Below are 88,607 nucleotides of genomic sequence, written 5' to 3'. Positions count from 1 at the left end.
TTACCATGGTCAACGTGTCCGATTGTACCGACGTTGACGTGTGGCTTGTTACGTTCAAACTTGGCCTTTGCCATGGGTATTTCCTCTTTTTTTGGGGTTCAAGACTTAACTCATATAAATATGATTATTAAGACGATTTTGACCACATTAAGATAATTGTTAAAAGGTTGCACATACTAATGTGCAGATATTATAAGAAAATCGCGGCCAATAACAAGTCTTTTAACAAGTTATTGGCGTATTCTTTAGTGACAATACACAGACATACTCTATATTGTCACTTTCAGTAAGTTTTATTTACTCGTCATCATCTTTAGAGTTGAACTTAGAGATGATTTCAGCAGCAACTGATTTTGGAATTTCAGCGTACTTTTGGAATTCCATTGAGTAAGTTGCACGGCCTTGGGACATAGAGCGCATTTGAGTGGCATAACCAAACATTTCCGCTAATGGTACTTCAGCACGAATCTGTTTAGTACCGCCAGGTAGATCTTCCATACCCTGTACCAAACCACGACGACGGTTAAGATCGCCCATGATGTCGCCCATGTAGTCTTCAGGTGTTTCAACTTCTACTTTCATTACTGGCTCAAGTAGCGCTGGATCAGCTGCTAAGAAACCTTTTCTGAAGGCCATAGAACCAGCCATCTTAAATGACAATTCATCAGAGTCAACGTCATGATAAGAACCATCATACAAGGTCGCTTTTACGCCAACTACAGGGTAGCCTGCAAGTACGCCGTTTTTCATGCGCTCTTGGATACCTTTGTCAACAGCACCGTGGAATTCTTTTGGTACAGTACCACCAACAACTTCTTCAGCGAATTCATATTCAGTGTCGCCAGCTGGATCAAGTGGCTCAAGACGTAACCAAACGTGACCAAACTTACCACGACCACCTGTTTGACGTACGAATTTGCCTTCTTGTTCAACAGTGTTACGAATCGTCTCACGATAAGCAACCTGAGGTGCACCGATGTTTGCTTCAACGTTGAATTCACGCTTCATACGGTCAACAAGAATCTCTAGATGTAGCTCACCCATACCACTGATGATCGTCTGACCAGATTCTTCGTCAGTGTGTACACGGAACGATGGATCTTCTTTTGCCAAACGGCCAAGAGCGATTGACATTTTTTCTTGGTCAGCTTTGGTCTTTGGTTCAACAGCTAGAGAGATAACTGGATCTGGGAATTCCATACGCTCAAGAGTGATCACGTTGTCTTCATCACATAGCGTATCACCAGTAGTCACATCTTTCATGCCGACTAGAGCTGCGATATCACCAGTACGAATCTCTGCAAGCTCTTCTTGAGAGTTTGCCATCATCTGTACGATACGACCAACACGCTCACGCTTCATTTTAACTGGGTTATAAACACTGCTACCCTGCTTCATTACACCAGAATAAACACGTACGAAGGTTAAGTTACCAACGAATTTGTCATTCATGATTTTGAACGCTAGTGCTGAGAAAGGTGCTTCATCTGATGCTTCACGGCTGCCTTCGCTTTCGTCTTTGTCATCAAGAATACCTTTAATAGCAGGTACGTCGATTGGTGCAGGTAGATACTGAATAACGGCATCTAGCATCTTCTGTACACCTTTGTTCTTAAAGGCAGTACCACAAAGAAGCGGAATGATTTCGTTATCGATAGTTAACTGACGAATAGCACCGTGAATTTGTTCTACAGTCAACTCACCGTTTTCTAGGTATTCGTTCATCAACTCTTCGTTGGCTTCAGCAGCATTTTCTACAAGGTGTTCGCGGTATTCTGCTGCTTTTTCTTGTAGTTCAGTTGGGATTTCGCGCTCATCATATTGCATACCTTGAGACGCTTCGTCCCAATAGATAGCTTTCATAGTCACTAGATCAACAACGCCTTCGAAGTCATCTTCTTTACCAATTGGGATAACCAATGGTACAGGGTTACCGCCTAAGCGAGTTTTGATCTGTTCGATAACACGATAGAAATCAGCACCAACACGATCCATTTTGTTTACAAATGCAAGACGTGGTACTTTATATTTGTTCGCCTGACGCCATACGGTCTCAGACTGTGGCTGAACGCCGCCTACTGCACAGTAAACCATGCAAGCGCCATCAAGTACACGCATAGAACGTTCAACTTCGATCGTGAAGTCAACGTGACCTGGGGTATCGATGATGTTGATACGGTGTTCGTCAAACTGTTTAGCCATACCTGACCAAAAACAAGTTGTTGCCGCTGAGGTAATAGTAATACCACGCTCTTGTTCTTGCTCCATCCAGTCCATAGTGGCTGCGCCATCATGTACTTCGCCAATTTTGTGGCTAACACCGGTATAGAATAAAACACGCTCTGTAGTGGTTGTCTTACCAGCATCGATGTGCGCTGAGATACCAATATTGCGATAGCGTTTTAGGGGAGTTTTACGAGCCATAGTGTTTTCCTAGGAAAAGTCGTGTATATAATAATGTATTGTGTCTCTACCTCATACTCTATGACAAAGCGTTCAGCTTCGTAATATTACTTACTGATTATTGAGCCTAATACGGACAAAAAAAGAGCAAATACTAAGAATAGTGCGGCATCAAATTTGGGATGCTCTCCAGCAAAAACAGTATTTGTTAAGAGAGACATCTGGATATATGTCCGCCACCTCAGTCATCAATAAATAACATTTATATATGACCGAATGATGATGGCGGCAATCAATAGAATAAACAACAATGTAAGATTAAATGGCATGAGCCACTAATCTCAAGCTACTATTAAAAAGTAGCTTAGAAACGGTAATGAGAGAATGCTTTGTTAGCATCTGCCATGCGGTGAACTTCGTCACGCTTTTTCATAGCAGCGCCTTTGCCATCAGCAGCATCATTCAATTCGCCAGCTAAACGCAAAGCCATTGATTTTTCAGAACGCTTAGCAGCCGCTTCAGCTAACCAACGCATAGCCAATGCAGTACGACGGGAGGGGCGTACTTCCATTGGTACTTGATAGGTTGCACCGCCAACGCGGCGAGCTTTTACTTCTACCATTGGGCGTACATTTTCTAGCACTTCTTCGAAGAAAGATACTGGATCTTCAACTTTACGCTTCTCACTTACTGTCTCAAGTGCACCGTAAACGATACGCTCAGCAGTAGATTTTTTACCATCACTCATTACATGGTTGATGAATTTTGCAACAGTTTGGCTACCAAACTTAGGATCCGGTAGGATCTCACGGGCAGCAACGACGCGACGTCTTGGCATAATAAATTTCCTTATCTTCAGGAGTGTCTAACATTCACAACATCGACTACTTATCATTAGGATATGGCAGTGAGTTATCAGTTAGCCTTACTGCATGGTGGTATGTTTTAAGAGCAAATCCCAGATATATATTTATATAAAAGTGATACTACTACTGACACCAAACCCATGCACAGTTATTGGGTAGTGCAAAAAGCTTAGTTAATAACGTTTAGTTATTAAACTTTAGGCTTCTTAGCACCGTACTTAGAGCGACCTTGCTTACGGTCTTTAACGCCTGCGCAATCTAATGCACCGCGAACAGTGTGATAACGTACACCTGGTAGATCTTTTACACGACCACCACGGATTAGAACAACACTGTGCTCTTGTAGGTTATGACCTTCGCCACCGATGTAGCTTGATACTTCATAGCCTGAAGTCAAACGTACACGACATACTTTACGCATGGCAGAGTTAGGTTTTTTTGGCGTGGTAGTATATACACGAGTACATACACCGCGACGCTGTGGGCACGCTTCCAACGCAGGAACTTTTGACTTTTCCTTGATGGTTTTGCGACCTTTACGAATCAATTGGTTAGTTGTTGCCATAAGGCATCCTTCTCCCGTTTGGTATAAAACAAAAAAATGGGCCAATGCACCATCTATCTGACAATAATTGCAGATTTCGGGGCACCCATTTTTAGGACAGTGTATTATAAAGAGTTGTTGCTGCTATTTCAACCACTTATGAATGGTTTCGCTTTACAACATTTGATAGATATGCATTCAGCCTCTCATTGTATCACTTTATAGATTTTTCGCCGAAAAATAGCGTAAGAAATAAAGTAAACAAAGTGAGCTCAAGCATCATTAAGAAAAGATGTTTAACATTGAAATGGTACTTGATAGTAACTAAGTGGTGGTATTTATCCTAATTTTCAAGTCATGTTGCTCAATCAAACTAAGATAAATACCGCTGTACTTATAAATATATAGCCCAACTAGCAAATAATATGTCTATTACTTGGCTTTTTTATCAGACGTTTGCTTGTCTGAGTCTTTTTTACTGCTAGTTTCTTTTTTACTGGTTTCTTCTTTATTAGGGGCTTTTTCTGAATCACTGCTTTTTTCTTTGCGCTCTGTGTCTTTTTTCGCCTCATCAGTACTAGCCTTTTCTACTTTGGCCTCACTGCTGCTGTCATCGGTAATGGCACGATTAGCCAATTTTGCTTCTGGTGCAAAGGTCGCCTGAGCAACGCCAATAACTTCATCAATCAATTGGCTATTATAATGCATGCCGATCGCTACTGCAGTGACAGGAATGAAGCGACGAACCCATGATAAATTGATCTGATCTAAATCAATACCTACTTGACTGGCGACTTTGTCTATTTGCGCAGCATAGAAATTTACATTTTTGTTTTTCAGACCAAGATTTTTAAGTTCACTATGCAGTCCATTACTCTGAGCATTATCGAGCAAACCCTTACCAATACCTAGACCAGCTAGCAGCGCTTGTTTTTCTTGCATTTTGCTCAAATCAGCGTTTGATAGTAACTCGTACGCCATCTTGACGCCTTGCTTACCTGTCAGCGGCTTATTATATACAGCAGCAATCTGATAAACCGTACGTAATGAAACCAGTAATAGCCACAATGTATCAGCGAGCAAACCTGGTAGACCTGCCAAACCCGTCAAGCCACCCATCATTGCAAGCGCGCGATTTTGATTGGCGATATCAGTAGCTAGAGCATAACGTTCTTCGTCATCTAAAGTAGCAATATTGGCAAAGCGATGTTCATTAGGTAAGTCGAGTTGACTCCAGTTGGCAGCGAGATTGGCCACTTGGGCAAATGCACCATCAACTGTCGATTGAAAAAAGCTGTTTGGTACGACTTTCTTGGCATATTTACCATAAGTAGCAAAACGTGGTCCTAAAAGTTGCTGCGTCGCCTTCAACGTTTGCTCACGAAACAAGTCTTGTTGGTAGTCTTCATCGCCTAGGTCTACAGCTTTATATTGACGCGGTTTGCCCGTTTTAGCGTTTACGCTATCAATCATAGCCCCTACACGCTCTAGATTGTTTCGAGTAAAAGAGCCAATGGTATTGATGCTTTTAGAAAGAGTACTACGCTTTGCCATCGTGATGTCCTTAATATGATGAGTTGGTTTTTTAATATAATTGTATTTTAATATGATATTTAATTATTAATAATAATGAGTCTATTATTTTAGCCAGTTATCGTAACTGGTGTCAGTGCGAACAATGTTATTAGAATCACAAATTTTGTATCTAAAGTATAATTCTGTCCATAGTCAGTAGCTAGTCTTACTTCTCATCTCTTTACTCAAAACTCAGTCATAAGTGTTATTTTGTCGTTATTTTACACTTGTCCAAAGATTTCCAGTGCTTGATACGTTATCATGTGCCATAACTGAGAGCATAATTGTACACTGAACTTATATTGCCTCTGATAGACCGTTAACAGAATTTCGTTACCTAAATTCATGCTATCGTTATCTACATAGACTATTTTTTCATTATAATGCTCGAATTAACTCATAGTTAAACATCATATATAGATTTACCACGATTATTGCAACCAACTGCTAGCAAGTCGTTACTTATAAGGAATAGCATATGCGCCGCGTCGTTATTACTGGAGCAGGGATTGTCTCTTGTATTGGACATGATTTAGATACTGTCACCACTGCCCTTAAAGAAGGTCAGTCTGGCATCACATTTAACGATTCTTATGCTGAGCACGAGTTTAAATCACACGTGAGCGGTAGTATCAATCAATCAGAACTGGATACCAGTGGTATCGATCGTAAGCTGAAACGGTTCTTTAGTGACGCCAGTCTTTATGCTTATGTTAGTGCGCTAAATGCGATTGAGCACTCTGGCCTGTCACTTGATACCATCAATAACAACCCACGAGTGGGTGTAGTGGCAAGTTCGGGCGGCGCATCAACAGAAAATATCGTCAATGCTATCGATGCTATGCGCGAAAAAGGTCTACGCGGTGTCGGCGCAATGGCAGTACCAAAGACAATGGGCAGCTCAGTATCAGCTGCTTTAGCAACCGGCCTCAAAATCCAAGGCGTCTCCTACTCGCTCGCCTCTGCTTGTGCGACTTCGACACACTGTATCGGTCATGCTGCTGAGCTTATCCAATTGGGTAAAGCCGATGTGATATTGGCTGGTGGTAGTGAAGCTGAGCATTGGACACAGTCTTGTATGTTTGATGCCATGGGCGCAGTTAGTACTCAGTATAACGACACACCAAAACTTGCCTCAAGAGCCTATGACAAAGACCGTGACGGTTTTGTGATTGCTGCTGGTGGCGCGATGGTGGTTGTAGAGAGTCTGGAGCATGCTCAAGCACGCGGCGCTAATATTTTGGCTGAAATCGTTGGCTATGGTGCCAGCTCTGATGGTGCAGAAATGGTTGCGCCAAGCGGTGAAGGTGCAGTTCGCTGTATGCAACAAGCCTTGGCCGAAGCGGGTCTAGAAAGTGTCGATTACATTAACAGCCATGGTACTAGTACACCACTGGGCGATATTACTGAGCTTAAAGCGATTGCTAAAATATTTGATAATGACGTCAGTAAAGTACCTGCTATCAGCTCAACCAAATCAATGACAGGTCATAGCTTGGGCGCTGTTGGTGCACAAGAGCTGATTTATTGTCTACTAATGCTACAGGGCGGGTTTATCGCTCCAAGTATCAATGTTGACAACTTAGATCCTGCTGCTGAAGGTTTTGATATTGTCACCGAAATGCGTGAAGCAAATCTTGAAACCTTGATGAGTAATAGCTTTGGCTTTGGTGGTACTAACGCTACGCTAATTATCAAAAAGTTTGACGCTTAACCCATGCTTGTATCAAATCACAATACAACTGAGCAGACAGATTCTGCGCCATCGCCAGCTAGCAAACCTAGCTGGCGTTTTGGTGATTTGTCTGCTGCAGAGCTGATGCCGCAGCTACAGCGTCACTTGCTCGACCAAGATATTAAAGCAAACTGGCAGCTTGTTTGGCTTAATAACGATGGTCGACCAGTGATTGGCTTACTGCCTAAAGTTAGCTGGTCTGTTTATCCCAATGATGAGCAAGCTTCTAGTGACTCACCCAATGTTTATAAGGTGATTAAAAATTGTCGCAGTAATGACGTGCGCCGCGATACTGATGTAAATAGCGATAACAATAGTTATGCTGGCACGACAGCTTATATGAGCTATCTAGAATGGCAAGAGGAACTAATCGCTTATAGCAATACTCAAAAAGCCAATCACGACACGTCATATATCAATAGCGAAGAAAGCTCGAAACCTAGTTATCATCATGGGCTAATCGGTTTTATTGGTTATGATATTGCAGCTCATGAGCTAAGTCCTGCCGATAGGATTGAATTGGCAATGCAGCCGTGTGCCTCGTTGGGACATTATGATATTTATCTAACACCTACGGCACATGCTGATACAGGCTGGGAATTAAAGAGTCATCTAACCAATGCTGACGTTTCTGAGAATATTGGTCATAAGACAAACGATAGTCTTATAACGACTCTTACCTCTTACCTAGACGAACTGGATCAAAAACTGTCTGATAAATATCTCAATCCGTCACAGTTTAAAGATGCATCAAGCATCACTCCCCTAGTTTTAAGTCCGCGATGGAGTAAGCTTGATTATCAACAAGCATTTAATCGCACACAAGACTATCTACAGCAAGGCGACTGCTATCAGATAAACCTGACACAGAAATGGTCTGGCAGTTTAGCGTGTAAAAATAACGATGTTCAATCAGCCTATTCACTTATTGACTATTTGCCCGCACTGTATCGCAATACAAAAGCACCTTTTGCAGGATATGTAAGTGTTGATAGCACTGATGGTGATTACCTAAATAGAAACAACTTTGACGCAGATAGCAATCATTTTGAGCTATTAAGCTGCTCACCTGAGTTGTTTTTTACATTCACTAGAGAAATCGACACTGGCAAACACTCTATTCGTACTAAGCCTATCAAGGGAACCATGCCGCGAGGTGGTACTAACGAGCAAGATGAGCGCTATAAACAGCAATTGGTCAATAGCGAAAAAGACCGTGCCGAAAATGTCATGATTGTAGATTTACTGCGTAATGATTTGGGCAAATACGCCAAAATTGGTAGTGTGAAAGTACCGCAATTATTTGCGATTGAAAGCTTTAGCAACGTGCATCATATGGTCAGTACTATTACCGCTGAGCTAAAAGCTGATACTCATCCACTAGCTGTATTGTTTGGTAGTCTGCCTGCTGGCTCTATCACTGGCACACCAAAAAAACGTGCCGTTGAGATCATTGCTGAACTGGAATCTACGCCACGCGGTGCTTATTGTGGCACTATGGGTTATATGAATTTTGATGGTAGTGGTCAATGGAACGTGCTCATTCGTACATTGCAAGCCAGTACTTCGTCAGATAATAGCCTTAATGAAGAAAGACACGTTAATCTATGGGCAGGTGGCGGTATTACGGTCGCGTCCGATTGTGATGCTGAATACCAAGAATGCTTAGATAAAGTAGGTAATTTATTATCAGTACTGGCTCAAAAACCTAAAATAGTAAACTAAAACCTTCTTATTAATTTAAAGCAAAAAAAAGCCTGCCAACGTTATGTTAGCAGGCTTTTTTTAATACTTATTAATGTTGTTTTGCGTTCTGAATAAATAGGCTTACCTATCAACATTCTATATTAAGCTATCAATATAATTTTATTCAGCAACAACGCTAGCATCGACTTGCAAAGCTTTTAGCGCATCAATCAAACGCTCGTTCTGCTCTGCCGTACCGATAGTAATACGCAAGTACTCTGCAATACGCGGCTTATCAAAATGGCGAACGATAATGCCCTGCTCGCGTAACGCACTCGCGACAGCACTTGCATTGCCATCTTTTGGACGAGCAAAAACAAAGTTGGCATGTGACGGTAGGACCTTATAGCCCAATGTCGTCAACTCTGCTGTTAGCGACGTACGTAAATCAATGACTTGCTGACGGGTGTGCTCAAAATACTCAGTGTCTAACACACTCGCAGTCGCCCCAGCTTGAGCCAACTTATCCAGCGGATAGCTGTTAAAGCTATTTTTCATCCGGGTCAGTGCTTCAATCAACGATGCATTGCCAAAGGCCATACCAACGCGCAATCCAGCAAGCGAGCGTGACTTTGAAAAGGTTTGGGTCACGATAACGTTATCACACTCATTGATTAGGCTAACTGCTGAGACTGGCAGGTCTGCATTGCTTTCATCTATCTGAGCAAAATCGATATACGCTTCGTCAATAACAATGACCGCATTAGAATGCTCACTCGCAAGTTTACGAATATCAGCAAGTGATAATAGCAAGCCCGTTGGCGCATTAGGGTTGGCGATGATAATACCGCTACAAGGCTGACGATAAGCATCAGGGTCAATGCTAAAGTCTTCTTCTAGAGGAATCTGTACAAGCTCTACACCGAACGTCTGTGCATATACTGGATAAAAACTGTAACCAATATCAGGTGATAGCAGCGGACGCTCTTTTAAAAAGAAGCTAGCAAAGACTAACGCCAAGACTTCATCTGAACCATTACCAACGAATACTTGATTGATATCAAGGTTGTATGACTGTGCTAATGCAGCACGTAGGTCATTAGATTCAGGAGCAGGATACAAACGTAACTCATCAGCTTGCTGTTCCAAGACCTTGGCAATAGCCTCCCCTACTTTTGGCGAGGGTGGAAACGGGTTTTCATTGGTATTTAGTTTGCATAGATTGTCGTGTTGCGGCTGCTCACCTGGAACATAAGGTGACAAGTTGCGTGCTTTAGACGACCACAGTCTGGTGTCTATTTTTGACTCACTCATAAATTATCCTACTATTAGCCAAAAAGACTATTAAAAATAAATATCAAAAGTAAAAGCTAAAAATTCAAAATCAATTACTGATAACGATAACGAGCTGAACGCGCATGGGCTTCTAAGTCCTCACGCTGCGCTAAAATATCAGCTGTCTCAGCCAAAGGCTTACTACCAGATTCACTGCAATAAATAATGGATGATTTCTTTTGAAAATCGTAAACACCTAACGGTGAAGAAAAGCGCGCGGTACCGGATGTTGGTAGCACATGGTTCGGTCCTGCACAGTAATCCCCAATCGCCTCAGGCGTGTGACGACCCATAAAGATAGCACCCGCATGACGAATATCATCTAACAATGCATCAGGGTTATCAACGGATAACTCCAAATGCTCAGGGGCAATACGATTAATCAGTGCCATACCCTCGCTACGATCTTTCACTAATATAAGTGCACCACGATTTTGTAGCGAATCGCGTGCGATATCTGCTTTTGGTAGCTCAGCGAGTGCTCTTTCTATCTCTAACGCGACTTCTTTTAGCTGCTCTTCACTGGTCGTCACAAAGATAGCTTGTGCAATACGGTCATGCTCAGCTTGAGACAATAGATCCATCGCTAGCCAATCTGCTCTATCTTGTGCTTCGCCTTCTGCATATACCAATACTTCTGAAGGTCCAGCAATCATGTCGATACCAACTTGACCAAATACCGCGCGCTTGGCAGCTGCGACATATTTGTTACCTGGTCCTGTGATTTTGTCCACGGCTGGAATCGTTTCAGTGCCGTAAGCTAAAGCTGCTACTGCTTGAGCACCACCAATAGTGAAGACGCGATCGACTTGGGCCAGATGAGCCGCTGCCAATACTAACGGATTGAGCACGCCTTTAGGCGCTGGTACGACCATGATGACTTCAGTAACGCCAGCCACCTTAGCAGGAATAGCATTCATCAATACTGACGATGGATAAGAAGCTAAACCACCCGGTACATAAATTCCAACGCGATCAAGTGGCGTGACTTTTTGACCCAATCGGTTACCTAGCTCATCCTCATACTGCCAGGTTTCTTGTACTTGGCGCTCATGGAATGTCTGTACCCGAGTTGCGGCTGTGGTCAACGCTATCTTTACTTTTTCATCAAGATTGGCAAACGCTTCAGTAAGCGCTTCTTTAGACAGCTCTAACTCTTGCATCGACGTTGCTGGATGCTGGTCAAACTGTTGGGTCAATGCCAACACGACGCTATCACCATCAGCACGTACTTGGGCGATGATATCATCGACGGTATGTAGTAGTTCAGCATCATTGACTGTTTCAAAGGCAAGCAACTGTGTCAATTGACTATCAAAATCGGCATTTTGGGTACTTAACTGGCGCATGACCTAATCCTATATCTGAGCATAAAGTAGTGCTAAAAATGAACGGTTTGGAACTGAGTAAAGTATGTTTCACTTTCAAAGTATTGCGACTTATTCGATGTCTTCTTGTCTAAATTTTATGGTGATTTTATGTTTTCGCAAGCTAAGACAACAAAACCAGTTTAGCACGCTACGTCATTCATAGCCTGCTAAACTGGTTTAAAAATTTGTATAACCGTGCTTTGTTTTACCAATGACTTGCACTGGATAATTAGCTATTGGCGATACTATTTTTAAAGCTATCTAAGATTGGTTCTAGTAATGCAAATTTGCGCTTATAGCTAACTTGATTGACAATCAGACGTGAGGAAACATCACAAATATGATCGCGTGCTTCAAGTCCATTGGCGCGTAGTGTGTTACCTGTGTCGACCACATCGACGATCAAATCACCTAAACCAACCAATGGCGCAAGCTCCATCGAACCGTAAAGTTTGATGACATCAACCTGCTGACCTTGGCTCGCAAAATAAGCACGAGCGACATTGACATATTTGGTCGCGATACGCAGGCGACGATTTGGCAGCGGTGCATCTTTCACACCCGCAGTCATCAGTTTGCACTGAGCAATCTGCAAATCGAGTAATTCATAAACATGATTGGCACCATGCTCAAGCAGCACATCTTTACCCGCCACCCCAAAGTCAGCAGCGCCATGTTCGACATAGGTCGGCACATCGCTGGCACGCAAAATCAATACACGCACATTTGGATTTGAGGTTGGAAAAATCAGTTTACGTGACGCTTCAGGGTCTTCTAAAAGATCAACGCCAGCTGCACGTAGCAGTGGCATGGTCTCTTCTAAAATGCGGCCTTTTGATAAAGCCAAGGTTAGACCTGAAAACTCATCGTTTACTTCGTTTAATAAACCGCTGGCTGGTAAAGATTTGCTTGTCTCAGTCATAATGACATCGTGTCCATGTGCAGTCCCCTACTCAAAGGGGAGTTTCTAATTTATATCGTAATACGGGTAACAGTTTATATTGAGTTAACCAGTATTAAGCGTTAGTATTGATACGTTCGATGTTAACGCCAAGGCTACGCAGCTTGTCTTCAACATGCTCATAACCACGATCGATGTGGTAAATACGATCAATCAAGCTCTCGCCTTCAGCAGTCGCTGCTGCCATTACTAATGACATAGACGCACGTAAATCTGTCGCCATTACTGGTGCTGCGGTAAAGTTTTCGACACCTCGTACTACGGCAGTGTGACCGTCAACCTGAATAGACGCGCCCAAACGATTGAGCTCTGGTACGTGCATATAGCGATTTTCGAAAATGTTTTCGATAAAAGTACTCGTACCGTCAGCTAAGCAGGCAATAGCCATTAGTTGAGCTTGCATATCCGTTGGAAAACCAGGATGCGGCTGTGTACGAATATCAACCGCTTTTGGGCGGCCTTTCATTTGTGCGCGAATCCAGTCATCACCTGTCGTAATAACCGCACCCATGTCTTCGAACTTCTCTAGCACTGGCGTCAATAATAGAGCAGATGTTTTTTTGGTCAATACATCACCACGTGTCATCAAGGCACCAGCAAGGTATGAGCCTGTCTCAATACGGTCAGGGACAACTGAGTACTCACAGCCGTGTAAACGCTCTACCCCTTCGATGGTCATCGTTGATGTACCGATACCACTTATTTTGGCACCCATTGCAACTAACATATTGGCTAGATCAACCACTTCTGGCTCTAACGCACAATTTCCTAAGACAGTAGTACCTTTAGCCAATGCTGCTGCCATGATGACGTTCTCAGTACCGCCGACGGTAATCATATCAAATGAGAAATTACAGCCTAATAGCTTGCCACCTTTTGGTGCTTGAGCTTTTACGTAGCCATTCTCTACACTGATCTCAGCACCCATCGCTTCAAAAGCTTTTAGGTGTTGATCGACAGGGCGTGAACCAATCGCACAACCACCCGGCAATGAGACTTCAGCTTCACCAAAACGTGCCAGTAGCGGCCCTAGCACCAAGATTGAAGCGCGCATGGTCTTTACCAAATCATACGGGGCATAAAAGTTATCGATACTCTTGGTATCGCAAGTGACTGTATCATCTTGCTTCTGGATTTTGATACCCATGCCACCGATCAATTCAATCAACGTTCGCACGTCTTGTAGTGACGGCACGTTATGCAGTGTCGTTGGCGTCTCAGCCAATATCATAGCTGCGAGTAACGGCAAAGCGGCATTTTTGGCGCCTGAGATGGTGACTTCCCCTGCGATACGACTACTACCAGTGATTAAAAATTGATCCATAAAGGTGACAACCTATCGATGAGTATAGAAAATTATGAAAACCAGAACTACAGCTCTCAACCATGCATATGGCCGATTCAGTAATATCTAGTCATATAGACAGCTATTTGATTAGCCTTTTGATTGAGCGTCCCACTCAGCAGGCGTCAGCGCTTGGATATTGAGTGCGTGAATATCGCCACTCGCAATCTTATCATTGACTAACGCATATACTGCTTGCTGACGTTGAACCGCGCGTTTGCCTTCAAAGCTGGTATCGACTACGCGTACATCAAACTTATTACCTTGGTTGGCAGCTTGGATAAAAGCGTCTGGGAAGTGCGTTTGTAAAAATGCAATCAAATCGTCAGCGTTCATGCTCATAAAATATCCTGTCTTATGTAAATAGGTTTTATTTGAATGGCAACATTATAACAAGAGTTTGAACATCTTACAGCACTGTCTGTGTATAAGCGCACATGACATATACATATCATCAATTTTAAATAAACGGGATACAATATCAAGCGCTTTTAGACTGCTATAGCGCATCGACTATAAGCTGACTATAAATAGCACCGACCAAACAGTCACTGTAATGGTTGCTTTGACGATGAAAGACTCTAAATAACATGCCAAAATTTTAACGTCTTTCCATTTGAACAACTCGTTTTATGGTACGTCTTTCAATCACGGCATCTGATTGACTGGCTAAAGTAAACTTTACCTCAGACTCCTTTAAGTTCTCTGGAATAGTAAGCTGCATCACTACCGTGGTTTTGGCATCGCAAGGCACAGTGATACACCATTGCTGCTCGATGCCTTTTTCGATGATTGGATTCCATTTAATATCATAATTGTACTTTTTATTGACGCGCTCAAGCTTCGGGACGATGACTTTATTGAGATAAGCAGGGCGGTCACTCTCTCTTAGCTCATTGTATTGATTTATCTCTGAATCAGTGAAAGGTATATTGGCGATAGGCTGTGAGCCAGGATCTTTTTTGATAATAATATCAATCCCTATTATAGGATCACTGCCTCCTGCGGCAAATGACAATGAAGGTATGGCTAAAGTTAGGCTTAATAGGGATAGCTTAAGTAGTTTCATACTGGTAGTCCTTTAGTTTGAGTTGGCTTTCCTTAACTTATGGTCTTATATATTTTAATAGCGACCTTTCTATAATAGAGATAGACGGCATTGAATGAACAGTCTTTTTTTGTATTTATACTTCTGAATATACAAATATAGCGAAATATAAAAAGCCCCAGCAGGCGCTAGGCCAAACTGGGGTTCCGTATTAGGTGCTCATTAACAAGTAGAATGGCTCTTTAAAAAGCTATTTAGAGCACTATTTTAAAGGCTGTTTGAAGCGCTATCAAAAAATACTCTAAACTATTTTAGTTATTTCAGCTCTTTGTCCAGATAAATCAGCACTTGCGCACGTACATCATTGACCCAACGCAGCGGCGGTGCCATCGCACCAATACTAGTTGCGTGACTGGCTCCTTCGATTTCGCCCGTTTCAACGGTTACGCCTGCTTTTTTAAACGCTTCTGTCATTTTGATTGTATTAGTCACATGTACAATTTTGTCTTTTTCTGCGGTTAATAATAAATACGGTGGCTGCGCGCCTTTAATCTGGCGATCTGGCATCACCTCATCAGGTGTGGCATTGGGGCCAAACGCCGTTGCACTACTGAACTTGCGGAAATCATAGCTATAAGGACCCGCAATTCCGATAACGGCTGCAATATCTGTTGGCTTAATACCATAAGGCGCCAAAAAGTCTTCGTTGGCAACGGCTGCTACTGCATTAAACGCGCCAGCAGAGTGCCCCATCACCGCTAGGCGTGACGGATCAGCATGGAGACTGGTCGCATTTTCAATACTCCAAGCAATCGCTTGAGCCGCATCTTTGACATAATCAGGATAGACGTGTTCAGGCGCTTTACGGTAATTAATCACTGCGGTGACATACCCTGCTTTGGCTAAGCTCTGACCGACAAAGGCGTATTGTTCTTTATTGCCGCTCTCCCATGAACCACCATGGACAAATACCACCATAGGATAGCTAGTGTTGATAGCACTCTGAGATTTCATTGCTTGCGCTAGCGGTTTTGGATAATAGATATCTAAGTCTTGTGAAGGCTGATCACCATATAAGATATCCTTACTTACCCCAACGCCACCACTAGAAGTAATCCCATTGACGATAGCTAACGGTGATAATGCCTGTGCGTTTTGCGTGGCTAACGCGATACTGCCCAATGCCAATATTGCCGCACCACCAAATTTCAATGTTCGTGTTTTCTTATGAGCAGGTTTATTGTGTATCCCTATATTACTAATGACGCTTGTTTCTTCATTTGGTTGTATATTTGCCTGTGAATCCTTCATGACCAGTATCCTATTATATTTATTTATCAATCAGTAGTAACAGGCTAACAGCGATAATGGTTCATCCATTAGCCAATGAGGTGTTTGATATTAGTACCGTTGGCTAATGCACTGACTCTGCTACCTTTTGCTATTGACATAATACTCACTGGCCGAAGATTTCTCGTGCCTTTACTGTTATTACTATTTAGGCTTATTGTGATTAACGTCATTTATCGCTTGGCGAACTAAGGTTTTCTATTGATTCTGATAAAGGTCAATATAAGGGCTTGATGACGGCTGCGTAGTAGTGGCCTCTTCTTCCGTTATGATAATAGGCGTTGCTGTGCTGATAGTAGTATCTTGGGCAGCTGGCGCTACTGCAGGGTTGGCCAAATTATTCTCATACATGATGTCATCATTATTTATTTTCACCCCTCTATCGTCGACGACAGTTGTCAGCAATACCAACTCGGTAACCCCAACAGTGCCATTAGCGATATCAATCAGATGACTCTGCTGAGTGGGTGTCATACGGCCCATAATGTAGACCACGCCATTATTGGTAACGGCTTTAATTTGTGACGCACTCACGCCATCGCTAGCGGCTATTTTCGCCAGTAGCTTTGAAGTGATATAACCATCATGAACCGTTGAGCTATACCCTTTTGACGCACTCACCTCCATCTCATTGTAGACACGGCGTACATCCGGCATAGAGCTAACGACTTTTTCTACTTCTGCTTTGAGCGTTTCAGTTGGCACTTCACCTGTGAGCAGTACTTCGCTATTGAAACTATCGATACCCATACGACTGGTTTGCTGCAAGTCTTCTTTTAGCCCGTACACATTGATTTTGGCAGTATGTTCAATACTACGATCGAGCAGACGCTGCGGAATCGTGCGCTCAGTCATTGGTACACCATAAGTCCCTTCTGTACTGTTGGTCAGATAATTGGTGGCACAACCTGTACTGACAACACAGGCAGCAATCATAATGCCAGTCGTAATACGGCGTGATGAACCAAAAATAGCAGTGCGCAAATGCATCCGTGTCATTATTTACCTCTTAGAACATGGTTGTGACAATTTTATAAATTGAGCAAATCTTAATCTAGGCCGTGTTTTTATTTTGGAGAAAACACGCTCTAGTAGTGATGAGCTAAACTTAGCTGTAAGCTAATACTGTATCTGATTTATAAAAAGTTGACTATAACCGCTACTTTACTTAATTTTGGTCATCAGCGGTTAGCTTTTTAGTAACGAACCTTACTTGTCAGATGTGGTTAAATGCTTCACTTGGCAGCATCTATCTTATTTACTCTATTACCATGCACTGGCTATAAAAGCATTTTGAATCCATTCTGGTTGATGGTCTAACTCCTCATTTCTTGAATTTAACTTACTCATCGTATTGTAAGCAATAACATCAAACCGGCAGTCATAATGAGCATACTCAGGATACTGCTGCAAAAAGGACTGCGCTGTCTTAATAACTTTGCGCTGTTTGCTGGCTGTCACACTGAGTGCTGCATCGCCATAATTCGAGGACTTGCGCTGGCGAACTTCAATAAATACTAGTGTTGACCATGCTAAACCTGTCTCAATCATGACCAGATCCAACTCACCTACTTTTGGCTTTTGCCAATTTTGCACGACTAGCCTCAACCCTTGCGTTTGTAAATACTCACACGCCTGCTGCTCAAACCGACTACCTTGGCGCTGTTTTGGTGAGGTTAAGATTAAAGGCTTATGGTTCGGCATAAGGTGAATTGGTCTGATTAACATTTGAGAATTATCATAGCACAACATGCTAAACTAGCCACTTCTGCGCGTTCTACTCTCACAATCTATCGATTTCTTCACTCATTATTTGACTGAAAAACCATAGATAACGACTGTACATACTAGCGCACTATTATTTTTTAATGTCTTTTTAACGACTCGAGGTTTTCATGTCTACCCCTACTGCGATGCCAGCTTGTCTCTATATCGTTGCCACGCCGATTGGCAATATGTCCGACATGACAACGCATGCAATTGATGTCTTAAAGCAGGTCGCCATTATTGCCTGCGAAGACACCCGCACCTCAGGTAAGCTACTGTCGCATTTTGGCATCGATACCAAAGGCAGTAAAGGTGACGAGACAAAAGACTCAGAGACTCGTCCTGCCAAAAGCAGTATCGAAAATGATGACACGACTACAAAGCAAAAAGGCCACAATAAGCTATGGGCCTATCACGAACACAATAGCGCCATTCAAACGCCCAAAATTATTGAAATGATTGAGCAAGGTTATTCAGTTGCCTTGATTAGTGATGCTGGTACACCTCTAGTCAGCGATCCAGGCTATCAACTGGTACAAGCCGCGCATGAAGCTGGCGTGACCGTATCACCTATCGTTGGGGCTTCTGCTGCAATTGGCGCACTATCAGTAGCAGGGTTACCATCTGATCGATTTAGCTTTATTGGGTTCTTGCCAGCCAAAACGCATGGTCGTCAAAAACAGCTGAGCGATCTAATCGCACGTACCGAAACTTTAATCTTTTATGAAGCGCCGCATCGCATCGTAGCTAGTCTAGAAGACATGGCAACGATATTTGGTGCAGACCGCGCGGTGACTTTCTGCCGTGAATTGACCAAGACGTTTGAAACGGTACACAAGAGCATCCTTGGCGAGTTGGTTGAGTTTGTCAAAGCAGATGACAATCAGCAACGCGGCGAGATAGTCGTGGTCGTCGCTGGCGTCGGTGTGGCAAAAGATACTGACGATATCAGTACGCATGATAAATTGCTACAGCGTTTGCTAGAGGATTTGTCAGTCAAAAAAGCAGCCGCACTGGCCTCTGATATCACTGGCGTGAAGAAAAATGCGCTTTATCAGCGTCTACTAGAGTTACAAGCAGACTAGTTTTCAACAATAAGAAAGACAACCGTTTATAAGTAAATTGAGGAGAAGTAAGCAATGTACGACGTAATGGCAATAGGTAATGCGTTGGTTGATCACGAGTATGTGCTATCAGATGCGGCACTAGAAGAGACCGAGCTGACCAAAGGTAATATGACGTTGGCTGGTATTGAAGAGCAGCAGCAACTACTGGCTTATTTTAAACTGGCTGAGATTGAGCCATCAAAACAAGCAGGCGGTGGATCAGCAGCCAATACTATGTTTACCTTTGCAAGCTTAGGCGGTAAGCCTTTTTATGCTTGCCGCGTTGGTGATGATGATCAAGGGGCGTTTTATCTCAGAGACTTGCACGAAGCAGGTGTCGCGACCTCAGACAAATCTATTCATGCAGACGGCGTGACCGGCTCATGTGTGGTTGCCGTTACCGAAGATGGCGAGCGTACCATGCAGACCTATCTTGGTACTTCAAGTGAGATTGCCGCTGACAATATTGATTTTGACGCATTGACTCAAGCAGATTGGCTATATATCGAAGGCTATCTAGCGATGTCTGAGAGCATCCAACCAGCAATGACTCAATTACGTCAACAAGCCGGTATCCATAATGCAAAAATTGCAGTGAGCTTTGCTGACCCTGCGGTAGTAAAATTTGCCAAAGATGGTTTGCTTAATATGCTCGGCAACAAAGTCGCAGTGATATTCTGTAATAGCGAAGAAGCCAAGCTATTCACTGATAAAAAACAAGTCAAAGCAGCGGCGCGTGCCCTGCTTGAATATTGCCAAATTGCCGTCGTCACTGATGGTGCCAATGGTGCGGTAATCGCCCACCAGCCTAATGACGAGGCAGAAGTTGAAGTCTATGACGTTGCAACGCCAGCAGTGGCCAACGTCATCGATACCAACGGTGCAGGCGATAACTACGCTGGTGCTTTCTTATATGCACTATCGCAGCAGTATAGTCTGCCAGAATGTGGTCGTCTTGCTAGCGAAATATCAGCACAAGTTATTCAGCAGTTTGGACCGCGTCTTGCTTCGCAGGATTATCGAGATATCGCGCAGCGTGTACTGTCTTCTTAATTGTTAAACACATCTGTTGGACGCAAAACAAAAAGCCCATATCAAATCGATATGGGCTTTTTTTATATCATTCAGACTTGTTCAAACAGTTTGCTCAACTTAATAAGCGCTTGTTGTTAAGCAGAAGCTAATGCTTGCGCGAGATCGGCTTTAATGTCTTCGATATGTTCGATACCAATCGATAGTCGTACCATATCAGTACTAACGCCTGCATTTTCTAGCTCTTGCTCATTTAACTGACGATGGGTCGTCGTCGCTGGATGACAGGCTAGTGATTTCGCATCACCGATGTTTACCAAACGAGTTATCAGTTGCAGCGCATCGATAAAGCGCGCACCAGCTTCTAGTCCACCTTTCACCCCAAAGGTCAAAATGGCAGAAGGCGTGCCTTTCATGTATTTTTTGGCAAGCTCGTGCTCAGGATGGTCAGACAGACCTGCGTATTTAACCCAAGCAACTTTATCATGGTCACGCAGATATTCTGCGACGGCTTGTGCGTTTTGCACATGACGCTCCATACGTAGACTTAGCGTCTCCATACCTTGTAAGATACCAAAGGCATTTAGCGGGCTAAGTGCTGCGCCAGTATTACGTAATGGCGCAACGCGGGCACGAGCGATAAAGGCTGGCGCGCCTACGTCTTTGACGAAGTTCACACCGTGGTAACTATGATCTGGTGTGTTCAACAGTGGGAAACGCTCAGGATAATCGCCCCAAGCAAACTTGCCACTATCGACAATCGCACCACCAATTGATGTACCTGTTCCACTCATGTACTTGGTCAATGAGTGAATCACGATATCTGCACCAAACTCAAACGGACGACATATCGCTGGCGTCGCCACCGTATTATCAATCACGACAGGTACACCGTATTCATGGGCGACATCACTGAGCGCTTGAATATCCACGATATTACCGAGTGGGTTACCGATACTCTCTGCAAACACCATTTTGGTCTTGTCATCGATTAGATCACGAATGGCTTCAGGGTCTTTATGATCGAAGAAGCGCACTTCGATACCTTGACGCGGCAAAGCATGGGCAAATAAATTATAAGTACCGCCATATAGCGTTGATACAGCGACGATATTGTCGCCTGCTTCACAAATAGTCTGAATCGCATAAGTAATGGCAGCCATACCAGAGGCTACGGCAAGCGCACCGATGCCGCCTTCTAACGCAGCCACACGCTCTTCTAGCACCGCGTTGGTCGGATTCATGATACGAGTATAGATGTTGCCTGCGACTTTTAAATCAAACAGATCTGCACCATGCTGAGTATTATCAAAGGCATATGAACTGGTATGATAAATAGGCACGGCGACTGCTTTGGTCGTTGGCTCTACACTATAGCCGGCATGAATCGCTAAGGTCTCAAGACGTTGAGGGGTTTCTGGTTGCTGGGCTGTCTGCTGGTCTGCTGATCCATCACTCATAGTACATTCCTTTATTTTGATAAAAGATGATTTATTGACGACGTATCGCTCGAAAACCACCTTAGAAAACTGTCTGCTAAATCATAGCAATAAAAAAAGCTGAGTTCATCATAACTCAGCTTCTTTATTAAAAGAATAGCAAAATACTCATCTCTTCATGACAAATATTCATAAGCAGCAAACCAAACAGGCATATCTATACTAGAGATATGGCCACCTTTATAGCAGCCAATTGCTTTTAACTATTTTTCATTTTATTTATAGTAAGCATTCTCTGTACGAGTATGATCAGTCTCGTCAACCACTTGGGTTAATTCTGGAATTTGCTGTTTCAGCTGTACTTCAACGCCTTGACGTAAAGTCATATCAACCGCTGAACACCCTTGGCAACCACCGCCAAATTTCAATACAGCGGTTAGACCAATGCCTTCTTCATCAATCAGTTCAAGCAACTGTACGTCACCGCCATGTGCTGCCAAGCCAGGGTTAATCTCTGACTGCAATACATAGTTGATGCGCTCTTCGACACTGGCATCAGCGCCTACTTTAGGTACTTTAGAGTTTGGCGCGCGGAAAGTCAGCTGACCACCGAAACGATCTTTATTATAGTCGATGACCGCGTCTTCTAGATAAGGTACTGACGCCGCCTCAATAAATGCAGAGAAGTTTTCATACGTAAAACGCAAGTCAGCGCTGTCCTCTTCGCCCGGCTGATTATAAGCCATGCAGCACTCTGCGCGCGGTGTACCAGGATGCTCAACGAAAATACGCACACCGATACCATCGGTATCTTGCTTAGATAACAAATCTGCCAAGTAGCCTTGAGCTGACTCAGTGATAGTGATGTTGCTTTTCGCTTCGACTTGCTCGGTATCTAGGGCTGATTCATAGCCAGCAGTTTGGTCTAGTTGGTTATCAGCTTGGTTTTGCTCACTCATAATGTTTCCTATGCGTTATGACACAAACGCTATATCTATTATGGCTACTGTGTCGTGAATTTGGATTTTTAAAATATTTACGATTTATATAAGGCTTGCAGACTGGCAATATTTTCGATTTATTATTGTATGACATTGGCCGACATGAGTATAAAGTTTAATCCGTCTATAGCAGTCATTATACCTGAATCACACATCAATTCCGACCACGCTACTGTGAATTGAAGTGAGGCTATGGCAAATGGTCGTCATTGGTTTTTTTAATGATGCTAACAGGTGGCAAAGCAACTTTATATTTAGACGAGAAACCACAAACACGCTAAATGACTATGTTGGCTGCCAAGTTATTCTCTATATAAAGACAGCGGTACCATTTATCAAGCGCACTCAGCATTTTCGATATGCCATACCGTTCACATCTAGTCCGAGCAAGTCATCTGGTTTTGACGTAGTATTGATAATTTGAATGATTTTGCGCAGTAGCGTTATGAGCATGGTAGCTTTTAATTGTCTTGTATAGATATCAGCTTGTATAAATATCGACTTGTATAAAGATTATGTGTTTTTTGGATAGGATCATTTTATGATGACACGGACGTTGCACCTAGTAAATACCAAGGACGATGAGAAAATTGCCGTTTGGAAAGTAGTTGATAATTCAGAAGAAGATACGATAGCTAACACGTCAGAAAACAGCCTGCCTGACATCACACCGCAAAACATATTTTTGACGCATGGTACGTTTTCTGACAAGCAAACTTGCCTCAAAATCGCCGAATACTTTGCAGGGCTTGGTCATCACTGCTACATCATGGAATGGCGTGGACATGGTGATAGCTCACTACCGAAAGAAAAATTCAACTTTGAGACCGTCGCCACTTACGACTATGAAGCGACTTTTCGTTATTTCTTTGAAGAATTAAAGATCGATAACCTGCACTGCGTTACTCATAGTGGTGGCGGTGTTGGTTTGACCATGTTTCTTGTCCAAAACCCAAGCTATATCGATAAGGTCAATAGCATCAGTATGTTTGCCTGCCAAGCTTTTGGCGCAGTAAAGGACTCGACCAGCTACGCGAAAATCCTTACGGCCAAGATAGTCACTCGGTTGGTCGGCTTTATACCCGCTAAGCAATTAAAGGTAGGCCCTTTTAACGAAAGCTACTATACGATGACCCAGTGGTACGATTGGAATTTGGGTAAAAACTTTAAAAGTAGTTTTTTGAAAAAGGCTAATTTTGATAAAGGCAGGACAAATACAGAAGAAATGAACGAAAGCATTAATCAGCAGAAAAGTACTGGCGATGACTTTATCGACTATCGTCATCATATGCCACAGATTACCATTCCTGTTTATTCTATCAGTGCGAAAGGCGATACTTTCATATCCCCTACTCGTGGCTGTCGTTTGTTTTTTGATAGCTTTGATAATTCAACTAATATCTTTCGAGAGTACTCGCTCAGTAACGGCGATTTAGATGACTATACGCACAGTCGCATCATGATCAGTCGCAATGCTGCCACAGAGATTTGGCCAACGGTGACGGCATGGATAGAGAAGTATGCCAGTTAAAGTAGAGATTTCGTTTGGATGATTTCGATAATGACACACCCCTAAACATCTTTATACTTGTCAGAAAGTCATGGGCTGTGTCAGTATTAGCGTCATTAATTTTTAATCAATAAAAATAAGTCGTAGGAAGTTGGCGTCTATGAGTGAATTATCAAAGCAACAGTCAGATAAGCAAAACCTAGATCAAAAAGGCAGTAAACACTATCGTTATCTGGTCTTTATCGGTCGCTTTCAGCCGTTTCATGCTGGCCACAAAGCCGTCATTGATGAGGCGCTAAAACGCTCAGACGAAGTGATTATGCTGATCGGCTCAGCCAACTTGCCACGTAGCTTACGCAATCCGTTCAGCGTCGCTGAGCGTGCCGCAATGATCAAAGGCGCCTACTCTGAAGAAGAAGCCGCACGCATTCACTGTGTTGGCTTAGATGATGCGCTCTACAATGACACCCGCTGGCTACAGTATGTGCAGGCAGGTGTAAAATCTGTCACTGGTGACTTGCAGACGGATATTGGCTTGATTGGTCATTCAAAAGACAGCTCATCGTACTATCTGTCATTGTTCCCCAACTGGGACTCTGTGTCAGTGCCCAATTATCACAATTTATCAGCCACACCTATTCGCGACAGCTACCTGATGGGTGCCACGCCGACACCTGAGCGTACGCCTGAGTCTACGCGTAACGTCCTCGATGCATTCAAACAAACTGAAGACTATCATCAGCTGCATGAAGAAGCAGACTTTATTGATAAATATAAAAGACAGTGGGAATCAGCACCATACCCGCCTACCTTTATGACAGCCGATGCATTGATTGTACAGTCGGGACACATCCTACTGGTTGAGCGACGCAGTATGCCAGGACTCGGACTGTGGGCGCTGCCGGGTGGATTTCTAAATCCAAAAGAGACGCTGTTTGATGCTTGTATTCGTGAACTGCGCGAAGAAACTCGCCTCAAGGTGCCTGAGCCAGTATTACGCGGCTCCTGCCATAGCCAACATACCTTTGACGACCCATATCGCTCAGCGCGTGGTCGTACCATTACTCAAGCATTTTACTTTCAACTTAAAAACGATCCAAAAGGTCTGCCAAAAGTAAAAGGTGGCGATGATGCGACCAAGGCATTTTGGTTACCATTGGCTGAGCTTGACGCAACCATGATGTTCGAAGATCACTATGCAATTATCACCAAAATGGTTGGGTTATAGCATCATTTTCTATCATGATTTATCACTTTTATATGCAACTTATTAGCACCCGAGCCGATAGACGACAAGGGTTTATCGCCGCCACTGTTCTTTTATTAAAGCAGGGGCGGCATCTCAAAGCAGAGGAGTTCTGTGATGTACACCAGCAACCTAAACAACCTAATCTTAAACAGCGACAGCTATAAAACCTCACATTGGGTGCAATACCCAAGCGGTAGTGAGTATCTGTCAAGCTATATCGAAGCGCGAAAAGGTGACTATGATGTGGTGTTTTTTGGCCTGCAAGCCTTTATCAAAGAATACCTAAGCACGCCTATCACCCATCAAGATATCGATGAGGCCGAGATGGTCATTCAAGCACACGGTTTGACTTTCAACCGAGCAGGATGGGAGCATCTGGTCGATAAACATGACGGCTACTTGCCACTACGCATCGAGGCCGTCGCCGAAGGCAGCATAGTACCCGTATCTAACGTGGTTTGTCAGATTACCAATACTGACCCTGAGTTTTATTGGCTGCCAAGCTATATCGAAACGGCACTATTACGTGCGATTTGGTACCCATCAACGGTCGCTAGCGTCTCACGTTACTGCAAAGACATCATCCGTCAGGCTCTAGAGAAGTCAGCAGACAACACAGAGTCGCTGCCTTTTCGCCTGCATGATTTTGGTGCGCGCGGTGCCTCAAGCCAAGAGAGTGTGGCACTCGGTAGTTTGGCACATTTGGTCAACTTTGCTGGTACGGATTCGATGACCGCGCTGGTTGCTGCCAGTCGTTGGTATCAGATGGGTAAAGACATGCCCGCGTTTTCGATTCCAGCGGCTGAGCACAGCACCATGACAGCATGGGGACGTGATGGAGAGACCGCTGCATTTGCCAATATGATTGAACAGTTTGGTGGCACAGACAAAGCGTTTTCGGTCGTCTCTGACAGCTATGACTTATGGAACGCGATTGATAATATCTGGGGCGATACCTTAAAAGAAGACGTCAAAAACATGGGTGGTACGCTCGTCATCAGGCCAGACAGTGGTGAGCCTACCAAAGTGGTACGTGAAGCCTTAGAGCGTCTAGCGGTGAAATTCGGTACGACTATAAACAGTAAGGGCTATAAAGTACTGCCCGATTACGTGCGGATTATCCAAGGGGATGGTATCAGTGCACAAAGCTTGAGCAATATCATTGATGTGATCATGAAAGCAGGCTTTAGCGCAGAAAACGTAACATTTGGCATGGGCGGTGGTCTATTGCAGCAAGTCAACCGCGACACCATGAGTTGGGCGATGAAATCTAGCGCTATCTCTATCGATGGCGCATGGAAGGATATTTACAAAGATCCCGTCACCAGCCGCTCGAAGCGCTCGAAAAAAGGACGATTGGCACTGGTAAAAGACAACAGCGGCCAGCTAACAACCGTCAAAGAAAATGAGATGAGCGATCCAACTGATAATCTATTACGTGATGTCTACGTCGATGGTCAGTTGTTAATTGAAGACAGTCTCACGACTATTAGGGAACGTGCGGGATGGTAGACACTAGTAAGCTGACATCAGTCGCAAAGGACGTTTTACTTGCCCCTGTCTACCTCTATCAAGGTCGCAAAATCAAGCGTGATACGGTTCGCTTGCCTGAACCACATGGCGAAAGGCACGGCGTGATTGACCTGACTCAAGCAAATAATAAGGTATCAACGCAAGACGCTAAGACATTTAACCTTATGGTGGTCGGTGATTCAGCAGCAGCAGGTGTGGGTAGTCAAACGCAGCAAGAAGCATTGGTCGGTAAGCTCATACCGATACTGGAGCAAAACAAAGCTATCCAATCGAACTTTGCTCGTCTCAATTGGTCATTACAAGCGACAACAGGTCATACCAGCTTTGATATTCTACGCAGGTTATATGTCTTACCTGCTCCTGAACAGCCTATCGATGTGATGTTGCTGAGCGTAGGGGTCAATGATACAACGTCCAATGTCTCTGTGCATAAATGGCAACAACAAATTGAAGACATTATCAATATTGTACAGCGCAAATTTGGCGTACGAGAATTGGTTTTTTTAAGTTTGCCACCGATGGCGCAAATGCCTGCAATCCCTGCCCCGCTCAATAACTTTGTGGGTGCAAAAGCGTCGGTACTGGATGAGATATTACAGCAGGTTTGTGCGGCTCATGCTGGTGTCACCTATATGGCAACCGACTTTACACGGATGTTAGAAGAGCATGCAAATGGCTCGGCTATCGATATCAATGTGATGTTTGCCAGTGATGGATTTCATCCTAGCAGTCTGATGTACGGCTATTGGGCACAGCAAATCGTAGAGACTATTATTCAGTTACTAGATTCTATTCAGTTATTGGACTTATCTACTACTGAATTTGAGCGCTAAATAGACTGTTAACTTTATTTTTAGATCATAAAAAATTAAACCAAAAAAAACCGCTGAATAATCAGCGGTTTTTTATTGCTTAACGAAATATATTTACACCATAAGTGCAAATTATTCAGCAGCGTCTGCAGCTTTCTTGCTACGGCCACCAAATGCGCCAAAGCGTTTGTTGAAGCTTGCAACACGACCTTCAGTAGAAGTTTTACGTTGCTCACCAGTATAGAATGGATGCGACGCACTTGAGATATCAAGTGGGTAGTATGGGTATTCTTTACCTTCGTATTCACGAGTCGCTTTAGTCTTAGCAGTTGAGCGAGTCAAAAAGAACACGTCAGCGTTAGTGTCGTGGAACAAAACTTCTTGGTAATTAGGATGGATATCTTTACGCATAATATACTCTCTAGGTCCGATGTATGTACAACGTCTAAATACAACACCATCGATGATGTATCAAACAAATAATGACATACGTAACTGAGGCACTAAGGACATTACAAGTATGGCAACTGCGTCACTGGCTTATTCCAGCACCCAACACCACCCTTCTGTTCGCTTAGCCTTTCCCCAGCGGGAAAATTAAACCGCGATTTTAACGGTTTTTGAGGCCAGACGCAAGCTGCAGTTGTAATAGAGATATGTGATAAGTTGTCAATGATAAAGTAATGGTATTGAGATAAGCGATGTAATTCAGTACAATAATTTAGTTATTAAAATTAATCTATGGTATAAATTACTGTAGTTAACCTAAACAAATATACTGTGTATGAATCATTTATATTCAGTATATTAAATGGTACAGTTACGCGATATTGATCAGTTTTACAGGAAGTATCGCTCTACTCATTTATAGACAAGCTTAGATTTAATAATCAAGCATGAAAAACAAATACTAAATAAGGATTATTCAATGATAAACATGACAATAAAAACCACTGCTAAAGCGTTATTCGTCAGCTCAGCACTTGCTATCACTACTATGGCAAGTGCTGCACTACCAACTCAGTGGGAGTTAGATGATTCCCATACTCGTGTCGGGTTTTCTGTGAGCCATATGGGATTCTCAACCACAATGGGTCATTTTAGTGATGTTGAGGGTGTGGTGAATTATGATATGAAAGCACCAAATCAAGCCAGCATGGAATTTACTATAGCCACCGACAGCATCGATACCAATTGGGATGCTCGTGATAAACATCTAAAAACTGATGAATTTTTTAATGTCGAAAAGTATCCAACCATGACGTTCAAATCGACTCAAGTTAAATTTATAAACCCACAGCAAGCCAAAGTAACCGGTGACTTTACCTTACTCGGTCAGACCAAGCCACTGACACTGGATGTTACATTGAATAAAATCGATAACAGCCCACTGACTAAAGAGCCCGTTGCTGGTTTTCGTGCTACTGGTACGATCGACCGCGCCGCTTATGGTATGACCGCTTATGCTAGCGGTATCACCACCAACGTCCCTATTCAGATCGATGGTGAGCTGGTAGAGAAAAAATAACTATAAGCTTGTAGCTCTCTAATATCTTTCGACAAAAACGAGAAAAGCAGCCTACCCTCATTTATAGAGGCAGGCTGCTTTTTTATTTCCTATAGATTCTTCTACGCTCTAATAATATATTCATTATTTTACATAAAAGGTTTTTATATACTTGAAGGCTTCATAATTTGTTGTTATATTCTTATATGCGGATTTACGAATATATAACGCAACACTGAGGGAGCAGCAACGTGGATACAGTACAAGTTGATTACATAGCGATAGATGCTGAGTGGGATAAGAAGGTATCAAATCATCATTTTGATATATACCACTTATCTGGTTGGATTGCGGCCTCAGCTGTCATCGATAAGGGCAAACCTCAAGGCATCATCGCTCACTATAAAAACAAGGAAGTATTGTTACCCATTATAATTAGAGACATTGACTCAGAGCACTGGGATGCTACTTCCACTTATGGTTACGGGGGGCCGTTGATGGACAAAACCCTCACCGATGCCGAGTTAGACATCATACTGGATGAGATAAGAGCTTTTCTTTGCGAGAGAGGCTGCGTGTCCTTATTTATGCGGTTGCACCCGATTATTAATAAAGAATGGATACCTACAGTTGGCAAAGCACTTACTCACGGACTGACCTTGATGTCTGATTTGAGTAAGTCAGAAGAAGAGCATTGGAGCGAAACACAAAATCGACATCGCCGCGGTATCAAAAAAGCCATAAAAATGGATGTCGTGACAAAAACAGAATACTTAACTCGGCAGAACGCGATGGTGTTTTCAGACATTTATAAAGAGACAATGCGACACGTCAAGGCCAGTGATTATTACTTCTTTGATGATGATTATTTCTTTAATTTGCTTGAAAACCTTCAAGAAAAAATACTATTGATAACTGCCTATCAAGACGATAAAGCGATTGGGTCTTCTATATATACGCTCTGCCAAGAGTCTGGCATTATGCAGTTCCATCTTGGCGGTACGCTGAACGCTTATACACATCTACAACCTTCTAAACTTATCACTCATGTCGCTCGTAATTGGGGACGAGAGAACCGTTATGAAGTGCTACATCTTGGTGGCGGCGTTGGCTCCAATTTAGATTCTTTATATGAGTATAAAAAAGGCTTTAGCTCGCAAGAGTTACTATTTAAGACTTATAGACTCATCGTCAATGCAGTGAAATATACAGAGTTAGTAGCTGATATATGGTTTACAGAAAGTGATCTGCTCTCAGACTTTTTTCCCTTATACAGAAAAGAGCCTAGCAAAGAAGAAGTGTTAGAGACCATTCAGATTGAGCCTTTAGCAAAAGTAACATAATACAGGTCACATCTATTATTAGAGAATATACGCACGGTAGTATTCTCGATAGCGGAAAATAGAACCGAACAAACAAAAAGCAGCCTACCTCTATAAAAGCAGCCTGCCTCTATAATTGAGGGCAGGCTGCTTTTTTGCGTTAACGTTTTCGAGTCAGTTTATATCTAATGCATACTATTTACTTGGGATAACATGCCAAACGCCAAGTTTATCATCCCCGTCTTTGTCACCAACTTTTGTGTCATTAGCATAGAAGTATAAAGGCTTACCGTTCATTGCCCACTGATATTTGCCATCTTCACGCTTGAATGCAGCGAACTGACCTGAAGCTTTAGCATCGCTAGGCGCTTTGAAAATTGGCCACACAACTTGGCAAGCTGCACCGCAATCTGACTTATTCATAGAATCTTTATCAAACGTATATAACGTCATATGATTTGTAGCATCTACCAGCACCCCATTCTTGCTAGTGACTGGTGCTGTATTATTGCTGGTTGCCTGTACTTCATGCGTACCTGACATATCATTACCGACTACGTTTTTTAAAGTAGTACAGCCAGTTAGTGCCAATACACCTGTTAGTGCCGATAACATCATAATATTTTTCATCATAACTTCCTTGTAATTTTAGTCGTATTTTTTATAGCGATAAGCTTGTGGCTGTTTACTTTGTCGACTGTCCCTTTTGTTAATTCTGATATTTGTAATTTTGAACAGTCATCAAAACAGAACCTACACTTCTTGTTAAGCAAAATAAATATAGCATATGCTCTTAATTTATCTCGGCTACCAATATATACACTTACAAAAGTGGTCGAATTTTACAAAATAATAAAACGAGCTTATTTTCGATTTCACAAACTTGCCACCTCTCTCGTTTACTCTATTTTTAGACAGGCTCGTTTGTCTGAAAAACTTCACACATATAGCGACTCGTTGACAAAACTCATGCATCTTCTTACGTATTTCCCATCATATTATCTGTAGTTCTTCGTAAAATAAACCTATAGAGATGAAGAATGGCTAAACAATAGAAAAGATGACTATTGAAGTTCAGATTTGTGTGTTGAACTTAATTACATTCGCACTCATATCAAGAAATATAGAACATTTGATACATATACCGAGCACGGCCTAATACAGATGCTATTAAGGATACAACGACGACAATGACTCAGTCTTTTGATAAAAACTACGCTCAATCCTTTAATCGTGACGCTCATTCTGAGGTGTTATCTTACGGGGCAAAAAACATTCAACCTAAAAAGCGTGTTGGCATTTTGGGCGGCGGTACTGCGGGATCGACGATTGCAATTCGACTTGCTGCGTTAGGATTAGAGACATACTTATTTGAGAAGAAAAAATCTCTCATTGATGGACCACCTATGTGTCATTTGCATGCAGGTGGTAATTTATATCGTGAAATACCGGACGAGGATTGCGTAGCACTGCTCAAGCAATGTATCGATATTTTGCGTTTGTATCCGCACACTATTGACGTTCGTCCTACGGTGTTTGCCGTACCGACACGTGATGAAGGGTTGCCTGAAGATTTACTACCGCGTTTAGATATTTTGACCGATGCTTATCAAGAACTGATTGAGCAAGATGCTAATAATAAGGTATTGGGCGAGCCTGAAGATTACTATCAGCTCTATAGTCATGAGCAATTGATTGAGCTGTCTGAACGTGAGCAAGTCGCTGTACCAAGTACGGTTGATGAGTGGATGATTCCAGTCGCTAGATACTTAGATTTGAACAAAGTTAAATTTCCGTTAATTGTTGTCCAAGAATATGGCTGGAATATTTTTCGTTTAGCCGCTTCTGCTAAGCTTGCGCTCGAAGAGTATGACAATGCGCACGTATTTACCGAAACTGCTGTGCAAAAAGTCGTGCCAGTAGATTGTGAGAACTGTACCAACGCTGACCATCATGTCACCAAATGGCGTATCGACTATCAACAGATCCATAGTCAAGAACATAACTCTCAGCCTGAGTCTATCGAAGTTGATTATCTAGTCAATGCTTGCGGATTTCGTACAGGTGTTATTGACGATATGGTTGGTATCGAAGTCACACGTATGGTTGAGTTCAAATCATCTTATGTGACTCATTGGGGCGATGCTGGTGGACAGATACCAGAGATTATCGTCTATGGTCAACGAGGTACACCAGAAGGAATGGCGCAGCTTACTCCCTACCCTGGCGGATACTTTCAGATTCATGGTATGAGTAAAGCCATTACTCTGTTTGATGATGGTCTTGTCGCATCAAGTGAAGACAGTGCGCAGCCCAAACTGCCACAGCAATATGTGCATTATATTGAAGATGGTTGGGATAAAGCGCCCCTACAGGCACGTAGTCAGCAAGCGATTGAGTATGTGGCGGAGTTTGTACCGACATTTAACAGCGCACGTACTGTTGGTAACGCACTATATGGTGGGCAGCAGATTCCTGGGCAAGATGATACGCTGCGAGTCGCTGATGTGAGTTTATACTCTAATATACGCTATGCCCGTGCAGAAAACGTCAAAGCATCTTCGACCTTGATTGCCGCTGATCAAATAGTTAATGAGCTGACAGATCTAGGTTTGATAGAGAACGATACACCTCTGAATCGTCGTCGCTATGCTCATGAGTGGTCGTACCTTGTCCATAACGATGGCCTCGCTGTCGATGAGGTTGCACGTGAGCTCGCTGAACAGCGTGGATTCCCGATAGCGATGGCTCATGTTAATCATAGTATTCGTGAAGTAGCATTGGACGATCTCACGCCTGCTGATGCCTAATAGGTATGATTCTCTGATAGGTTGTTAATACATATAATAAAGGAGCAGATAACCGAGGTTTGGTTATCTGCTCCTTTTTTGCAATAGCTTTTAATATTTAAGCATTTGCTGTGTATGAATAGCTATACGGCTTAACTATTACTGCCTGCCATTTTCTCTGTATCCACAGCATCATCTATGGTCACTACTGTCTGTAGCATATCGATCGCTTCGCTGATGGTATTGCACACTACTAGACGATCTAAATCTTGCTGCTTCATAAAGCCTTGCTCAGTAGTATATTTTAAATGCTCAATCATACGGTCATAAAAACCATTTATATTCAAAATGATCATTGGTTTTTCGTGCTGGTACAATTGACGCCACGTGGCGATTTCCATAATCTCTTCTAATGTTCCGAGCCCGCCTGGTAGCGTGATAAAGGCATCGGCATACTCTGCCATAACAGTCTTACGCGTGTGCATAGTGTCAGTCAAATGCAACCGAGTCAGCTGCTCGTGAGCGATTTCGTGCTTGAGCATAAAGGTTGGAATCACGCCCACTGCTTGCGCGCCGCCATTGATTACTTCATCCGCAACTGCGCCCATTAGACCGATACTAGCGCCACCATATACTAGTCCCATGCCATTATTTGCTAATGCACTGCCAAGCTCGCGTGCCGCCTGTTCATAAACGTCACCATTGCCCAAGCGCGAACCACAATACACAGCCACGAGTGGCATTGATAGGGCAGACTTGTCGACTGCTTTTTCAATATTTGTAATGTCTTTGCTTGTGATTACATCATAAGTGTCATCGTTAATTTTCATTTGCATATAGCTTCCTTAATTACCTGTCAGTTTTTATTGAGTGCTTGTTATTAGTGAAGGCTGCATACCGACACCTGTCATTTATATTGTCATGCATATGATTCATAAGACAAACTCAACCAAGCTATACGAAACTTGGAAGTCATATTTGAGCAACTGTCTTGCCAGCATTTATCTTAACATAAGCAATGCTACCACATAGTCACAACGATTTATCACTACGCAACGACTACACTTTCAAGATGCGCATTTATTGTTCATCATAGCCCGATATTCGTTATCTACTAATAAAAATACTAAGGTATACCCATGGATAATCACAATTCCTCTCCCACTGCCGAGCTATCAAGCTCTGTGCTTAATGGCACTCTCACTAATAAAAGTAATATGAATGACGCGAGCAATATTGATACTTACTCATTAAGCATCATGACCGATCGCAACCAAGCATTGGCAGCCACTGTCTATCGCCCTAAAGATGCGACAAAAAAAGCAATCATGATGGCACCAGCCACAGGTATTAAGCGCCATTTTTATCATAATTTTGCGACTTACTTAGCAGAGAGCGGCTTTGGGGTACTGACCTTTGATAATGAAGGAATTGGTGAGTCATTATCGACCGATCTGGCAAAATGTAGCGCTTCCTTGATCAGTTGGGGTCGCCATGACATGCCAGCTGTACTTGATGCTTTACAAGATGAGTTTCCTGATGCCTCTTACCATCTTATCGGTCATAGCGCGGGTGGTCAGCTCATCGGCTTGATGCCTAACTATCAGGCGATTGGCTCAGTGTTCAACGTCGCTTGCTCGTCAGGACGTATCAAAAATATGGGCATGCCATATAAGCTCAAAGCCATGGGCTTTATGGATGCGTTTATTCCATTCACTAATTTAACACTGGGCTATACGCCGTCGGACAAAATCGGTATGGGTGAGCCGCTGCCACGCGGCGTGGCTCGTCAATGGCGTGAATGGTGCAATGGCTCAGGCTATATCAAAACCGCATTTGGCAAAAGCATACATACACATTTCTATGATGAGCTCAGCATGCCGGCATTGTGGCTTGGCTTTAGCGATGACGATATCGCCAACAGTGAAAACATGGACGATATGATAAGGGTATTTACAAAAATGCCCGTAGAAAAGCGATTCTTAGACCCTGAAGATTTTGGACTAAATCATATCGGTCATATGCGCTATTTTAGCAGTAAGACCAATATCAAAGCACCGCAGCTATGGCAAATGGCAGTGACATGGTTGCACGACCAACCATAAGCTTAGCACCATGTCGCACCTTACATAGCAGACCTATGATAACTTAGATTACTTTTCCGCGTTTTCCGCTTCTTCTAGCTGTAAACGTTTAGTCAGTGCCGAATACAGCGAAGGCTGCATATTATGAATATTGCCTATCATCCATTTAACATAGCTGATGGGCACATCTTTGATCGGTTTGCCTTTATGCTTACCAAACGGCATCTTGCTCACAGGGGTCGCTTTATTAGAGATAGCATGTGCCGCTGCAAAATCTGTCGGCGCAATCTCTAGACGCTCGCAGCATGCTTGATACAGCAAATAACACATTCGAGCATCGCCAAGCGCGTCATGAGCGGCAATTGTCATTGCACTCGCCTCACCCTTGCCCAACAGCTGCTCGATACACTTAGATTGACCGTAAGCACGCCATTCTGGAAAGGCTGCCCGCGCAAGTCTCACTGTACAAATCAGCTTAGCAGAAGGACTGCCAATCACTCGCCAATCAAAGCGTACATTATGACCAATCAAATACTCTGGCAGCTCAAACTGATCCAGCTCAAAACGCTCAAGACCAGCTACATCATCATCGGTAATACCATGCACCTTTATGACAATAGGTGAAATAGATCGACCACTATTAAAGTATTTCATCCACTCAAAACCAGTTGCTACATTGATAGTAGCAACTTGGATAGGTCTGGGATCACTGCCCTGATCTGTTTCGGTATCGATAACCAGCGCTGTTTCGCGCGTGGCAGAAATATCAGTAGGCTTAAAAGCATCATTCATAAAGTATTAACCATCAGTAGCAACTGTCTATGCTCAGCAGAAATGTTAAGTAGATAAAACTGTATTTGCTGTCTATATTCTTAACCATAAGAATATCTATGGGGGTAAAAACGATAGATAACAATGCGATACATACGTTGTTAGACGAAGCTTTTATAATCAAAACTCAAATGACATCAAATATATATGAGACATCAATGCTAGCAGATGGAAATAACCAGCCTCCCAGACCTTCTTTTTTTAGTCGTTTAATAAGCCTATTGATTAAGGCTATCGTATTGCTAGCACTGTTATTTGTCTTCGATAAGCTACTACCTAGTATTAGCCAACAGACGCAGTCATTTGTGGTTGCCAAATGGCAGCAATTGAGTCTATTGCAACAAGAACTGCCGACCGAAAACAGCTTGCCCAGTCCACTACCAGAACGAAACCTGACAGACACTTGGGGCGCGGCACGTAGCCAAGGCCGCTCCCACGAAGGCATCGATATCTTTGCGCCGCGCAACACTCCTGTGCAGTCGACCACACAAGGCGTAGTAAGCAAAGTTGGTGAGAACACATTAGGTGGGCGCGTAGTCGTGGTGGTAGGGCCTGGTGGCGCAGGACATTACTACGCTCATCTAGAGGACTATGCTGACATCTCCCCCAATGACTGGGTCAATCAGGGCGACGTGATAGGTTATGTGGGTGATAGCGGTAATGCAAAAGGAACACCGACACATGTACACTATGGTATCTATATTAATGGCAGTGCGGTCAACCCTTATCCACTTTTGCAAAAGGATTAGCGAATACAGAAAGGTATGTCGTTAACCTAATTTGAAGTAGTGCTAAGTTTGTATTAACCAAAAGATCGAAGCCGAAAAACCAACGCTAATATAAGCCAGAAATTATATTAATTGGCTGTGACGGATCTGACGTAGTTTGAAGGAAATACCACACTAAATGTCGACCCTTCCCCTTCTACTGAATCGATTTGCAATTGCGCTTCGTGCTGGTGCAGTACGTGTTTTACAATCGCTAATCCCAACCCCGTACCACCTGTTGCACGGCTACGACCTTTGTCGATACGATAGAAACGCTCTGTCAAACGGGCGATATGCTCTGACGCAATACCGATCCCATCATCTTCGACCGCGAAACGGCAGCCATCAGACGTCCTTGTCCAGCTGATAGTGATATTGCCACCCTTTGGCGTATATTTGATCGCATTGATTACTAGATTGGATAGCGCACTATTCAAGTACATCTCTGACCCGTACAGCCCATCATACGTATCTATATGCAAATGAATGATGTGTTTGTACGCTTGGTTGTAGGCCTGTGCATCGTCATAGATATTGGTCAGTAGCTTAGTCATATCTATGTAATGCAGCTCGTGTGACTCTTCGATTTCAATCTTAGACAATAGCAGTAAGTCGTTCACAATTCTGTTCATACGGGCTGTTTGCTGGGTCATCAGCTCAAAACCACGACGCCATTGCGGCGGCATATCTGGCTGATCGGAGAAATTTTCTAGGTAGCCCATCATTACCGTCAATGGTGTTCTAAGCTCATGCGAGACATTTGCGACAAAATCCTGACGCATTTGCTCTAAGTGCCGCAAGCGGGTCACATCATATACAAACAGCAGTTTTTCATCACCGAAAGGGGTCAGTTCACACTTTAAGTAGCGACTAGGATCTCGCCATGATTCTATATGGACGCCATCGTTAGGTATCGTTGTACCTTCATAATACTGGCGGAACTCAGGTACAGTGATAAAGTCAAAAATATTTTGACCTTTATCTTCTGGCTGTAGCAGCAATAAGTCTTGTGCTGCCTGATTCCACCATTCCAGACCATCATTGTTGTTGAGCAAAATCACTGCATCGCGCAAGGCTCGTAGTGCACTGCCGATTTTTTTGAGTTGCTCCGCTGTACTTTGAGTAGATATTTGCTCTAATAGAGCTGATTGCTCACGTTGTGCTGGCGCTATCTTGTCCATTTTTTATCCTTACCACTATCCGCTGCCTTTATATTGCTGCGGCATTATTTGTACAAGATTAACTTGGCTCAATCAGGCTAGAAAATCGGTAGCCTGTTCCACGTACCGTCTGTATCAATGTATCACAGTCATAAGGTCGCAGTAATTTACGTAGACGTTTGATATGCACATCGATGGTTCGGTCTTCGATATATACATTGCCGCCCCATACCTGATCGAGTAGCTGCGTTCGTGTATAGGCGCGCTCAGGGTGACTCATAAAAAATGCCAATAGGCGATACTCTGTGGGCCCAACATCAACGATTTTACCTGCAGCTGTCACACGCTGACTCTTGGTATCTAGACTTAACTGTCCAATTTCGATAGGTTTATCGCTACTCATAGCACTACTGCGGCGTAGTACGGCTTTGATTCTAGAAATCAGCTCACGAGTCGAAAAAGGCTTGGTCATATAATCATCTGCGCCTGCATCAAGACCATGCACCTTACTGTCTTCTTCACTTTTTGCCGTTAGCATAATGACTGGTATTTCAGAGAGTAGTTCATCATTTTTGAGCATACGACAAAAATCCACACCGCTCTTGTCACCCGGCAACATCCAATCTAACAGTATCAGTGATGGTCTATGATCTACCACTTGCTGATGCGCCTCTGACACATCTGCCGCTTGCAAGCTATCAAACCCAGCCATCTCTAGCGTCATGACAACCATTTCACGAATCGCAGGCTCATCTTCAACAATCAAAATTTGCTCATTATACATAGGACATTCTCGGTGTTAGCGGACAAAATCTAGCATTTAAAAAGGCGATATATACTCACCAGTCTCTACCTATTAAACGGATTAATTATGACAGCTTGATGACACTCTAAAATCAGATTTCTAGTAAAAAATTAAGCGGCCCATCATTGACACTCGACACTTGCATATCCGCACCAAACTGACCAGTTGCCACGTTCGGGTGCTTAGTTTTGGCATAATCGACCAGTTGTTCAAATAATGCTTGCGCCGCAGCAGGTGCCATCGCACCACCAAAGTCTGGACGGCGACCTTTGTCTGTTTTTGCCATCAAGGTAAATTGCGAGACCAATAATAGCCCACCACCAATCTGCTGAACGTTTTTATCCAGTTTACCAAATTTGGCCGGATCTTCGTCATTTTCAAAAATGCGATAAGTCAGTATTTTGTCAATCATACGCTGTGCAGCGGCGAAATCGTCTTCATGCCCTAAGCCAATATATGCCAATACTCCATGCTCAATCTCACCAATACACTGTTGATCGACGACCACACTAGCGTGCTTCACCCGCTGTATGAGTGCTTTCATTTACTAATTCCTTAACAGATTATGGCCATACAATAATATGCTGTCCATGATAAAATACCGTCATTAACTTAACTATTATTAGGGCGTGTTTGATATTCACAAATAGGTACTGCGGATCGCTAAAACTGTTCCAGACAAGGCGTCAAACGACGATAATGCTCATGCCTTATCTAGATTTACAACGTAGTATGGCGCAATTTTAGCCACTGTCAGTGCCATGGTCGAATTTCCAACACGCCCCTATTACATTACACCTTATTTTGGTAGCCTTATTATGAATGTATTTACCACCTTACAACAGCTTGTGCCGCAGCAAAAGCTCAGTAAAGTCGCTGGACGTTTGGCCGCCAGTCGTCATCCTTATGTCAAACGCACCTTTATTCGTAGCTTTGCTAAAGCTTATAATATCAGCTTAGACGAGTACGAACGCCAAAGCCTTAACGCTTATGAAAGTTTTAATGACTTTTTTACCCGCGAGTTAAAAGAAGATGCTCGTACTATCGACGCCACGGCAAACGGTATCGTGAGCCCTGCGGACGGTATTATCTCTCAGCTAGGACAAATCGAAGATCACAAACTGCTACAGGCAAAAGGTCGTCACTATGATGTCGGCCAATTGCTTGCTGATAGTGAAGATGGCAGTTATTTTGCTGATGGTAGTTTTGCAACTATCTACTTAGCACCTAGCAATTATCACCGTGTGCATATGCCGTTTACTGGCACATTGACCAAGACTCGCTATGTACCTGGCACGCTATTTTCGGTCAACAATACTACGGCGGCTAACGTGCCAGACTTGTTTGCGCGTAATGAGCGTCTGGTCTGTATGTTTGATACCAAGTACGGCAAAGCAGCTGTCGTGATGGTTGGTGCTATGATCGTCGCTGGTATTGAAACTGTCGCCACTGGCAAGATTGCTCGTACTGACGACATATTCGAGTCTGATCATGACATGCAGTTTGCAGCAGGCGAAGAGCTTGGACGCTTCTATCTAGGCTCAACGGCTATCGTGGTATTACCAAAAGCAGCGAAGGCTGACTGGCTAGATAGTATGCAAGCCAATAGCGTCGTGCAAATGGGTCAATTGCTAGGAATGGCGAACGCTCAATAACACGCCTGTATAAGAGTACTGAAAATATCAGCCCAGTTAAGCGTGAATCATAAAGCTTAATTGGGCTTTTTTTATGCCTGCTACTTATGCAGATTTACGCATCAATCAGCCAGCCTTGCTGAGCTGCGTATGCAATATTATGTGAGAGCCAATCATGAATAGGAGGAAAGCTGTCTTCGATAAATGCATGCGCACCCGCCACCTGCGAGCGCGTAACACCAAGCTCAATCCATGTTTTACCATCGGTATTTAGATTGAGTAAAAACGGCAATAAGCGATCGACCACTCTGAGTAACTGACTCTCTTTGCTACTTCCTGTTTCCTGCGCTTCCCAAACTTCGCTTAAATCACTAATGCCATTGCCTCGCTCACGTTGCAATCTGGCAATGCCTGCACGCTCTTCGACGTGTGCATCAGTACGCGTATCAGCATATAAAAAAGTATCCCCCGCATCAATCTCACCCAAATCATGAACCAATGCCATCTTCAGCAATTTTTCATGATTGACGTCTAGTGCAAATAATTCAGCAATCGACCAACAGGCCATCGCTAAATGCCAAGAATGTTCGGCAGAGTTTTCTTTACGAGTAGTCTGTGTCACATAGCTGCGGCGACTCACGCGCTTGAGCGCATCTAACTCCAATAAGAAATGAGTGACATCGTCGATGTCGATATGTGAAGTAGATTTGGAATTAGTGAGTGATATAGAGCTGGCTTGCGACATTGATTTTCTCTGGTTTTCTCTAGTTATTGGTTTTAAATATTTATGAGTTCTGGCGATTTTAAGTTTCATTGTTCAAGATATTATAGTTAGTTTGATATCTAACAATGGTTAAAAGACTATTACCGTTGTCAAAAAAATAGCGCTTATTTTACCAAGCGCTATCTATTATAAATTAGAAAATAAATGGTCAAATTGAGTCCCTATTTATCCAAGTCCTTAAGCACCTAAATATTAACCACCTACTTAATCAAATTAATAATGGTTTTAAACGCAGGATCTTCACTGCTACGGCACAGCTCAAATAAGATTGATTCAACAGTGCTGATTACCCCACCTGCACGGCGAATACGGCGAATTGCTTGCTTTTTGTCATAAGGAAAACGAGAACCCACCGCATCCCCAATAATGACAGGCTGCATACCATTATCCAATAAATCCAGTGCCGTTTGCATGATACAGACATGAGCTTCAGCACCAAAGAGCAGAACAGTACTACGGTTCTGCTGCGCTAGATGGTGCCATGAATCATTGTTGTCGCAGGCACTAAAGGTGACCTTTTCAAAGCTCTTGGCATTGTCTCCTTCGAGTACGTCGCGCAGCTCTGGTAAGGTATCGCCCAATCCTTTTTTATATTGTTCATTGAGCATGATTGGAATATTGAGCGCTTGCAGCCCTTTAATCAAGGTAACGGTTTTTTTTACGATATTTTCGTGATCATAGATATGCGGCGTTAAACGCTCTTGCACATCGACAATCATTGCTTGGGTATTCTCACGAGCGATTCGATAGGTGCGATCATTAATCATAGTAGACATAGTACACTCCTTGTACGGCTGACAGTTGCAACTAAAACTATTTTAGAATTATCATAAACAGTGCCATGGTTCATCTTCCTCTTATTTAGTCATAGTTTCATGAATGCGTCAATGGAGATAATTTTTAATCACCGTGATACTGTGTTTTTCGACTCTATGATTTACTAACTGGCCAACTATTAATTTGATCTATAAAAAAACCTCTAGCCGTTATGACTAGAGGTTTTTCGTTAGCGAGTAGCTACTTATTGAGTGTTCAAATAATCTTGTTTATGTAAATGAGATTAAACACGCTCAATAATAGTAGCGATACCTTGGCCAAGACCAATACACATTGTCGCTAGACCGATTTCAGTATCTGACTGCTCCATCGCGTTTAGCAATGTCACCGTGATACGAGCGCCTGAACATCCTAGTGGATGACCTAAAGCAATGGCACCACCGTTGATGTTAACGATATCTTGCTTGTCAGATAGGTTTAGACCTTTTAATACTGATAGACCTTGAGCAGCAAATGCTTCGTTTAGCTCGATGGTTTGCATATCATCGATGCTCATGCCAGCACGCTTCAATGCTTTTTGGGTCGCAGGTACAGGACCATAACCCATGATAGCAGCATCACAACCAGCCACAGCCATACTACGGATACGGGCACGTGGTTTTAGACCTAGATCTTTGGCTTTTTGTGCGCTCATTACTAGCATCGCTGACGCACCGTCAGATAATGCAGATGAGGTTGCCGCTGTTACTGTACCGCCTTTTGGATCAAACGCTGGACGTAGCTTTTGCATTTGCTCCATCGTTGCGTCTGGACGAATGACTTCATCAACCGTACATAGTTGCAAGCGACCAGCAGCATCATGACCTTCGATACCGATGATTTCATTGTCAAAACGACCTTCAGTGGTTGCAGCCCATGCGCGGCGATGTGACTCAAGACCAAACGCATCTTGCTCTTCGCGCGTGATGTTGTTCATACGACCTAGCATTTCAGCAGTCAAGCCCATCATGTTTGATGCTTTTGCATAATGCTTAGAAGCAGCAGGGTTCAAATCAACACCGTGCATCATGCCTACGTGACCCATGTGCTCAACACCGCCGATGATGAATACATCACCTTGGTTGGTCATGATTTGTGCAGCAGCAGTATGTAGCGCCTGCATAGAAGAACCACATAGACGGTTAACCGTTTGGCCACCAGCAGTCTTTGGGATACCAGCTAGCAAACCGATGTTACGACCAATGTTCAAGCCTTGCTCTAGCGTCTGGTTGACACAACCCCAGATAATGTCTTCGATATCATTGGTGTCAAAGTCATTACGTTCTACTAGCGCACGTACTAGTTCCGCTGACATGCTATCAGCACGTACATGACGGAACATACCGTTTTTGGTTTTGCCCATTGCCGAGCGCACGCCATCTACGATGACCACATCTTTTGGACTTAAAGTTGTCATACCATATTCCTTTTCAATTTTTATTGTCAGTGTAGTCAGCCCAATTTACGACTATTACCTTGTTAATCTCGCTCAAAGTACAATAGGTACATTTGCGCTTGATTTACTCGTACTAGCATTAAACTGAACCAACTATAATCGTACGTTCGCTATTGGAGACGATTCATGTCTCAATTGCTTTCATGCAAAATAGCAAACGTACTGCACTTCATCCTAGTAATGACTGACTATTACGCTGTTGCGTAAAAAGTCTCGCCTGCGGCTGCCATGTCGCGAATCTTTTGTGGCGCTTCATAAGCTTTGCCAAGATGTGCGTATTTTTCACATAGTGCCAAGTAGTTATCTAGACCCATTTGGTCCACATAACGGCAAGGGCCACCACGGAATGGAGGGAAACCTACGCCCATAATCATCGCCATGTCGGCCTCGCTTGGTGTGCTTACGATGTTGTCTTCTAGGCAGCGAACGGTTTCGTTGCAGAAGGCAATCATAGTGCGATCAATGATTGCTTGATCGTCAAACGTTTGCTTTTCGCTGTCAGTCGTGGCTTTTAGCAACTCGTAAGTGGCTTCATCAGCAACTTTCTTTGGCTTACCGCGCTTGTCCATTTCGTACTTATAGAAACCGATACCGTTTTTCTGACCCAGACGCTCATTGTCATATAGATGCTGGATAGCACCTTTATAATCAGGCTTCATGCGGTCAGGGAAACCATCAGCCATCACTGCTGCGCCATGTACACCTGTATCTAGACCGACCACGTCGATTAGGTATGCAGGGCCCATCGGCCAGCCGAATTTTTCCATAACTTTATCGACATGAGCAAAGTCAGCACCTTGCTTCAGTAGCAAGTCAAACGCGCCAAAGTATGGGAACAATACACGGTTTACCAAGAAACCTGGGCAGTCGTTAACTACTACTGGCACTTTACCCATTTTAGAAGCAAGTGCAACGGTAGTCGCGATGGCTTCTTCAGATGATTTCTCACCGCGGATAACTTCGACGAGTGGCATACGATGTACTGGGTTGAAGAAATGCATACCAACGAAGTTTTCTGGACGCTCAAGCGCTTCTGCTAGGAACGTAATAGAGATAGTCGAGGTGTTTGACGCTAGGATACAGTCGTCTTTTACCAAGCCTTCTACTTCTTTAAGTACCGCACGCTTCACGTTTGGATTTTCTACGACCGCTTCGATTACGATATCAGTCTCAGCAAAATCACCGTAGTTCAAAGTAGGACGGATACGGCTCAACGTTTCACCCATTTTTGCTGGGGTCATCTTGCCGCGTTCTACCATTTTGCCAAGTAGTTTGCTCGCTTCGCCCATACCAAGGTCTAATTGCTCAGACTTGATATCTTTCATGATGATTGGCAAGCCTTTGCTGGCTGCTTGATAAGCGATACCGCCACCCATGATACCAGCGCCTAGTACAGCGGCTTCGCTGATGTCGTGTGCTTGCTTGCTGTGTTTTTTGGCCAGTTTTTTGACTAGCTGATCGTTTAAGAATAGACCAACCAAGCTCTCTGCTTGTGGCGTCTTAGCCGCTTTCGCAAAACCAGCAGCTTCTACTTCGATTGCTTTGTCACGTGATAAATTAACGTGCTTTTCAATCGTTTCGATAGCGATTGCTGGTGCTGGGTATTGCTTAGGATTGGCTTTAGCGAAAATAGCACCTTTGGCACTGTTGAACGCCATTGCTTGCTCAAGCTGGTTTAGCTTAACTGGAGCCAGTTTTTCTTCACGTTTTGCTTTCCAATCAAGCTCACCTGAGATACATTTTTTGACTAGGTCAATTGCTGCATCTTGCAAGTCATCAGCAGGAACCGTTGCATCAACCAAGCCTAGCTTCAATGCTGCCAATGCTTTCTTTGGGCTACCAGTCGCGATCAGCTCAAGTGCGTTATCGATACCGATGATACGCGTACTACGAACTGTACCGCCGAAACCTGGGAAGATACCTAGCTGAGTTTCTGGCAAACCGATGATGGCTTTGTCACTCATGACACGGTATTCACAAACCAAAGTCATTTCACAACCGCCGCCCATCGCCGCGCCATTGATAGCAGCTACTTTAGGGAATGGTAGGTCTTCAAAACGATTGAAAGCGTCATTAACATGAACGACCCAATCTTTGATCTCGCTTTCTGATTTTTTGAAAGAACCGACGAATTCTGTGATATCAGCACCAGCGATAAACACGCCTTTGGCTGAAGTAACGATAAGACCTTTTACGTTGTCGGCTTTTTCTAACGCACTAACTGCTTCACCAAACTGTTTGTTGGTTTCGGCATCAAATTTGTTCACGCTCTCATTTTCGGCGTTGTACTGCATGTTGGCGATGCCATCCTCTAGCATTGTCACCGTGATGCGATTTCCTTGGTATACCATTTGAAACTCCTTTCTATATAACGAAAGCTACGTTTTGAATTAAAATAAATAGCCAGTTACTGTTAGTAAAATGGGTAATAGCACTGTGCGCTTGTCATGTTATAAAGACAAACATATAACCAGCTCACAAGTGAAGATGTCTTTATTATCCAGCGTTCATCATGATGCACGCATTTTGCGTCTCTTGCATGACATCATATGACGCTTCATTTATGTACTGCTGTTGCAGGTACTGATGTTCAAAATATTGACTGAGACTTGGTCTAACACTCGGTATCGACGATTGAACATCCTGAGAAAAAACCCAGTAGGGTCACCATCAGACCATTTTCACGTCAATTAGTGTAGGGGATTATGCCCCTAACTGTCACAAGCTAATACCATACTCGCAAGTCACTCTTAAATCACTTGCAGGCATTTACCTTACGTTAAAAGTATTTTAGTGAATAAATGTATACTGAATTGTTAGTTTAGATTTATTTCGTGTTGTTGACTTCATGCATGCCATCTTTGGAATGACAGTCCGTTAGCGCTACTGAATAAATGCTACTTGGTCAGTGCTAGCTATTCAGTGTAAGCATTCAGTACCATTTTTCTACGGTAATAAGATGAACGTGCTAGCCTAGCTTGCTCTTTTATCAGAACATATTCAACCAGAGAGTGACATCATCCATCGGTAACGAAATCTTGTCGTTATATTGCAGCTAAGATTGCTCTACTTTCGAATAGCCTTCGGCAGAAAAATGCAAAAAACAATCAATTGATACCGTGTGTCACATAAGCGATATGACTGATCATGCTACAATAATAGCGTTTTTACCTTATCCCTAATAAGTTTTACTGTATCCCTGATAAATGGTTGGATTATGACTGTTTCCCTTACTTCTAGCACTACCTCTACTGGCTTCATCCCTTCTAACTTTGTCTCTTTTCAAAGCACTGAGCAGTTTCATGGGGCTGTACGCGAGCAATTGGCGCAAGATATCGAAGTCTTGTTCGCTTATGCCAAGCTCCCTAGCCCGCTGGTAGATGCCTGCCGTTATGTGATGACGGGTCAAGGCAAGCTGGTACGCCCACTGATGGTTGCCAGCACTTTTGCCAGTATTAATAGCAGTAATAATGAACGTACAGACGAGCCTAATGACGATATCGATACTATCGATGCTGATCTGGACGCGCTACTAGAAAACGACTCAGACTATGATATGTCGCGCCGTGCCGCATTAGCGGTAGAGCTGCTGCATACTTATTCGTTAGTGCATGATGATTTGCCGTGTATGGATGACGACGAGCTGCGTCGTGGTCAGCCGACTGCGCATATTGCCTTTGATGAAGCAACGGCTCTGCTGGCAGGAGATGTATTGCAAACGCTAGCATTTGAAGTATTAACCGCAGAGATGCCAACTTTTGCGCCATTTAATGCAAATATCGCAAGTCAGCTCATGGCAATATTTGCGCCGCGCGCCAGACGCATGGTGTCGGGTCAAATGCTAGATCTCAATGCCGAAGCCAGCATCAGTATCGCGCAGAATGATTTGGAAGCCATCCACCGTGACAAGACAGGGGCATTGATTGAAGCGGCGATGCTCATGGGCGGCGTCTGTGCTGGTGCAACTGCCCCGCAGCGCATGGCATTGCAAGAATGCGCGCAACATATCGGTCTAGCGTTTCAAGTCCAAGACGATGTGCTAGACGTCACGATGACGACTGATACGCTTGGTAAGCCTGCGGGTAGCGATGAAAAACTAGACAAATCTACCTATGTAAAACTAATGGGCGTCGATGAAGCGACCAGCTATGCGCAATCGCTGTTTAATGATGGGCGCGCTGCTATTATGCGCGAAATGAGTAATGGTGATTTGAACAGTAGTACCGACAACATTGACACAGACAACGACGCACTATTGGCATTAATTGAGTGGCTCTGGTCGCGTAAAAAGTAGCTTGTCGAATAGCAGCCGATAACAGATATCGTAGTAAACTTTATTACCCAAAACGGCAGTGAGTGGTCAACATGGACAGTTCCCCTACCCCGCGCATTTACCTCGGCACTGGTGGCTATAGCGATACCGATTTGCTCGGTACGCTGTATCCCATCAGTACCAAAAAAACCGACTTCTTACGTGAATATGCCAAGCAATACGGTGGAGTCGAAATCAACAGTACCTTTTATGCGCCCATCGGACAAAAAGCCTTTGCTGGGATGGTTGATAAAGCTTATGTACAGGCGGACAGTCAGTTGAAGTTCGCCGTCAAATTACATCAAGACTTTACTCATGCACGCAAAGGCACTGCCGAACATGCACAGGCATTTCTAAATGCCTTATCCCCGCTTATCGAAACAAATGCCTTAGCGCCATTATTGCTCCAATTCCCACACGGCTTTGACCGTACTCGTGAGCATCGTCTCTATTTAGCAAACCTCGTCAGTTGGTTTCAAGACTACCCACTCGCTATTGAGTTTCGTCATAACGGCTGGCACACACCGCAAGTGGTCGATAGCTTTCGGCGGCAAGGACTCATTTGGTGCAGCGTCGACTATCCCAAGGTTGGCGGACTGCCGCCGTCACGGTTGATATTCACTGAACGCACTGGCTATCTTCGGATGCATGGCAATAACCTAAACTGGTGGGATGCGATGAGTGCGGCTGATCGCCATGATTATCGCTATAGCGAAGCTGAGATGCAGGACTGGGCGCAAGCGATTGCTAATCAGCGTCAGCACTTTGATACGCTCTATATTTTCTTTCAAAACACTGTAAATGCACACGCTTATTATAATATTGCAATGTTGCGTGAAGCGTTGGGTAAGTTTGGGTTTGAGGTTTTGTGATAGATATAATTAAAAATTAAGCTACTTATATAGAAGCCATAATACTGCGAAATTTAAAATATAAGGAAATAGAGTGTACGCAATAATAACTGAAAACGATGAATCTGCTTGGGCTGATGAAACTGGTATCCTTTACCACTTTCCTAAAAGATATTTAAAATATCTAGAGCCAGGCACTCATGTTATTTACTACAAGGGAAGTCTTAAAAATAAATCTTTCTCGAAAAATAGACTATCTGATGCTCCTCACTATTTCGCTATCGCTAAAATCGGTAAGACCTACCCAGACAAAGAAAGTAATAAAAATGACTTTTTTGCTACCATTACTGACTTTATACCCTTTGAAGAAGCAGTTTTAGCAAAAGATGATTCAAATTATCTAGAGATAATTCCTGATTCGAGAAAATCTAACTATTGGCGCGATGGAGTAAGAGCTATCAATGAGGAGACTTACCATCTTATTATCTCTAGAGTCACTCCTAACAAAGTTTCAGAGAAAAAGACGGCTTATACTTCAGATGAAACTGTAGGAAAATTTCAGGATTCACTTGAATCTTTCAGTGAAGGCAAAAAATCAAAACGTTATGTAACTACATATGAAAGAAATCCTAAATACAGAAAGCAAGCAATTGCCATCCATGGTAACTCTTGTGCTGCTTGCGGATTTAACTTTGGAAGTTTCTATGGAGAATATGCTGAAGGGTTTATTCATGTTCATCATATAGTTCCTGTATCGGAATTTGAAGCACCTAAAGACATAGATCCCGAAACCGATTTAATTCCTCTATGCGCGAATTGCCATTCTGTCGTCCATAGAAAAAAAGACAAGACATTATCAATTCTTGAAATAAAAAATCTAATAGCTGATAACTCTATTTAAGTATTATAGCTGTGATTGAAACTCTGCATTAGTGATAAATACTGTATAAGCATAATTACCTATTTGCCGAAAAACATTTAGTCATCAAGTCTTACCTTCAACGAGCATCCTTATTTATGCACTTTACATCCGCATAGACACAATAGATAAACTTATCTAAAAACAAGCCTACAGAATCGCTCTATTTATTCGTTTTACACACTGGTAACTTATATCCTACTAATCAAGAGACATCAGTCAAAACGCCATATGCGCGTGCTGATATTCACTTATACTATTGGAGAAAGTATCGATGACAACACTAAAAAATAAAGTCGCGATTGTAACCGGTTCATCAAAAGGCATCGGCGCACAGATAGCCTTAACGCTCGCAGCAGCAGGAGCTAAAACCGTCATTAATTATGCAAATGATGATGCAGCAGCCAATAATATCGTAAGCCAGATTAAATCCGCAGGCGGTGAAGCCATTGTCGTGCAAGCCGATGTCAGTAATGCCGAACAAGTCGAAGCAATGTTTGATGCCACTATCAGCGCGTTTGGTAAGCCAGACATTCTGGTTAATAGCGCAGGTATAATGATTAATAAACCCATTGCCGAGACTACCGATGAAGACTTTGACCGTATATTTGCTATTAATGTAAAAGGCACGTTTAATACATTGCGTGAAGCTGCGACTAAACTCAATGACGGTGGCCGCGTTGTAAATCTCTCAAGTACGACCACTCGCATGATGTTACCTAGTTACGGCACCTACTGTGCGACCAAAGGTGCGGTCGATCAGCTGACCCGTATATTTGCCAAAGAAGTCGGCGCGCGTAACATCACGGTCAATGCAGTATCTCCCGGCCCTACTGACACTGAACTATTTCATCAAGGTAAATCGGATGACACGGTAGAAAGCCTCGCTAGCATGTCACCGTTTAACGGTATCGGTGAACCAGTCGATATCGCCCGTGTGGTGGCATTTTTGGTGAGTGAAGAAGCAGCTTGGGTTACTGGACAAAATATCGGCGCAAACGGCGGTATCGCCTAATAGCGTAATGGCGTAATGGCGTAATGACGATACTCTATCAGAAATATGTTTTAATCAAATATCGAAATAGAAAGCTATTATAGAAAGTTATCACACAAAAAAAGGACACCTCGCGGTGTCCTCTTTTTTAATCAAATACTTGGTCGTTAAAGATTATTCTTCAACGCCAGCGTCTTGACCTTTATATTTTGCGTTTGCGTAGTCCCAGTTCACTAGCTTGTCTAGGAACGTGTCAACATAGTCAGGACGACGATTACGGTAATCTACATAGTACGCGTGTTCCCATACATCACAAGTCAATACAGCTACTTGATCATGTGCAAGTGGGGTGTCAGCGTTAGCAGTTTTGGCGATTGACAATTTGCCACCGACTTTATCAGCGACTAGCCATGCCCAACCTGAACCAAACTGAGTCAATGCTGCGTTTTTGAACTCTTCACGGAACTTGTCGTAGCTACCGAAATCTTCTTCGATTTTTGCTTTTAGATCGCCAGTAGGTTCGCCACCGCCGTTCGTTGGCGTCATGCAGTTCCAGTAGAACGTGTGGTTCCATACTTGAGCTGCTTGGTTGAACATACCTTGCTTGCTGTCATCTTTAGCAGTCGCTACGATGATTTCTGGCAATGTTTTGTCTTCTAGACCAGAACCTGGCAACATGTCTTTTAGCTTGTTTACATAAGCAGCATGGTGCTTGTCATGATGATACTCTAGCGTTTCGGCACTGATATGTGGCTCTAGTGCGTCTTTTGCATATGGTAGGTCTGGTAAAGTAATGTTTGACATAATTATTTTATCCTTGCTGTTTAGCCGTTAGTTTATAAAAACTTGCTTATAGAAACTGGATTTTACGCTATTTTTACACCGTAAAAAACACTATAAAGTAGCGGACTAAATTGGCTGAGTTTATTGTTTGAAATGAACTTTATCGCTTGATACACGGTACTGCTCAATACAATATCACGTATCATTATGAATCCAAAATTAACCTAGCGGTTACTTATTGCTATTATTCTTCGCCAAAAAGCCAAGTCTCTGACTTTATAGACTTTTATTAAATTAATATTCACAAGCTATAAGATATAATTCACTGTAGCTTGGTATCTATTATAGCAATAGTGACCAATAATATCAGTTACCAAATGTTATAGCCCGTACAATCTGTATAGCGATTGGTTATTTATTAAGCGGTAACTGCATTCACTCTAAACTCATGCGTTATCATTGTTAGTATAACTACTTCAATCGACAAACAATTTACCGATTAACGCTACAGAAGATAAATAAAGCCTACTCGAATAATAATTTTTCATCATTTTCATATAACGGACTGACTTTATGAGTATTACTGATACCTCGTTAACTGCTACCCATCCGACATCTGGCAACCAATGGGTACTGGCCAGTAATAACAAAGGCAAGTTGGCTGAGTTTAAACGGCTATTTGCCGAAGCGAACTTGGACGTGACGATTGTCCCGCAAGGTCATCTCGATATTGAAGACGCCATCGAGGATGGTCTAAGCTTTGTGGAAAACGCTATTATCAAAGCCCGTCATGCGAGCCGTATCAGTGGACTGCCTGCTATCGCTGATGATTCAGGACTGTGCGTGCCTGCACTAGGTAATGCGCCAGGTATCTACTCTGCTCGCTACGCTGGTGAGCACGGCAACGATAGTAAAAACAATGCCAAGCTCGTCGCTGACTTGCAACCTATCCGCGCAGCGAGTCCAGATGCTCCGATCAAAGGTATGTTTGTTTGCGTACTGGCAATGGTACGTCATGCTGATGATCCGTTACCAATCATCGCCCAAGGATTATGGCATGGCGAGATTTCAGAGACAGCGCATGGTGACGGCGGTTTTGGCTATGATCCATTGTTTTGGTTACCTGACTTGCAAGCCAGTGCGGCTAGTCTAAGCGCTGCTGATAAAAACAGCATCAGCCATCGTAGTCAGGCAATCCAGCAGCTATTGGCGCAGATACCTTTATAAGTACCTTATAGCTATTCTATCTATAGCTATCCGTAAGTGCGCTTAATGCTCATAATGCGCTTACAACCTTATCGCTGTTTTTTATCCGTTATCTTATTTATTGAATACGAATATGACTGATTTTTTATATAAAATTAAGCCATACAAGAGCAAACAACATAAGGAAACATGCCATCAAAGAGATAATTTTTACTTTAATAAACAGATAGATTATACTGTTCTACTTTTAAAATTTTATTGAAAGCCGTTATTTGTCTGTATAATTGAGCAAAAAGCGTTATTATGCGGTACATTAACGGCTTATTATTGATATTTGGTAGCGTTTATTAAAATAAAGCGTTTCACATTTTTGTGTCAGTAGCGATTGCTACAGGCATGGGCTGCGAAATTGCGCGCTATCAATATCCCCTATTTTATTCCAGCGGCAATCAGCAGCACGCGCCCGTATTTTGCGGCACGATTGTCTATTACCATTTAACCCTAAGTACTATTTAATTCAAAGTACGATTTAATCCTAAAGGTGTAATTAACATGGCTACAGATTTACAAGTCACAACCAACAAGCTATCTAATAAAGAAACTCAGCTAACGGTTAAAGTACCCGTTGAAAAAATTCAAAACAAAGTTGAAGGCCGTATTCGCCAAGTAGCGAAAACTGCCAAGATTGACGGTTTCCGTAAAGGTAATGTCCCTATGTCACATATCCGTTCACAGTACGGTGCTGGCATTCAACAAGAAGTCATCAACGATGTGATCCGTGATACCGTTTTTGAAGCGATCAAATCTGAAGACATCCGCGCAGTTGGCATGCCTAACATCGACGATGTAAAACTAGAAGACGATTTCTTGGTTTATCAAGCCACTGTCGAGATCTTCCCAGAAGTTGACGTCCAAGGTATCGATGAAATCGAAGTTGAGCGTCACACGGCTAAAGTTAGCGAAGAAGACGTCGACACAATGATCGAAAACCTACAAAAACAACGTGAAGAGTTCGTTGAGAAAAAAGGTAAAGCGGCCAAAGACAACCAAGTAACCTTTGACTTTGAAGGCTCAATCGACGGCGAAAAATTCGAAGGCGGCTCATCTGAAGACTTCAAATTGGTCATAGGTAGCAACCAGATGATTCCAGGCTTTGAAGATGGTATCAAAGGCATGAAAGCTGGCGAAGAAAAAGTGATCGACGTCACGTTCCCAGAAGATTATCAAGCTGAAAACTTAGCGGGTAAAGAAGCGCAATTCAAAATCAACGTAAAATTGGTTGAGAAATCAAAATTACCTGAAATTGATGATGCGTTCCTAGAGCTATTCGGTGTTAAAGAAGGCGGCGTTGAGAAGTTGAAAGAAGACGTGCGTAAAAACATGGAACGCGAAATCAAGAACGCAGCGCGTAGCCAAGTAAAACAAGCGACTTTTGATGCGCTACTAGAAAAGAACGAGTTTGATGTGCCAAACGCCATGCTAGAGCAAGAAATCGAGCGTCAACGCAACATGATGATGCAACGTTTTTCTCAGCAATTCGGTGCCAATGCTGATAGCTTCGATAAAGACATGCTGCCAAATGAATTGTTCGAAGAGCAAGCGCTACGTGCTGCCCGTCTTGGCATCATCGTTGCTCGTGTTATCGACACCAAAGGTATCGAAGTGGACCAAGACCGCGTTGAGACTTTCATTAAAGAAGCCGCTGAAAACTATGAAGATCCAGCAGAAGTGATCGAGTACTACACCACTGATAAGCAACAGCGCGCGAACATTGAGTCTGTCGTTCTAGAAGACCAAGTGGTTGATTATCTAATCGAGCAAGGTAAAGTCACGGATAAAGAAGTGAGCTACCAAGATTTGCTAGCTGCTCAGCAACAACAGCAGCAAGCAATGTAATTAATACGACAAGCTGTCTTTTGAGATATGCTGTAGTCGGTTATCAAAACTAAAATGCGCCCCCGACCTTTTGATCGGGGGCGCATTTTTTATGGCGTTCGCTAGCTAAGTAAGTTCAGCAGCAAACATCGTACTTGTACTATAAAGCGCGCTTTATACCAAAACAGGTGCAAATACGGCGCTCAATCCTAGCAGCACTAGTCCTCGCTGTAACCACAAGCTATCACTAAAGCGTTGCTGCAACTGCTGACTAACCAGCGTACCAACTGCATATAGCGCTAGCATCGTGACCATCATCCCTGCATAAAATCCTAGCTGACCGCTCACACCGACATTCGCTGGTACTTCCATCGCGTGTGCCATGCCATGAAACACTGCCAGACCACCAAAACCAAACAATGACAGCCGCTGAATACTTGGCGTGCGTGCTGTATGGGTCTGAGCAGAGAATGCTTCTTGTCTGCTTTTTTGGCTCATCAAGACCATAGCCAATACGACTACCGACAGTGATATTGCCACTTCAATTAGCCCAGATGATGCAACAAATGCAATACCGCCAATCAGCACACCAGCCGTGCCCAATATCGCGCCTAATGACAACCCTGCCGTCAATGACATCATGCCTAAGCGCTGCTTTTGCAGGCCATAAAACAACATGCCCATGCCGACTGCTAAAAACAAATGATCAAGGCCAGTTACTGGATGCATCAGTCCTGCTTGCAACGTACCCAAAAATGACGGCGCTTGCGCGGTAGTCGAGTGAATATGACCTGAATGCGCCTGCGCCAATGACGGTAGCATTAGTGACGTCATCACAGCCGAACCAGATACGATATGAGGAGCTGAGAGCACTTGTGAAAAGCGAGAGCTTTCGATATGAAGACCTTTTGTACACTGTGTCATGCGGTTTTTCCTTATTCTTTATATTTTAATGGTAAAAGCTCATCTGCTCTTTAGGCAAGCATGCCATGTTCTTTAATAAAGGCGATAATCTCATTTAGCCCATCACCCGTTTTCATATTGCTAAAAACAAAAGGTTTGTCGCCACGCATTTTTTTGGCATCGCGTTCCATCACTTCAAGCGAAGCACCAACCATTGGTGCAAGGTCAGTCTTATTAATAATCAACAAATCAGACTTGGTAATGCCGGGGCCACCTTTACGAGGTATCTTATCGCCTGCAGAGACATCAATGACGTACAAGGTCAAGTCAGACAACTCTGGGCTAAATGTCGCAGCTAGATTGTCGCCACCTGACTCAATGATAATCAACTCCAACCCTTCAAAAGTCGCTTGTAGCTCAGCAATCGCAGTCAGATTAATAGAAGCATCTTCGCGGATAGCCGTATGCGGACAGCCGCCCGTCTCTACGCCGCGGATACGCTCAGCGGGCATGGCATCATTGCGGGTCAAAAACTCTGAATCTTCTTTGGTATAGATGTCATTGGTCACCACTGCCATATTGACCGTATCACGCAGGTTTTGGCATAGCCTTAAAGTCAAAGCAGTCTTACCACTACCAACTGGCCCGCCAATACCAAGGCGTAAGCACGATAAGGCAGAAGATGGTTTCTGGCTATCACTATCAGTTTGTACATCTGATGCAACATTAGAGTTTTTTGGTTTGAGCGGAGTTAGAGACATATTAATTTCCTAAAACAGTTTGTATATTAATAAGTATAAATAGAAATAAAGATAAAATTATGAGCGGAACAACCGACTGTATTGCTCCTCGTGCATGCTCGAAAGAATAGCCAAATTGGGCAAGTTATTCGAGATATTAAGCGATTCATAGAGGTCTTGGCATAACTGCTGACAGTCTGGTTCTTCACTTGTATCTAAGGTATCCATAGTATTTATCGATGTGATTAAAGCATCGAAAGCCTGTTGCACATTAGCGCTTAGAGCATCAACCTGAGCACCCAGATCGCTTTGCAATTGCCACAGAATACGCTGACCTGCCATTTGTCCTAGCGGCACTGTCTTGACAGCGGCGAGCACCATATTCTCTAATTGCGCAAATCCATAAGTAGTCATCGACTGCGCTAGTGGCAGTTGCCAATGCTGAGCAACATGAGCAAATAGCGGTAAAAACCCATCTTCAGGTATTTCGGCCGGTATGCCAAGACTCAGGACTTCGTTGAGCCAAGACACCATTGCCTGTGCCAATTGCTGCGACTCCAGTACAAACTCTTTACTCTCGAGACCAGCATGATAATCATGTGCCAGATTTGCCGCTAGCGCTTCATGACCTTGGCTGAGCGCACACATTATTAGCCCTAATACGGGCAACTCGTAGCCAATCACTGCAAGCGCTAGATAGTCCTGCATAAATGTAAGCGTACTGGCTTCATCAGAGACAACCCCTGACTCAATCGCTGACTCCACACCTTGCGAATAGGTATAACTACCAATCGGCAAATTGCTCGATGCCAGCATCAGTAGCTGTCCAAGTTGGGCAGATTGAGCAGGCTGAGCACTGGTATCAACCATCATTTGAACGACCTACAGGCGCATCATGATGGCTATGGCTATGGTGATGTCCGTGGCTGTGGCTTTCGTCATGGCTATGACTTTTCTTATGACTATGAGAGTCACTATGCGAATGTGCATGGGAGTGAGAGTGGCCATGCGCATGCCCTTGTCCCGTTTGATAAGCGCCCGTTTCAGGCTCAAAAGGCACTGACGTAGACTCGATATGTAGACCAAGATTTTCTAACATTTGTGCAAGTACATGATCGTTTTCAAAATATAACGCATAGCCTGCATTACCCTGATCAAAACTGTGGTCAAACATCAATGGCACATGACGGTTGCCCAAGTGATAAGCGCCTTTCATTAGTAGAAAATCATCTGCAGCCGTCACTTTGGTCACCGCTTGCGGCTTGGCGATGACTTGCATCAACTCCCCTGCTGCATTGATAAGGACATCATTTCCTTTTAGTACACCTGTACGAGGCAAGTCAACACCAACTGCCTCACCTGAAACAGTAATGGCTCTAAAGCGAGAATGCTGACGAGTATCAAAGTTTAACAGCAGATAATCATCGGCTTGATACTGTTCTGCCAATTGCGCTTTTTGGACATCGCTAAGCGTACTTAAACGGGTATTAAATATTTTCATTATTCTTCTCTGGCTGTTGTTGCTCAAACTATTGGTCAATAGTATTGATGGTAAAAGTGTTGGGAATAAAGATACGATCTCATTCAAGAAACCAACTGACTATTGGTATACATGGTTTATGGCTCACTGTCCTAGAGCTCTTATAAACGTGCATCATAAGCTTTAAAATAAGAAGTAACGCTGTGCCATGGGTAATACATCAGCTGGCTCGCAGGTCAGTGTCTTACCATCGGCACGTACTTCATAAGTCTCAGGATTGATATCCATATCTGGGCAGTAGCTGTTAAAGCGCATATCGCTTTTACGAATTTTACGGATGCCGTGTACTGGCTGAATGACTTTGGTCAACCCAAGCTGCTTATCCACTTGTTTGTCGATCGCCGCTTGCGACATAAAGGTAATGCTGGTCTGGGCAACCGATTTTGGATATGTAGCAAACATAGGACGATAATGCACAGGCTGAGGAGTAGGAATAGAGGCATTAATATCGCCCATCGGTACCGCAGCGATAAGCCCGCCTTTGATGATGCACTCAGGCTTTACCCCAAAAAACTTGGGCGACCATAGCACTATATCTGCCCATTTACCTACTTCGATTGAGCCGACCATATCGCTGATACCGTGAGTAATCGCAGGATTTATGGTATATTTTGCGATATAGCGTTTGATACGAAAGTTGTCGTTATCCGCGCTTTGGTCATAGTCTGTCAAAGTGATGTACTGTTGCTCATCCTCAATGTTCGCCGTTGCATCTGGCGCTAGATGGCCACGTTGAACTTTCATTTTGTGCGCGGTTTGCCATGTACGGATGACTACTTCACCCACCCGCCCCATCGCTTGCGAATCACTACTCATCATCGAGATAGCACCCAAATCATGCAAGATATCTTCTGCGGCGATGGTTTCTTGACGAATACGGCTCTCAGCAAAGGCCACATCTTCAGCAATAGCAGGACTTAGGTGATGACAAACCATCAGCATATCGAGATGCTCATCAATGGTATTGACGGTGTATGGTCGCGTTGGGTTGGTTGAAGATGGCAGCACATGCGACTCGCCAATAGCCTTTAGAATATCGGGCGCATGGCCACCACCTGCCCCTTCAGTATGAAAAGTATGGATACAGCGGTTTTTAAAAGCAGCAAGTGTACTCTCTAGATAGCCACTTTCATTTAAAGTATCGGTATGAATGGCCACCTGCACATCATAGTCGTCAGCGACACTCAAGCAGTTATCAATAGCTTGCGGTGTTGTACCCCAATCTTCATGTAGCTTCAGCCCCACGGCACCTGCTTCGATTTGTTCAGCAATGGGTTCTGGTACACTCACATTGCCTTTACCCAGTAGTCCAATATTCATAGGGATACTATCAGTAGACTTTAGCATTGAGGCAATATGATACGCCCCTGGTGTACAAGTAGTAGCGAGCGTACCTTGAGCTGGCCCTGTGCCGCCGCCCAGCATCGTAGTTACCCCTGACATAAGCGCCGTCTCACACTGCTGGGGCGCGATAAAATGAATATGACTATCGACGCCACCTGCTGTCAGGATTTTGCCTTCGCCAGAGATGATTTCGGTAGCTCCGCCAATAGGAATATCAATAGCGGGCTGGATATCAGGATTGCCCGCTTTGCCAATGGCACTGATACGACCATCTTTGATACCAATATCCGCTTTATAGATGCCTGTATAGTCAACGACCAATGCATTGGTAATAACCGTATCGGCAACTTCCGCGCCTAGTAACTGTCCTTGTCCCATGCCATCACGGATGACTTTACCACCACCAAATTTGACTTCTTCGCCTTTTATCTCGATAGGTTTGCTAGCACGCTCACCGTTTTGCAGTGCTGCAGCCTGATCAGTATCCTGATAACTGGTCAAGTCAGCCTCAACCTGTAGCCACAATTCCGTGTCGGCTAGGCGAACCTTGTCACCTGTGGTAGGACCAAAATGCTCAGCATAAATACGACGACTGACTCGCTTCTGCGAAGTAGTGGTTACCTTTTTATCAGTAGTGCTCTCTAATGCTTCGTCTGGATGAGCGGCGCCCATGACGCGCCCAGCAAAACCATATACATCTTGCTTGCCAGCGTATGCTACCAATTCTACTTCCCGCGATTGACCAGGTTCAAAACGTACGGCGGTTCCAGAGATAATATTGAGACGAAAACCCCGAGTCTGCTCTCTCTCAAAACTCAAGGCATCATTGACTTCATAAAAGTGATAATGCGAGCCGATTTGGATAGGTCTATCACCAGTATTACTCACACTGATGGTCTGCACCTGTCGCCCTTGGTTTAAGATAATATCGCCATCTTGGATATGGTATTCGCCTGCTTGCATGGTAGCCGCCTTATTTTATAGTGAGCATTTCAGTGCTATAACAATGGTATACAGCGTTACACGATGGGATTATGTACCGTGACCAGTTTGGTGCCATCAGGAAAGGTCGCCTCGATTTGCACTTCATCGACCATCTCTGCCACCCCTTCCATGACATCATCAGCAGACAAATACGTAGCACCTTCACTCATCAGCTCGGCGACTCTTTTACCGTCTCGTGCGCCTTCCATCAGCAGCATACTGATATAAGCGATGGCTTCGGGATAATTGAGTTTAACACCGCGATTTTTGCGACGCTCAGCCACCATACCAGCCGTAAATAGCATGAGTTTGTCTTTTTCTGTTGGGGTCAGGTGCATGACAATTCCTTATTGTACTTATCATTATATTTATAGCAGATTAGAGGTTTTCAAAGCATTAAATATCGATTAAAAATAGTCGCAATATATCTTAGTTTCATTATTAAAAGTGGCCGTATTAGGTGTCCCAAATACGTGGACGACAAGGCTCAAGTTGCCACCAATGATCTCGCAAGACTTCTCTTAGCTGATAAAACGCTTCAAAACAACCTCGTACATCTGAGCCAATGTAGCGGATATTGATCGCTTGGCAATTATGAGTGCAGTAGACAGGCAGTTGTGCTTGAGCAATTACTTGTCGTAATGCTGCTACGGTATTGTCTAGATAGCGGGTTAATGACTGCTTGATAGTTGCTTGGGCTGTTTCGGTCGATTGCGTGGTTTGTGACGCGGAGAGTGCAAGATTGTCATGGACATCGATTAAGCTTGGTACTGCCCAAAACGATCCATAAATATGCTGGTTTGCTAATCCTAAATTTGAGGTAAACCAGCGATTTTGTGCTGCCTGTGCCACTCGCTCAGCAACGACAACCTTACCATCTCGGTAGATGTTCAATCCAGTATGATAATGCCCTTGCAAAAACTGCTCGTCGTAAGCTTGCCGCCCAAATACGCTAATCTCCCATGTTAGTAGACTAGAGGAATCTGTCAAATCGAAGCGACTCACTGCATGCATATTGGCTTCGTTATAAATGATACTCTCTTGCAGCAGCCATTCTAAACGGGTATGTGCTGCGAGGTTTGCCTGTACATGTTGGCTTGCATAGGCAGCTATTTCATTTTGATCCATACTTTGGTGAGTGTCGTTGGCGCCCAACGGAGCTTTATGTTTTTGGCTAACGCTGTCCTTGCCGTACCACTTACCTGCCCCTGGTGTGGTGATAACAGCGTGGCTACCACTATCTAAGTTTAGGTCTATGGTCAACGTATCGCCACCTGCGATACCGGCTGGCGGGTACAACATTAGTATGTGACAAATACCCTGCTGTACGCTTGGCTCAGGATATAGAGCACGCTGTACCATCAAGGCACCTGTATGCTTACGATGATAAAGCCGCGTTTTTGAGTTATCAGCCGTACCTTCTTTGGCCGTACTTGTACTGCTAACAGTGTCAAAGCTTAATGCTAAAGAAGAGGCCCAACTCATTTTATATACTCATTTACCAATTAAATATGTTTCAGTATTTTGTATGACAGCTATCATTTGCTATGTGTTAAGAACCCTATTGCCAATCGTTAACTACAGTACATTAGCGACAGTAATATCAGAATAATAACGGAGAAATACAGCGTACACCATTTATCGTGCCTATAGCGCACCACGATAAATAAAAGCGTCAATGTTTTTATTGATACAAGCACTGTGCCAACTCTTGATAGCAGATAGTCAAATAAAAACCTTACCAACTCAAAACTTTGATTTGTCTGTGCTTTTTCTTTTTTGGATTGGACGATAAAAATAACCGTATATTTCCAGCTATTTTCTAAACGTTTTTTGAGCCTTATCTATTTATAAAATCAGCAGATATTTGCACCAAAACGGTACATTTTGTCCATAACGGTGCATTTTTTAGCGTTATTGTTAGCGCAATACTCTCTGAGGACATTAGATAAGCAAAAATACTAAACGCATAACTATTTGCAGGCTTAGTCAGTAAGATAGGTGGATTATAGGGCTATTAATCAGGTATTCTATGTTAAAAAGTCAGGTCAGACATGATTTACGCTATTTGTATCGATACAGATACTGTCGATATCTGTACGACTTGATAATAGATAAGATAGTATTTATCTACTTCTAGACGTATTTTTAGTATCAGTTTTAATATAAGTAATGAGTCCTAGCAATATCGGAGGGTCACTTTTTCACCTATTTTATGCACAAACCAGTTTTGTAGGCTTGAATAGTGAGCGCAGCCCCCTTATAAACAACCCATTAGTCAAAAACTACTAGACAATAAAATCATTCAATCCATTTTTATTTTATACATTTATCGATAGGACTTTTCTATGACAGATTATGATCGCATCACTGCCAACCCGCATTTTGATATGCTGATGAGTGCGCACAAAGAAGTACAGACCACACAAGCGGCTTTAGTACCTATGGTGGTTGAACAGTCCTCACGCGGTGAACGCTCGTTTGATATTTTTTCACGTCTATTACGTGAGCGCGTTATCTTTTTGACCGGTCAGGTCGAAGACAACATGGCTAACCTTATCGTTGCCCAGTTGCTATTCTTAGAAGCTGAAAACCCTGACAAAGATATCCATTTGTATATCAACTCACCAGGCGGCTCAGTAAGCGCTGGCTTGGCTATTTTCGATACCATGAACTTCATCAAACCTGAAGTATCTACTATCTGTATGGGCGGTGCTTACAGCATGGGTTCATTCCTATTGGCCGCTGGTCAAAAAGGCAAGCGCTATTCACTTGCTAATGCTCGCGTTATGATTCATCAGCCTTCAGGCGGCGCGCAGGGTCAAGCAACAGATATCGAAATTAATGCTCGTGAAATCCTTAAAACTCGTGCACGTCTAAATAGTATCTTAGCTGAGCGCACTGGTCAGCCAGTAGAAAAAATCGAAAAAGACGTTGAGCGTGATTATTGGTTAGATGCACAAGAAGCCAAAGAGTATGGTTTGGTTGACGAAGTATTAGAGCGTCGCCCCGAGTCTTTGTAATCTAAGCATTAACGTGATGCCTCTTCATCGAGAGTGCAGTCATAAGACCTTTTATAGTTTATTTGCCGTACGATAAACCGTTATCAATGTCATACCTGATCTATTGGAAGGTATGACCATTGAATGAATACGATAATTGACATACTACAAATAAACTAACCAGTTTTAAATTTTAGGAGCGCCTTTTATGGCAGAAGATAATACCCCGCAGTGTTCGTTTTGCGGTAAAGCCAAAAGCGATGTACAGCAACTGATTGCTGCTGACGATGCCAATATCTGCAATGAATGTATCGAGCTATGTACTGACTTAATCGCAGACAGCGCAGAGCACGGTGATGACGATAGCGAAGTAGATACTTCTTGGGTCAATAAAAAACTACCAACGCCAAAAGAGCTGCGTGCCAAGCTTGATGAATATGTCATCGGTCAGGACGCTGCCAAAAAAGCATTGGCTGTTGCCGTCTATAACCATTACAAACGTCTAAAAGTTAGCCAGACGCTAGCCAACGACAGCAAAAAAGCCAAGATCGGCGCTGACGATGCAATGGTAGAATTGGCTAAGAGTAATATCTTGCTAATCGGTCCAACTGGTTCTGGTAAGACGCTACTTGCGCAAACCTTAGCTCGTCTATTAGATGTACCTTTTGCGATGGCTGATGCCACGACCTTAACCGAAGCTGGTTATGTTGGTGAAGACGTTGAAAACATCGTACAAAAGCTACTTCAAGCTTCTGACTATGATGTGGCCAAAGCTGAGCAAGGTATCATCTATATTGATGAAATCGACAAAATCAGTAAAAAAGGCGACAACCCATCTATCACGCGTGATGTGTCAGGTGAAGGCGTGCAGCAAGCGTTGCTAAAGCTAATCGAAGGTACTGTAGCTGCTATCCCGCCGCACGGTGGTCGTAAGCACCCACAGCAAGAGTTGATCCAAGTTGATACCAGCAACATCCTAATCATCGTTGGTGGTGCATTTGCTGGACTTGATAAAGTCATTCAGCAACGTACCGAAAAAGGCGGTATTGGTTTTAACGCCGATGTTAGCTCAAAAGACGACAGCCGTCGTAGCTCAGACTTGCTACAAGAAGTCGAGCCAGAAGATCTGATCAAGTTTGGTCTGATTCCTGAGCTGATCGGTCGTCTGCCAGTACTTGCGGCACTGCAAGAGCTAGATGAAGCAGCCTTGGTACAAATCCTGACCGAACCTAAGAACGCACTGGTAAAACAGTACAAGTACTTGTTCGATATGGAAGGTGCTGAAATTAGCTTTACCCAAGGAGCACTAGATGCCATCGCCAAAAAAGCAATGGAGCGTAAGACTGGTGCTCGTGGTCTACGTTCTATCGTAGAAAATGCGCTGCTTGAGACCATGTATGAGCTACCTTCTATGGAAAATGCTAAAACTGTAATGGTTGATGCGGACGTTATCAATGAAGGTAAAGTACCTAAAATTGCTTAAGTTATAATTGTTATAAATAGTCCGTTATCATTAGCGGACTACTAAAAAAGCGTCTGGCTAAATAAGCTCAGGCGCTTTTTTTATGCCTATTATTTAATCAAGTTATCTGTTAGATAGCTTGCCTACTAGATAACTTGCCTACTGAAAATTGGCGACATTCATTACTTCTGTCCTGAAATGACAGCAGCGTTTATCAATCGCGAGTAAGCATCAGTGCAAACCATGCTAATGTAGATAGTCTGTTTTGACCTTTATACTTTATTTCTATATACCACTATATATAGTCCTTACAACTCATATGATTAATAAGACAAAGGATTGTTTATTATGCTCAACCATGTGACCGCTATGGCGACTTCATTGCGCCAACATTTACCATTTTCTTCTAACCATGCTTCATTGGATGACTCGGACGTTGAATCCTACTATCGCAACCATGTCGCTGCTATCACAGGCGCAGGCTCTGGTATGGGGCGTGAGCTGGCCGTTCATTTAGCAAAAATGGGCTGTCACGTTGCACTATCAGACATCAATCCTGAACAACTGGCAGCGACCAAACAGTTACTTACCAATTATGATGTCAACGTCACGATGACTGTACTCGATGTGTCAGATCATAAAGCTGTAGAATCGTGGGCTGATAGCGTCATGAGCGATCATGGCAAAGTAAATTTTATCTTTAACAATGCAGGTGTCGCGCTCTACTCTACTGTCGAAGGCAGTAGTATTAGTGAGCTTGAATGGGTAATGAACATTAATTTTTGGGGCGTGGTTTACGGCACTAAGGCATTTTTACCATTAATCAAAAACAGCGTTAAACAAAGCCAGTTTGGCGAGCATGGACATATTATCAATATCTCAAGTCTGTTTGGTTTGACCGCTCAGCCATCACAGTCCGCCTACAACTCTAGTAAATTTGCCGTACGCGGCTTCACAGAGAGCTTACGCCAAGAGCTAAACATTCAGAACTGCGGAGTATCAGCGACTTGTATCCATCCAGGTGGCATCAAAACCAATATTGCCAACAGTGCGCGCGGCAATGAGAGCATCCATGATATTGGTATGAGTACTGGGCCTAAAACCATCAGAAGTTTTAATAAATTCTTAAAATTCGATGCCAATGAAGCGGCTTGGATTATCCTATATGCCGCAGCGACCAACCAACAGCGCTGCCTGATTGGTAACGATGCCAAGATGATTGATGCCATCCAACGTGTATTTCCCTCACATTATAGTCAAGTGCTGAACGACTTCCATCAACTGTCCCGCAAGCTAAAACCACGTCGTCATAAGAAGCTAAAGACGGTCAAATAATATTTTATAAACACTGCCTATTTCATGAGAAAGTGATGAATTTATATATAAAAAGCCCAGCTATAGTCGTAGCTGGGCTTTTTTAAGCATTGTTATTGCCGATTGAGGATAAGACTGAATTTTGAGACTATTGATGATATTTCAGTTCAATACTTCAAAGATTAAGGCAGCTTCATATCACCAGCGACTAACCAGCCTATACGGCGCATGATATAAGCCACCAACCCTGCAATCACCGCAGGCAGTACAAACATCAATAGAATAATCGCTGTCCACAGCTGACCAGTGCTCATAATCTCTTGTGACGCTTCAATCACCCCAAACACACCGACCAAACCAGCAGTACCCATACCCGCACCTGTCGCGGTACAAGCTAATCCAAAACCAACGGTCGCGATCGGCCCAACAATAGCGCTAGCAATGACAGCAGGTAGCAGAACGATAGGTTTTCTGAGCACATTAGGGATTTGCAGCATACTGGTACCCAAGCCTTGAGAGATAACGCCACTAACGCCATTGTCTTTAAAACTTGCAACAGCAAAACCAATCATATGCGCTGCACAGCCAACCACTGCTGCCCCGCCCGCCAAGCCACCAAGCCCAATAGCAATACAAATAGCTGCACTTGACGTTGGTAGGGTCAATAAAATACCAACCACTACAGCAATGACGATACCCATTAGCAGGGGCTGTAATTCAGTAGCGGCATGAATACCCTGGCCGATCGCAGCGACCCCTGCTACGATCGGCGGATTAAGCAGTGCGCAGACTAATAGTGCAATACCACACACAACCAATGGCACCAATAGAATATCAAGCTTCGTCTTACCAGCGACCCAAGTGCCAGTACGATAAGCAAACACAGAGGTCAGATAAGCACCAATGGGATTACCCGGCAGTGCTACAAAGGTTGCAGGCCCACCCACTTGCGGCGTAAAGAGCGTGCCTGCCATTAGTGCTTCGGAATGGGCACCAAGCATACCCGCTACGAGGCAGCTAAGCATCACTAGCGTTGGTGCTTTGAGATAGTAAGCGATACCTACCCCGATACCAGCACCCATTAATATCGAGGCAAGTTTCCCGACCGCGACCAATGCTGGCAAATCTAACCAGCCACCGATTTGCGAGATAATTAGACCTGCGATCAACGTGACAAATAGCCCGAGAGCCATACCAGTAAAAGCATCGATAAAGTATTTTTGAAAGAACGCTTTAATAATGCCTGCTTGCGGTGTTACTGAGTTAGATACGGTCATAGCCATACTCTTAATGGACGTTTAATAGGATAAAACAGCTAGAAAGATTTTGATAAAATAAAGAGATAAAAAAAGCGTCATTACGACGCTTTTTTAATAAATACAATAACTTTAAACGACTGAACCTAGCGACGCTGTTCAACGATAATAGAGTCTATACCATTGTTCTGTAGGCGCTGCTGTGCCGTCGTTACTGCTTGACGGTTATTCAAAGGACGCGAGATGACTTGATAAATTGGCAAGCCATTGCCCGTCGTGTTTTTGACCACGCGAGCATCGACACCCGCCATCAGTACTTGCGCACGGCGACGATCTGCTTCATCTGCATCACTAAAGCTATTGATCTGCAAGATATAGGTCGCTGCAGGTTTGGCAGCTTGGATGCTCGCCGTCCCTGCTGCTGCACTGTTATTGCGGGTTGTAGCGTTACTAGTAGCAGGCGGCGTACCATCATAAGTTGCATCTTCTTCAACGACAACGATATCCTCACTCGACCCAGCATTGTTAGCACCAGCAGGTTCGACAGTCGCATTTTCCGAACCACCGAAGCTGCCCGTTTCGGTACTGCCTGCATCACTATCTGGTTGAGTCACGACGACGTCTGGTTCAAACGCACCTATATCACCTATTTGATCATTATCAATGTCAGCGATATCTTCGTCAGGGATGGTTGCCATCTCTTGATTAGGTAAAATATCGTAGAACTCATAATCGCCATTGTCAGTATCAGTATCCACACGTGGCTGTACTTGGCGATCAGAATCGTTCTCAGCACTACCATCAGCGGGGCTGAAATTGAATAATGGTGAGAGGTAGATAAACACCCCAATCATAAGGGTCAATACGGCCCCAACAAACATCCACAATAAGCCTGATACGCTACTTGATTTGCGCTTTTCTGTTGCGCCTTTAGGTTTTTTGGCTAGCATGGATCTCGTTCTCCCTACTGGATTTAACTATCATCATCGAATTAATGCTATCAGCTGTCTATACTCATGTCACATATTAGAAAAGCACTACATGCTAGACGGTGCAGACAAGCCTAGCAGGCTAAGCCCATTTGCCAGTACCTGTCTAACGGCTTTGGACAGACGCAAACGTGCTTGCATTAAGTCTAGCTCATCTTGACTTGGCGTTTCACCTGACGTCAGGCTCATAGGCAAGATACGGTTGGTGTCATACCAACCATGGAACAATGCCGCCAGCTCTTTTAGGTAGTTGGTCAAGACGTGCGGCTCGTAACCAGTCGCTGCGCGAAGTAACGTCGCTGGATATCCTGCTAACAGTTTAATCAGCTCGTCTTCGTTTGGTGCACTTAGCAAATCTTGATGTGCCAAACCAACAGCATCATCTACTGCCAAATCGTAGGTTGCCAGTTTTTCTAACACGCGGCAAACGCGCGCATGAGCATACTGGATATAATACACTTGATTGTCTTTGCTTTGTGATTTGGCAAGTTCTAAATCAAAATCAACATGCACTTCAGGCTTACGCGCGACATAGTAGAATCGTGCAGCATCGTTACCGACTTCTGCACGTAGCTCACGCAAAGTCACAAACTGACCAGAACGCGAAGACATTTGTACCTTTTCAGAACCACGCCATAACGCGACAAACTGTACAAGCACCACGTCAAGGCGTTCGGCATCAATCCCAAGAGCCAATAGAGCGGCTTTTACGCGTGGGACATAACCATGGTGGTCTGCGCCCCAAACGTTAATGACTTTATCAAAGCCGCGATCAAACTTGTTTTTATGATAAGCGATGTCAGAAGCAAAATACGTCGACTGACCATTGGCACGGCGTACCACACGGTCTTTCTCATCGCCAAAATCGGTCGATTTAAACCAAATATTGCCGTCTTTTTCGTATAGGTAGCCTTTGTCATCTAGTATCTGTAGAACAGGCTCAATCTCGCTATCGATAGATCTTTCGCTAAACCAGCACTCGTAGCTCACGCCAAAGTCGTTTAAGTCGTCTTTGATATCCGCCAAAATACTGCTCAAGGCTGCGTTTAAAAATAACGCATAGCTGTCACCTAGCAAAGACTTACTATTGGCAATCAAGCCATCAATATGCGCTTCTTTATCACCTGAAACTAAGGTCTTTTCGCCGTCAGCATTAATCTCAAACTGAGCATCTTCTGGCACATCTTTGGCAACGTTTGCAAAGCTATGTACGTAGCTATCGCCATGCTGTGTTTTTAGCGTCTGGGCGATGTCACTGACATAATCACCTTGATAGGCGTTAACTGGGAAAGTTATCTCTTCACCATTTAGCTGTAGATAACGTAAATATGTACTGGTGGCCAAGATGTCCATTTGACGACCAGCATCATTTACATAATATTCACGCGTGACGTCATAGCCGATAGCTTCTAGCAGGTTAGCAACGCTCATGCCAAATGCAGCACCGCGACCGTGACCAACGTGCAGACTTGACGTTGGATTGGCAGAGACGAACTCAACTTGGACTTTTTGACCGTCAAACTGATTACTCAAGCCAAAGCGATCTTGCAATGTGAAGATATCATCCAATACGGAAAACTTAGCTTCCGAGTTTAAGAATACGTTGATAAACCCTGGTCCTGCGATTTCTACTTGGCGAATATCTTGATTGTCAGGCAATGCGCTGACGATTTTTTCAGCAAGTTGACGCGGATTGGCCTTGGCTGCTTTCGCTGCCGTTAGTGCGATATTACTGGCAAAATCACCGTGACTTAAATCTTTTGTACGGGTAATTTGACTGTTGTTTTGCCAATCGCTTGGTAGCGTACCATCTGCTTGTAGGGTTTGAATTGCATCATTAAATAGGGATGCAAGCGTATCAATTTGGGCTTGTGACATAGGAATTTGAACTCAATTAAATAAACAACAAAAACGGTGCGAATGCGAGCAATCGATAACTGCTTATTATAATAGCGGCCGACATTGCAGGGATAGAATAATGTAAAAAGATAAGTAACCTGTAAATATAACAATCTTTGCGCTTTATTGCACCATTTGCGCCAAAATTAGCACTAAAATCTTACCGTTATCGTGATTTGGGCTGACTAATATCAATGATGCAAAACTGATAAATAACTCATAACGTGAATTGTAGCGTTACTGTTGCTCAATACTGGGCAGTCGTTTATACCTGACTGCTTCCACGTTATAATAATGGTTTGTACGGCTCTTCTAAAATATAGAAGACGCGTTACTACTCTATTATAGGATTACGCCATGTTTGCTATTGCCGCCAGTACTGTCACCAGTTGGGGACTGTACGTCTTGTTGCCGATATTCATCGCTTTCTTGTTTTTTATTATGTGGGATATCTCTAAAACGTCTGAAGCTGGGCGCGCTGGTACTTTTTGGATATTCTTAGCCCTAGGCGCAGGTTCTGTTGGTTTTATCCTTAAGATAGTCATGGAAGTCGCTTTCAAAAAATGGTTAATCTAATTGGCCATTTTTATCACTATCCTTTGATATCGCTTAGGACATAAGTAGCAAAACTAAAAATGTAATGTATGGCTTGTGACTGCTGCGCTTTATAAGGTGTCAGTCATTTAAATCAAGGCTTCTTAGATCAAAGTCTTCTAAATCAAATAAGCTATTGAGCCTTAGCATCATTTTTTGTGACCTGACTCACATAAGTTGGTAGGTCCCACGCTCCGCCAGCAAAACCTCGGCACATGCCCGTACTAGACTCTTCACTCTTAGCAAACGTTTTACCATTCCACGTCCATGCAGTACGGTTCCAGCAGTCACCGATACCTCGGTCTTTGTGAGTAGCGAAAATCTCACCATCAAAATAATCATTCCCTGCTGTCGTGATAAGCGTAGGCTTGCTAGGTTTTGCATTATCAATGAGCCAATAGCCGTTACTGGAATTGTAAGCGCCTAGCCAGCAACTATGCGCGGCTAACGTATAGCTATCATCAACCGGTATAAAATCCCAACCAAGCAGCGTAGAGCCATACTCTGACATTCGCTGATATGTTTCAGTTTTTGGGTTAATCAGCTCACAGTCGCCCATCGCGTCCTTGGACCCTATAAGCTGCTCGACATTAATATCGACCCAGTTATCAATATTTTTCTGAAAATACGCCAGCTTTGATGGAGCAAGTGTTTTATTGTCTTTTGCTGAATACGCAAATGCTTTTTGAATGATTGGTTTTGGCAAAGCTACTTTAGGACGTTGACGATTTGGGTGGTTCTTACTAACCAATGCTATCGGCGTCCCTACTCGACCTTGTACATCGTCTAGTTTAAGCAATACTGCTGACATGCCTTTATCGCTAATCTGCCAGTAGTTGTCGCCTGCTCTAATTTCTATCTTAGTCACTATACGAGCATGATCAAGCAGTGCTTGAGTCTGCTTGGCTGATAAGTCGTATAGTAGACTGTCTTTTTTGTTGGCTTGCAGTACACCATAGTTTTTATTATTCAGCCAAAGCTCAGCAGGCTTCAGATCATCTAGCGGCACTTCTGAGATAAACTGAATTTGCGCTTTTGGCAGAGCTACTTTTGGCAACGCTGTGAGCAATATTGAGGCAGGCTCATCTATTAGTGCTTCACTAGCGTAACCAGCCGCTCGACAAGTCCGCGTATTATCACAAACCACTTGCCAGTCGTCTTGTACAAAGCCCCAGCCTTCGGATACAGTTCCATAACCTGCCATAGCAGGTAGCGATAGCAAGCTGATGGTAGCTACAATAAAAGTCTTCAATGTCTTCATAGTGCTTTCCTTATGTTAGCTACCACCATCAATGCTACTTTTTGGCAATCAAAGTCGCACGCATGGGAGCAGGATATCCTTCGACGGTCTTAGTAGAATCATTAGGATCTAAAAAATCTGCTAACGAATGATAGGTCATCCATTCGGTTTGTCGTTGTTCCTCAGTCGAGGTGACTGCCACATCGACGCAGCGCACGTCTAAAAACCCTGCTTTCTCTAACCAGCCAATTAATGCCGACACCGATGGCAAGAAATAGACGTTATTCATCTGCGCGTAGCGGTCGTGCGGCACCAGTACAGTATTGGCATCACCTTCAATCACCAACGTCTCAAGTACCAACTCACCACCTTTGACCAACTGTCCTTTAAGCTGTTGTAAATGCTCAAACGGTGACTGGCGATGGTACAGCACTCCCATGCTAAATACGGTATCGAACAGCTGACTGTGCTCAGGTAACGCTTCAAGCGGTACAGGGATATAATGCGTACGGTAACGGCCTGTATCACTAACGTCTGCGGCACCAACGAAATGACGAATCGCCATAAACTGATGATAAAACAAGCATGACGGATCAATGATAATAACCGTATCCGCGCCAGCCCCTGCCATGCGCCAGCCATGATAACCGGAGCCACCGCCCACATCCAATACGCGGCGACCGTCCAATCTACTTAAATGCGGCGCAACACGTTTCCATTTCCAATCACTATGCCACTCAGTATCGATCTTAATACCTGACTCATCATCGCCGATTTGACCGCCAATCTGAAATGGGCCTTTACGCCACGGCATCAACTGCTTTAATAGTGCTGTTGTTTGTTTGCGCTGAGACTCATTTAGATTTGCCTCAATCGTCAATGTATCGCTGTTTAGATCGACGTTATTGACAGCTAAGTTTGGCAAACGAGCAACTGACGCTTGGTAGGCAGGCGCATGCGCATAGTTAGCTTTGTCTTTTATATCACCTAGCCATGTTGGTAATCGTTTGAGCCATTCATAAGCGTTTGGCTGCTGCTGTGCCAACTCTAGTAGAGTTAGATATAATTCGCGTTCGGCGTTGATGATAGTGTCGTTGAGCATAAAAGCAGGTTACCGTATTGATTAAGAAATAACTGTGTTAAAAGTAAGGATTATTTAAACGCCACAATAGAGACGAAGTTCAAAAACTGAAACCACGTCAGATGACGTTTAAAGCCAACATCACTCAACCGTGCATGATGCTCATCTAATGTGTCAGTAATCAGCACATTTTCTAACGCATTACGCTTGCCACTGATTTCCATCTCGGTATAACCATTGGCACGTTTGAAGTCGTAATAACGCTCTACTAACCATGCATCATATTGCTCATCAAACGCATGGGTTTTTTCAGTCAGTACCAATATGCCGCCTTCACTTAATGCCGCATAAATTTTCTCTAATACTGCTACCCTATCAGCAGCTGGCAAAAATTGTAGCGTCAAGTTCAAAATCACCATATCGCACGGCGCAAGCTCAATATCGCGGATATCTGCTGTGATTACTTCGATATCGTGCTCAGGATAATTCTCACTCAGTAGCGTGGTCGCCTCGGTCGTCATCGCTGGTGATATATCAATTGCTTTAATCTGCAAGTCTTGTGGATCGAATTCACCAGCTAGCGTCATACTGGCTGCGCCCAATGAACAGCCCAAGTCATAAACACGACTAACACGCTGACCACTATCGCTCTGCTGACGATACTTGCAATGACGACGGGCAAATATGGGTAGCATAGCCAGTACCTGCCCATAACCAGGTACACTGCGACGAATCATGTCAGGGAAACAAGCCACCACTTGCTCATCAAATGAAAAGCGTGCGGCCTTATCCAGTGGCGTAGTAAACGGTTTATCAAATAGGGTGTCATGTTTGATAGCAGGCTGGGATTGACTCATGGGACGACTCATTTTTTAGAATAGAACTGAAATTAAGAATTACTTGGTGAATTTTGCTTGGTAGTTCACTTGTCATTATCAGTTGATAAAGAAGCAAGATAGCAAAAGCCCATTATAACATTACTGTTTGTTACTTATCGCCTTTGGCTTGCCTGCTAAGCTGAATAAATAGTGCCAAGGGTAATGAGACGTTTGAAAGAAGCATTGAAAAACGAGAGCATCACTACCAAATATAGCGCTTAACCCATATTTATAATAATAGGAAAAAATTATGCAAACGATCGTATTAGGTGGCGGCTGCTTCTGGTGCACCGAGTCTGTATTTTTATCGGTAAAAGGTGTGCAATCTGTCGTCTCAGGCTACATGGGCGGCGATGCTGTCTCTGCCAATTATGAAGCTGTCTGTAGTGGTACGACTGGTCATGTCGAAGTCATCAAAGTCGAATTTGATGAGTCTATCGTCCCGTTAGAAGTAATACTCGATATTTTCTTTGCTACGCATGATCCCACCACGATGGATCGTCAAGGCAATGACGTTGGTAGTCAGTATCGCAGCGTGGTCTTTTATACCGAAGACAGTCAAAAACCGACCGTTGACCGTACCATCAATAAGTTACGCGATATGGGTGTTAATGTGGTGACGGAAGTACATCCTGCCGTTGAATTTTATCAGGCAGAAGACTCACATCAAGATTTCTTCAACAGAAACCCAGGACAAGCTTACTGTAACTTTGCAATTCCACCAAAGCTTGCCAAACTGCGTAAAGAATTTAGCAAATATATGGTTAGCTAAATTGAATAAGACATTATTTATTCAAAAAGTTTCTTAGCCTAATGTTAGATACCAGCCAAACACTTATATTATAGGTGTTTGGCTTTTTATTAGTTATTCCTTTGATATATCAGATCAAGATTAGAACCTTATATATAGAAACTTGCAAATAGAGGATTGCAGCATGAACCCTGAGTTTTGGCAAAAACGTTGGCAAGAAGGTCGCATTGGATTCAATCAATCTATGGTCAATCCATTATTGATTAAATATTTCGACCACCTCAATCTAACTGCGGGTAGCCGCATTTTTGTGCCGCTTTGTGGCAAATCTATCGATATGGTTTGGTTAGCGACGCAAGGCTATGACGTGGTGGGCGTTGAGTTGGTCAAAACAGCTGTACAAGAATTCTTTGCTGAGCAAAACATCGAACCTACCGTCTATCAACAGGCAGACAATCCAGCGATTAGATACTATCAAGGCCAGTTGTCGGGACAGACCATCACTTTATGGGTCGCTGATATTTTTGCACTGACTTTTGAAGATGTTGGCTCTATTGATGCAGTATATGATAAAGCGGCATTAATCGCCCTGCCAGCCGATATGCGTGTGAAATATAGTGAGCAAGTGCGGAAACTTAGTAGCGATACCAGTAAAGCTGATGGTGCTAACAATGAAATAACACCGCAGCTTTTACTCACGCTAAATTACGATCAGCGTAAAAAGAATGGACCACCCTTCTCTATTAATGCCAACCAACTAGAGCAGTATTATAGCGCTCACTATCAAATCTGTGAGCTAGCGAATAAGCCTTCCTCTATAGGCTCTGCACCTGATATCACCGTCACAGAACATGTTTGGCTATTGAGCAATAAATAAAAACTCATGTAACCTTCAATAAGCTGCTAAATCGCAATGGAGAAAATGAATGAAAATAATAATCGGCCTAACTAGTGTAATTGCTATTCTGCTAGTCGCTCTGGCAGGCCCATTGTACAAATTTGGCGTTGTAGAATTAGGCACTGCGTTTACAGGGTTTAAATTTGGGTTATTTGCTGGTATCGCAGCATTGGTATTGTTAGCTATTCAGCTATTATTTAAACGGAATACAGCCAGTCTTGGGAGCGCATTAGCCTCAGCCGTATTTGCTATCGCTGCAATTGCTGTCCCGCTTAGCATGATGAATACGGCCAAAAATGTACCACCTATTCACGATATTTCTACCGATTTGGTGAATCCGCCTGAGTTTGTCGCGACTGCTCCACTACGTGCAGATGCGCCAAATCCCGTAGCGTACGCAGGTGCAGAAGTGGCTGAACAACAACGTACAGCCTATCCTGATTTGCAGACACTGACCTATGCTCAGTCAAAGCCTGAATTGGTTGAGGCATCCAAACAAGCCATAGAAAATTTAGGGTGGGAGCTTGTAAATGTTGATGTAGATAAAGGTATCATCGAAGCAACAGATACGACTGCTTGGTTTGGGTTTGAAGATGATGTGATCATTCGTGTGACTGACAACGATAGCGAGCGCTTAGTTGATATTCGTAGTAAGTCGCGAGTTGGACAGAGTGATTTGGGCAAAAATGCGGCACGGATTCATAGCTTTATAAAAGAGCTAGATAGTGTGCTAGCCAAATAAACAGGTTCTACCTTCTCAGAAATAGACCTCGAGTTGAAATACTGTTTAACGCTTTGCATTTTCAGCTTTATGAAATCCTCTTCTAATCTCACGGCAGCGTCAATTTATCGTAACCATTTATAACCTTGGTACTTCGACAGCTTTTCTTTACTGTTTAGATTGGTTACTCTACGTTAATATCATTTTTTGCCTTTCGATAACTATTTTAACGTTTATAGGATATTTTCATGCGTTTGACTCCTTTTTCTACTTTGTCGCTGCTTAGTGTTGCTGTCGGCATCAGCCTTGCTACTACTGCTCAAGCCGCGCAGCCGCCAGCACCTGATTTATCCAATAGCGAGTTTCAACAGTGCTTAGACAATCTAAAAAACTCTAGCAAATTTAGCGGTGTTGATAGCTATACTTTTAATAACTATCGCCCAAGCCAGCCTGATCCTAGTGTCATTCAGTCACTCAACTACCAGCCAGAGTTTCAAAAAGATGTCTGGGACTACTTATCAGCATTGGTAGACAAAGAGCGTGTCGAGGACGGTATCCGAGCCAAGCGTCAATGGGGCTCTACCCTACGTCAAATCGAATCGCGTTATGGCGTAAAAGCTGAGCATGTGCTCGGTGTCTGGGGCGTAGAGTCTAACTTTGGTCAAACGCTAGGTAAAAAGCCATTATTTGAGTCTTTAGCGACCTTATCTTGTTTCGATCGTCGTCAAAGCTACTTTCAAGGTGAGTACGCCAATGCGCTAAAAATCGTGCAAAACGGTGATATCGCACCAAATGATATGACAGGCTCATGGGCAGGTGCCTTTGGACAGACGCAGTTTATGCCAAGCACCTTTTTAGAATTGGCAGTAGATTTCGATGGTGACGGTCGTCGTGACTTGGTCAATAGCGTACCTGATGCACTCGCTTCTACAGCAAACTTCTTGGATAATCGTGGCTATCGTACTGGCGAGCCTTGGGGCTATGAAGTCAAACTACCTGATGGATTTTGGGCCGCATCTAATCGCAAAGACAAAAAATCGATAAGCCACTGGCGTGAACAAGGTCTGACATTGGCTAATGGCAGTCCGTTACCATATGACTTGAGCAGTGCAGGCTTATTATTACCTGCTGGAATGGAAGGCCCTGCTTTCTTGGTCGGTAAAAACTTTGACACTTTCTACTCTTATAATGCCTCAGAGAACTACGCGCTGGCTATCGCACACTTATCAGATCTAATCACTCGCGAAGACAGCAGCAAAACAGACTTTATCACTGCTTGGCCGACCGACGATCCTGGTATCAGCCGCCAGCAGGCCAAAGACATTCAGCAAGCGTTGTTAAACGCAGGTTATGATATCGGCGGTGTAGATGGCATCATCGGAGACAATACTCGTACTGCTATCCAGCAATACCAGACTAGTCGCGGTATTTTCCCAGCTGACGGACGCGCAGGTCAAAAATTCTATCGCGCCATCGTTGGCAATGCAGCGCCGAGTCAAACTCAATACGGCCAGCCTGCAAACAGCCAGCCCCTGAATCCTGCACCTGCCGATCGCATGGGACAATTAATTCAGCAGCAAACGACTGCTCCTAGTAGCTACTCATCTCAGCCATCAGTGAGCTCCTCAACTTCTAGCAATATACGTTATCGCCGCGTTACTGATGCCGATGGTACTATCAAACTTGTTCGTATAGACCAAGGTTCATAGTAGCAATATAAATAACGCTATTTAGACGCATCAAAAAAGCCACGCTAACGATAGCGTGGCTTTCTTATTTATATATAGTTATTAATAGAACTTATCTCATTTTCTTAAAATACCTGTCTAAACAATAGGTGGTGGCTTAGGTTGACCATTGTCGCCATTCCAATTTTCACGAGCTTTGTCATCTAGATCGGCAGCCGTTTTTGGCTCCCACTTACCATTTTCTTTCCAAGTCGCATCGCCCCAATCTTCATCTTCCGCTTTACTGTCTAAATCTTTGTAGGCCTTGCTAGGATCTATACCGCGGCGTTTCATATCTGCTACTTGCTCTTCTAACGTATGAAACTGATCAGCATCATGCATGGACTTTTCTAGACCATCAATCTCTCTTTTTAACTCGTCATTTTTAGCATTGCTCATCGTACGCTCTCCCTAATTATTAATATTATAGTTCTCATTCTAAAATAGTTAACGCTGTTAATACTGCTAACTAACTGACTTTATTATTACGGGTCTGAGGAAGATTCACAAGCATTGCACGTATGCTTTGTATTACAAAACGTAGTCGTGATGCCAAAATGGACGTTTTAGATGACTATTTTTGAACGCGCTAGCGAATAATAATTACTAGTCTTGTTTATTCGTATTTGAGGTATGACTTTGCAGTAGGTTTTTTGCGTAGAAGGTAAGCTTCCAAAGCTCTTGTGATACTCGCGTACCATAAGTCATTAGTTGTATCCAATTTGCACTGACTAGCTTACGTTGCAAATTATTGATATCAGCTTGAGAGATTTGGCAGCGTGAGACAGCATGAACGTTTGGCATCTCTTTTTTAATGTCTACTTCCGCTTTAGCGGTAATCAAACGATTGATGGCATTTTGCAAGCCATAGCTCGAAAAAGTAGACGGTATTCTCATGAGTGTCATGAGTATCTCGTGCCACGAGAGTGTGAGTGATCTGGTTACGTCCGTTAGATTGCCACCCTCATAAGCCTGAGCACTATATTGAATCTCAAAAAACTCCGTTAACTCAATTGGCTCACTAACCTTATCCGATATAAAGTCTTCTTCATCAGGACTGTTTTTCTCTACCTCGGTAGTACTAGGTAATACATCGACTGGCTTCTCATACACGACCTTTTTACTAGTAGTATCCTCTTCATCATTCGCTCTGACCCAGCCACCTACCATTTTGTTATTGGCGACGGCATTATAATGAGCCTGTACTAGCAATGGCTCAATATCTTCTTCCGTATCATAGTAATGTAGTTGATTATCTTGCTTGGTGACTAACTTAATAAATTCTTGAAGTTGTCGGCTGATGACGGCGTCTTGAGAGTGGTTTTTGACCAGAACAATTAGCGGCTTAAGCTTCGCTTTGGCATTTAGATAACTTAAGTGCATTTGGCTAACGCCGTTTTTTTGCACAGTTCCGTAGCTGTCACCAACGATCATGACTGCGTAATCACAAGAGTCAATACACTGGCGCCCATAAAAAGAGGCTTTAGATAATTTACTAGAAACATCATAGGTCAGAAATGCGCGTGCCTGAAAAAATATCGCTAAGCTGTCTAGAACCAACAACTGGTCGTTGTCAGCGCATATAATATGAATATGATAGCGACGATTCGGCACAATTACCTCTAAGCGTAGGTCGTGACATAAAAAGGATAGGATGTAAAATAGAACACAAAAATCTTGTCTTGCTCAGCCTAGCATACTCTTGGCTTGAAAAGATGCACTCAATTTATTTTAACTGAGTCAGCGTTGCATACAGCGTATTGATATCACTAGCTTTGATGATAACTAGTGAGAGTAGTATTGCAATGCCATTTCTGTACCGAGTAAGCGCTCAACTAAAGCGCATAGTCTATCACTATATTTAGTGGCGTGAAAAGTTAATGGCGGTCTAGTAATGGTATTTTTATTACTAGTTTTTTGTGACAGATTTTCTCGTTTTTCACTCATCAATGATGCAGACAAGTTGTTTGCAATCAATAGCTGTCTAACCCGTTCAGCAATCGCTTGACCAGAATCAATGACTTGTATTGATAGCTGCTGCTGCACAATCTCATCTAACAAGAATGTCTTAAAAAATGGATAATGCGTACATCCCAGCACCAACTGATCGACACCTTCATTAGCAAATACTCGTATCTGTTGACGTAATCTTTCAGCTGTCTCGTCTTGTTCTGACATACCTGCTTCTACCCAAGGAACCAATTGCGGATCAAAATACTTAGTGACTACTGTGTTATTAGGTTTAGCAAAATTGACAATGACATCGTTTAGCAAGGTGCCATTCAAAGTCGCTTTGGTTGCTAGCACCGCTACATGAGCACTCTTACTGGCCAATACTGCAGGCTTTAATGCAGGGACAAGTCCCACAATAGGTATATGTGGATAGCAGCGTCGGGCAGTATCTAGCGCATATGCTGAGGCACTGTTGCAAGCAATAACAATCAGCTTACAGCCTTGCTGATGTAACCACTCTACAGCCTTTAGCGTTAGTGCTTCAATATCTTCGCTATCACGATTACCATAAGGTACATTTAGCGTATCGGCATAATATACATAACGCTCAGTAGGCAGCTGCTGTGCTAAATGCAAATAAACAGACAAACCGCCAACACCAGAATCAAACACGCCAATGGGCGCGCTACGGTTTTTATCGCTTACAACTGTATTACCAGCATGTTTATTGACATCTACTAGATCAATAGCTTTGAGACTCTGATCAACAGATATATCGACACACGGTCTGAGTTTTTCGACTGTCTGGTTTTTGATATCCATTTTTATGCTAATGCCATTATTATATTACTCATCAATCTCATTACCCTATTAAATGCGCTATATATATTGCGTGTATGGCGTTACTCTACATCGGCTCTCTATCGACTACCTTTATACGATAATAATTTTTCAACCCAATAGATAATCAAGCGACATTATAAAATTATAGCATTCATCGGCGTACAGCAATTAATAGATAAACATAATACTTAATCAGTAGGCATCGATAACGAATAAGACTGACCACCACTCTGTAGCGTCAATATCGTCTTGCCATTGTCTTCTGATAACGCTCCAATTTCAGTTAGGTGATAAAAAGTATTACGCCCGATAAGTGCGGTTAATCCATTTCTAACTATCATGTAAGGGCGTACCTGTTCTGTAGACGCTAATTCCTGAGAATCTGCAACATCGTCAGCTGTACTCACTTGATTCGCTTGATCGCTTTCACTAAAGTCACTGTTATTAAAGTCGCTGTCATTAGAATCGCTCTTATTAGAATTATACGCCTTTAATACAATCGAATGCTCATCGTCTAAGCGAACCACATCTCCTGTCGTCGTTGTAAACTCCAACCAACTCATATCATCTTCATTGACAATACCGACATCATTAATAAGAAGTGGTGCATCTTCAACTTGGATACGGATTTTCTGTACAGGGGTCTTTAAAAAGTACTCAGTAGTGCCATTATTTTCTTCTTTCCATAGTATCGTGGCAAACAAGCTGACCAATGACTCACGGGTCATTTGACCGCCTTCATGCCACCACTCTCCGTTTGCCTTGATAGTCAAATCCATATCAGCAATATCTTCAGGATGCCATTTTTCAAGTGGTGGTATCGCACGCCCTTCGCGAGTGCCTTTCGTAGACTTAATATACTGGCTTAGTGCATCCAAATTATCTAAGCTATCTAGGCTAGAAGTCTTACTGATCGGGGCTTCCGCTATTCTTTCATTGCTGTCTTCAGTGCTGTTATTATCGTTATTCATTATTAATTCCTTTATTTAGTATTCAAAGTTTGGCTTATCTATTATTACTATAAATTTTTGTTTCAGGTATGATGAAACTTTATCGTTATAACAACCTCATTTTCTTAACATTACCTTAGCATCGATACTCATAAATGCGTATCGTGTTTGTAGGACTTTTCTTTTATAATGAGTAACGATTTTTTATTGAAATGGTCAAGTGGGTGTTGTATTGATGACACATCTTACGTTATGCGTTGATATCCTTAGATAAATTGGTATTAACCATGACGGGTCAATTGATGCCGCAAAGACAGTTTTATCGGGCAGCCATATGTCTGAGTGACGTTAGCGCCGCAAGTCTATTATTCAGTTGTTAAGCTAATGATGCCCTGAGATAAGCCACTAAAAGTTTAGGAGTAGGTATGCAAGAGCAAGACAATCAAACGCCAGTTATCGATGGTAATACTGTGAATGCTGACGCACCAGTAGCGACAGAGACCGCAACGCTAGATAAAGCAGAACCAGTCGTAGCGCCAGTTGCCGCGGAACCTGAAGTCGAACGCGAATCAATGGAGTTCGATGTCATCATCGTTGGTGGTGGACCTGCAGGTCTGTCTGCTGCCATACGTTTGCGCCAGCTCGCTATTGAAGCTGGTAATGATGAGTTTATGGTTTGTGTGGTCGAAAAAGGCTCTGAGTTTGGTGCCCATACGTTGTCTGGCGCAGTCATCGAGCCACGCGCTCTAAATGAGCTAATCCCTGACTGGAAAGAAAAAGGCGCACCGCTTAACGTGCCAGCGACAGAAGATCGTTTCTATTATTTGAACTCTGCCACACGCTCAACTAAAGTGCCTGACTCTTTGATTCCAGGTCCGATGCATAACGACGGCAACTATATTGTCTCGCTAGGTAATGTCGTTCGTTGGTTAGCCGTACAGGCAGAAGAGCTTGAAGTTATGATGTTCCCAGGCTTCCCTGCCGATGACATCTTATACAATGACGACGGTTCGGTCAGAGGTGTGTTAACGGGTGATATGGGTGTGGCCGCCAATGGTGAAGCCAAGCCAAGTTTTGAGCCTGGTTATGAGCTCCTTGCCAAATATACTATTTTTGCCGAAGGTAGCCGTGGGCATTTAGGCAAACGCTTAATCAGCCGTTTTGATCTAGATAAAGACTCTGATCCTCAGCATTATGGTATCGGTCTAAAAGAGCTATGGGAAGTTGAGCCTGAAAAGCATGAGCAAGGCGTTGTTATGCATGGTCTTGGCTGGCCATTGACTGAAACTGGCTCTACTGGTGGCTGGTGGTTATACTTTGATGAAAACAATCAAGTAAGCTTTGGTCTTGTGGCTGATTTGTCTTACCACAATCCTTACATGTCTCCATTTGATGAAATGCAGCGCTTGAAAACGCACCCTGTTATCAAAAATGTTTTAGAAGGCGGTAAGCGTATTTCTTACGGTGCACGTGCGTTGACCAAAGGTGGTCTAAACTCATTACCGAAGTTCACCTTCCCGGGTGGCGTGTTGGTAGGTGATGACGCTGGTTTCTTAAACCCAGCAAAAATCAAAGGCACGCATACCTCGATGAAGTCAGGTATGCTCGCAGCCGAAGCTATTTTTGAGGCGCTGCAAGCTGACCGTCAGCATGATGAAGTGGTTGCTTATAGCACAATGTACAAAGAGTCATGGTTGTATCAAGATAACTATGAGTCGCGCAACTTCTCACCTGCGATTCACCGTATGGGTCTGTTCATGGGCGGCGCTTTCACCTTTATCGAGCACAACTTGCTAAAAGGTAAAATGCCATTCACTTTACATGACAATATCCCAGATTACGATCAGTTGGAGCGTGCTAATCATGCTTATCAACCAACCTATCTTAAGCCTGATGGTAAGTTAGTATTTGATAAATTGTCGTCGGTATTTATCTCTAACACCAACCATGCAGAAGATCAGCCAACGCATCTAAAACTTACTGATCCAACGGTACCTATTTCAATCAACTTACCGTTGTACGCTGAGCCTGCACGTTTATACTGCCCAGCGGGTGTATACGAAGTGGTCAAAGACGCTGAAGGCGCTAAGTTTGTCATCAATGCGCAGAACTGTGTGCATTGTAAGACCTGTGATATCAAAGACCCTTCACAGAACATCACCTGGGTAACGCCAGAAGGTGGCGGTGGTCCTAACTATCCAAACATGTAAATCAGGATAATTCTGATTTGAGCTGGTACAGTTAATATCATTAAAACTGCGCTCCAATAAAAACCGCCCTTCTCTTCGTAAGAGAAAGGCGGTTTTTTAATGCTTAGAACAAGCAACTTTTACCAATCAATGCTACTTAGTCTGTCCAAGCGTCACGGTTGGCTTCATCTCTGAGTTTTACAAAGTTATCAGGATCAAACTTAATCTGATCGCCTGTTTTACCCTCTTTTACCTGACGCTCATAGTCACGTAGTATTCTTAACGCAACAGGAGACAAGAGCAAAATAGCCACTAAGTTGACCAAGGCCATTAGACCCATAGATAAGTCAGCGAAGTTCCATATAGCAGGTAGGCTAGCAACAGAGCCAATAAATACCATACCTAATACTAGGAAGCGGAAAATCATGATCATCACTTTGGCGTTTTTGGCACCAGAGATAAACTCAAGATTTGACTCACCGTAGCTGTAGTTGGCGATGATAGACGTAAATGAGAAGAAGAAAATCGCAATCGCCACAAACACCACACCTAGGTCACCGACATACTGTGATAAAGCTAGCTGAGTTAACTGAATACCTTCTTGCTCGATATTAGGATCGACCACACCAGACAAGATAATAATCGACGCCGTCGCGGTACAAATGATAAGGGTATCCATAAATACACCTAGCATCTGCATAAAACCCTGCACTGCTGGATGATCAGGATGACTCTTTGCCGTTGCTGCAGCATTCGGCGCTGAACCCATACCTGCTTCGTTAGAGAACAAACCACGTTTGATACCGTTAATCATTGCCTGCGCAATACCATAACCGATGACACCGCCTGCCGCTTGCTCAAAGCCAAATGCTGATTTTACAATCAACGCGATCGCTGCTGGGAACTGGCTGAAGTTAGTCACGATAATGAATAGCGCTAGCAGGATGTACAAGATAGCCATCACTGGTACGATTTTACCCGCGATACGAGCTACTGAGCGCAAACCACCGAATACCACTGGCGCTACCAGTACTACCAGTACCAAACCTGTCATCCACGTTGGCACACCAAAGGCTTCATTGGTCGCTTGAGCGATGGTGTTGGATTGTACGCCATTGAATGCCAAACCAAAGGCCACTAACAAACATAATGAGAAAAACACAGCGAGCCAGCGTTTGCCTAAACCTTTTTCGATGTAATAAGCTGGGCCACCGCGGTACACATTATCATTGTGCGGTACTTTGTAGGCCTGTGCTAAGGTTGACTCGATAAAGCTGGTCGACATACCGACCAGTGCCGTCATCCACATCCAGAATACAGCACCTGGTCCACCCAAATAGATGGCAATTGCCACACCTGCCAAGTTACCAGTACCAACACGCGCTGCCAGTGACGTCATCAATGCTTCAAACGAGCTAATACCACCATCTTTGCGTCCTTGGTTGGACACGCGTAGCAACTTCCACATATGACCAAAATGACGAAACTGAATAAAACGTGTCACAACGGTAAAGTAAAGACCCGCACCAATTAGTAAGAACATCAGTAATCCATACCAAGGGTTACTAGCAATTAGCCAGTCATTGTTACCCCAGATAATACCGACACCATAATTTACGATGTTATTAAACCAACCTACTATCCCTTCGTTCATATGGGCTCCTTATTAATTCTTTATACGCGTTACTTAAATTTCATATCGATATCATATTTTGATTGCTATGGACTATAGAAAGCTCTGCGCAAAATACCTGATACCAAAAAGACACGTGCATGATATAGATATTGAGCGACATGTGACCATCACGTTTACTTATCGATTTCATATAATTATTTTTAAAATAAATAATGCTTATGTTTCAGCTTATATAGAATAGATTAAGTGATAATTTAATCGCACAAATTACACGGTTGCCGTACCATTTGCGTAACGTTAGGTTTTTTAATGAATGCCAAACAAACTAATTGTTAGTAATTTAATTATTACTCATGCGCAGTAGTTTGCAATTATATTTATTAAACCGTGCTAATATAAATTCTATATCCGTTTAGCCTGTTTTACGGTTATCGAAACTATTAAGCAGTACAAGAAGCTATCAAGCTGTACAATAGGTTAGCGCGTTAAAAAGATTAAAACTCTTGTCAGGAAGACGAGATTGTTAAAAAGACACTGGATAGTCCACCCTTCTGTCTTCCTCAAGAAACGTTATTTTTGCCATTCGATGGTTTAGGTCAATACGATGCTTAAATAGTTAACTACTTTTATTTGAAGTAGAGAATTACCGAGCATTAAACGTACTATCACGCATCATCGTTTTCACTATATAAAGCAGTACCTGACTATTTTTTATACTTTTCGTGGTAAGAAATAATCGCAGTTCTTTTTATATGGTTGATATTTTTTAGGTAAGACAAAAGGAGTTGTCCTATGGAAAACCACAACGATCCATCTGGATATTGGCGCGCCAATATTCGTCTCATTCTCGGCAGCTTGGTTGTTTGGGCGCTATGCTCATATGGCTTTGGTATCTTGTTTCGTCCATTGTTAGCTGGTATCAAAATCGGTGGTACTGATCTGGGCTTTTGGTTTGCTCAGCAAGGATCCATTGGTATATTTATCATCCTAATTTTCTTTTACGCTTGGCGTATGAATAAGTTAGACAAACAATATGGCGTAGACGAGGAATAGCCCCATGAGTCAATTTGTAATTAATCTTATTTTTGTGGGTCTATCCTTCGCTCTCTATTTCGGTATCGCGATTTGGGCTCGTGCTGGTTCAACCAGTGAATTTTATGTTGCTGGTGGTGGTGTCCATCCGGTCGTTAACGGTATGGCAACAGCTGCTGACTGGATGAGTGCGGCGTCATTTATCTCAATGGCAGGTCTTATTGCTGCTAGTGGTTATGGCGCTTCTACCTATTTGATGGGTTGGACTGGCGGTTACGTTCTGCTAGCGATGCTTTTAGCGCCTTATTTACGTAAGTTCGGTAAGTTCACGGTTCCTGATTTTATCGGCGATCGTTTTTACTCAAAAACGGCTGCTATGATTGCTGTGGTCTGTTTGATTACCGCATCGACCACTTACGTTATCGGTCAGATGACCGGTGCTGGTGTTGCATTCTCGCGCTTCTTAGAAGTTGAGAGTAGTACTGGTCTTATCATTGCGGCTATTGTTGTCTTCTTCTATGCCGTACTTGGTGGTATGAAAGGGATTACCTATACGCAGGTTGCACAGTATGTGGTTCTGATGATTGCCTATACTATTCCTGCTGTCTTTATTTCACTTGAGTTGACCGGTAACCCGATTCCAGGCCTTGGTTTGTTTTCAAACCATGTCGAGTCAGGTGTCCCTATTTTGACTAAGCTTAACCAAGTTGTGACTGACTTAGGATTTGCCTCTTATACGGCTGATGTTCCTAACAAGCTAAACATGGTGCTATTTACCTTGACGCTAATGATCGGTACAGCAGGTCTACCACACGTTATCATTCGTTTTTTCACTGTACCTAAAGTGGCTGATGCACGTTGGACAGCAGGTTGGACACTGGTATTTATCTCGCTACTATACTTTACTGCTCCAGCAGTAGGTGCTATGGCTCGTCTAAACCTAATTGACACCGTTTACCCACAAGGGGTTGCAGAAGCGCCTCTAGAATATGATCAACGTCCAGACTGGATGATGACATGGGAAGAAACAGGTCTTATCAAGTATAACGATCTAAACAATGATGGTCGTATTCAGTTGTACAGTGATAGTGGGTTAGGTGCTGCTCAGATCGCCCTCAATACTGCTCAAACTGACGGTGGCGATGTTGCTGCAGCAACTGCAGCGGTAGAAACCGCTCGTATTGCACATGATGCAGAGCTTGATGGTCGTTTTGCTAACGCTGGATGGGCAGGTAACGAGCTTGATGTTAACGCTGATATCTTAGTTCTAGCGAATCCAGAAATTGCACAGCTTCCACCATGGGTTATTGGTCTGATTGCTGCAGGTGGTTTGGCAGCAGCACTATCAACCGCTGCAGGCCTACTGCTCGCAATTTCATCAGCCATCAGTCATGACTTGATCAAACGTAACTTAAACCCAAATATCACTGATAAACAAGAGCTAAAATATGCTCGTATCACTATGGGTGTGGCGATTGTAGTAGCAACTTACTTAGGTATGAATCCGCCAGGGTTTGCCGCACAGGTCGTAGCACTGGCCTTCGGTATTGCTGCCTCTTCATTGTTCCCTGTGTTAATGATGGGTATTTTCTCTAAACGCATCAACAATCTTGGCGCTATTGCAGGTATGTTGACTGGTTTAATAGTCGTTCTTGTCTATATCTTTATGTTCAAAGGTTGGTTCTTCATCAGTGGTACAGCGAACTTCCCTGATACTGAAGAGTACTGGTTATTTGGTATCTCACCACTATCATTTGGTGCAGTTGGTGCATTGCTTAACTTCATCGTAGCATTCGCTGTATCTTATGCTACTGCGCCACCACCAGCACATATTCAAGAGCTGGTTGAGAGCGTACGTTCTCCACGTGGCGCTGGCGGTGCGGTCGACCACTAAGCTCACAACTGAGGATATATCTTCTGTTACTATATATCACTCACAGGCAGTAGCTGCTTGTGGGTGATTTTTTTATCCTATAGCTATAATAACTAAATTTTAGATTTTTACTTTATCTAAGAGGTTCAATTAGGGCGTGTCTTCAATTGGATAAGCCCTAAATAATAGTTACAATACCGCATCTATTGAGTCGATGCGAGAAATACAAGTTATGGCAAGAAAAGC

General features: G+C 43.3%; 76 protein-coding genes and 1 pseudogene. 31 read left to right on the top strand and 46 right to left on the bottom strand.

All coding sequences use genetic code 11. The features are described 5' to 3' along the window. From ACQKCG_RS09625 to ACQKCG_RS09605, 5 genes and pseudogenes are all read right to left on the bottom strand, one after another. Positions 1-74, bottom strand: a pseudogene (locus ACQKCG_RS09625) (hypothetical protein); the annotation flags it as partial. A 223-nt stretch (positions 75-297) separates the two neighbouring features. Continuing rightward, positions 298-2,424 (bottom strand): elongation factor G, encoded by a 2,127-nt coding sequence (gene fusA, locus ACQKCG_RS09620; protein ID WP_101205359.1) that lies wholly within the window; start codon positions 2,422-2,424, stop codon positions 298-300. 343 nt (positions 2,425-2,767) lie between these two features. Next, the gene (gene rpsG, locus ACQKCG_RS09615; RefSeq protein ID WP_057761735.1) at positions 2,768-3,241 is read right to left on the bottom strand and encodes a 30S ribosomal protein S7; all 474 of its coding nucleotides are present in this window, start codon (positions 3,239-3,241) and stop codon (positions 2,768-2,770) included. A 218-nt stretch (positions 3,242-3,459) separates the two neighbouring features. After that, the gene (rpsL, locus tag ACQKCG_RS09610; RefSeq protein ID WP_011281154.1) at positions 3,460-3,834 is read right to left on the bottom strand and encodes a 30S ribosomal protein S12; all 375 of its coding nucleotides are present in this window, start codon (positions 3,832-3,834) and stop codon (positions 3,460-3,462) included. A gap of 411 nt (positions 3,835-4,245) precedes the next feature. Further along, entirely contained in the window at positions 4,246-5,367 is a 1,122-nt protein-coding gene (locus ACQKCG_RS09605; RefSeq protein ID WP_101205358.1) for an EcsC family protein, read from the bottom strand. A gap of 499 nt (positions 5,368-5,866) precedes the next feature. Between ACQKCG_RS09605 and ACQKCG_RS09600 the strand changes: the two genes are divergently transcribed. Continuing rightward, the gene (locus ACQKCG_RS09600) at positions 5,867-7,102 is read left to right on the top strand and encodes a beta-ketoacyl-ACP synthase II (RefSeq protein ID WP_101205357.1); all 1,236 of its coding nucleotides are present in this window, start codon (positions 5,867-5,869) and stop codon (positions 7,100-7,102) included. Positions 7,103-7,105: 3 nt separating this feature from the next. Further along, positions 7,106-8,848 (top strand): anthranilate synthase component I family protein, encoded by a 1,743-nt coding sequence (locus ACQKCG_RS09595; RefSeq protein WP_101205356.1) that lies wholly within the window; start codon positions 7,106-7,108, stop codon positions 8,846-8,848. A 141-nt stretch (positions 8,849-8,989) separates the two neighbouring features. On the opposite strand, the gene hisC is transcribed toward ACQKCG_RS09595, so the two are convergent. From hisC to ACQKCG_RS09550, 9 genes are all read right to left on the bottom strand, one after another. Further along, positions 8,990-10,123 (bottom strand): histidinol-phosphate transaminase, encoded by a 1,134-nt coding sequence (hisC, locus tag ACQKCG_RS09590; RefSeq protein ID WP_101205355.1) that lies wholly within the window; start codon positions 10,121-10,123, stop codon positions 8,990-8,992. Between the two features lie 74 nt (positions 10,124-10,197). Beyond that, positions 10,198-11,493 carry a histidinol dehydrogenase gene (hisD, locus tag ACQKCG_RS09585; protein ID WP_101205354.1) on the bottom strand — a complete coding sequence of 432 codons (1,296 nt, stop codon included), beginning with the start codon at positions 11,491-11,493 and terminating at the stop codon, positions 10,198-10,200. A 250-nt stretch (positions 11,494-11,743) separates the two neighbouring features. Continuing rightward, complete coding sequence (gene hisG / locus ACQKCG_RS09580; RefSeq protein WP_101205353.1) at positions 11,744-12,436, bottom strand: ATP phosphoribosyltransferase; 693 nt, start codon at positions 12,434-12,436, stop codon at positions 11,744-11,746. Positions 12,437-12,530: 94 nt separating this feature from the next. Next, positions 12,531-13,799, bottom strand: a complete 1,269-nt coding sequence (gene murA / locus ACQKCG_RS09575; RefSeq protein WP_101205352.1) for a UDP-N-acetylglucosamine 1-carboxyvinyltransferase — start codon at positions 13,797-13,799, stop codon at positions 12,531-12,533. Positions 13,800-13,910: 111 nt separating this feature from the next. After that, positions 13,911-14,162, bottom strand: coding sequence for a BolA family protein (locus ACQKCG_RS09570; protein ID WP_101205351.1), 252 nt, complete (start codon positions 14,160-14,162; stop codon positions 13,911-13,913). A 259-nt stretch (positions 14,163-14,421) separates the two neighbouring features. Beyond that, the gene (locus tag ACQKCG_RS09565; protein ID WP_101205350.1) at positions 14,422-14,889 is read right to left on the bottom strand and encodes a hypothetical protein; all 468 of its coding nucleotides are present in this window, start codon (positions 14,887-14,889) and stop codon (positions 14,422-14,424) included. A gap of 294 nt (positions 14,890-15,183) precedes the next feature. After that, positions 15,184-16,179, bottom strand: a complete 996-nt coding sequence (locus tag ACQKCG_RS09560; RefSeq protein ID WP_101205349.1) for an alpha/beta hydrolase — start codon at positions 16,177-16,179, stop codon at positions 15,184-15,186. A 237-nt stretch (positions 16,180-16,416) separates the two neighbouring features. Next, the gene (locus ACQKCG_RS09555) at positions 16,417-17,217 is read right to left on the bottom strand and encodes a BON domain-containing protein (protein ID WP_101205348.1); all 801 of its coding nucleotides are present in this window, start codon (positions 17,215-17,217) and stop codon (positions 16,417-16,419) included. 267 nt (positions 17,218-17,484) lie between these two features. After that, positions 17,485-17,970, bottom strand: a complete 486-nt coding sequence (locus ACQKCG_RS09550) for a YraN family protein (protein ID WP_101205347.1) — start codon at positions 17,968-17,970, stop codon at positions 17,485-17,487. 143 nt (positions 17,971-18,113) lie between these two features. Here ACQKCG_RS09550 and rsmI point away from each other — a divergent pair, with 143 nt between their 5' ends. Both rsmI and ACQKCG_RS09540 read left to right on the top strand, forming a co-directional pair. Beyond that, complete coding sequence (gene rsmI, locus ACQKCG_RS09545) at positions 18,114-19,070, top strand: 16S rRNA (cytidine(1402)-2'-O)-methyltransferase (RefSeq protein WP_101205346.1); 957 nt, start codon at positions 18,114-18,116, stop codon at positions 19,068-19,070. 54 nt (positions 19,071-19,124) lie between these two features. Continuing rightward, positions 19,125-20,144, top strand: coding sequence for an adenosine kinase (locus ACQKCG_RS09540; protein WP_101205345.1), 1,020 nt, complete (start codon positions 19,125-19,127; stop codon positions 20,142-20,144). 116 nt (positions 20,145-20,260) lie between these two features. On the opposite strand, the gene ACQKCG_RS09535 is transcribed toward ACQKCG_RS09540, so the two are convergent. Beyond that, positions 20,261-21,583: an O-acetylhomoserine aminocarboxypropyltransferase/cysteine synthase family protein gene (locus ACQKCG_RS09535; protein ID WP_101205344.1), complete on the bottom strand. Its 1,323-nt coding sequence runs from the start codon at positions 21,581-21,583 to the stop codon at positions 20,261-20,263. A 254-nt stretch (positions 21,584-21,837) separates the two neighbouring features. Beyond that, positions 21,838-22,521, bottom strand: a complete 684-nt coding sequence (nfuA, locus tag ACQKCG_RS09530; protein WP_057761762.1) for a Fe-S biogenesis protein NfuA — start codon at positions 22,519-22,521, stop codon at positions 21,838-21,840. A 583-nt stretch (positions 22,522-23,104) separates the two neighbouring features. Here nfuA and ACQKCG_RS09525 point away from each other — a divergent pair. The 4 genes from ACQKCG_RS09525 (at position 23,105) to ACQKCG_RS09510 (ending at position 27,688) form a co-directional block, all read left to right on the top strand. Beyond that, positions 23,105-24,094 carry an alpha/beta fold hydrolase gene (locus ACQKCG_RS09525; RefSeq protein ID WP_101205343.1) on the top strand — a complete coding sequence of 330 codons (990 nt, stop codon included), beginning with the start codon at positions 23,105-23,107 and terminating at the stop codon, positions 24,092-24,094. Between the two features lie 139 nt (positions 24,095-24,233). Then, positions 24,234-25,301 (top strand): bifunctional nicotinamide-nucleotide adenylyltransferase/Nudix hydroxylase, encoded by a 1,068-nt coding sequence (locus ACQKCG_RS09520; protein ID WP_101205342.1) that lies wholly within the window; start codon positions 24,234-24,236, stop codon positions 25,299-25,301. A gap of 135 nt (positions 25,302-25,436) precedes the next feature. Further along, positions 25,437-26,834 carry a nicotinate phosphoribosyltransferase gene (locus tag ACQKCG_RS09515; protein WP_101205341.1) on the top strand — a complete coding sequence of 466 codons (1,398 nt, stop codon included), beginning with the start codon at positions 25,437-25,439 and terminating at the stop codon, positions 26,832-26,834. Then, entirely contained in the window at positions 26,828-27,688 is an 861-nt protein-coding gene (locus ACQKCG_RS09510) for an SGNH/GDSL hydrolase family protein (RefSeq protein ID WP_101205340.1), read from the top strand. The genes ACQKCG_RS09515 and ACQKCG_RS09510 overlap by 7 nt, the downstream gene beginning before the upstream one ends. Positions 27,689-27,799: 111 nt before the next feature. On the opposite strand, the gene ACQKCG_RS09505 is transcribed toward ACQKCG_RS09510, so the two are convergent. Continuing rightward, positions 27,800-28,078, bottom strand: coding sequence for a type B 50S ribosomal protein L31 (locus ACQKCG_RS09505; RefSeq protein ID WP_057761772.1), 279 nt, complete (start codon positions 28,076-28,078; stop codon positions 27,800-27,802). A 517-nt stretch (positions 28,079-28,595) separates the two neighbouring features. Between ACQKCG_RS09505 and ACQKCG_RS09500 the strand changes: the two genes are divergently transcribed. Both ACQKCG_RS09500 and ACQKCG_RS09495 read left to right on the top strand, forming a co-directional pair. Continuing rightward, the gene (locus ACQKCG_RS09500; RefSeq protein WP_101205339.1) at positions 28,596-29,195 is read left to right on the top strand and encodes a YceI family protein; all 600 of its coding nucleotides are present in this window, start codon (positions 28,596-28,598) and stop codon (positions 29,193-29,195) included. Positions 29,196-29,425: 230 nt separating this feature from the next. Then, complete coding sequence (locus tag ACQKCG_RS09495; RefSeq protein ID WP_134292585.1) at positions 29,426-30,517, top strand: GNAT family N-acetyltransferase; 1,092 nt, start codon at positions 29,426-29,428, stop codon at positions 30,515-30,517. A gap of 174 nt (positions 30,518-30,691) precedes the next feature. On the opposite strand, the gene ACQKCG_RS09490 is transcribed toward ACQKCG_RS09495, so the two are convergent. Beyond that, positions 30,692-31,129, bottom strand: a complete 438-nt coding sequence (locus tag ACQKCG_RS09490) for a hypothetical protein (protein ID WP_227526638.1) — start codon at positions 31,127-31,129, stop codon at positions 30,692-30,694. Positions 31,130-31,686: 557 nt separating this feature from the next. Between ACQKCG_RS09490 and ACQKCG_RS09485 the strand changes: the two genes are divergently transcribed. After that, positions 31,687-33,306, top strand: coding sequence for an FAD-dependent oxidoreductase (locus ACQKCG_RS09485; protein WP_101205337.1), 1,620 nt, complete (start codon positions 31,687-31,689; stop codon positions 33,304-33,306). Between the two features lie 131 nt (positions 33,307-33,437). Here ACQKCG_RS09485 and ACQKCG_RS09480 read toward each other — a convergent pair whose 3' ends face one another. Next, a complete protein-coding gene (locus ACQKCG_RS09480) occupies positions 33,438-34,121 on the bottom strand; it encodes a TIGR00730 family Rossman fold protein (RefSeq protein WP_101205336.1) in 684 nt (227 codons plus the stop codon). A 381-nt stretch (positions 34,122-34,502) separates the two neighbouring features. Here ACQKCG_RS09480 and ACQKCG_RS09475 point away from each other — a divergent pair, with 381 nt between their 5' ends. Continuing rightward, complete coding sequence (locus ACQKCG_RS09475) at positions 34,503-35,390, top strand: alpha/beta hydrolase family protein (protein ID WP_101205361.1); 888 nt, start codon at positions 34,503-34,505, stop codon at positions 35,388-35,390. 48 nt (positions 35,391-35,438) lie between these two features. Here the strand turns inward: ACQKCG_RS09475 and ACQKCG_RS09470 are convergent, their stop codons facing one another. Beyond that, positions 35,439-36,161 carry a putative quorum-sensing-regulated virulence factor gene (locus ACQKCG_RS09470; RefSeq protein ID WP_101205335.1) on the bottom strand — a complete coding sequence of 241 codons (723 nt, stop codon included), beginning with the start codon at positions 36,159-36,161 and terminating at the stop codon, positions 35,439-35,441. Between the two features lie 197 nt (positions 36,162-36,358). Between ACQKCG_RS09470 and ACQKCG_RS09465 the strand changes: the two genes are divergently transcribed. Continuing rightward, entirely contained in the window at positions 36,359-36,949 is a 591-nt protein-coding gene (locus ACQKCG_RS09465) for a M23 family metallopeptidase (RefSeq protein WP_101205360.1), read from the top strand. A 107-nt stretch (positions 36,950-37,056) separates the two neighbouring features. Here ACQKCG_RS09465 and phoR read toward each other — a convergent pair whose 3' ends face one another. The 3 genes from phoR to dtd form a co-directional block, all read right to left on the bottom strand. After that, positions 37,057-38,148 (bottom strand): phosphate regulon sensor histidine kinase PhoR, encoded by a 1,092-nt coding sequence (gene phoR / locus ACQKCG_RS09460; RefSeq protein ID WP_101205334.1) that lies wholly within the window; start codon positions 38,146-38,148, stop codon positions 37,057-37,059. Positions 38,149-38,206: 58 nt separating this feature from the next. After that, positions 38,207-38,911 carry a phosphate regulon transcriptional regulator PhoB gene (phoB, locus tag ACQKCG_RS09455; RefSeq protein ID WP_057761786.1) on the bottom strand — a complete coding sequence of 235 codons (705 nt, stop codon included), beginning with the start codon at positions 38,909-38,911 and terminating at the stop codon, positions 38,207-38,209. Positions 38,912-39,023: 112 nt separating this feature from the next. After that, on the bottom strand, positions 39,024-39,476 hold the full coding sequence (dtd, locus tag ACQKCG_RS09450) for a D-aminoacyl-tRNA deacylase (RefSeq protein WP_101205333.1): 453 nt from the start codon (positions 39,474-39,476) through the stop codon (positions 39,024-39,026). Between the two features lie 274 nt (positions 39,477-39,750). On the opposite strand from dtd, the gene asd reads away from it, so the two are divergent. Continuing rightward, positions 39,751-40,587 (top strand): archaetidylserine decarboxylase, encoded by an 837-nt coding sequence (gene asd / locus ACQKCG_RS09445; protein ID WP_101205332.1) that lies wholly within the window; start codon positions 39,751-39,753, stop codon positions 40,585-40,587. 94 nt (positions 40,588-40,681) lie between these two features. Here asd and ACQKCG_RS09440 read toward each other — a convergent pair whose 3' ends face one another. The 4 genes from ACQKCG_RS09440 to fadB form a co-directional block, all read right to left on the bottom strand. Then, the gene (locus ACQKCG_RS09440; protein WP_101205331.1) at positions 40,682-41,311 is read right to left on the bottom strand and encodes an HD domain-containing protein; all 630 of its coding nucleotides are present in this window, start codon (positions 41,309-41,311) and stop codon (positions 40,682-40,684) included. A gap of 239 nt (positions 41,312-41,550) precedes the next feature. Beyond that, on the bottom strand, positions 41,551-42,126 hold the full coding sequence (locus tag ACQKCG_RS09435; RefSeq protein ID WP_101205330.1) for an isochorismatase family protein: 576 nt from the start codon (positions 42,124-42,126) through the stop codon (positions 41,551-41,553). Positions 42,127-42,410: 284 nt separating this feature from the next. Continuing rightward, a complete protein-coding gene (gene fadA, locus ACQKCG_RS09430; RefSeq protein ID WP_057761795.1) occupies positions 42,411-43,583 on the bottom strand; it encodes an acetyl-CoA C-acyltransferase FadA in 1,173 nt (390 codons plus the stop codon). 230 nt (positions 43,584-43,813) lie between these two features. Continuing rightward, complete coding sequence (fadB, locus tag ACQKCG_RS09425; protein ID WP_101205329.1) at positions 43,814-45,973, bottom strand: fatty acid oxidation complex subunit alpha FadB; 2,160 nt, start codon at positions 45,971-45,973, stop codon at positions 43,814-43,816. A gap of 866 nt (positions 45,974-46,839) precedes the next feature. Between fadB and ACQKCG_RS09420 the strand changes: the two genes are divergently transcribed. The 4 genes from ACQKCG_RS09420 (at position 46,840) to ACQKCG_RS09405 (ending at position 50,719) form a co-directional block, all read left to right on the top strand. Then, entirely contained in the window at positions 46,840-47,916 is a 1,077-nt protein-coding gene (locus tag ACQKCG_RS09420; protein WP_101205328.1) for a polyprenyl synthetase family protein, read from the top strand. 71 nt (positions 47,917-47,987) lie between these two features. Beyond that, a complete protein-coding gene (locus ACQKCG_RS09415) occupies positions 47,988-48,806 on the top strand; it encodes a DUF72 domain-containing protein (RefSeq protein ID WP_101205327.1) in 819 nt (272 codons plus the stop codon). Positions 48,807-48,879: 73 nt separating this feature from the next. Further along, positions 48,880-49,686, top strand: coding sequence for an HNH endonuclease (locus ACQKCG_RS09410; RefSeq protein ID WP_101205326.1), 807 nt, complete (start codon positions 48,880-48,882; stop codon positions 49,684-49,686). Positions 49,687-49,978: 292 nt separating this feature from the next. Next, positions 49,979-50,719, top strand: a complete 741-nt coding sequence (locus tag ACQKCG_RS09405; protein ID WP_101205325.1) for an SDR family oxidoreductase — start codon at positions 49,979-49,981, stop codon at positions 50,717-50,719. 153 nt (positions 50,720-50,872) lie between these two features. On the opposite strand, the gene ACQKCG_RS09400 is transcribed toward ACQKCG_RS09405, so the two are convergent. Next, the gene (locus ACQKCG_RS09400; RefSeq protein WP_101205324.1) at positions 50,873-51,502 is read right to left on the bottom strand and encodes a superoxide dismutase; all 630 of its coding nucleotides are present in this window, start codon (positions 51,500-51,502) and stop codon (positions 50,873-50,875) included. Positions 51,503-52,054: 552 nt separating this feature from the next. Here ACQKCG_RS09400 and rdgB point away from each other — a divergent pair. Then, positions 52,055-52,708, top strand: a complete 654-nt coding sequence (gene rdgB, locus ACQKCG_RS09395) for an RdgB/HAM1 family non-canonical purine NTP pyrophosphatase (RefSeq protein WP_101205323.1) — start codon at positions 52,055-52,057, stop codon at positions 52,706-52,708. A 531-nt stretch (positions 52,709-53,239) separates the two neighbouring features. After that, positions 53,240-54,583, top strand: a complete 1,344-nt coding sequence (gene tig, locus ACQKCG_RS09390; protein WP_101205322.1) for a trigger factor — start codon at positions 53,240-53,242, stop codon at positions 54,581-54,583. Between the two features lie 153 nt (positions 54,584-54,736). Here tig and ACQKCG_RS09385 read toward each other — a convergent pair whose 3' ends face one another. The 7 genes from ACQKCG_RS09385 to ACQKCG_RS09355 form a co-directional block, all read right to left on the bottom strand. Continuing rightward, entirely contained in the window at positions 54,737-55,486 is a 750-nt protein-coding gene (locus tag ACQKCG_RS09385) for a HupE/UreJ family protein (RefSeq protein WP_101205321.1), read from the bottom strand. Positions 55,487-55,536: 50 nt separating this feature from the next. Further along, on the bottom strand, positions 55,537-56,226 hold the full coding sequence (ureG, locus tag ACQKCG_RS09380; RefSeq protein ID WP_101205320.1) for an urease accessory protein UreG: 690 nt from the start codon (positions 56,224-56,226) through the stop codon (positions 55,537-55,539). A 57-nt stretch (positions 56,227-56,283) separates the two neighbouring features. Next, positions 56,284-57,078: an urease accessory protein UreF gene (locus ACQKCG_RS09375; RefSeq protein WP_101205319.1), complete on the bottom strand. Its 795-nt coding sequence runs from the start codon at positions 57,076-57,078 to the stop codon at positions 56,284-56,286. After that, positions 57,068-57,706, bottom strand: coding sequence for an urease accessory protein UreE (ureE, locus tag ACQKCG_RS09370; protein WP_101205318.1), 639 nt, complete (start codon positions 57,704-57,706; stop codon positions 57,068-57,070). Before ureE ends, ACQKCG_RS09375 begins: the two co-directional genes overlap by 11 nt. Positions 57,707-57,868: 162 nt before the next feature. Next, entirely contained in the window at positions 57,869-60,052 is a 2,184-nt protein-coding gene (gene ureC, locus ACQKCG_RS09365) for an urease subunit alpha (protein WP_101205317.1), read from the bottom strand. A 56-nt stretch (positions 60,053-60,108) separates the two neighbouring features. Continuing rightward, complete coding sequence (ureA, locus tag ACQKCG_RS09360; protein ID WP_057761815.1) at positions 60,109-60,411, bottom strand: urease subunit gamma; 303 nt, start codon at positions 60,409-60,411, stop codon at positions 60,109-60,111. A gap of 118 nt (positions 60,412-60,529) precedes the next feature. Beyond that, the gene (locus ACQKCG_RS09355) at positions 60,530-61,558 is read right to left on the bottom strand and encodes an urease accessory protein UreD (RefSeq protein WP_101205316.1); all 1,029 of its coding nucleotides are present in this window, start codon (positions 61,556-61,558) and stop codon (positions 60,530-60,532) included. 911 nt (positions 61,559-62,469) lie between these two features. Here ACQKCG_RS09355 and clpP point away from each other — a divergent pair. From clpP to ACQKCG_RS09340, 3 genes are all read left to right on the top strand, one after another. Beyond that, positions 62,470-63,096 carry an ATP-dependent Clp endopeptidase proteolytic subunit ClpP gene (gene clpP, locus ACQKCG_RS09350; RefSeq protein WP_197411852.1) on the top strand — a complete coding sequence of 209 codons (627 nt, stop codon included), beginning with the start codon at positions 62,470-62,472 and terminating at the stop codon, positions 63,094-63,096. Positions 63,097-63,283: 187 nt separating this feature from the next. After that, positions 63,284-64,558 carry an ATP-dependent Clp protease ATP-binding subunit ClpX gene (clpX, locus tag ACQKCG_RS09345; protein WP_101205315.1) on the top strand — a complete coding sequence of 425 codons (1,275 nt, stop codon included), beginning with the start codon at positions 63,284-63,286 and terminating at the stop codon, positions 64,556-64,558. 327 nt (positions 64,559-64,885) lie between these two features. After that, entirely contained in the window at positions 64,886-65,872 is a 987-nt protein-coding gene (locus ACQKCG_RS09340; protein ID WP_101205314.1) for an SDR family NAD(P)-dependent oxidoreductase, read from the top strand. A gap of 161 nt (positions 65,873-66,033) precedes the next feature. Here the strand turns inward: ACQKCG_RS09340 and ACQKCG_RS09335 are convergent, their stop codons facing one another. From ACQKCG_RS09335 to argS, 3 genes are all read right to left on the bottom strand, one after another. Further along, complete coding sequence (locus tag ACQKCG_RS09335; protein ID WP_101205313.1) at positions 66,034-67,128, bottom strand: PTS transporter subunit IIC; 1,095 nt, start codon at positions 67,126-67,128, stop codon at positions 66,034-66,036. Between the two features lie 125 nt (positions 67,129-67,253). Then, entirely contained in the window at positions 67,254-68,057 is an 804-nt protein-coding gene (locus tag ACQKCG_RS09330; RefSeq protein WP_101205312.1) for an SPOR domain-containing protein, read from the bottom strand. 87 nt (positions 68,058-68,144) lie between these two features. Then, a complete protein-coding gene (argS, locus tag ACQKCG_RS09325; protein ID WP_101205311.1) occupies positions 68,145-69,974 on the bottom strand; it encodes an arginine--tRNA ligase in 1,830 nt (609 codons plus the stop codon). Positions 69,975-70,352: 378 nt separating this feature from the next. On the opposite strand from argS, the gene ACQKCG_RS09320 reads away from it, so the two are divergent. Next, on the top strand, positions 70,353-70,571 hold the full coding sequence (locus tag ACQKCG_RS09320) for a DUF2788 domain-containing protein (RefSeq protein WP_101205310.1): 219 nt from the start codon (positions 70,353-70,355) through the stop codon (positions 70,569-70,571). 151 nt (positions 70,572-70,722) lie between these two features. Here the strand turns inward: ACQKCG_RS09320 and ACQKCG_RS09315 are convergent, their stop codons facing one another. Genes ACQKCG_RS09315 through cmoA form a run of 3 tightly spaced genes read right to left on the bottom strand, consistent with a single transcriptional unit; the run spans position 70,723 to position 73,779 of the window. Further along, a complete protein-coding gene (locus tag ACQKCG_RS09315) occupies positions 70,723-71,850 on the bottom strand; it encodes a DUF1176 domain-containing protein (RefSeq protein WP_101205309.1) in 1,128 nt (375 codons plus the stop codon). Between the two features lie 34 nt (positions 71,851-71,884). Beyond that, entirely contained in the window at positions 71,885-72,931 is a 1,047-nt protein-coding gene (cmoB, locus tag ACQKCG_RS09310; protein ID WP_101205308.1) for a tRNA 5-methoxyuridine(34)/uridine 5-oxyacetic acid(34) synthase CmoB, read from the bottom strand. A 50-nt stretch (positions 72,932-72,981) separates the two neighbouring features. Next, positions 72,982-73,779 (bottom strand): carboxy-S-adenosyl-L-methionine synthase CmoA, encoded by a 798-nt coding sequence (gene cmoA / locus ACQKCG_RS09305; protein WP_101205307.1) that lies wholly within the window; start codon positions 73,777-73,779, stop codon positions 72,982-72,984. 259 nt (positions 73,780-74,038) lie between these two features. Here cmoA and msrA point away from each other — a divergent pair, with 259 nt between their 5' ends. The 4 genes from msrA to ACQKCG_RS09285 all read left to right on the top strand — a co-directional run bounded on the left by msrA (position 74,039) and on the right by ACQKCG_RS09285 (position 77,867). Then, a complete protein-coding gene (gene msrA, locus ACQKCG_RS09300; protein ID WP_101205306.1) occupies positions 74,039-74,560 on the top strand; it encodes a peptide-methionine (S)-S-oxide reductase MsrA in 522 nt (173 codons plus the stop codon). A 163-nt stretch (positions 74,561-74,723) separates the two neighbouring features. Then, the gene (gene tmpT / locus ACQKCG_RS09295) at positions 74,724-75,416 is read left to right on the top strand and encodes a thiopurine S-methyltransferase (RefSeq protein ID WP_101205305.1); all 693 of its coding nucleotides are present in this window, start codon (positions 74,724-74,726) and stop codon (positions 75,414-75,416) included. A 49-nt stretch (positions 75,417-75,465) separates the two neighbouring features. After that, the gene (locus ACQKCG_RS09290) at positions 75,466-76,179 is read left to right on the top strand and encodes a DUF1499 domain-containing protein (RefSeq protein WP_101205304.1); all 714 of its coding nucleotides are present in this window, start codon (positions 75,466-75,468) and stop codon (positions 76,177-76,179) included. A 227-nt stretch (positions 76,180-76,406) separates the two neighbouring features. Then, positions 76,407-77,867: a lytic murein transglycosylase gene (locus ACQKCG_RS09285; protein WP_101205303.1), complete on the top strand. Its 1,461-nt coding sequence runs from the start codon at positions 76,407-76,409 to the stop codon at positions 77,865-77,867. Between the two features lie 117 nt (positions 77,868-77,984). Here the strand turns inward: ACQKCG_RS09285 and ACQKCG_RS09280 are convergent, their stop codons facing one another. The 4 genes from ACQKCG_RS09280 to ACQKCG_RS09265 all read right to left on the bottom strand — a co-directional run bounded on the left by ACQKCG_RS09280 (position 77,985) and on the right by ACQKCG_RS09265 (position 81,652). Then, positions 77,985-78,284, bottom strand: a complete 300-nt coding sequence (locus ACQKCG_RS09280; protein WP_057761845.1) for a hypothetical protein — start codon at positions 78,282-78,284, stop codon at positions 77,985-77,987. 207 nt (positions 78,285-78,491) lie between these two features. Beyond that, complete coding sequence (locus ACQKCG_RS09275) at positions 78,492-79,499, bottom strand: DUF4062 domain-containing protein (protein ID WP_101205302.1); 1,008 nt, start codon at positions 79,497-79,499, stop codon at positions 78,492-78,494. A 171-nt stretch (positions 79,500-79,670) separates the two neighbouring features. Then, entirely contained in the window at positions 79,671-80,660 is a 990-nt protein-coding gene (gene murI / locus ACQKCG_RS09270; protein ID WP_101205301.1) for a glutamate racemase, read from the bottom strand. A gap of 209 nt (positions 80,661-80,869) precedes the next feature. Further along, entirely contained in the window at positions 80,870-81,652 is a 783-nt protein-coding gene (locus tag ACQKCG_RS09265; RefSeq protein WP_101205300.1) for a DUF1285 domain-containing protein, read from the bottom strand. 551 nt (positions 81,653-82,203) lie between these two features. Between ACQKCG_RS09265 and ACQKCG_RS09260 the strand changes: the two genes are divergently transcribed. Further along, on the top strand, positions 82,204-83,841 hold the full coding sequence (locus tag ACQKCG_RS09260; protein ID WP_057762658.1) for an electron transfer flavoprotein-ubiquinone oxidoreductase: 1,638 nt from the start codon (positions 82,204-82,206) through the stop codon (positions 83,839-83,841). Between the two features lie 136 nt (positions 83,842-83,977). Here ACQKCG_RS09260 and ACQKCG_RS09255 read toward each other — a convergent pair whose 3' ends face one another. After that, positions 83,978-85,474, bottom strand: a complete 1,497-nt coding sequence (locus tag ACQKCG_RS09255) for an alanine/glycine:cation symporter family protein (protein WP_101205299.1) — start codon at positions 85,472-85,474, stop codon at positions 83,978-83,980. Positions 85,475-86,248: 774 nt separating this feature from the next. Between ACQKCG_RS09255 and ACQKCG_RS09250 the strand changes: the two genes are divergently transcribed. Together ACQKCG_RS09250 and ACQKCG_RS09245 are read left to right on the top strand one after the other, a co-directional pair. Further along, the gene (locus ACQKCG_RS09250) at positions 86,249-86,509 is read left to right on the top strand and encodes a DUF4212 domain-containing protein (RefSeq protein WP_101205298.1); all 261 of its coding nucleotides are present in this window, start codon (positions 86,249-86,251) and stop codon (positions 86,507-86,509) included. A 4-nt stretch (positions 86,510-86,513) separates the two neighbouring features. Then, a complete protein-coding gene (locus ACQKCG_RS09245; protein ID WP_101205297.1) occupies positions 86,514-88,382 on the top strand; it encodes a sodium:solute symporter family protein in 1,869 nt (622 codons plus the stop codon). The last annotated feature ends 225 nt before the right edge of the window (positions 88,383-88,607 follow it).

The organism is Psychrobacter sp. NPDC078929 (assembly GCF_050267985.1).
In the GTDB taxonomy this organism is placed as follows: Bacteria; Pseudomonadota; Gammaproteobacteria; order Pseudomonadales; family Moraxellaceae; genus Psychrobacter.
The sequence above is the reverse complement of the archived record's forward strand: the minus strand, read 5'-3'. Positions and strand labels throughout refer to the sequence as shown.

Bases quoted from the DNA above. Each gene is read 5' to 3' on its own strand.
- ACQKCG_RS09540 (WP_101205345.1), top strand. From the start codon at position 19,125: ATGTACGACGTAATGGCAATAGGTAATGCGTTGGTTGATCACGAGTAT.
- ACQKCG_RS09515 (WP_101205341.1), top strand. From the start codon at position 25,437: ATGTACACCAGCAACCTAAACAACCTAATCTTAAACAGCGACAGCTAT.
- clpX (WP_101205315.1), top strand. From the start codon at position 63,284: ATGGCAGAAGATAATACCCCGCAGTGTTCGTTTTGCGGTAAAGCCAAA.
- hisD (WP_101205354.1), bottom strand. From the start codon at position 11,493: ATGCGCCAGTTAAGTACCCAAAATGCCGATTTTGATAGTCAATTGACA.
- ACQKCG_RS09280 (WP_057761845.1), bottom strand. From the start codon at position 78,284: ATGAGCAATGCTAAAAATGACGAGTTAAAAAGAGAGATTGATGGTCTA.
- ACQKCG_RS09510 (WP_101205340.1), top strand. From the start codon at position 26,828: ATGGTAGACACTAGTAAGCTGACATCAGTCGCAAAGGACGTTTTACTT.
- ACQKCG_RS09355 (WP_101205316.1), bottom strand. From the start codon at position 61,558: ATGAGTTGGGCCTCTTCTTTAGCATTAAGCTTTGACACTGTTAGCAGT.
- ACQKCG_RS09555 (WP_101205348.1), bottom strand. From the start codon at position 17,217: ATGACACGGATGCATTTGCGCACTGCTATTTTTGGTTCATCACGCCGT.
- ACQKCG_RS09435 (WP_101205330.1), bottom strand. From the start codon at position 42,126: ATGTCTACTATGATTAATGATCGCACCTATCGAATCGCTCGTGAGAAT.
- msrA (WP_101205306.1), top strand. From the start codon at position 74,039: ATGCAAACGATCGTATTAGGTGGCGGCTGCTTCTGGTGCACCGAGTCT.
- tmpT (WP_101205305.1), top strand. From the start codon at position 74,724: ATGAACCCTGAGTTTTGGCAAAAACGTTGGCAAGAAGGTCGCATTGGA.
- ACQKCG_RS09320 (WP_101205310.1), top strand. From the start codon at position 70,353: ATGTTTGCTATTGCCGCCAGTACTGTCACCAGTTGGGGACTGTACGTC.
- ACQKCG_RS09470 (WP_101205335.1), bottom strand. From the start codon at position 36,161: ATGAATGATGCTTTTAAGCCTACTGATATTTCTGCCACGCGCGAAACA.
- murA (WP_101205352.1), bottom strand. From the start codon at position 13,799: ATGGATCAATTTTTAATCACTGGTAGTAGTCGTATCGCAGGGGAAGTC.
- ACQKCG_RS09550 (WP_101205347.1), bottom strand. From the start codon at position 17,970: ATGTTGTGCTATGATAATTCTCAAATGTTAATCAGACCAATTCACCTT.
- ACQKCG_RS09525 (WP_101205343.1), top strand. From the start codon at position 23,105: ATGATGACACGGACGTTGCACCTAGTAAATACCAAGGACGATGAGAAA.
- ACQKCG_RS09405 (WP_101205325.1), top strand. From the start codon at position 49,979: ATGACAACACTAAAAAATAAAGTCGCGATTGTAACCGGTTCATCAAAA.
- rdgB (WP_101205323.1), top strand. From the start codon at position 52,055: ATGAGTATTACTGATACCTCGTTAACTGCTACCCATCCGACATCTGGC.
- ACQKCG_RS09375 (WP_101205319.1), bottom strand. From the start codon at position 57,078: ATGATGGTTGATACCAGTGCTCAGCCTGCTCAATCTGCCCAACTTGGA.
- rpsL (WP_011281154.1), bottom strand. From the start codon at position 3,834: ATGGCAACAACTAACCAATTGATTCGTAAAGGTCGCAAAACCATCAAG.
- ACQKCG_RS09385 (WP_101205321.1), bottom strand. From the start codon at position 55,486: ATGACACAGTGTACAAAAGGTCTTCATATCGAAAGCTCTCGCTTTTCA.
- tig (WP_101205322.1), top strand. From the start codon at position 53,240: ATGGCTACAGATTTACAAGTCACAACCAACAAGCTATCTAATAAAGAA.
- ACQKCG_RS09490 (WP_227526638.1), bottom strand. From the start codon at position 31,129: ATGATGAAAAATATTATGATGTTATCGGCACTAACAGGTGTATTGGCA.
- ACQKCG_RS09440 (WP_101205331.1), bottom strand. From the start codon at position 41,311: ATGTCGCAAGCCAGCTCTATATCACTCACTAATTCCAAATCTACTTCA.
- cmoB (WP_101205308.1), bottom strand. From the start codon at position 72,931: ATGCTCAACGACACTATCATCAACGCCGAACGCGAATTATATCTAACT.
- ureE (WP_101205318.1), bottom strand. From the start codon at position 57,706: ATGAAAATATTTAATACCCGTTTAAGTACGCTTAGCGATGTCCAAAAA.
- ACQKCG_RS09265 (WP_101205300.1), bottom strand. From the start codon at position 81,652: ATGAATAACGATAATAACAGCACTGAAGACAGCAATGAAAGAATAGCG.
- ACQKCG_RS09245 (WP_101205297.1), top strand. From the start codon at position 86,514: ATGAGTCAATTTGTAATTAATCTTATTTTTGTGGGTCTATCCTTCGCT.
- rsmI (WP_101205346.1), top strand. From the start codon at position 18,114: ATGTCTACCCCTACTGCGATGCCAGCTTGTCTCTATATCGTTGCCACG.
- ACQKCG_RS09475 (WP_101205361.1), top strand. From the start codon at position 34,503: ATGAATGACGCGAGCAATATTGATACTTACTCATTAAGCATCATGACC.
- ACQKCG_RS09600 (WP_101205357.1), top strand. From the start codon at position 5,867: ATGCGCCGCGTCGTTATTACTGGAGCAGGGATTGTCTCTTGTATTGGA.
- murI (WP_101205301.1), bottom strand. From the start codon at position 80,660: ATGGATATCAAAAACCAGACAGTCGAAAAACTCAGACCGTGTGTCGAT.
- ACQKCG_RS09480 (WP_101205336.1), bottom strand. From the start codon at position 34,121: ATGCAAATGAAAATTAACGATGACACTTATGATGTAATCACAAGCAAA.
- fadB (WP_101205329.1), bottom strand. From the start codon at position 45,973: ATGGTATACCAAGGAAATCGCATCACGGTGACAATGCTAGAGGATGGC.
- ACQKCG_RS09260 (WP_057762658.1), top strand. From the start codon at position 82,204: ATGGAGTTCGATGTCATCATCGTTGGTGGTGGACCTGCAGGTCTGTCT.
- ACQKCG_RS09560 (WP_101205349.1), bottom strand. From the start codon at position 16,179: ATGAAGGATTCACAGGCAAATATACAACCAAATGAAGAAACAAGCGTC.
- nfuA (WP_057761762.1), bottom strand. From the start codon at position 22,521: ATGAGTGAGCAAAACCAAGCTGATAACCAACTAGACCAAACTGCTGGC.
- argS (WP_101205311.1), bottom strand. From the start codon at position 69,974: ATGTCACAAGCCCAAATTGATACGCTTGCATCCCTATTTAATGATGCA.
- cmoA (WP_101205307.1), bottom strand. From the start codon at position 73,779: ATGAGTCGTCCCATGAGTCAATCCCAGCCTGCTATCAAACATGACACC.
- asd (WP_101205332.1), top strand. From the start codon at position 39,751: ATGAATGTATTTACCACCTTACAACAGCTTGTGCCGCAGCAAAAGCTC.
- ACQKCG_RS09520 (WP_101205342.1), top strand. From the start codon at position 24,234: ATGAGTGAATTATCAAAGCAACAGTCAGATAAGCAAAACCTAGATCAA.
- ACQKCG_RS09485 (WP_101205337.1), top strand. From the start codon at position 31,687: ATGACTCAGTCTTTTGATAAAAACTACGCTCAATCCTTTAATCGTGAC.
- dtd (WP_101205333.1), bottom strand. From the start codon at position 39,476: ATGAAAGCACTCATACAGCGGGTGAAGCACGCTAGTGTGGTCGTCGAT.
- ACQKCG_RS09415 (WP_101205327.1), top strand. From the start codon at position 47,988: ATGGACAGTTCCCCTACCCCGCGCATTTACCTCGGCACTGGTGGCTAT.
- ACQKCG_RS09340 (WP_101205314.1), top strand. From the start codon at position 64,886: ATGCTCAACCATGTGACCGCTATGGCGACTTCATTGCGCCAACATTTA.
- ACQKCG_RS09420 (WP_101205328.1), top strand. From the start codon at position 46,840: ATGACTGTTTCCCTTACTTCTAGCACTACCTCTACTGGCTTCATCCCT.
- ACQKCG_RS09505 (WP_057761772.1), bottom strand. From the start codon at position 28,078: ATGCGTAAAGATATCCATCCTAATTACCAAGAAGTTTTGTTCCACGAC.
- phoB (WP_057761786.1), bottom strand. From the start codon at position 38,911: ATGTATAATGAGCAAATTTTGATTGTTGAAGATGAGCCTGCGATTCGT.
- fusA (WP_101205359.1), bottom strand. From the start codon at position 2,424: ATGGCTCGTAAAACTCCCCTAAAACGCTATCGCAATATTGGTATCTCA.
- hisG (WP_101205353.1), bottom strand. From the start codon at position 12,436: ATGACTGAGACAAGCAAATCTTTACCAGCCAGCGGTTTATTAAACGAA.
- ACQKCG_RS09595 (WP_101205356.1), top strand. From the start codon at position 7,106: ATGCTTGTATCAAATCACAATACAACTGAGCAGACAGATTCTGCGCCA.
- ACQKCG_RS09565 (WP_101205350.1), bottom strand. From the start codon at position 14,889: ATGAAACTACTTAAGCTATCCCTATTAAGCCTAACTTTAGCCATACCT.
- ACQKCG_RS09250 (WP_101205298.1), top strand. From the start codon at position 86,249: ATGGAAAACCACAACGATCCATCTGGATATTGGCGCGCCAATATTCGT.
- ureC (WP_101205317.1), bottom strand. From the start codon at position 60,052: ATGCAAGCAGGCGAATACCATATCCAAGATGGCGATATTATCTTAAAC.
- clpP (WP_197411852.1), top strand. From the start codon at position 62,470: ATGAGTGCGCACAAAGAAGTACAGACCACACAAGCGGCTTTAGTACCT.
- ACQKCG_RS09330 (WP_101205312.1), bottom strand. From the start codon at position 68,057: ATGCTAGCCAAAAAACCTAAAGGCGCAACAGAAAAGCGCAAATCAAGT.
- ureG (WP_101205320.1), bottom strand. From the start codon at position 56,226: ATGTCTCTAACTCCGCTCAAACCAAAAAACTCTAATGTTGCATCAGAT.
- hisC (WP_101205355.1), bottom strand. From the start codon at position 10,123: ATGAGTGAGTCAAAAATAGACACCAGACTGTGGTCGTCTAAAGCACGC.
- ACQKCG_RS09570 (WP_101205351.1), bottom strand. From the start codon at position 14,162: ATGAGCATGAACGCTGACGATTTGATTGCATTTTTACAAACGCACTTC.
- ACQKCG_RS09335 (WP_101205313.1), bottom strand. From the start codon at position 67,128: ATGACCGTATCTAACTCAGTAACACCGCAAGCAGGCATTATTAAAGCG.
- ACQKCG_RS09535 (WP_101205344.1), bottom strand. From the start codon at position 21,583: ATGAGTGATGGATCAGCAGACCAGCAGACAGCCCAGCAACCAGAAACC.
- phoR (WP_101205334.1), bottom strand. From the start codon at position 38,148: ATGGACAAGATAGCGCCAGCACAACGTGAGCAATCAGCTCTATTAGAG.
- ACQKCG_RS09255 (WP_101205299.1), bottom strand. From the start codon at position 85,474: ATGAACGAAGGGATAGTAGGTTGGTTTAATAACATCGTAAATTATGGT.
- fadA (WP_057761795.1), bottom strand. From the start codon at position 43,583: ATGACAACTTTAAGTCCAAAAGATGTGGTCATCGTAGATGGCGTGCGC.
- ACQKCG_RS09400 (WP_101205324.1), bottom strand. From the start codon at position 51,502: ATGTCAAACATTACTTTACCAGACCTACCATATGCAAAAGACGCACTA.
- ACQKCG_RS09605 (WP_101205358.1), bottom strand. From the start codon at position 5,367: ATGGCAAAGCGTAGTACTCTTTCTAAAAGCATCAATACCATTGGCTCT.
- ACQKCG_RS09285 (WP_101205303.1), top strand. From the start codon at position 76,407: ATGCGTTTGACTCCTTTTTCTACTTTGTCGCTGCTTAGTGTTGCTGTC.
- ACQKCG_RS09290 (WP_101205304.1), top strand. From the start codon at position 75,466: ATGAAAATAATAATCGGCCTAACTAGTGTAATTGCTATTCTGCTAGTC.
- rpsG (WP_057761735.1), bottom strand. From the start codon at position 3,241: ATGCCAAGACGTCGCGTCGTTGCTGCCCGTGAGATCCTACCGGATCCT.
- ACQKCG_RS09500 (WP_101205339.1), top strand. From the start codon at position 28,596: ATGATAAACATGACAATAAAAACCACTGCTAAAGCGTTATTCGTCAGC.
- ureA (WP_057761815.1), bottom strand. From the start codon at position 60,411: ATGCACCTGACCCCAACAGAAAAAGACAAACTCATGCTATTTACGGCT.
- ACQKCG_RS09465 (WP_101205360.1), top strand. From the start codon at position 36,359: ATGCTAGCAGATGGAAATAACCAGCCTCCCAGACCTTCTTTTTTTAGT.
- ACQKCG_RS09315 (WP_101205309.1), bottom strand. From the start codon at position 71,850: ATGAAGACATTGAAGACTTTTATTGTAGCTACCATCAGCTTGCTATCG.